The sequence below is a fragment of the Pseudarthrobacter sp. IC2-21 genome (assembly GCF_034048115.1).
Taxonomy (GTDB): domain Bacteria; phylum Actinomycetota; class Actinomycetes; order Actinomycetales; family Micrococcaceae; genus Arthrobacter; species Arthrobacter naphthalenicus.
Genome location: NZ_CP139145.1, coordinates 3,143,123 through 3,256,198, shown reverse-complemented (window position 1 = coordinate 3,256,198; position 113,076 = coordinate 3,143,123). Strand labels below are relative to the sequence as shown.

The 113,076-nt window shown below is 66.2% G+C and carries 109 protein-coding genes and 4 tRNA genes (2 of these 113 only partly in view); 74 read left to right on the top strand and 39 right to left on the bottom strand.

The features are described from left to right. The 9 genes from SBP01_RS14960 to SBP01_RS14920 form a co-directional block, all read left to right on the top strand. Positions 1-892 carry the 3' portion of a sulfate adenylyltransferase subunit 1 gene (locus tag SBP01_RS14960; protein WP_320536297.1) on the top strand. It extends 554 nt beyond the left edge of the window, so the window shows 892 of its 1,446 coding nt (coding positions 555-1,446); its start codon lies off the left edge, out of view; the stop codon is at positions 890-892. Positions 893-971: 79 nt separating this feature from the next. After that, complete coding sequence (locus SBP01_RS14955) at positions 972-2,138, top strand: RtcB family protein (RefSeq protein ID WP_320536296.1); 1,167 nt, start codon at positions 972-974, stop codon at positions 2,136-2,138. Between the two features lie 79 nt (positions 2,139-2,217). Beyond that, positions 2,218-3,228: a GTP pyrophosphokinase family protein gene (locus SBP01_RS14950; RefSeq protein WP_275212115.1), complete on the top strand. Its 1,011-nt coding sequence runs from the start codon at positions 2,218-2,220 to the stop codon at positions 3,226-3,228. A 137-nt stretch (positions 3,229-3,365) separates the two neighbouring features. After that, positions 3,366-4,499 carry an ABC transporter substrate-binding protein gene (locus SBP01_RS14945; RefSeq protein WP_320538363.1) on the top strand — a complete coding sequence of 378 codons (1,134 nt, stop codon included), beginning with the start codon at positions 3,366-3,368 and terminating at the stop codon, positions 4,497-4,499. A 57-nt stretch (positions 4,500-4,556) separates the two neighbouring features. Continuing rightward, a complete protein-coding gene (locus SBP01_RS14940; RefSeq protein WP_320536295.1) occupies positions 4,557-5,282 on the top strand; it encodes an ABC transporter ATP-binding protein in 726 nt (241 codons plus the stop codon). Continuing rightward, entirely contained in the window at positions 5,272-6,312 is a 1,041-nt protein-coding gene (locus tag SBP01_RS14935) for an ABC transporter permease (RefSeq protein WP_320536294.1), read from the top strand. The genes SBP01_RS14940 and SBP01_RS14935 overlap by 11 nt, the downstream gene beginning before the upstream one ends. A gap of 202 nt (positions 6,313-6,514) precedes the next feature. Beyond that, positions 6,515-6,709, top strand: coding sequence for a hypothetical protein (locus SBP01_RS14930; protein WP_414004233.1), 195 nt, complete (start codon positions 6,515-6,517; stop codon positions 6,707-6,709). A gap of 155 nt (positions 6,710-6,864) precedes the next feature. Further along, a complete protein-coding gene (cobA, locus tag SBP01_RS14925; RefSeq protein WP_320536293.1) occupies positions 6,865-8,163 on the top strand; it encodes a uroporphyrinogen-III C-methyltransferase in 1,299 nt (432 codons plus the stop codon). Positions 8,164-8,262: 99 nt separating this feature from the next. Next, positions 8,263-9,729: an FAD-dependent oxidoreductase gene (locus SBP01_RS14920; protein WP_275212119.1), complete on the top strand. Its 1,467-nt coding sequence runs from the start codon at positions 8,263-8,265 to the stop codon at positions 9,727-9,729. Between the two features lie 110 nt (positions 9,730-9,839). Here SBP01_RS14920 and SBP01_RS14915 read toward each other — a convergent pair whose 3' ends face one another. The 4 genes from SBP01_RS14915 to SBP01_RS14900 all read right to left on the bottom strand — a co-directional run bounded on the left by SBP01_RS14915 (position 9,840) and on the right by SBP01_RS14900 (position 12,414). Continuing rightward, positions 9,840-10,589: a polysaccharide deacetylase family protein gene (locus SBP01_RS14915; RefSeq protein ID WP_320536292.1), complete on the bottom strand. Its 750-nt coding sequence runs from the start codon at positions 10,587-10,589 to the stop codon at positions 9,840-9,842. Positions 10,590-10,803: 214 nt separating this feature from the next. Beyond that, entirely contained in the window at positions 10,804-11,244 is a 441-nt protein-coding gene (locus SBP01_RS14910) for an SRPBCC family protein (protein ID WP_275212121.1), read from the bottom strand. 51 nt (positions 11,245-11,295) lie between these two features. Further along, the gene (locus SBP01_RS14905; protein ID WP_320536291.1) at positions 11,296-12,123 is read right to left on the bottom strand and encodes a DUF1206 domain-containing protein; all 828 of its coding nucleotides are present in this window, start codon (positions 12,121-12,123) and stop codon (positions 11,296-11,298) included. Between the two features lie 3 nt (positions 12,124-12,126). Next, positions 12,127-12,414, bottom strand: coding sequence for a hypothetical protein (locus SBP01_RS14900; protein ID WP_320536290.1), 288 nt, complete (start codon positions 12,412-12,414; stop codon positions 12,127-12,129). A 146-nt stretch (positions 12,415-12,560) separates the two neighbouring features. Between SBP01_RS14900 and SBP01_RS14895 the strand changes: the two genes are divergently transcribed. Next, positions 12,561-13,097, top strand: a complete 537-nt coding sequence (locus SBP01_RS14895; protein ID WP_275212124.1) for a hypothetical protein — start codon at positions 12,561-12,563, stop codon at positions 13,095-13,097. 164 nt (positions 13,098-13,261) lie between these two features. Here the strand turns inward: SBP01_RS14895 and SBP01_RS14890 are convergent, their stop codons facing one another. Both SBP01_RS14890 and SBP01_RS14885 read right to left on the bottom strand, forming a co-directional pair. After that, entirely contained in the window at positions 13,262-13,921 is a 660-nt protein-coding gene (locus tag SBP01_RS14890) for a FadR/GntR family transcriptional regulator (protein ID WP_275212125.1), read from the bottom strand. Continuing rightward, positions 13,918-15,177: an MFS transporter gene (locus SBP01_RS14885; RefSeq protein WP_320536289.1), complete on the bottom strand. Its 1,260-nt coding sequence runs from the start codon at positions 15,175-15,177 to the stop codon at positions 13,918-13,920. Before SBP01_RS14885 ends, SBP01_RS14890 begins: the two co-directional genes overlap by 4 nt. A 132-nt stretch (positions 15,178-15,309) precedes the next feature. Here SBP01_RS14885 and SBP01_RS14880 point away from each other — a divergent pair, with 132 nt between their 5' ends. After that, positions 15,310-16,902 carry a CYTH and CHAD domain-containing protein gene (locus tag SBP01_RS14880; RefSeq protein WP_320536288.1) on the top strand — a complete coding sequence of 531 codons (1,593 nt, stop codon included), beginning with the start codon at positions 15,310-15,312 and terminating at the stop codon, positions 16,900-16,902. Positions 16,903-16,964: 62 nt separating this feature from the next. Here the strand turns inward: SBP01_RS14880 and SBP01_RS14875 are convergent, their stop codons facing one another. Beyond that, entirely contained in the window at positions 16,965-18,398 is a 1,434-nt protein-coding gene (locus tag SBP01_RS14875) for a PucR family transcriptional regulator (protein WP_320536287.1), read from the bottom strand. Between the two features lie 145 nt (positions 18,399-18,543). Between SBP01_RS14875 and SBP01_RS14870 the strand changes: the two genes are divergently transcribed. The 7 genes from SBP01_RS14870 (at position 18,544) to SBP01_RS14840 (ending at position 29,137) form a co-directional block, all read left to right on the top strand. Beyond that, on the top strand, positions 18,544-19,974 hold the full coding sequence (locus tag SBP01_RS14870; RefSeq protein WP_275212129.1) for an aminobutyraldehyde dehydrogenase: 1,431 nt from the start codon (positions 18,544-18,546) through the stop codon (positions 19,972-19,974). A 50-nt stretch (positions 19,975-20,024) separates the two neighbouring features. After that, complete coding sequence (gene gabT, locus SBP01_RS14865) at positions 20,025-21,407, top strand: 4-aminobutyrate--2-oxoglutarate transaminase (RefSeq protein WP_320536286.1); 1,383 nt, start codon at positions 20,025-20,027, stop codon at positions 21,405-21,407. Between the two features lie 676 nt (positions 21,408-22,083). After that, on the top strand, positions 22,084-22,434 hold the full coding sequence (locus SBP01_RS14860; RefSeq protein WP_320536285.1) for a hypothetical protein: 351 nt from the start codon (positions 22,084-22,086) through the stop codon (positions 22,432-22,434). Further along, positions 22,416-23,753, top strand: coding sequence for a glycosyltransferase family 2 protein (locus tag SBP01_RS14855; protein ID WP_320536284.1), 1,338 nt, complete (start codon positions 22,416-22,418; stop codon positions 23,751-23,753). The genes SBP01_RS14860 and SBP01_RS14855 overlap by 19 nt, the downstream gene beginning before the upstream one ends. Positions 23,754-23,772: 19 nt before the next feature. After that, positions 23,773-25,590 carry a polysaccharide deacetylase family protein gene (locus SBP01_RS14850; RefSeq protein WP_320536283.1) on the top strand — a complete coding sequence of 606 codons (1,818 nt, stop codon included), beginning with the start codon at positions 23,773-23,775 and terminating at the stop codon, positions 25,588-25,590. A 59-nt stretch (positions 25,591-25,649) separates the two neighbouring features. Further along, complete coding sequence (locus SBP01_RS14845) at positions 25,650-27,434, top strand: polysaccharide deacetylase family protein (RefSeq protein WP_320536282.1); 1,785 nt, start codon at positions 25,650-25,652, stop codon at positions 27,432-27,434. A 20-nt stretch (positions 27,435-27,454) separates the two neighbouring features. Beyond that, positions 27,455-29,137: an endo-1,4-beta-xylanase gene (locus SBP01_RS14840; protein WP_275212135.1), complete on the top strand. Its 1,683-nt coding sequence runs from the start codon at positions 27,455-27,457 to the stop codon at positions 29,135-29,137. 54 nt (positions 29,138-29,191) lie between these two features. On the opposite strand, the gene rarD is transcribed toward SBP01_RS14840, so the two are convergent. Next, positions 29,192-30,226 carry an EamA family transporter RarD gene (rarD, locus tag SBP01_RS14835; protein ID WP_275212136.1) on the bottom strand — a complete coding sequence of 345 codons (1,035 nt, stop codon included), beginning with the start codon at positions 30,224-30,226 and terminating at the stop codon, positions 29,192-29,194. Positions 30,227-30,310: 84 nt separating this feature from the next. Between rarD and SBP01_RS14830 the strand changes: the two genes are divergently transcribed. The 7 genes from SBP01_RS14830 (at position 30,311) to SBP01_RS14800 (ending at position 39,349) form a co-directional block, all read left to right on the top strand. Next, entirely contained in the window at positions 30,311-31,309 is a 999-nt protein-coding gene (locus SBP01_RS14830; protein ID WP_320536281.1) for a DNA topoisomerase IB, read from the top strand. A 161-nt stretch (positions 31,310-31,470) separates the two neighbouring features. Beyond that, positions 31,471-32,904: an FAD-dependent oxidoreductase gene (locus SBP01_RS14825; protein ID WP_320536280.1), complete on the top strand. Its 1,434-nt coding sequence runs from the start codon at positions 31,471-31,473 to the stop codon at positions 32,902-32,904. 158 nt (positions 32,905-33,062) lie between these two features. Then, the gene (locus SBP01_RS14820; RefSeq protein ID WP_275212139.1) at positions 33,063-34,481 is read left to right on the top strand and encodes a GAF domain-containing protein; all 1,419 of its coding nucleotides are present in this window, start codon (positions 33,063-33,065) and stop codon (positions 34,479-34,481) included. A 134-nt stretch (positions 34,482-34,615) separates the two neighbouring features. After that, positions 34,616-36,142 (top strand): aldehyde dehydrogenase family protein, encoded by a 1,527-nt coding sequence (locus tag SBP01_RS14815; RefSeq protein ID WP_320536279.1) that lies wholly within the window; start codon positions 34,616-34,618, stop codon positions 36,140-36,142. A gap of 74 nt (positions 36,143-36,216) precedes the next feature. Next, the gene (gene adhP / locus SBP01_RS14810; protein WP_320536278.1) at positions 36,217-37,239 is read left to right on the top strand and encodes an alcohol dehydrogenase AdhP; all 1,023 of its coding nucleotides are present in this window, start codon (positions 36,217-36,219) and stop codon (positions 37,237-37,239) included. Further along, a complete protein-coding gene (locus tag SBP01_RS14805; protein WP_320536277.1) occupies positions 37,239-37,646 on the top strand; it encodes a DUF779 domain-containing protein in 408 nt (135 codons plus the stop codon). Before adhP ends, SBP01_RS14805 begins: the two co-directional genes overlap by 1 nt. A 176-nt stretch (positions 37,647-37,822) precedes the next feature. Further along, complete coding sequence (locus tag SBP01_RS14800; protein WP_275212143.1) at positions 37,823-39,349, top strand: amino acid permease; 1,527 nt, start codon at positions 37,823-37,825, stop codon at positions 39,347-39,349. 157 nt (positions 39,350-39,506) lie between these two features. On the opposite strand, the gene SBP01_RS14795 is transcribed toward SBP01_RS14800, so the two are convergent. After that, the gene (locus SBP01_RS14795; protein WP_320536276.1) at positions 39,507-40,142 is read right to left on the bottom strand and encodes a DUF2461 domain-containing protein; all 636 of its coding nucleotides are present in this window, start codon (positions 40,140-40,142) and stop codon (positions 39,507-39,509) included. Between the two features lie 264 nt (positions 40,143-40,406). Here SBP01_RS14795 and SBP01_RS14790 point away from each other — a divergent pair, with 264 nt between their 5' ends. From SBP01_RS14790 to SBP01_RS14775, 4 genes are all read left to right on the top strand, one after another. Beyond that, complete coding sequence (locus SBP01_RS14790; RefSeq protein ID WP_320536275.1) at positions 40,407-41,393, top strand: ABC transporter substrate-binding protein; 987 nt, start codon at positions 40,407-40,409, stop codon at positions 41,391-41,393. Between the two features lie 68 nt (positions 41,394-41,461). Continuing rightward, entirely contained in the window at positions 41,462-42,232 is a 771-nt protein-coding gene (locus tag SBP01_RS14785) for an ABC transporter permease (RefSeq protein ID WP_320538361.1), read from the top strand. Further along, positions 42,229-43,002 carry an ABC transporter permease gene (locus tag SBP01_RS14780; RefSeq protein ID WP_320536274.1) on the top strand — a complete coding sequence of 258 codons (774 nt, stop codon included), beginning with the start codon at positions 42,229-42,231 and terminating at the stop codon, positions 43,000-43,002. Before SBP01_RS14785 ends, SBP01_RS14780 begins: the two co-directional genes overlap by 4 nt. Continuing rightward, positions 42,992-43,900, top strand: coding sequence for an ABC transporter ATP-binding protein (locus SBP01_RS14775; RefSeq protein WP_320536273.1), 909 nt, complete (start codon positions 42,992-42,994; stop codon positions 43,898-43,900). Before SBP01_RS14780 ends, SBP01_RS14775 begins: the two co-directional genes overlap by 11 nt. A gap of 75 nt (positions 43,901-43,975) precedes the next feature. On the opposite strand, the gene SBP01_RS14770 is transcribed toward SBP01_RS14775, so the two are convergent. Both SBP01_RS14770 and SBP01_RS14765 read right to left on the bottom strand, forming a co-directional pair. Next, the gene (locus SBP01_RS14770) at positions 43,976-45,460 is read right to left on the bottom strand and encodes a catalase (RefSeq protein WP_275212149.1); all 1,485 of its coding nucleotides are present in this window, start codon (positions 45,458-45,460) and stop codon (positions 43,976-43,978) included. A 7-nt stretch (positions 45,461-45,467) separates the two neighbouring features. Beyond that, the gene (locus tag SBP01_RS14765) at positions 45,468-45,950 is read right to left on the bottom strand and encodes a Fur family transcriptional regulator (protein WP_275212150.1); all 483 of its coding nucleotides are present in this window, start codon (positions 45,948-45,950) and stop codon (positions 45,468-45,470) included. Positions 45,951-46,123: 173 nt separating this feature from the next. On the opposite strand from SBP01_RS14765, the gene SBP01_RS14760 reads away from it, so the two are divergent. Further along, positions 46,124-47,395, top strand: a complete 1,272-nt coding sequence (locus SBP01_RS14760) for an MFS transporter (protein ID WP_320536272.1) — start codon at positions 46,124-46,126, stop codon at positions 47,393-47,395. Positions 47,396-47,475: 80 nt separating this feature from the next. Next, positions 47,476-48,345 carry a zinc metalloprotease HtpX gene (htpX, locus tag SBP01_RS14755; RefSeq protein ID WP_320536271.1) on the top strand — a complete coding sequence of 290 codons (870 nt, stop codon included), beginning with the start codon at positions 47,476-47,478 and terminating at the stop codon, positions 48,343-48,345. 35 nt (positions 48,346-48,380) lie between these two features. On the opposite strand, the gene SBP01_RS14750 is transcribed toward htpX, so the two are convergent. After that, positions 48,381-48,872, bottom strand: a complete 492-nt coding sequence (locus SBP01_RS14750; RefSeq protein ID WP_275212153.1) for a YajQ family cyclic di-GMP-binding protein — start codon at positions 48,870-48,872, stop codon at positions 48,381-48,383. A 201-nt stretch (positions 48,873-49,073) separates the two neighbouring features. Between SBP01_RS14750 and SBP01_RS14745 the strand changes: the two genes are divergently transcribed. The 3 genes from SBP01_RS14745 (at position 49,074) to SBP01_RS14735 (ending at position 50,289) form a co-directional block, all read left to right on the top strand. Beyond that, a complete protein-coding gene (locus SBP01_RS14745; RefSeq protein ID WP_320536270.1) occupies positions 49,074-49,328 on the top strand; it encodes a hypothetical protein in 255 nt (84 codons plus the stop codon). Positions 49,329-49,510: 182 nt separating this feature from the next. Beyond that, positions 49,511-49,592 (top strand) — tRNA-Tyr (locus SBP01_RS14740). A gap of 265 nt (positions 49,593-49,857) precedes the next feature. After that, positions 49,858-50,289, top strand: coding sequence for a CBS domain-containing protein (locus SBP01_RS14735; protein WP_275212156.1), 432 nt, complete (start codon positions 49,858-49,860; stop codon positions 50,287-50,289). 84 nt (positions 50,290-50,373) lie between these two features. Here the strand turns inward: SBP01_RS14735 and SBP01_RS14730 are convergent, their stop codons facing one another. Next, complete coding sequence (locus tag SBP01_RS14730; protein WP_320536269.1) at positions 50,374-51,360, bottom strand: LysM domain-containing protein; 987 nt, start codon at positions 51,358-51,360, stop codon at positions 50,374-50,376. Between the two features lie 418 nt (positions 51,361-51,778). Here SBP01_RS14730 and SBP01_RS14725 point away from each other — a divergent pair, with 418 nt between their 5' ends. Beyond that, on the top strand, positions 51,779-52,333 hold the full coding sequence (locus SBP01_RS14725) for an acyl-CoA thioesterase (protein WP_275212157.1): 555 nt from the start codon (positions 51,779-51,781) through the stop codon (positions 52,331-52,333). Positions 52,334-52,351: 18 nt separating this feature from the next. Here the strand turns inward: SBP01_RS14725 and SBP01_RS14720 are convergent, their stop codons facing one another. Further along, positions 52,352-53,152 carry an ABC transporter permease subunit gene (locus SBP01_RS14720; RefSeq protein WP_320538360.1) on the bottom strand — a complete coding sequence of 267 codons (801 nt, stop codon included), beginning with the start codon at positions 53,150-53,152 and terminating at the stop codon, positions 52,352-52,354. 23 nt (positions 53,153-53,175) lie between these two features. Beyond that, positions 53,176-54,174, bottom strand: a complete 999-nt coding sequence (locus tag SBP01_RS14715; protein WP_320536268.1) for an ABC transporter ATP-binding protein — start codon at positions 54,172-54,174, stop codon at positions 53,176-53,178. Between the two features lie 161 nt (positions 54,175-54,335). Here SBP01_RS14715 and SBP01_RS14710 point away from each other — a divergent pair, with 161 nt between their 5' ends. Beyond that, positions 54,336-54,776 (top strand): thioredoxin family protein, encoded by a 441-nt coding sequence (locus SBP01_RS14710; RefSeq protein ID WP_275212159.1) that lies wholly within the window; start codon positions 54,336-54,338, stop codon positions 54,774-54,776. 108 nt (positions 54,777-54,884) lie between these two features. Here SBP01_RS14710 and SBP01_RS14705 read toward each other — a convergent pair whose 3' ends face one another. Then, positions 54,885-55,163 (bottom strand): putative quinol monooxygenase, encoded by a 279-nt coding sequence (locus SBP01_RS14705; RefSeq protein ID WP_320536267.1) that lies wholly within the window; start codon positions 55,161-55,163, stop codon positions 54,885-54,887. A 67-nt stretch (positions 55,164-55,230) separates the two neighbouring features. Here SBP01_RS14705 and SBP01_RS14700 point away from each other — a divergent pair, with 67 nt between their 5' ends. Further along, positions 55,231-56,907, top strand: coding sequence for an AMP-binding protein (locus SBP01_RS14700; RefSeq protein WP_320536266.1), 1,677 nt, complete (start codon positions 55,231-55,233; stop codon positions 56,905-56,907). 29 nt (positions 56,908-56,936) lie between these two features. On the opposite strand, the gene SBP01_RS14695 is transcribed toward SBP01_RS14700, so the two are convergent. Further along, complete coding sequence (locus SBP01_RS14695; protein ID WP_320536265.1) at positions 56,937-57,929, bottom strand: 3-methyladenine DNA glycosylase; 993 nt, start codon at positions 57,927-57,929, stop codon at positions 56,937-56,939. A gap of 129 nt (positions 57,930-58,058) precedes the next feature. On the opposite strand from SBP01_RS14695, the gene SBP01_RS14690 reads away from it, so the two are divergent. From SBP01_RS14690 to SBP01_RS14670, 5 genes are all read left to right on the top strand, one after another. Further along, positions 58,059-58,451: a VOC family protein gene (locus SBP01_RS14690; protein ID WP_320536264.1), complete on the top strand. Its 393-nt coding sequence runs from the start codon at positions 58,059-58,061 to the stop codon at positions 58,449-58,451. Positions 58,452-58,494: 43 nt separating this feature from the next. Then, complete coding sequence (locus SBP01_RS14685) at positions 58,495-59,880, top strand: cystathionine beta-synthase (RefSeq protein ID WP_275212164.1); 1,386 nt, start codon at positions 58,495-58,497, stop codon at positions 59,878-59,880. 49 nt (positions 59,881-59,929) lie between these two features. Continuing rightward, on the top strand, positions 59,930-61,093 hold the full coding sequence (locus SBP01_RS14680; RefSeq protein ID WP_320536263.1) for a cystathionine gamma-synthase: 1,164 nt from the start codon (positions 59,930-59,932) through the stop codon (positions 61,091-61,093). A gap of 113 nt (positions 61,094-61,206) precedes the next feature. Continuing rightward, on the top strand, positions 61,207-61,698 hold the full coding sequence (locus SBP01_RS14675) for a helix-turn-helix domain-containing protein (RefSeq protein ID WP_320536262.1): 492 nt from the start codon (positions 61,207-61,209) through the stop codon (positions 61,696-61,698). Further along, a complete protein-coding gene (locus SBP01_RS14670) occupies positions 61,695-63,020 on the top strand; it encodes an MFS transporter (protein ID WP_320536261.1) in 1,326 nt (441 codons plus the stop codon). Before SBP01_RS14675 ends, SBP01_RS14670 begins: the two co-directional genes overlap by 4 nt. 99 nt (positions 63,021-63,119) lie before the next feature. Here SBP01_RS14670 and SBP01_RS14665 read toward each other — a convergent pair whose 3' ends face one another. From SBP01_RS14665 to SBP01_RS14655, 3 genes are read right to left on the bottom strand one after another with little or no spacing between them, the layout of a single operon-like run. Continuing rightward, positions 63,120-64,661 (bottom strand): APC family permease, encoded by a 1,542-nt coding sequence (locus tag SBP01_RS14665; protein ID WP_320536260.1) that lies wholly within the window; start codon positions 64,659-64,661, stop codon positions 63,120-63,122. 31 nt (positions 64,662-64,692) lie between these two features. Then, on the bottom strand, positions 64,693-65,904 hold the full coding sequence (locus tag SBP01_RS14660; RefSeq protein WP_320536259.1) for a glutathionylspermidine synthase family protein: 1,212 nt from the start codon (positions 65,902-65,904) through the stop codon (positions 64,693-64,695). Between the two features lie 2 nt (positions 65,905-65,906). Then, positions 65,907-66,482: a Tat pathway signal protein gene (locus SBP01_RS14655; protein ID WP_275212171.1), complete on the bottom strand. Its 576-nt coding sequence runs from the start codon at positions 66,480-66,482 to the stop codon at positions 65,907-65,909. A 175-nt stretch (positions 66,483-66,657) separates the two neighbouring features. Here SBP01_RS14655 and SBP01_RS14650 point away from each other — a divergent pair, with 175 nt between their 5' ends. From SBP01_RS14650 to SBP01_RS14615, 8 genes are all read left to right on the top strand, one after another. Next, positions 66,658-67,311: an MOSC domain-containing protein gene (locus SBP01_RS14650; RefSeq protein WP_275212172.1), complete on the top strand. Its 654-nt coding sequence runs from the start codon at positions 66,658-66,660 to the stop codon at positions 67,309-67,311. Between the two features lie 415 nt (positions 67,312-67,726). Further along, entirely contained in the window at positions 67,727-69,961 is a 2,235-nt protein-coding gene (locus SBP01_RS14645) for a DEAD/DEAH box helicase (RefSeq protein ID WP_320536258.1), read from the top strand. A gap of 243 nt (positions 69,962-70,204) precedes the next feature. Beyond that, positions 70,205-70,276: transfer RNA gene (locus tag SBP01_RS14640), tRNA-Thr, on the top strand. A gap of 61 nt (positions 70,277-70,337) precedes the next feature. Continuing rightward, positions 70,338-70,411 (top strand) — tRNA-Met (locus tag SBP01_RS14635). A 358-nt stretch (positions 70,412-70,769) separates the two neighbouring features. Beyond that, the gene (gene yidC / locus SBP01_RS14630) at positions 70,770-71,498 is read left to right on the top strand and encodes a membrane protein insertase YidC (protein ID WP_320538359.1); all 729 of its coding nucleotides are present in this window, start codon (positions 70,770-70,772) and stop codon (positions 71,496-71,498) included. 121 nt (positions 71,499-71,619) lie between these two features. Next, positions 71,620-72,180 (top strand): dihydrofolate reductase family protein, encoded by a 561-nt coding sequence (locus SBP01_RS14625; protein ID WP_275212175.1) that lies wholly within the window; start codon positions 71,620-71,622, stop codon positions 72,178-72,180. Positions 72,181-72,215: 35 nt separating this feature from the next. After that, positions 72,216-72,872, top strand: a complete 657-nt coding sequence (locus SBP01_RS14620; protein ID WP_320536257.1) for an SDR family oxidoreductase — start codon at positions 72,216-72,218, stop codon at positions 72,870-72,872. Positions 72,873-73,000: 128 nt separating this feature from the next. After that, on the top strand, positions 73,001-74,572 hold the full coding sequence (locus tag SBP01_RS14615) for a Na+/H+ antiporter (protein WP_320536256.1): 1,572 nt from the start codon (positions 73,001-73,003) through the stop codon (positions 74,570-74,572). 58 nt (positions 74,573-74,630) lie between these two features. On the opposite strand, the gene SBP01_RS14610 is transcribed toward SBP01_RS14615, so the two are convergent. Next, positions 74,631-75,797, bottom strand: a complete 1,167-nt coding sequence (locus SBP01_RS14610; RefSeq protein ID WP_320536255.1) for an ROK family protein — start codon at positions 75,795-75,797, stop codon at positions 74,631-74,633. Between the two features lie 119 nt (positions 75,798-75,916). Between SBP01_RS14610 and SBP01_RS14605 the strand changes: the two genes are divergently transcribed. From SBP01_RS14605 to SBP01_RS14595, 3 genes are all read left to right on the top strand, one after another. Then, on the top strand, positions 75,917-77,635 hold the full coding sequence (locus tag SBP01_RS14605) for a glycoside hydrolase family 13 protein (protein WP_275212180.1): 1,719 nt from the start codon (positions 75,917-75,919) through the stop codon (positions 77,633-77,635). A 46-nt stretch (positions 77,636-77,681) separates the two neighbouring features. Beyond that, complete coding sequence (locus SBP01_RS14600) at positions 77,682-78,623, top strand: aldo/keto reductase (protein ID WP_320536254.1); 942 nt, start codon at positions 77,682-77,684, stop codon at positions 78,621-78,623. A gap of 154 nt (positions 78,624-78,777) precedes the next feature. Further along, the gene (locus SBP01_RS14595; RefSeq protein WP_275212182.1) at positions 78,778-79,641 is read left to right on the top strand and encodes an HpcH/HpaI aldolase/citrate lyase family protein; all 864 of its coding nucleotides are present in this window, start codon (positions 78,778-78,780) and stop codon (positions 79,639-79,641) included. 140 nt (positions 79,642-79,781) lie between these two features. Here the strand turns inward: SBP01_RS14595 and SBP01_RS14590 are convergent, their stop codons facing one another. Beyond that, on the bottom strand, positions 79,782-80,015 hold the full coding sequence (locus SBP01_RS14590; protein ID WP_320536253.1) for a hypothetical protein: 234 nt from the start codon (positions 80,013-80,015) through the stop codon (positions 79,782-79,784). A 31-nt stretch (positions 80,016-80,046) separates the two neighbouring features. On the opposite strand from SBP01_RS14590, the gene SBP01_RS14585 reads away from it, so the two are divergent. Together SBP01_RS14585 and SBP01_RS14580 are read left to right on the top strand one after the other, a co-directional pair. After that, positions 80,047-80,307 (top strand): hypothetical protein, encoded by a 261-nt coding sequence (locus SBP01_RS14585; protein WP_320536252.1) that lies wholly within the window; start codon positions 80,047-80,049, stop codon positions 80,305-80,307. A 48-nt stretch (positions 80,308-80,355) separates the two neighbouring features. Then, complete coding sequence (locus SBP01_RS14580) at positions 80,356-80,580, top strand: DUF3188 domain-containing protein (RefSeq protein WP_275212183.1); 225 nt, start codon at positions 80,356-80,358, stop codon at positions 80,578-80,580. Here SBP01_RS14580 and SBP01_RS14575 read toward each other — a convergent pair. Both SBP01_RS14575 and SBP01_RS14570 read right to left on the bottom strand, forming a co-directional pair. Continuing rightward, positions 80,570-82,246, bottom strand: a complete 1,677-nt coding sequence (locus SBP01_RS14575; protein ID WP_320536251.1) for a SulP family inorganic anion transporter — start codon at positions 82,244-82,246, stop codon at positions 80,570-80,572. The two genes, SBP01_RS14580 and SBP01_RS14575, sit on opposite strands and share 11 nt — an antisense overlap. After that, on the bottom strand, positions 82,243-82,623 hold the full coding sequence (locus SBP01_RS14570) for an ArsR/SmtB family transcription factor (protein WP_275212186.1): 381 nt from the start codon (positions 82,621-82,623) through the stop codon (positions 82,243-82,245). The genes SBP01_RS14575 and SBP01_RS14570 overlap by 4 nt, the downstream gene beginning before the upstream one ends. A 113-nt stretch (positions 82,624-82,736) precedes the next feature. Here SBP01_RS14570 and SBP01_RS14565 point away from each other — a divergent pair, with 113 nt between their 5' ends. From SBP01_RS14565 to SBP01_RS14550, 4 genes are read left to right on the top strand one after another with little or no spacing between them, the layout of a single operon-like run. Continuing rightward, positions 82,737-83,204 carry a MaoC family dehydratase N-terminal domain-containing protein gene (locus SBP01_RS14565; protein ID WP_320536250.1) on the top strand — a complete coding sequence of 156 codons (468 nt, stop codon included), beginning with the start codon at positions 82,737-82,739 and terminating at the stop codon, positions 83,202-83,204. A 2-nt stretch (positions 83,205-83,206) separates the two neighbouring features. Further along, positions 83,207-83,644, top strand: coding sequence for a MaoC family dehydratase (locus tag SBP01_RS14560; RefSeq protein ID WP_320536249.1), 438 nt, complete (start codon positions 83,207-83,209; stop codon positions 83,642-83,644). Positions 83,645-83,687: 43 nt separating this feature from the next. Continuing rightward, the gene (locus SBP01_RS14555) at positions 83,688-84,755 is read left to right on the top strand and encodes a UDP-N-acetylmuramate dehydrogenase (RefSeq protein WP_320536248.1); all 1,068 of its coding nucleotides are present in this window, start codon (positions 83,688-83,690) and stop codon (positions 84,753-84,755) included. Between the two features lie 30 nt (positions 84,756-84,785). Then, positions 84,786-85,883, top strand: coding sequence for a winged helix DNA-binding domain-containing protein (locus tag SBP01_RS14550; RefSeq protein WP_320536247.1), 1,098 nt, complete (start codon positions 84,786-84,788; stop codon positions 85,881-85,883). 73 nt (positions 85,884-85,956) lie between these two features. Here the strand turns inward: SBP01_RS14550 and SBP01_RS14545 are convergent, their stop codons facing one another. The 9 genes from SBP01_RS14545 to SBP01_RS14505 all read right to left on the bottom strand — a co-directional run bounded on the left by SBP01_RS14545 (position 85,957) and on the right by SBP01_RS14505 (position 94,726). Further along, positions 85,957-86,292 carry a hypothetical protein gene (locus tag SBP01_RS14545; protein ID WP_320536246.1) on the bottom strand — a complete coding sequence of 112 codons (336 nt, stop codon included), beginning with the start codon at positions 86,290-86,292 and terminating at the stop codon, positions 85,957-85,959. A 209-nt stretch (positions 86,293-86,501) separates the two neighbouring features. After that, positions 86,502-87,644: an aspartate-semialdehyde dehydrogenase gene (asd, locus tag SBP01_RS14540; protein ID WP_320536245.1), complete on the bottom strand. Its 1,143-nt coding sequence runs from the start codon at positions 87,642-87,644 to the stop codon at positions 86,502-86,504. Between the two features lie 116 nt (positions 87,645-87,760). Beyond that, a complete protein-coding gene (locus tag SBP01_RS14535; protein ID WP_275212194.1) occupies positions 87,761-87,979 on the bottom strand; it encodes an NF038396 family protein in 219 nt (72 codons plus the stop codon). Between the two features lies 1 nt (position 87,980). Beyond that, entirely contained in the window at positions 87,981-88,565 is a 585-nt protein-coding gene (locus SBP01_RS14530) for a dihydrofolate reductase (protein WP_275212196.1), read from the bottom strand. Continuing rightward, complete coding sequence (locus SBP01_RS14525) at positions 88,562-89,365, bottom strand: thymidylate synthase (RefSeq protein ID WP_320536244.1); 804 nt, start codon at positions 89,363-89,365, stop codon at positions 88,562-88,564. The genes SBP01_RS14530 and SBP01_RS14525 overlap by 4 nt, the downstream gene beginning before the upstream one ends. 84 nt (positions 89,366-89,449) lie before the next feature. Beyond that, entirely contained in the window at positions 89,450-90,418 is a 969-nt protein-coding gene (locus SBP01_RS14520) for an NUDIX hydrolase (RefSeq protein WP_275212199.1), read from the bottom strand. An 8-nt stretch (positions 90,419-90,426) separates the two neighbouring features. After that, positions 90,427-92,676 carry an RNA degradosome polyphosphate kinase gene (locus SBP01_RS14515; protein WP_275212200.1) on the bottom strand — a complete coding sequence of 750 codons (2,250 nt, stop codon included), beginning with the start codon at positions 92,674-92,676 and terminating at the stop codon, positions 90,427-90,429. Positions 92,677-92,825: 149 nt separating this feature from the next. After that, the gene (mshD, locus tag SBP01_RS14510) at positions 92,826-93,797 is read right to left on the bottom strand and encodes a mycothiol synthase (RefSeq protein ID WP_320536243.1); all 972 of its coding nucleotides are present in this window, start codon (positions 93,795-93,797) and stop codon (positions 92,826-92,828) included. 230 nt (positions 93,798-94,027) lie between these two features. Further along, entirely contained in the window at positions 94,028-94,726 is a 699-nt protein-coding gene (locus tag SBP01_RS14505; RefSeq protein WP_190987352.1) for a winged-helix domain-containing protein, read from the bottom strand. Positions 94,727-95,095: 369 nt separating this feature from the next. Between SBP01_RS14505 and SBP01_RS14500 the strand changes: the two genes are divergently transcribed. The 6 genes from SBP01_RS14500 (at position 95,096) to SBP01_RS14475 (ending at position 100,596) form a co-directional block, all read left to right on the top strand. Next, the gene (locus tag SBP01_RS14500) at positions 95,096-95,830 is read left to right on the top strand and encodes a permease (protein ID WP_320538358.1); all 735 of its coding nucleotides are present in this window, start codon (positions 95,096-95,098) and stop codon (positions 95,828-95,830) included. 167 nt (positions 95,831-95,997) lie between these two features. Next, positions 95,998-96,624, top strand: a complete 627-nt coding sequence (locus tag SBP01_RS14495) for an FABP family protein (protein WP_320536242.1) — start codon at positions 95,998-96,000, stop codon at positions 96,622-96,624. A gap of 89 nt (positions 96,625-96,713) precedes the next feature. Next, positions 96,714-97,436, top strand: a complete 723-nt coding sequence (locus tag SBP01_RS14490; protein ID WP_320536241.1) for a flavodoxin family protein — start codon at positions 96,714-96,716, stop codon at positions 97,434-97,436. 155 nt (positions 97,437-97,591) lie between these two features. Then, a complete protein-coding gene (locus SBP01_RS14485; RefSeq protein WP_320536240.1) occupies positions 97,592-98,674 on the top strand; it encodes a YgfZ/GcvT domain-containing protein in 1,083 nt (360 codons plus the stop codon). Beyond that, positions 98,674-99,069 (top strand): ankyrin repeat domain-containing protein, encoded by a 396-nt coding sequence (locus SBP01_RS14480; protein ID WP_320536239.1) that lies wholly within the window; start codon positions 98,674-98,676, stop codon positions 99,067-99,069. Before SBP01_RS14485 ends, SBP01_RS14480 begins: the two co-directional genes overlap by 1 nt. A gap of 3 nt (positions 99,070-99,072) precedes the next feature. Beyond that, complete coding sequence (locus SBP01_RS14475) at positions 99,073-100,596, top strand: DHA2 family efflux MFS transporter permease subunit (RefSeq protein WP_320536238.1); 1,524 nt, start codon at positions 99,073-99,075, stop codon at positions 100,594-100,596. A 60-nt stretch (positions 100,597-100,656) separates the two neighbouring features. On the opposite strand, the gene SBP01_RS14470 is transcribed toward SBP01_RS14475, so the two are convergent. The 5 genes from SBP01_RS14470 to SBP01_RS14450 form a co-directional block, all read right to left on the bottom strand. Then, positions 100,657-101,373 (bottom strand): GNAT family N-acetyltransferase, encoded by a 717-nt coding sequence (locus tag SBP01_RS14470; RefSeq protein WP_320536237.1) that lies wholly within the window; start codon positions 101,371-101,373, stop codon positions 100,657-100,659. 27 nt (positions 101,374-101,400) lie between these two features. Then, on the bottom strand, positions 101,401-102,426 hold the full coding sequence (locus SBP01_RS14465; protein WP_320536236.1) for an ATP-dependent 6-phosphofructokinase: 1,026 nt from the start codon (positions 102,424-102,426) through the stop codon (positions 101,401-101,403). Between the two features lie 200 nt (positions 102,427-102,626). Next, a complete protein-coding gene (locus SBP01_RS14460) occupies positions 102,627-102,878 on the bottom strand; it encodes a PspC domain-containing protein (RefSeq protein ID WP_275212214.1) in 252 nt (83 codons plus the stop codon). Positions 102,879-102,881: 3 nt separating this feature from the next. Continuing rightward, positions 102,882-103,175 (bottom strand): hypothetical protein, encoded by a 294-nt coding sequence (locus tag SBP01_RS14455; RefSeq protein ID WP_275212216.1) that lies wholly within the window; start codon positions 103,173-103,175, stop codon positions 102,882-102,884. A 1-nt stretch (position 103,176) separates the two neighbouring features. Beyond that, positions 103,177-104,709 (bottom strand): PspC domain-containing protein, encoded by a 1,533-nt coding sequence (locus tag SBP01_RS14450; protein ID WP_320536235.1) that lies wholly within the window; start codon positions 104,707-104,709, stop codon positions 103,177-103,179. A gap of 124 nt (positions 104,710-104,833) precedes the next feature. Between SBP01_RS14450 and SBP01_RS14445 the strand changes: the two genes are divergently transcribed. Then, positions 104,834-106,318 carry a PspC domain-containing protein gene (locus SBP01_RS14445; RefSeq protein ID WP_320536234.1) on the top strand — a complete coding sequence of 495 codons (1,485 nt, stop codon included), beginning with the start codon at positions 104,834-104,836 and terminating at the stop codon, positions 106,316-106,318. Next, on the top strand, positions 106,315-106,998 hold the full coding sequence (locus tag SBP01_RS14440) for a LuxR C-terminal-related transcriptional regulator (protein WP_275212222.1): 684 nt from the start codon (positions 106,315-106,317) through the stop codon (positions 106,996-106,998). Before SBP01_RS14445 ends, SBP01_RS14440 begins: the two co-directional genes overlap by 4 nt. A gap of 205 nt (positions 106,999-107,203) precedes the next feature. On the opposite strand, the gene SBP01_RS14435 is transcribed toward SBP01_RS14440, so the two are convergent. Then, positions 107,204-108,421, bottom strand: coding sequence for a pyridoxal phosphate-dependent aminotransferase (locus SBP01_RS14435; RefSeq protein WP_275212223.1), 1,218 nt, complete (start codon positions 108,419-108,421; stop codon positions 107,204-107,206). 272 nt (positions 108,422-108,693) lie between these two features. Between SBP01_RS14435 and SBP01_RS14430 the strand changes: the two genes are divergently transcribed. The 7 genes from SBP01_RS14430 to SBP01_RS14400 form a co-directional block, all read left to right on the top strand. Beyond that, a tRNA-Trp gene (locus SBP01_RS14430) sits at positions 108,694-108,766 on the top strand. Positions 108,767-108,862: 96 nt separating this feature from the next. Further along, positions 108,863-109,132, top strand: coding sequence for a preprotein translocase subunit SecE (gene secE / locus SBP01_RS14425; protein WP_275212225.1), 270 nt, complete (start codon positions 108,863-108,865; stop codon positions 109,130-109,132). Between the two features lie 116 nt (positions 109,133-109,248). Further along, positions 109,249-110,094: a transcription termination/antitermination protein NusG gene (gene nusG / locus SBP01_RS14420; RefSeq protein ID WP_320536233.1), complete on the top strand. Its 846-nt coding sequence runs from the start codon at positions 109,249-109,251 to the stop codon at positions 110,092-110,094. A 131-nt stretch (positions 110,095-110,225) separates the two neighbouring features. After that, positions 110,226-110,657 (top strand): 50S ribosomal protein L11, encoded by a 432-nt coding sequence (gene rplK / locus SBP01_RS14415; RefSeq protein WP_024365990.1) that lies wholly within the window; start codon positions 110,226-110,228, stop codon positions 110,655-110,657. Between the two features lie 174 nt (positions 110,658-110,831). Then, the gene (gene rplA, locus SBP01_RS14410) at positions 110,832-111,539 is read left to right on the top strand and encodes a 50S ribosomal protein L1 (RefSeq protein WP_275212227.1); all 708 of its coding nucleotides are present in this window, start codon (positions 110,832-110,834) and stop codon (positions 111,537-111,539) included. Between the two features lie 123 nt (positions 111,540-111,662). Continuing rightward, positions 111,663-112,775, top strand: a complete 1,113-nt coding sequence (locus tag SBP01_RS14405) for a GNAT family N-acetyltransferase (protein WP_320536232.1) — start codon at positions 111,663-111,665, stop codon at positions 112,773-112,775. Positions 112,776-112,783: 8 nt separating this feature from the next. Then, positions 112,784-113,076, top strand: partial view of a GNAT family N-acetyltransferase gene (locus SBP01_RS14400; RefSeq protein WP_275212231.1) — the 5' portion only. It continues 826 nt past the right edge of the window; 293 of the gene's 1,119 nt are visible here — the first part of the coding sequence; its start codon is at positions 112,784-112,786; its stop codon lies off the right edge, out of view.

The following is a 113,076-nucleotide window of genomic DNA, read 5'->3' as shown; positions in this document are numbered from 1 at the left end:
GGCCGACGTGCAGCAGGTGGCCCGCGAACTGGGCATCGGTTCCGCCGAGCTGGGGACCGCCGACCACATCGACGACCTGCTGGTGATTCCGGTGTCCGCCCTCGACGGCGACAACGTGGTGGACCGGTCCGAGCGCACCCCCTGGTACGACGGCCCGGCCCTGCTGGAGGTCCTCGAGACCCTGCCGGCCGCCGATGAGATCGACACCCAGCTGGAGAGCTTCCGCTTCCCGGTGCAGCTGGTCATCCGGCCGCAGGGTGCGCTGGCTCCCGACGCCGTGGCCGCCGGCCTGGACGTTGAGGCCTTCCGCGACTACCGCGCCTACGCCGGGCAGATCACCGAGGGGTCCGTGAAGGTGGGTGATTCCGTGTCCGTACTGACGCCGGGGCAGGATCCGCGCACGACGACGGTGGCTGGCATCGATTTCGCCGGGGAGTCCCTGCAGGAAGCGTTCGCCCCGCAGTCAGTGGCGATCCGCCTGGCGGAGGAGTTCGACGTCGCCCGCGGTGACACCATCGCCGCCGCCGGCACCGTCCGCGAGTCCTCCGCCGACCTGTACGCCGCGCTGTGCTGGCTCTCGCCCAAGCCTCTGCGGGAGGGTGCCAAGGTGCTGGTCAAGCACGGCACCCGGACCGTGCAGGCGCTGGTCCGCAATGTCAGCGGCAAGCTGGACCTGGCCACCTTCAAACTCGAGGGTGCGTCCAGCCTGGACCTCAACGACATCGGGCACGCGCAGCTCCGGCTCGCCGCGCCGCTGCCGCTCGAGAATTACCTGCATCACCGGCGGACCGGCGCGTTCCTGGTGATCGACCCGCAGGACGGCAACACGCTGGCCGCGGGCCTGGTCAAGGACCACCCGGGCGACCACGAGGACGACCGCTACTCCATCTGAGGCCGTCTGCGGGCTTCCCGGGGCACCCTTGCCTCCCGCCTGCCCTCCGGCCCATCATCGGGAGTGGGAGGGCAGACCGTTGGAATCCATCACACCCAAGCTCATCAACTGGGCCTCGATCCTGGATGAGAACACCCGGGCGCAGGCCATCGCCACGTCCACGCTGCCCTTCATCTATCCCCACCTCGCCCTGATGCCGGACGCGCATCTGGGCAAGGGCGCCACGGTGGGCTCCGTCATTCCCACCCTGCGCGCCATCATCCCGGCCGCCGTGGGCGTGGACATCGGCTGCGGCATGATCGCCGTCCGGACCCAGTACTCGGTCCAGGACCTGCCCCGGGACCGGAAGCGGCTGCGCGAAGACATTGAACGCGTGATCCCGCTGTCCGCCGGCCACAACAACCGGACCGTCAAAGCCACTGCCGAGCCGCGGATCGCCGAGCTCAGGAAGCTCGCAGCCAAGGCAGGCTTCAACCCTGCCCAGTACGTGGAAAAGTGGGAGCTGCAGCTGGGCTCCCTGGGCTCGGGCAACCACTTCATCGAGGTCTCCGCCGACGAATCCGACGCCGTCTGGCTGTTCCTGCACTCCGGGTCCCGCGGCGTAGGCAACAAGATCGCCCAGCACCATATCGGCGTCGCACAACAGGTGAACCGGAAGCGTGGCACCAGGCTGCCCGATCCGGACCTCGCGTATTTGGAGGAAGGCACGTCCGAGTTCGACCGGTACATCAAGGAGCTCCGCTGGGCCCAGCATTTCGCGCTGCTGAACCGCGAGGAAATGATGGACCGCGTCATCACGCAGTTCAGCCACTGGGTGGGAGGCCCCGTCACCGAGCGGGAACGGATCAACTGCCACCACAACTTCACCCGGCAGGAGACGCACTACGGGAAGTCGGTGTGGGTCTCCCGCAAGGGGGCCATCAAAGCCGAGCACGGCGATCCCGGACTGATCCCCGGATCGATGGGGACGGCGTCGTACGTTGTGGAGGGACTCGGCAACCCCGTTTCCCTCAATTCCTCCCCGCACGGCGCCGGCCGCGGGTATTCGCGGACCGCGGCGCGCAAGACCTTCTCGCTGGCGGAGCTGAAGACGGCCATGCAGGGGATTGAGTTCCGGGCCACCGAGGCGTTCATTGACGAGATTCCGGCGGCGTACAAGCCGATCGACCAGGTCATGCAGGACGCCGCGGGCCTGGTCACGGTGCGGCACAAGCTGCGCCAGCTGATCAACGTTAAGGGTGACTGACCAGGGCCACAGTGGCTGAATCCTGCTGCCTTGGATACTCTGCAGGGTACAGGCCACGCGGGAATCCGAGGGGGACCGGTTGGAAGATCATGAGTCACTCGTTGCCCGCTCCCTGGAGCAATACGAGGCACGCCTGCCGCGCCTGAATAGGGCATCTGATGCGATCGGGCACGCCATCCGGGCCAGGCTCCGGGACGATGGCCTGAACCATCACACCGTGCAGTCGAGGGTGAAGGACCCGGTTTCCGTCAGGGGAAAGCTTGACCGGCTCACCGCGGACGGACGGTTCAAGTATGAACACGGCCTCGAACAGCTCGACGACCTCATCGGGGTCCGCGTGATCATGTTTCTCGAGCCGGACATCGCGGACGTGGCCACAGCACTCAAGGGCCAGTTCAACTGCCGCGAGGACGATGACAAGACCAGCTCCCAGCGGCGGAACGGCCAGATCGGCTACGCCGGGAGGCACCTCATCCTCGAAGTCCCGGCGGAAAACGTGCCGGTGGGCTGCCAGGCTTATATCGGTGAGCGTTTCGAGGTTCAGATCAGGACCGTGCTGCAGCATGCCTGGGCTGCCTTTGAGCATGACATCCGCTACAAGGGCCTCGCCGAGTCCAACGCTGAGGTGGACCGCGCGTTCACCATGGCGTCAACGCTGATCGAACTGGCGGACGCGCAGTTCTCGGCCATCAACGACATCGTCAAGCGCCGCCAGGCTGAAAGCACGGCCGGGTTTGCGGTGGACCCCGCCGCCACCGAACTCACCGGGGACATCCTCCAGGACATGCTCGCGCGGCTGCTGCCCGAGCACCCCAGGAGCCAGGCCCGCCAATACACCTGGCTGGGGGACCTGCTGGCTGCCAACGGCGTGCGCACGGTGGCCGACGCCGAAGGGCTCTTTGGTGCCGCGGACTGGTCTGGCGTGGCCAAGCGGATGGACTACAAATTCCGCGCCGGGCACGTCCGCATCGCCGACGACTTCCTGCTGAAGACCTGGGGCCCGGACTACATTGCGCGCACCAAGTCGCTGGGGGATGACCCCAAGCGGGAAGCGAAGCTGACGCACCGGCTGGAGCGCATGCAGGACTAACCCCGGCGACGCCCCGCCGCCGGGTATGGGGCCTGGAATATGACGCCGCGTGAACGTGCGTGACCCCCCGTTTCTGCTTCATTGAATGGGTTTAAGCCACTCCCTATGGTGAAACAATGACAAGTTCCAAGCCCGGGATGACCCGCATAGTGGCAGGCGAAAATGCTGTCCCACGGCGCAAGCGCGCCGTCGAAGCAGCCCTGGCCATCGGGCTCGTGCTGCTAATTGGCATCGGCGCCGTGGTGGCGTCCAGCATTTCGCGCGATGCGGCCGCAGAGGCTGCCCCGGCGCCCGCACCGGCCGAGGAACTGAAGCTGGGCTACTTCGGAAACCTGACCCACGCCGCCGCGCTGGTGGGCGTGAAGCAGGGGATCCTGGCCCGGAACCTCGGCCCCACCAAACTCAGCACCGAAACGTTCAACGCCGGGCCCGCCGCCATCGAAGCCCTGAATGCCGGCGCCATTGATGCGGCCTACATCGGCCCCAACCCGGCCATCAACTCCTTCGTCAAAAGCCACGGGGAGTCCGTCAGCGTCATCGCGGGCGCCGCTGCGGGCGGGGCGCAGCTGGTGGTCAAGCCCGGCATCAGCTCCGCAGCTGACTTGCGTGGCAAGACCCTGGCCTCGCCTCAGCTGGGCGGTACCCAGGATGTGGCGCTCCGGGCGTGGCTGTCCTCGCAGGGCTACAGGACCAACGTGGACGGCAGCGGGGACGTCGCCATCAATCCCACGGATAACGCGCAGACGCTGAAGCTGTTCCAGGACGGAAAGCTCGACGGCGCGTGGTTGCCTGAGCCGTGGGCCTCCCGTCTGGTGCTGACCGCCGGGGCGAAGGTGCTGGTGGACGAAAAGGACCTGTGGGACGGCTCGCTGTCCGGCAAGGCCGGCGAGTTCCCCACCACCATCCTGATCGTGAACAAGACGTTCGCCGCCGAACACCCGGACACCGTCAAGGCCCTCCTCCGCGGCCACGCCGAATCCGTGGCCTGGCTGAACAATGCACCAGCCGCGGAGAAGGCGGATGTCATCAACTCCGCGCTCCAGGAATCGGCCGGCGCGGCGCTGCCTGCCGGCGTGCTGGAACGGTCCCTGCAGAGCATCATTTTCACCGTCGACCCGCTCGCCGGGACCTACCCCAAACTGCTCAAAGACGGAGTGGCGGCCGGCACCACCAAACAGGCCGACATCGCCGGCCTGTTCGACCTCCGCGCCCTGAACGACGTGATCGGCGCCGGCCGGCACATCTCCGCCGCCGGCCTTGGCCGGGACTGACCTTAGCAGGGACTGACCTCGCTGCCACAGCACCACCACCAACGTAAGGACGGGACCATGCCAGTCATACTGGAACAGCTGGGCAAGCGCTTCGGCGACGGCGCCCCGGTGCTGGAGGATGTCAACGCCACCATCGGCTCGGGCGAGTTCGTCGCCCTCCTCGGTGCGTCCGGCTGCGGCAAATCCACCCTGCTGAACATCATGGCGGGACTGGAGGCCCCGACGTCGGGCGCCCTGGAAGTTCCCAGCGACGGCGCTGCCTTTATGTTCCAGGACGCCGCCCTGTTCCCGTGGCTGACCGCGCGGGAAAACATCGAACTTGCCCTCAAGCTGCGCGGTGTGGGGAAGGCCGAGCGGCGTGTCAAGGCCGACGAACTCCTGGACCTGGTGCACCTCGGCGGTGCCGGGGACAAGCGCCCGCACGAACTCTCCGGCGGCATGCGCCAGCGCGTGGCACTGGCCCGGGCGCTCTCGCAGGACCGGCAGCTGCTGCTGATGGATGAGCCGTTCGCCGCCCTCGACGCCATTACCCGCGACCTCCTCCACGATGAGCTGGAACGCATCTGGAAGGAAACCGGGCGCACCATCGTTTTTGTCACGCACAACGTCCGCGAGGCCGTGCGGCTGGGCCAGCGCGTGCTGTTGCTGTCCTCCCGCCCCGGCCGGGTGGTCCAGGAATGGGCCGTCACCGAGGAACACCGAACCGACGCCGGCCTCGCCGGACAGCTGACCGGGGTCATCACCGCCCGGCTCCGTGAGGAGATCCGCCGCCATGCCAAGTAAGTTCCTGTCCGGCTCCGCGCCGGATGCCGCCCCCGCCCCTTCGCGGGACGGCGATGCTGCAAGCAGCATCGCGTCCCGCTCAGGAAGGCCCGAGGCCACTCCCTGGGCGGCATCCGGCGCTGCGCCCGCAGCCCGCGAGCACGTCCATGCCGCCCTGACCCGCACGTCCACCGGGACCGAGGACCTGCGTGAGCTCGAATCCGGGCTGGACTCGCTCCAGTCCGATACCTCGCGCAAGCACCGGATCGACTGGAGCCGGGTGCTCCTGCCGGTCGCCGCCCTGGTGGTCCTGGTCCTGGCCTGGCAGATCTACGTCTCGCTGGGCGTCAAGCGCCGTGACCTTGTCCCGGGCCCGCTCGACGTCCTGGGACAGGTTGGAGTGCTCTGGGGCGAGGGCAAGCTGCAGGAAGCGGTCTGGACCTCGCTCCAGCGCGGAGTAGTGGGGTTCCTGATTTCGGTGGCCATCGCAACGCCAGTGGGGCTGCTGCTGGCCCAGGTTGCTCCGCTGCGCCGTGCCTTCGGGCCATTGATCTCCGGACTGCAGGTGCTGCCATCCGTGGCCTGGGTTCCTGCCGCGATCATCTGGTTCGGCCTCTCGGACGCCACCGTGTACTTCGTGATTTTCATGGGCGCCATTCCGTCCATCATCAACGGGCTCATCTCCGGCGTGGACCAGATCCCGCCCCAATACCGCCGGGTGGGCACGGTCCTGGGCGCGAACCGACTCCAGATGGCCCTGCAAATCATCCTTCCCGCCGCACTGCCCGGCTACCTCAGCGGTCTCAAGCAGGGCTGGGCCTTCTCTTGGCGCTCCCTCATGGCCGCTGAAATCATTGCCGTGGGCGGCACCATCGGCTTCGGCCTGGGCTCGCTGCTGGATCAGGGCCGGGTTCTTTCCGACATGACCATCGTGATGGCCGCCATCCTGCTGATCCTCGCCGTCGGCATCCTCATCGAGCTTTTGGTGTTCGGGCCCATCGAGAAGCGACTCCTCCGCAGCCGCGGCCTCCTCGCCGGCAGCACCCGCTAGGCCGCTCTACCTAAGAGGCACACAAGTTCCGCTCAATGCCCGACGGCGAGTCCCGCCGTCGGGCATTGCTGTTTCCTGCGCCAGCGGCCAAACCGGGGCACTTCGACACGGACACGCCGCTGATTCGGCCGGTTCGGGGCCCGAGCCCCGTCAATGTGCCCCAGGACGGCGGGCGGCTGGCCTGATCGGTGAAGGCCAGCAGGTGACCTGGCAGGCCTGGCATTTCGGCGTCCCGCAGCGTGGATGCATCATGACGGACCGGGTGGAGTTCACCGCGCCCTTCGGGATCCTGGGGCGCCTCGTCGAAAAGCTGGTGCTCCGCCGGTACCTGGAGCGCCTCATCGCCCACCGTGGGAGGTTCCTGGCCGGCGCCACCAGCCGAACCGGGGCACATTGACACGGAAACGCCGCCCCCTGAGCCCGCCCGGGGCCCGGTCACCGGCAATATGCCCCCCGACGGCGCCCCGGCCATATGTGACGCGGCGTTACCTTACGTGAACGGGTGTTTCCGCCGTCATTGGTGGTCATACGGCGCGGCCCTACCGTTGATCCATGGCAATTCAGGATATTTACCCCACCGCGCTGCGGCTCCTCGGCCGCCCCGTGCTGGTGGTGGGCGGCGGCCCGGTGGCTGCCCGCCGCGCCAAAGGACTGCTCGACGCCGGTGCGCAGGTCACCGTCGTGGCTCCCGCTGCCTCCGCCGCTCTCCAGGAACTGGCCGACGCCGGGCTCCTCACCTGGGAGCCGCGGCCCTACCGCCGCGAAGACGTGGACGGCGTCTGGTTCGTCCAGACGGCAACCGGCGATCCCGCCGTGGACACCGAAGTTTCACAAGATGCCGAAGCGCAGCGCATCTGGTGCGTCAACGCCTCCGATCACGAAGCCTCGGCAGCCTGGACTCCCGCCGTCGCCGTGGTGGATGACGTGCATATTGCCGTCAACGCCGGGGGAGACCCGCGCCGCGCCATGGCCCTGCGGAACGCCGTCGCCACCGCACTCGATACCGGCGACCTCCCGCTGCGCCGCCGCCGTGCCCACCGCGGCTCTGTTGCCCTGGTCGGCGGCGGACCGGGCGATTCCGGCCTCATCACTGTCCGCGGCCGCCGGCTCCTGGGCCAGGCCGACGTCGTGGTTGCCGACCGTCTGGGCCCGCGCGAACTGCTGAATGAACTCGCCCCGGACGTCCGCGTCATCGAAGTGGGCAAGACTCCGGGCCACCATCCTGTCCCGCAGGCCGACATCAACCGCATCCTCGTCGACGAGGCGCAGCAGGGCCACCGCGTGGTCCGGCTCAAGGGCGGCGACCCGTACGTCCTGGGCCGCGGCGGCGAGGAAGCCGAATACTGCCGGCAGCACGGCGTCGAGGTGGAAGTCGTCTCCGGCGTCACCTCCGCGATCTCCGTTCCGGCCGCCGCCGGCATCCCCGTCACGCACCGCGGCCTGGCCAAGGGCTTCAGCGTGGTCACCGGCCACGAGGAACTGTCCGAGGTTCCTGCCCGGGCCGACCACACTGTGGTGCTGCTCATGGGAGTGGGCCAGCTCCGCGATTCGGCGTCTGCTCTGGGCAAAGCCGGTCTCCCTGCGGACACCCCCGTTGGTATTGTTGAAAACGGCTATTTGCCGAATCAGCGCGTGACCATCGGCACGCTAGGTTCCATCGCCGACCAGGCAGAGGCCATCGGCGTCGCAAATCCTGCGGTGATCGTGATCGGTGACGTTGTCCGCGTCAGCCCGTTCGCGCCGTCGCACTTCAAGACGGCCGATTACAGCACCACCACCCCGAACCGCCCCCGCACCAACCAGACCATACCAAGCAACACCCCGAGAACCACCAGCGTCCTCACCCCCTAGCCCTCACCCAACTAGGTAGCAGCAAGTGTCGTTATGAGCCCTCAAAACGACAGATAGCGCTACCTAGTTGGGACGGACCGAAGAAGAAGGAACACAGCCGTGTCATCAAGCACCTCCGTAGGATCTGCCGAGCGTCCGCTGCGCGTTGCCGTCGTGGGCTCCGGCCCGGCCGGCGTTTACGCCGCGGACATCATCACCAAGAGCGAAGCCGTCAAGAGCGGCGAGCTGACCGTCAGCATCGACCTCTTTGACCGCTACCCGGCACCCTACGGCCTGATCCGCTACGGCGTGGCACCGGACCACCCGCGCATCAAGGGCATCGTCAACGCACTGCACAAGGTCCTGGACCGTGGCGATATCCGCTTCTTCGGCAACGTGGAGTACGGCACGGACCTCACCATCGAGGACCTCCGGACCCACTACGACGCCGTCATCTTCGCCACCGGCGCCATCAAGGACGCGGACCTGAACATCCCGGGCATCGAACTGGAGGGTTCCTTTGGCGGCGCGGACTTCGTCTCCTGGTACGACGGCCACCCGGATGTCCCCCGTGAATGGCCCCTCGAGGCCAAGGAGATCGCCGTGATCGGCAACGGCAACGTGGCCCTGGACGTGGCCCGCGTCCTGTCCAAGCACGCCGACGACCTGCTGGTCTCCGAAATCCCGGACAACGTCTACGCGGGGCTGAAGGCCTCGCCCGTCACGGACGTGCACGTCTTCGGCCGCCGCGGCCCCGCCCAGGTCAAGTTCACCCCGCTGGAGCTCCGCGAGCTGTCCCACTCCAAGGACGTGGACATCATCCTGTACGCCGAGGACTTCGAGTTCGACGAGGAATCGGACCGCCAGATCCAGAGCAACAACCAGACCAAAACCATGGTGGGCACCCTCACCAACTGGATCGCCGAACAGCCCGAGGACCTCTCCGAGCTCAAGGCCTCCCGCCGCCTGCACCTGCACTTCCTGCACAGCCCCGTGGAAATCTACGATTCCCCGGAGAACCCGGGCCAGGTTGCCGGCATGAAGTTCGAGCGCACCGAACTGGACGGCACCGGCAACGCCCGCGGCACCGGCGAGTTCGTGGACTACCCTGTCCAGGCCGTGTACCGCGCCATCGGCTACTTCGGTTCGGCGCTGCCGGACGTGGAGTTCGACCACAAAAAGGGCGTGGTCCCGAACGACGGCGGCCGCGTCCTGGATGCCTCCGGAACCCATGTGCCGGGCATCTACGCCACCGGCTGGATCAAGCGCGGCCCCGTCGGCCTGATCGGCCACACCAAGGGCGACGCCCTCGAGACCGTGACGTACCTGCTGGAAGACCGCCAGAACCTGCCCTTAGCCCAGGCACCCGAGGCGGACGCCGTCGTCGAACTTCTCGACGCCCGCGGTGTGAAGTTCACCAGCTGGGAGGGCTGGCTTGCCCTGGACGCCCACGAACTCGCACTCGGCGCGGCGGCCACGGAGGCCGGCGGCTCCCACGGCGTGGAGGTCAAGCGTGAGCGCATCAAGGTGGTGCCGCGCGAGGACATGGTTGCCATCTCCCGCGACGGCGTCACCGCCACGGTCTAGCAGCCAGGACAAGCAACGCGGGGTCACTTTACGCCCGATTTCACTGCGGAATTGAGCGGAAAGTGACCCCGCGTTGCTGCGTTCCGGATTCCGTATCTGAGCCGGCCGGATCAGGAACCGGCTGGCACCACGACTCCAAAGGAGCCCTCGTTGAGTGCGTCGGCCGTCGCGGAGGGGGCCACCACGCCAAAGTCGTAGCCCTGCGCCCGCAGTGCGTCGATGGTGCCGGCAAGGTAGGTCCACTGCGACGCCGGGCAGGACAGGACGTCGTTCCCGTCGTGGAGCAGAATGATCGCGCCGGGCGCCGCTTCGTCCAGGACGTACTTCTGGACGCCGGCCGCACCGGGGCATTCAAAATCGCCGGGTTGGCCTACGTGCCAGTGCCATTGGATCCCGCCGCTCATGCCGAGGCCCCTAATGTACTCGAGGGAGTAGGGGGTGCTGTTTCCGAACGGGAAACGCACGAGCTTTGGCGCCGTGCCGGTGATGGTCTGGATCGCGGTGTTGGTGCGGTCAATTTCCTGCTTCTGGCTTGCCTGGTTGAGGTCCGGGAAGTTGGCGTGATCCCACGCGTGGTTGCCGATGACGTGCCCCTCGGCTTCGATTCGGCGGACGAGGTCGGGGTACTGCTGTGCGTGGGAGCCCTGGAGGAAGAACGTCGCCTTGACGCCCTTCTGTTTGAGGACGTCGAGGACGAATGCGGTGCGCTCGGCCGAGGGCCCGTCGTCGAAGGTCAGGCCGATCAGCGGCTTGTCGGCGGCTTGGGCCGCCACGGTTGGGGTGCCGGCCAGCAAAGCCAGGACCAGGCTCGCGCCCGCCAGGGACGTGACGGCAATCTTGCTCTTTCTCATGGTGCTCATCTTCCCTTCCGTAGGGTGTCTGCAACCTTGCTAGAGGAGCACCCTACGGCGGCACCCGGGCACTGTAAACACCTAATTTCCGGGCAGGCCGCCGCCGGGGACAACCATGGGGTACGGCACCTGGGTCACATAGGGGGGGCGGCCATCAGATAGGGGTTTGCTGTGCGGCCGGCACACCAGTTGGGGCCGGCCCCACCAGCAGCGGCCTTCCATATCAACGCCCGGCGCCGCCCGCGGCCATCAGTTCGAGCCGCTTGAGGGTTTCCGTGTTGCGCACGTCGATCACGGGGTCGCGCACCAGCTTGGGGATCAGCTTTCCGGGGCCCTTGATGGCGTCCTCGGCGATGGTGACGCGGCACTGTGCGCCCATGTCCTCCAGGGTGATGGCCACCTTGGCTTCGCCGATGGGCCACCCGCGTGCCACCAGTTCCAGCGAGCGGCCGGGCTCGACGGCGGTCACGCGGCTGCTGTCGTCTATCAGCAGCGGCCAGGCGCCCACGGAATGGTGCAGCCGGGCCCCAAGTTCGGGCCAGTGGCCGTCAACGGCCCGGATCCTCGAGGCGCCCACCACCCAGCCGGAGTACAGCCAGCCATCGGCGATGACCTTCCAGACGTCTTCGGCCGGGGAGTTGAATACGCGGGAAACGGTTGACATGGCTTGCCTTCCTTTTGGTGGTGCGAAAAGCCCTTACATGGTGGGAAAAGGCTACATGCGTCCGAAGCGGGCACGGACGAGGGCAAAGACGCCGTAGCAGATGAAACCGAACCCGACTGCGACGAGCAGGTAGGGGCCAAACGGGTGGTCGCGGAGCGCCTTCAGGCTTCCGTCCAAGCCGGTGGACTCTTCGGGGCTGCGCTTCCCGGCGGCGATGACGAAGAGCAAACCCGCGAGGTTCAAGGCGATGCCTTTGGCCACGTGCCCGGTGACGCCCAGGGAGTCGATCAGCCGGCCACGGCGGGTCCCGTCAAAGTGGAAGAGTTCCTCCTTGAACCCGCGCCGGAGTCCCTTGACTACGAAGTAGACTCCCACCCCCATGACGGTGAGGCCCAGCGCCACCAGCGCAGGCAGCCCAAGCGGGGTAGTGAGCAGGGCGGTGCTGAAGTCGCGGGTGGTTTCGCCGGAGTCCCCGCGCATTCCGACGGCGAACCCGGCGAAACTGAGCCCCACACTTCCGTAGGCGACGGCGAGGAAGCCGGAGGAGACCAGTTTGCCCAACCGCTCCTTGCGGGGCAGGTGCCTGGCGCGGAGGGTGGCTTCGCTCAGCTGCCAGAGGGCCAAGCCGGTGCAGGCGACCACGCAGACCCACAGGATGGCGGGTCCCCACGGGTTGGCGGCCAACTGCTCGATGGCCCCGGTGGGTTCCGCCTCACCAGGTTGCCCGAAGGCCAGCGCGATGGCGATGGCGCCGATGATGATGTGGAGCAGCGCCATCACGGCAAATCCCGAGCGCGCCACGACGTCGAGCGCCTTGGTGTCGGACGCTTCCTCGACGGCGTCTGCCGCTTCACTGATGCCGGAATCCCCGTTTGTCATGACTTAGCCGTTCATGGGCCCCTCTGCGTGCAGTTTCCCGGCGCCGGGGCCCTCAACATGGACTGTGCAGCGGACCACCAGCTTGCCCGGGGCGTGGTCAAGCTCCACCAGGCTGTCGTTGGCGCTCAACGAGGTGAAGACCTCCGAGCCTTCCACCACCGTGACGCCGCGGGCCTTTGCCGTCTGGGTCGCGTTGTCCAGGGCTTCCCTCTCCAGGCCGGCCATATAGCCGCCGTCATTTTCCCTGGCAGGATCGCCGAAAGCCCAACCGAACAAAGTCCCTGTTTCCATGGCCACGATGTTACGCGTCCCCGTCATGGACGGCGGACTTCCGTAACATTACTAAGTGTGCTTACCATGGCGTGTGCCTGACCTTCGGGAAATCGGCAACGACCGTACAAGCATTCGGAACCAGCTCAACGTGAGGAATACACATCATGGCAGGAAATCTTGTTGCCCGCGCCGTTCACGACCTGACGGCCGCGGCGTGGTTCGGCGGTTCACTCATGGGCGCAATCGGGCTGAACGGGGCGGCTGCGGAAGCCAAGGACCCGGCCGAACGTACCCGGCTCTCCAGCGCAGGCTGGATGAAGTGGGCGCCCGTGCAGACGGCGGCGTTCGCCTCGCACCTGGTGGCGGACCTGGCCATTGCGTGGGAGAACAAGGGGCGCATTGCCAAGCAGGAGGGCGTGGCCCGGGACACGGTCATCAAGACCGCGGTGACCGTGGCCGGCGCGGCCGTGACGCTTTATGCAGGCATCCTGGGCAAGAAGGTGGACCAGCTGGCGGACCAGGGCGGCGAGGGTGCCACCGAGCCCAGGGCCGGAGCTTCGGATGAGCTGAAGTCGGCGCAGCAGCAGCTCAAGATGCTGCAGTGGGCCATCCCGGGCTTCGCCGCAGCGGTGATCATCCTCGGCGCCAAGCACGGTGAGATGCAGCGGCCCAAGAACGTGTTCGCCGGCCTCCGCTCCTAACGGGAGCTCCTAACGGGAGCTCCTAACGGGAGCCGCTAACGGGAGCCGCGGCAGCAAAAGCAGGAAACGCACGACGGCGGTCCGGCACGTGGGTGCCGGACCGCCGTCGTGTGCGTCGATGTTAACTCACGCCCGGAGATGACGCCCCAGCAGCCCGGGCCGGGTCAGGAATTCAGGTTCCGGCTGACGCTGTCCACAGCGGCGTCGGGGTCGCCGGCCTCGATCGCATCAACCAGTTCGCCGTGGCCCGTACGCGTGAGGCCGTTAAGCCTGCCGCTGCGCTGCTGCTTCAACAGCTCCCGGTGGAACACGTCACCGAAACTGACGTACAGCTCGTGCAGCAGCGGGTTGCCGGAGGCCTGGGCCACGCGCGCATGGAATTGCCAGTCAGCCCGGGCCCACCCCTCGAAGTCCGCGGCCTGCCAGGCGAGTTCCCGGGTGGCGAGGACGGCGCGGAGGGCGGAGACGTCGTCGGCCGTCGCGTTGCGGGCGGCGAGCCGGGCTGCCTGGGTGTCCAGGCCCAGCCTGACCTCCAGGATGTGTTCTTCCGTGTGGTCCTGGTACATGCGCCGGGCGGCGCCGGACATCTCGCTGGTTGCACGGACGTACGTGCCGTCACCGCGGCGGACCTCGAGCATGCCGCTGTGGGCCAGGGCTTTGATGGCTTCGCGGAGGGTGCCGCGGGATACCCCCAGCCCGGCCATGAGCTCCGTCTCGGACGGTATGCGCTGCTGCAGCTGCCATTCGCCGGAATGGATCATCTGGCGGAGTTTGGCCGTGACTTCGTCGGCGAGGGGTTGGCGGTGCGAGGTGCTGAGCGTCATGGGGTCCTGCTCTTCCGGCCGGCAAGGGGAGCGCGCGAGATCAGGTGGGCCACCGCAACCTGGACCACCGCGAGGGACAGCAGCAACGCCACGGGCAGGGTCCAGCTACCGGTAATGCCGTACAGCAGGCCGGTGCCGAACGGGCCCGCCGTGGCCAGCAGGTAGCCGATGGACTGTGCCAGCGTGGACAGGGCCGTGGTCTCCGCAGTGCTGGTTCCGCTCCGGCTGATCATCACCATGACCAGCGGGAAGATGCCCAGGCCGACCCCCAGCAGGACGGCAGGAATGACCGCAAGGCTCACCGGCAGCCACAGCAGCGACGCCAGGCCGGCCAGCATCACCGTGCTGGCCAGGTACAGGGCGGGCCGGAGCATGCGGGGACGCGAACCGATGGCGATGACCAGCATGCCGGCCGGCACGGAAACAAGCTGCATCAGCCCGTACAGCAGGCCGCTGTCCGCCGCGGCAACTCCCATGGTGATCAGCATGGACGGGAACCAGCTGATCAGCGAATAGGCCAGCAGCGCCTGCAGGGTGAAGATGGCGGTGAGCAGCAGGCCCTTTCGGGTGCGCAGCAGGGGCCACGGCGAAATGTGCGTGCTCGCCTTCCGGACGCTGTGCCGGTGAGTGTGCAGCACCACGGGCAGGAAACCCAGGAACGCCGCCACTGCCAGGAACCCGATGGCACCCACGGCGGACGACGGCGAACCCAGGGCCTGGGCCAGCGGGATGACTGCGACCGCCGAGGCCGTGGCGCCGATGGTCATGGTCACGGTGTACAGCATGGTCATTGTGGAGGTGCGGTGGGCGAAGTGCTCGCGAATGAACGACGGCATGGCCACATTGCAGACCGCCAGTCCGGACATCCCGATCACCGTGCCCGCGAGCAGCATGCCGGTGGAAGGGATGCCCCGCAGCAGCAGGCCGCCGGCCAGGAACGCCAACGCCAGCAGGATGGCCTTCTCCACGCCCAGCCGGCCGGTGAGCCACGAAGTCGCCGCCCCGGCCAAGGCGAAGCAGAGCGTGGGAACGGAGGGGATGACGGCGGCCAGCAACGGCCCGTAGCCCAGGACCTGCTGAAGATCGTGCAGCAGTGCCGATGCGCCTGAGATTCCCGCCCGCAGGTTCAGGCCGATGAGCACCAGAGCCACAACCCCGAGTACGACGGCGGTACGCGTCTTGGGCGGGGCAGCGGACAAAGCGGGTGGCGCGGGCGGGGCAGCGGACAAAGCGGGTGGCGCGGGCGGGGCAGTCATGCTTTTCAGGTTAGACGTTAGACGTATGATGTCTGAGTTTCTGTGGGGAATCTCTCTGCAATTAACCTCCCGGGCATAGACTCAGGCCAGCAGGCCGCACGGGGCCCGGCGAAGGCGGAAGGACGGCTGGTTATGGCTTCCCAGCAAGTTGAGGTCGAGAAGAAGTACGACGTCGGCGCTGACGCCGAGGTGCCTGACCTTCGGTTGGTCCCCGGGGTCGCCCGGGTGGGGGAGCCTCGCGTGGACCGTCTCGAGGCGGTGTACTTCGACACCGAAGGCTCGGCGCTCGCTGCCCGCGGGATCACCCTCCGGCGCAGGGTGGGCGGCCACGACGCCGGGTGGCACGCGAAGCTGCCGCCTGAAGCCTCCCAGGACGCGGATTCCGCGTCAGGACCCCGGCGCCGCCGCGAGCTTCACGCGCCGCTCGGCCAGCCCGGCGTCGTGCCTGACAGCCTGCTGGCGCACCTGCTGGTGTATTTGCGCGGCGACGATCCGCTGCCCGTTGTCCGGCTGGAGACCCAGCGCACCACCTATCCGCTTTATGGGGAGGACGGGGTGCACCTCGCGGACCTGGCGGACGATCAGGTCACCGCACAAGTCCTCAAGAGCAGCGGCGCGCAGGACGGTGACTCGGATACCCGGCAGTGGCGGGAATGGGAGCTCGAACTGGTTCATGGAAGCCCGGAGCTCTTTCCTGCCGCCGAGGACGTCCTCACGGCTGCCGGGGCCAGCCCTGCCGGCCACGGGTCCAAGCTGGCAAAGGCCCTGCAGGGGACTGAAGCCAAGGTCCCGGCGGATGACGTCACCGGCGCCGTGCCGCCAAACAATGCGGGTCCACGTAAAAAGGGCCCCGCCTCAGAGCTTCTGGCTGCTTACCTGGCTGCGCAGATCCGCGAAATCCTTGCCCATGATCCGGAGGTCCGGCTGGAGCAGCCCGAAGCGGTGCACCAGCTTCGCTCTGCCACCCGCAGGGCCCGGTCCGCGCTGGCGGCTTACCGCCGGCTTTACAGTGCCGGGGCGGTGAGGCGCCTGCGGGATGAGCTGAAGTGGCTCGGGGGCGTGCTGGGAGCGCCGCGGGACGCCGATGTGATGCTGGACCGGCTGCGGGGGCACGCGGCCGAGCTCCCGGAGGGTGAGGCAGCGGCGGCGGTGGCGGCCCGGTTGGAGGAGGAGCTGGGCAACCGCCTGGACACGTCCTACCGGAAGCTCCAGAAGGCGCTGCTGTCCGAGCGGTACTTCCGGCTTCTTGACGACCTCGATGCTTTCAGCAGCCGGCCGCCGGTCCGGCCCCAGGCCGCGGCCCCGGCCCGGAAGACGGCCGGAAAAGTGGTGGCCAAAGCGGCCAGGCGGCTGCGGCGCGCAGCCAAGGCCGTCAAGCGGTCCCGGCGGGGAGCTCAGCACGAGACGGCGCTGCACGATGTCAGGAAAGATGCCAAGCGGCTGCGCCACGTGGCCGAGTCTGTGGTGCCGGTCCACGGCAAACGCGCCTCGAAAATTGTCCAGGCTGCCCACCGGCAGCAGTCCATCCTCGGTGACTTCCACGACAGTGTGGTGGCCAGGGACCTGCTGGCCGTGCTGGCGGCCGATCCGGACCTGCCGGAAGCGGAAGCCTCGGCCTTCGTCACGCTGCATACCCGGCAGGTCCAGTTGGCAGCAGAGGCCGAGGCCAAGTACTGGAAAGCGCGCAGGAAGTCCCGCCGGCTACTCAAACGCGGGGTCGGGTAACGTCCCTCCTCCGCGGTTTATCGGGCGTTTAGTGACCCCGCGTTGCCTTGAAGCCGGGGACGTCAGACCTGCCGTGCGCCGAGCCGGGTGACGGCGAGGGCGAGCCAGAGCTGGACCCTGTCCGCGGTGAGCGAGGGATCGTAGCCGGTCAGTTCGGTGATCTGGGCCAGCCGGTAGCGTACCGTGTTGCGGTGCAGGGTCAGGGCCTCGGCGACGGCGGCCACGGAGCCGTTGTGGTTCAGATAGCTTTCCAGCGTTGCCATCAGCTCGGAGCCGTGGGTGGCGTCGAACGTGCGCAGCGGGCTGAGGGATTCGTTTGCCATGTCCGCGAGGGGGACATCCTCGCTGGCCAGGAGCAGCGACGTCAGGCTGAGGCGCTCGGGCTCATTGACGGGCAGGCCGTGGCTGGCCGCGTCCCTGGCCTCGAAGTAGCTCCAGCGCAGGCCGTTCGGCTTGGTGTACGCGCCCCCGATCCCGATCGTCGCGTGAATCCCGGCCTCGGCCAGGTGCGAGCTGAGCTGGCGCGCCAGCTCGGAAGCCCCGCTGCCGTCGTCGTGCACCACCACCACCAGGTCCTGGCCGACGACGGCGGCAACCGCGTTCTCCAGCGACTGCGGCACCGAGGTGCTCACCAATGCCTTGTGATGGGCAGCGGATACGGCCAGCAGCACCACGTTCCGGCGGGTGCTGTTCACGCCCACGCCGGCCAGCCGGCGCTGGGCCTCGCTCGTCTCAAGGGCCCCGTGGATGACGTCTTCCAGGACCTGGCCGCACAGGGCCCGCTGGGCCTGGCGCTGCTTAACCATGTTGTTCAGCTCCACGCTGATCAGGTTCTGGGCGTAGCTGATGATGCCGGAATCCTCGAAAGGAAGGCGCACCCAGAGGGTGCAGGCATCGCGGCGTCCGGTGGGGATGGGGTAGGAGGCCCAGGTACGGGCCGAGGGATGCTCGGGGGAGCTGTTGTACAAGAGGGCCGTGAACTGCGTCAGGGCGATGTCCGTGCGGAGCATGCCACCGAGGTGTTTCAGGAGCTGGGTCAGGCCGCCGCCGGTCAGGAGTGCGCGCGCCAGGATCTGGTGGCCGGCGATCAGGCGTTCCAGCTTGGCCACATGGTCCGCGGACTGCGCGTCCGCCACCAGTTTTCCGATGGCGATGAAGGGCGTTTCGTAGGGGACCCGGACCACCGGAAGCCCCCAGCGGTTGGCCTCGGCAAGGAGCGCCGGCGGGACGTCATCGTGCGTGAGCCCGGTGCCGAATCCGATCCCTACGGCTCCCGCACGCTGGACCTGGCGGACAAACCGCCGCTGTTCGGGTGCGGAGCGCAGGCGCATTCCGGTGGTCAGGACCAGTTCCCCGCCGTTGAGGAAGCGTTGCGGGTCCTCCAGTTCCGTGACCGCCACCCAATTGATGTCGTGGTGCCAGGTGGTCTCCGCCAGCCCGGCCTTGGACAGGTGTAGCGACTGGACACCGAGCAGCATCGCGAGGGAAATGGCCATACGCCAAGAATAGACGTGCGCTGGGCGGCCGCACTAAACATGGCCCCGGACGGTGTGCAGGTGGCTATTCCCGTCCTTTCGGCGGGGGCATAGGCTCAGAGCAGCTGCAACACCCTACCGTTTCCCCTGAAAGAGGTTGTACACCGTGGTTCAGACCTTGCAGAACTTCATCAACGGCGAGTTTGTCACCCCGGCCGGCACCACCCTGTTGGACATCGTCAACCCCACCAACGGTGAGCTGGTGGCGAAGGCGCCGGTTTCCGTGCAGGCGGACGTGGACGCCGCCATGGCCGCGGCGAAGGATGCCTTCAAAAGCTGGAAGCAGGTCACCCCCGGCCAACGCCAGCTGATGCTCCTCAAGCTCGCCGACGCCATTGAGGCACACAGCGACGAACTGGTCGAGGCGCAGCACCGCAACACAGGCCAGGTGCGCTCGCTGATAGCAGCCGAGGAAGTGGCTACCGGAGCGGACCAGCTGCGTTTCTTTGCCGGCGCGGCGCGCATCCTGGAAGGCAAATCCGCGGGCGAGTATTTCGAGGGGCACACCTCGTTCGTCCGCCGCGAGCCCATCGGGGTGGTGGCGCAGGTGGCGCCGTGGAATTACCCCTTCCTGATGGCCATCTGGAAGATCGGCCCGGCCCTGGCTGCCGGTAACACCGTGGTGCTCAAGCCCTCGGACACCACGCCCGAGTCCACCCTGGTGCTGGCCCGGCTTGCCGGGGACATCCTGCCCGCCGGGGTCCTGAACGTGGTCCTGGGAACGGGCGAAACCGGTGCGCTGATGGTGGAGCACAAGGTTCCCGGCCTGGTGTCCATCACCGGGTCCGTCCGGGCCGGCATTGCGGTGGCTTCCGGTGCTGCACGCGGCCTCAAGCGCGCCCACCTGGAGCTCGGCGGCAAGGCGCCGGCCATCGTCTTCAAGGACGCGGACATCAAGAAGAGCGCCGCCGCCATCGCCGAATTCGCGTTCTTCAACGCCGGCCAGGACTGCACGGCGATCACCCGTGTCCTGGTGGAGGATTCCGTGCATGACGACGTGGTGGCGGCCATGGTGGAGCACACCAAGACCCTGCACACCGGCTCGCAGAACGATGAAGAGAACTACTTCGGCCCGCTGAACAACGTCAATCACTTCAACGCCGTCACCTCAGTGGTGGAGCACCTCCCGGAGAACTGCAGGATCGTCACCGGCGGCCACCGGGCGGGGGAGAAGGGCTTTTTCTTCGAACCGACCATCATCACCGGGGCAAAGCAGACGGACGACATTGTGCAGAAGGAAACCTTCGGCCCGGTCATCACCGTGCAGAAATTCACCACGGAGGCCGAGGCGCTGGAGCTGGCAAACGACGTCGATTACGCCCTGGCTTCCAGCGTCTGGACCACCGATCACGGCACGGCCATGCGGATGAGCCGCGACCTGGACTTCGGGGCCGTCTGGATCAACACCCACATCCTGCTCACTGCCGAAATGCCCCACGGCGGTTTCAAGCAGTCCGGCTACGGCAAGGACCTGTCCATGTACGGCGTCGAGGACTACACGCGCATCAAGCACGTGATGAGTGCGCTTGACGCCTGACCCGGCCGCCTAACCAAACTTCCTCCGCAGGAACCACGAAAGAGACACCCATGACTACCACCGCACATGACATCGTCTTCCGCCTGGAACAGAAGCGCCGCGTCCAGGCCGACTTCCCCGGCCCCAAATCCATCGCCCTGACCGAACGCCGCCGGGCCGTGGTTGCCGCCGGCGTCGCCTCGAGCGTCCCGGTCTATGTGGCCGATGCCGACGGCGGAATCATCCACGACGTGGACGGGAACTCCTTCATCGACCTCGGCTCGGGCATCGCCGTGACCAGCGTTGGCGCGTCGGATCCCGCCGTGGTGGGGGCCGTGAAAGAAGCGGTGGAACACTTCACCCACACCTGTTTCATGATCACCCCGTACGAAAGCTATGTGGCCCTCGCCGAACAGCTGAACCGGCTGACCCCCGGCGAGCATGAGAAGCGCACCGTACTCTTCAACTCCGGCGCGGAGGCAGTGGAGAACGCCGTGAAGGTGGCCCGCATCGCCACGGGGCGTGACGCCGTCGTCGCCTTTGACCACGCCTACCACGGCCGCACCAACCTGACCATGGCGCTGACGGCCAAGGCCATGCCGTACAAGTCGGGGCCCGGCGGGAGCTTTGGCCCGTTCGCGCCCGAGATCTACCGCATGCCCATGAGTTACCCGTACCGCGAGGAAAACCCGGAGCTCACCGGCACCGAGGCCGCCCAGCGCGCCATCACCATGATTGAAAAGCAGATCGGCGCGGACCTGGTGGCGGCGGTCATCATCGAACCGATCCAGGGCGAGGGCGGCTTCATTGTCCCGGCCGAGGGCTTCCTGCCAGCCCTGGCCGCCTGGGCCCGGGACAAGGGCATCGTCCTCATCGCCGACGAGGTCCAGTCCGGATTCTGCCGCACCGGTGAATGGTTCGCCGTCAACCACGAAGGCGTGGTCCCGGACATCATCACCATGGCCAAGGGCATCGCCGGCGGCATGCCGCTCTCCGCCATCACCGGCCGCGCCGACCTGCTCGACGCCGTCCACGCGGGAGGCCTGGGCGGAACGTACGGCGGAAACCCGGTGGCGTGCGCGGCGGCCCTGGCTGCGATCGGTTCCATGGAGGAGTACAACCTGGCGGGGCGGGCCCGGCATATCGAGGAACTGGCTACCGGCCGGCTGCAGGCCCTGCAGGAAGAACTGGCCGGCGCCGGAAAGGCCGTTGTGGGTGATGTCCGGGGCCGCGGTGCGATGCTGGCCATCGAACTGGTCCACGCCGGTTCGAAGGATCCCAACCCTGAGCTGACCAAAACCGTGGCAGCAGCCTGCCTCAAGGAGGGTGTCATCATCCTCACCTGCGGCACGTACGGGAACGTGATCCGCCTGCTGCCCCCGCTGGTGATCAGCGACGAGCTCCTGATCGACGGCCTGGACGTCCTGGCCGGTGCCATCAGGGCGAACGCCTAGCGCAGCAAGCCCGCACCCAAGAGTGCGGGAGAAGGCAGCACCTCCGGGCGTCCGGGGTGCTGCCTTCTCGTTGTCCTGGCGGCTTCCACAGGGGGTACCTAACGTTCATTGCGGGGAGGTACCCAGTACCCCTGCCTTCTGGGCTGCCACCTAATTCCTGACGTTAACCTGGCCCCTTCCGTAAGTACCCCCAAGAATCTTTTCGAGTACCGACTACTCGTGTTTGGCCTCCTCAGCGCTACGTAACTTGGATTTACCAATGGGCCGGGAATACTGCTCCTGGAAGGCCCCGCTTCAGAGACTCGTCATGAAACCCCTCAATAGGTATCGACACCCCGGAGCCTAGATGGGGAGCGTCGCGGCACTGCCCGCCCGATCCGTTGCCTGCCGGTTTCAGTAAGCGGAACCCCGTTCCCGCTCCTGCCGTCTCAGCCGCCGTCCACGGACAGCGCGGTCCGCCTGCGTCTGATGACGTGCAGTGGCACGTACCGAGGGTACTTCGAGCCCGGCTTGACTACGCCCAGGGGCGGAAGCAACCCCGCCCGCGGCCAATGACAACATCTTGATCCTGCTCGAGACAGGGAAATGCAATGACGCATGTCTTCACAGAAGCCGAGGATCGGGCCGGCGGCAGGGCCGCTGGGGCCTGCAGGTTTGCAGCAGCGGAGAGCCTCCAATGACGCCCCTCCAAAGCGTCTCACTGCCTGCCCAGGCGACCTTCGGCCGGGATGGCGCGTTGTTTGAGGGGCTGCTTGGCTTCGTGTCACAGCTGAGCGTGGTGCTATGGGGCCTGGTGCTGCTCACCGTGGTGGTGCGCTTCGTGGGCATCGGGCTCTATCGGCGTGGAGCCCGCCGACGTGCCGCCCGCATGGCTCTTGTCCAGGCCGTGCCGCCGAGCGACCCCGCTCCGGCTGCCGCGTCAACCACCACGGCCACTGCGGAGGTGGTCCAGCCGGCCACCGTTCAGGTGCCGCCCGCGCTCGCTTCCAATTCCACGGAGCCACCGGCATGGACATCCCCCTCCTGATCTTTTGGTTGTTCGCCGGCGTCAGCATCCTCTACGTCGTGCACTTCGGCTTTTACCTGGTAGGCGCCAACTTCTATGACGTTTGGCAGCAGCGCAGGAGGGGGGTGAAAGCCGTCCGGCTCCCCGTGGAGTACGAGGCGGAGTGCGCGGCCACGGCAACGTGGACCTGCCGAGCGCTTCCCGAAGTGCCCGGTTTGGTCTCCATCATCATTGCCGCCCATAACGAGGAGGCGGTGATCGTCCGGACTCTTGACTCGATCCGGCGGAGCACCTACCGCTCGATCGAAACCATCGTCGCCGATGACGCGTCCACCGATCTCACAGGCCGGCTGGTCCGCGACTACCAGGTGCGCCACCCCGACATGAACCTGCGGATCGTGCGGATGCATAAGAACGTCGGCAAGGGCGCAGCGTTGAACGTGGTCCTTCGCCGCCTCGCGCGCGGCCAGTTCGTGATGACGCTGGACGCCGATTCGATCATCGAGCCCGACTCCATTTTCAATGCGCTGTCCTACTTCGAGGATCCGTACGTGGCCGGTGTGGCCGCCAATGTGCAGATCCTGGAAGAGTCGACGGCGCTCGGCATCCTGCAGCGGTTCGAGCACATGATCGGCTACCGCTCGAAGAAGCTCTATTCGCTGCTGAACTGTGAGTTCGTGGTGGGAGGAGTGGCTTCCACCTATCGGATGCGCGTCCTGCGCAAGGTCGGCTTTTATGACACTGACACCGTGACGGAGGACATCGGCCTGAGCGCCAAGGTCACCAGCCTGGGCAACCGGCGCTTCCGCATGGTCTACGGCGCTGACATCGTTGCGAAGACCGAGGGCGTACTCACGCTCCGTGCCCTGGCCAAGCAGCGTTACCGGTGGAAGTACGGCAGCATCCAGAACCTCATCAAGTATCGCGCCATGATCTTCAACCCGAGTCGACGCTACAGCGGCACTTTGGCCTACTACCGGATGCCGATGGCGGTGTTCAGCGAGTTCACGCTGCTCGTCTCGCCCCTGGCCTGGACGTATGCGGTGTACTGGTCGCTGGTCACTAAGACGCCCACCCTGATACTCGGTGCCTACGCGACCATCACGGCCTACACACTGCTGACCGTCTGGTTGGATGAGAACCTGACCACGCGGGAACGCGTGCGGCTGTCCTGTTACGCGCCGACGGCCTACTTCCTGTTCTACATCATGGACTTGGTTCAGCTGACGGCCGCAGTGGGCTGCATCGTGCGCTCGCGGGGCCTGTTCCGGCGTCCCGGGATCAACACCTGGCAGTCGCCGCCGCGGGCGGGCAGCGTGCTGGTGGTGGCTCGTGCGTAGGCGCCGGTGGTTTCTCCGCGTGCTGCTCAATCCCCTTGTAGTTATCTCGATTGTGGTCGTCCTGCTGGCGGCCGGGTGGCTGCTCTATACCGGCGGGAAGAGCAGCCTCTCCCAGGCCCGGCCCGGCGCGAACCTGTTTCCCGCGCTCCTTGCGACCGCAGCCGGAACTCCGGCGGCGACGGACCCCTCAGCGCCGGCCAGCCCGGCCAGCCCCACGGGCGGCTGGAACGTCCGGCACAGCGGGAATGCCCGGACCTCGCTGGAGCTGGTCAAGGGACAGATGACCAGCCAGGCGCTGGAGCTCGATATTAGTGAGTACTCCTCCGGCGACGTTGCGCTGACGAGCCCACGGGTCAGTGTGGAACGCAGCAAGACCTACCTGTTCAAGGCGTTCATCAGCAGCGACGAGGACTTCAGGCTACTGGCCCGCAGGTACCACGCCGACGGCAGCACCACCTTGGAGCAGCTGCGAAACCCTCTCGAACGGCCGGGCGATACCCCGTTCACGGTCAGTGACGCGTTCAACAGCGGGGATTCGATCACCGCGGTTGAGTACGTCTTGCGACTTTCAGCCAAGGGCAGCCTCCGGGTGGAGGGCGCCTACGTCGAGGCGGCGGACGACGTCCGGGTGGCCGGCCCTGCCGCGACGATGGCGGCCGCCCCTGCCGGAACGACGACGGCGGCCCCCAACCTCATCCCCAACCCCAAGCTGGCCATCCCCCCGCCGGGTACACCGGACCCATGGTCCCCGTACAGCTCAGGTGTATCCACTGTGAAGTCCGGACGGGGTGAGGACAAAAACGGCACCTTCCTGTGGACAAGTGTCGCCAACTACCAGAACGGCGAGGCGAAGTGGCAGTACGATCCGATTCCTGTCACCGCCGACCGGTACTTCGAGTTCGGTGCCACCTACCAGTCCGAGCGCGACGTGGACGTGGTGGCGGAGTTCGAGCTCGCGGCAGGCGGGCGCGTGTTCAAGAACCTGGAGACGGTGCCCCCGGCGGGGGAGTGGACGACGATCAAGGAGTCATTCCAAGTCCCCGCCGGGGCAAATGCGGCAATGGTCACCCTCATTTCGCACGGGGAAGGCACCACCGGCGTCCGTGATTTTTCCCTGACCGACATCACCAAACCAGGACCTCTGCGTTGGGACCGGCCCATGGTCTCGATCACGTTTGACGACGGTTGGCAGTCCATCTATGACCGCGCCCTGCCTTTGTTGAACCAGCACGGCTTCCGGTCCACCCAATACGTCAATGCCAGCTCCATCGAGACGCCGAACTTCATGACTGCCGCCGAGGTGCAGCAGATGCACGACGCCGGGCATGAGTTCGCCGCGCACAGCTACGAACACGTCGATCTCACCTCGATCAGCGCTGACCGGTTGGATGAGCAGTTGCGAAAGAGTGAGGAGGCGCTGGCCGATGCCGGACTAAGCACTGACAATCTGGCAACCCCGTACGGGCGGTCCGATCCCCAGGTCGACTGGTATGCGAGCAAGTACTTCGACATCGTGCGCGGGACGGACGACGGAATCAACACCCGGCAAAACCTCAACCCACACGACCTGAAGGTGTTCTACGTCACCGACCAAACCACGCCGGAGGCCCTGACCGAAGCACTTGCGGAGACGTCCCGGTTGAACGGCTGGCTCATCCTCGTCTACCACCAGATCGCAACCCCTGAATCCACCGGCACTCAGGAAACCGGAACCATCGCGGCGGACCGGAGCACCATCACCAGCGATGTCCTCGACACTCAGTTGCAGATCATCGACCAAAGCCGCATTCAAGTCCTGCCCGTGACGCAGGCGTTCAAGCAGTTGCAGGGTCAGTGATCACCATTCGGCTGTGTCCACTTGGCGCCGTCGGACATCCGAAAAGAACGGAGAATCTCATGAGCAGAGTCAGATCCGGCTGGGCACGCGGGCGTGCCCAGCTTGCGGCCATCGGGGCGGTGGGGGCCGTGGCCACCGCACTGCTGTCCCCGATGACCGCGAATGCCGCCATGGAAAACCCTGCCCCGACTCCTATGGTGTCCTTCACCTTCGATGACGGTATGGCCAGTGCGCTCACCCAGGCGGCACCCACGCTGCAGAAGTACGGGCTGACCGGCACCAACTATGTGATCACGGATTGCGTCGGCATGACAGAAGTGCCGAATACCTGCCGGGCCGGTGCGGAGGTTCCACATATGACGTGGGCTGAGATCGCGCAGTTGCAGAACGCCTACGGCTGGGAAATCGGATCGCACACCGTCGATCACCAGTGCCTGGTGAGTGTAGGTAACGATTGCCAGGCCACCAAGCTGACGGCCGCCGAGGTGGACGCCGAGTTGGCAGACAGCAGGGCCGCGCTCAAGGCCAATGGCTTCAACGCCACCGCGTTCGCCCCGCCGTACGGCGACTACGACATGTCGGCCGTCGCCCAGGTGGCCAAATATTACAGCTCCATGCGCGGTTTCGCCGATACAGGCAACAACGTCTGGCCGCTCGGCGATTACCTGCTCCGGGACGTCCCCGTCCAGGAGATCACCACACCGGTGGCCGCTCTGAAGGCCCAGGTGGACGCGGCGATCGCGAATAAGCAATGGGTCGTCTTTACCTTCCATGACATCAGGCCGGGTCCGAGCCAAGTTCCGGATGATTACCAGTACGGCACGGCTGAGCTTGACGAACTGGCGGCGTACGTGAAGACCAAGGTGACCGCCGGTCAGATCAAGAACGTCAACGTCAGCAAGGGCCTGGTGAACGGCACCCCTAACAAGATGCCGAACCCCACGTTCAACAACGGCCTCGGGGATGGCTGGCGGACCGACGCGCCGTCAACGATCACGGCCGACGCCGCCAACAACGGCAGCTTCCCCGACGCTGCCCGGTCCGTGAAGCTGGTCTCGGGTACTGCCACGGGTCACTTGTTCTCGCCCATCGTTCCCCTGACACCGAGGACGAACTACATGTTCAAGGCCTTCCTCAATGTCGCTGCGATCACCACGGGTGAGGTGGGGTTCTACGTCGACGAATACAACGCGGCCGGACAGTGGATCTCCGGGCAGTTCCGCAAGCGGGAAAATTCACGGTGGGTGGAGTCGATGAACTTCACCTACACGCCGAGCTCGACCGATGTGGCTTCGGCAAGCCTCCAGATCTGGGTCATCGGCACCGGCATCACTGCTTATGTGGACAACGTGCAGATGCTGGCGATCGGCGCGGATGCCACCCCGCCGGCAGCGTCCAACCTCCTCGCCAACGGCACGTTTGACGCCGGCATCAGCTCGGGCTGGACAACAGACTCCGCAACCACCATCGCGGCGGACGCGGCGAACCACGGTAGCCCGGCCAACCCGGTGAACTCGGTGAAGATGACAGCCACCACGGAGAACAAGCATCTGCTCTCCCCGCAGGTCGCGGTGACGGCCGGTAACTACAGCATCGCCGGCTACCTCAACGTCGCCGCACGAACCAGCGGGGAGGTGGGCTTCTACATTGACGAGTACAACGCGGCCGGGCAGTGGATCTCCGGGCAATACAAGCTCGGCGTGAATGCCGCCGGCGTGACCAATGTCGACCTGACGTACTCGCCTAGCACCACCGCCGTCGCGAAGGCGCGCCTGCAGGTTATCGTCCCAGGCAACTCGGGACTGCAGGGGTACTTCGACGACGTCCGCTGGACCAGGTCCTGACCGCGAGGGAAGAGGACAGGATGGCCGGACGCGCGCGCACAGTGCTGGTGGTGCTGGCGTCCGGCCTTCTTGTCATCCTCGGCGGCTGCTCCTCACCCCAACCCGATGTGACAATTGACCTGCTGCGCGAGAACTGGAAGGACGTCACGGGGGTAACGGCCGGCGGCGACGGCCTGCAGGTCACCGCCTCCGCCCGGAGCATCGTCGGGCAGGACGGCAGGGGAGGCCAGCCGGACCCGCCCCTCAATCTGGCCGGCACGCATCTGATGGTCGGCGGGGACTTCACGCTGAGCGCGACGTTCGCCGATATGACAGCTGACGCGTCCTGGGCGCTGTACGACAAGCCGCCCGTGATCGCGGACGAGTTCCGCGTCGAACCGGCGGGCCTGCGGCTCACACTCCAGGGCAAGGAACTGGACATCGCCGTCTTCGACGGCACACAGAACAAAGACCTGGCCCGGCCGGTCCCCATGCACGACGAACGGGTGACGCTGAACAACCCGGAAGCGCCGCTCACCGTGCACCGGTCCGGAGACACCCTGACCGTCGCCAGCGGCGGGGAGACCCTCACGTCGCTTGCCCTCGGAAAGGTGTTCTCCTCGGGGCGTCTTTGGCTCGGATTCTCGAGCGACTCCGGAGGCTTCGACGTCACCTCGCTGACGGCGGCTGCGCCCCGTAGCGCCGGCTTGCGCACATCAGGGGCCGCAGCCGCCGACGTCTGGCAATCGGAGGACGGCCTGCAGGCACTGGCGGCCAAAACCAGGCCGGACTTGCGGATCGGCGCGGCCGTGGCACTGGGCCCCCTGAGCAGCGACGAGGACTACGCGCGGGTGCTGGTGGGCAACTTTGGTTCCATCACGCCGGAGAACGCGATGAAACCCCAGTTCCTTTCCCCGAGGCAGGGCGTTTACACCTTCGAGGAGGCGGACGCGATCATCGCGATGGCGCAAAGCAAGGGCATGATCGTGCACGGACATACCATTGCGTTCACCGAGGCGATGCCGCGCTGGATGCGGGAACTGCCCAGCGGCACGGACGCAGAGCGCAAGTCCAGCGCCGCCGCCCTCCTCGACTACGTCACCACCGTGGTGACGCACTTCAAGGGACGGCTTGACTCGCTGGACGTCGTCAACGAACCGTTCGATGTGGACCAAGGAACCAGCTTCCAGCAGAACATCTGGTACCGCGTCTTCGGATCCGGGTACCCTGCGGTGGTCTCCAAAGCCGTGTACGCCGCTGATCCGGCCGTCAAGCAGTTCATCAACGAGAACGGGGCCGACGTACCGGGTCGCCGCCAGGACGCCCTGCGCAAGCTGGCCTCGGACACCAATGCCCAGGGCGGCCACCTCTACGGTGTCGGCCTCCAGGCACACGTCTATGACATCGGGACGGACGCCATCTCCGCGGGGGACCTCAGCAAGACGCTCGACGCCTTCGATGCCGCCGGCCTCCGCGTGCGCATCTCGGAGAACGACGTCACGGATGACCAAGGGACAGACACGCAGGCGCAGCAATACGCCACGGTACTGGCGGGCTGCCTGCGCTCGCGTGCCTGCGTCTCCTACACCACCTGGGGCGTGGACGACCGTTACGACTGGAGCATCGACCACGACGGCAACCTGCGGCAGGGCCACGACTTCCTGTTTCATGACGGGCAGCCCACGCCCGCGTACGACGCGATGAGGCAGGTTCTGGGCGGCTGACCGCCGCACCGTCAGTTCACCGCGTTGGCCTTGCCTGGGCGCGGCCGGTCAACGTTATGAGGCTTCATTGAGTCTTGCCCGCTTCCTCGCCGTCGAGTTCTTCCCCGCTGTGCGAAGCATGTCCACGGTCAGGACCAGCAGGGCCAGCCAGACCACGCCGAAACCGATCCAGCGGTCGGTGGTCATGGCCTCCTGGAAGATCACCAGCGCCACCACGAACTGGAGCATGGGCGCCACGTACTGCAGCAGCCCGATGGTGGTCAGCGGAAGCCGGCGGGCCGAGGCGCCGAAGAACAGCAGCGGCACGGCGGTGAGCACGCCGGACGCCGCCAGGAGCCAGAAGTGACCGGGACCCTGGGTGGCCAGAGTGGCCGTGCCGGTCGCGCCGAGGACCACCATGGTGACTCCGGCCAGGGGTGCGAGCACCATGGTTTCGACGCTGAGGCTTGTCACCGCATCCACTTTGGGGCCAACCCGGTTCTTCACGAACCCGTACAGGCCGAAGCTGAAGGCAAGCGTCAGGGCGATCCACGGCAGTTTGCCGTAGCTCACCGTCAGCACCGCCACGGCAACAAAACCGATTCCGACGGCGGCCCACTGCAGGGGCCGCAGCTTCTCCTTGAGGACAATGACGCCCAGGAGGACCGAGACAAGGGGGTTGATGAAGTAGCCCAGCGAGGCTTCAACAGCCTGCCCGGTGGTCACGCCGTACGTGTACGTCAGCCAGTTCACGGCAATGAGGGCACCGGCAATGGCCAGGGGGCCGAAAACCGAGCGGTCACGGAAGGCGGTGGCCAGTGTGGGCCAGGACCGGGTGACGGTGATCAGCAGGGCGCAGAAAAGCAGCGACCACACCACCCGGTTGGCGACGATCTCCACCGGTCCGGCGGGCAGGAGCGCAATGAAGTACAGCGGAAGCAGCCCCCAGAGCCCGTAGGCGCCGAAGCCGAACAGGATTCCCGCCGTCGTCTCTTTGTCCACGGCCTTCGGCCCTGCACCCTGCGGCCCTGCACCCTGTTTCCCCGCAGGCTTGACGGCGGTGGCTTTGGCGGCTGGGGTGGGACCGTGGGGAGTAGGCACGTTTCCCATAACATCACGGTCCCGGCGGGTATTCCGCCAATTCATCAGTAGGCTTGCCTTTATGGAATGGACGAACCGGCAGGATGCCACCCAGTGAGGCTCCGCCGCAGCAACGCCAACGGCCGCGGCTACCGGCGGGTGGCCGCGGGGACGGGCTTCAGCTTCCGCGACCTGGACGGCTCCACGCTGCCGCCCGGGCCGGTCCGGGACCGGTTGGAAAGCATCGGGATCCCGCCGGCGTGGAAGGACGTCTGGATCGCGCCGTTCGAGAACGGGCACATCCAGGCGACGGGTGTGGACGCCGTGGGGCGGCGGCAGTACATCTATCATCCGGCGTGGCGGGAGCGGAAGGACCGGCTGAAGTTCGACCGCGCGCTGCAGCTGGCCGAATCCCTGCCCTCCGCCCGCCGGCTGGTCACCCTGGACCTGCGCAGCGACGGCGTCAGCCGGGAACGCGTCCTTGCGGCGGCGTTCAGGATGCTGGACAGCGGATCCCTCCGGGTGGGCTCCGAACGGTACACCAACGAGAACGGCAGCCGCGGCCTGGCCACCCTGCTGTGCGCGCACGTCCACGTCCGCAAGGACTGCCTGGAACTGAAGTTTCCCGCCAAGAGCGGGAAGGACTGGGAATCGGAAATCCACGACGCCGACCTGGCCGCCCTGGTGCGGACGCTGAAGCGCCGCGGCGGCAACGCCCGTCTGCTGGCGTATAAGGACGGGCGGAGCTGGCATCCGGTGACCAGCGCGGAGATCAACAGCTACGTTAAGGAGCGCACCGGCCAGGACTTCACCGCCAAGGACTTCAGGACGCTGCGCGGCACCATCGCGGCCGCCCTCAGCCTGGCCCGCAGCGGGCCGCAGCAAAAGGTGGCGGCGCGGAAACGGGCCATCAGCATGGCCATGGAGGAGGCGGCCGCGGTGTTGGGCAACACGCCGTCGATTGCGCGCAAAAGCTATGTTGATCCCCGGCTGCTGGACCACTATGCCGCGGGTGAAACCATCGATCCGCACCGGCCGCAGTCAGCCGAGTCCGAGCTCCGTGCGCTGCTGTACCGCGAGGGCGAGGTTGTGCCGCTGCAACGGAGCGGCTAGGCGGCGGCCGGGAAGCGGCGGCCAACCTTGCACCATCCGGGCCCTGGCACATTTAGAATAGGGGCACTGAGCGCAACCGTCGCTGTGCACAACCTGCTCGTGCGTAGGGTGCGCTGTACCGCGCGCCTTCGGCGCAATTCCTCCTTCCAGAAGGGCTCCCGGTGTCCCACCCAGGCGAAACCACCCCCAAGCGTCCACTGCGTGTTGCCATTGTGGGTGCGGGACCTGCCGGGGTGTATGCGGCGGACATCCTGACCAAGTCCAACGGCGTCAAGGACGGGGACTTTGAGGTCAGCATCGACCTGTTCGAGGCCTATCCGGCGCCGTACGGCCTGATCCGCTACGGCGTGGCACCCGACCATCCCCGCATCAAGGGCATCGTGAACGCCCTGCACAAGGTCCTGGACCGCGGCGATATCCGCTTCCTCGGCAATGTCACCTATGGCCGTGACCTCACCCTGCATGACTTCCGGGCCTTCTATGACGCCGTGATCTTTTCCACCGGTGCCATCAACGACGCGGACCTGCCCATCCCCGGCATCGATCTGGCCGGCTCCTTTGGCGGGGCGGACTTTGTCTCCTGGTACGACGGCCACCCCGATGTACCCCGCGAGTGGCCGCTGGATGCCAAGGAAATCGCCGTGATCGGCAACGGCAATGTGGCCCTGGACGTGGCCCGGATGCTGGTCAAGCACGCCGACGAACTGCTCACCACGGAGATCCCGGACAACGTGTACGCCGGCCTGAAAAACTCGCCCGTCACGGATGTCCATGTCTTCGGCCGCCGCGGCCCCGCCCAGGTTAAGTTCACCCCGCTGGAACTGCGCGAACTGAGCCACATGAGGGACGTGGACATTGTGCTGTACCCGGAGGACTTCGAGTTCGACGAAGCCTCCGATGACGCCATCCGCAGCAACAACCAGATCAAAACCATGGTCAACACCCTCACCAACTGGCTGGTGGAGGAGCACGCCGAAGCGGAGGAACCATCCTCCCGCCGCCTGCACCTGCACTTCCTGCACAACCCGGTGGAGATATACGACGACGGCGGGTCCGGCCACGTGGCGGGCATCAAGTTCGAGCGGATGGAGCTGGACGGGACCGGCAACGTGAAGGGCACCGGCGAGGTCGTGGACTACCCGGTCCAGGCCGTGTACCGGGCCATCGGCTACCACGGCTCGCCGCTGGATGAACTGGAATACGACGCCAAACGCGGCGTGGTCCCTAACGAGGGCGGCCGCGTGCTGGACGCTGACGGCAACCCTGTCCCGGGAATCTACGCCACCGGCTGGATCAAACGGGGCCCGGTGGGACTGATCGGCCACACCAAGGGCGACGCCCTCGAGACCATCGGCTTCCTGCTGGAGGACCGGCTTTCGCTGCCCCCGGCCCGGAACCCGGATCCGCAGGCCATCATCGACCTCCTTCACGAGCGCGGCATCGAGTTCACCACCTGGGAGGGCTGGATCAAACTGGATGCGCACGAAGCAGCCCTCGGCGCCGAATGGGTAGGCGGCGACGGAACTGCCGACGTCGTCCGTGAACGCATCAAAGTGGTCCCGCGCGAGGACATGATCAACATCTCCCGCGCCTAGGCGCCCGGAGCGCTCCCGCGGCGAAGGCCGCACCGGGGGTCCCAAAGCGATCATTGACACCGGCGTTTCCAAACAGCCGGTACCCCACTAGACTGGAGCACCTGCCGGCCCGGTGCCGGCAGCCCCTGGAAGCGGCCGTGCCCGGCAGGAGTTCAAAGATGAATCCCCTTCACCCGTCAGCGTCTGGCGCGGAGACCATGGAGCAGGCGCAGAGGCATGCCCTGGCAGGCCATGAGTGGCTGACCGGCTCGGGCCCGCTGGACGCCGGCGTGGCCGAAAACCTGGTGGTCACCGGATTGCGGAGCCTGGTGGAGGAATCCTGGCAGCGATCCGCACAGTTGAAAGCCAACCCGGACAACCCTGAAGCGCCCCTCGCCCTGGACACCGACGAGCTCGAGGACTACCGGCGGCAGCACCCCCTGGCCAGCATCATGCCCGTGATCCATAAGCTCCTGGTGCTGCCCAGCCACGACAGCGGCCTGCTCGTGGCCGTCGGGGATGAGGTGGGGCGGCTGCTTTGGGTGGAAGGTGATCCGGCGCTGCAGCGGCGTGCCGAAGGCATGATGTTCGTTCCGGGGGCCGACTGGTCCGAGGCCACTGTGGGCACCAGCGCCCCCGGAACTGCCCTCGCACTGGGCCGCGGCATTCAGATTTCCGGCGCGGAGCACTACCAGCGGTCCGTGCACGAGTGGAGCTGTACCGCGGTACCGTTCCATGATCCGGATTCCGGGGCGCTGCTGGGCGTTGTGGACATCACGGGCAAGGCCAGCGCGGTGGCGCCCCATACGTTGTCGCTCGTGGAAGCTACGGTGGCCGCGGCACAGGCGCAGCTCCGTGTGGAGCGGCTGCAGCTGGCCGCAACCCTTGCCAGCCGGCCGGCCCGACGACGGAGCTCGGCGTCGGCGGCAGGGTCACGGGCGGCGGGCCCGGGTGCGGCGCGGGCCGGGGGAGCGGGCGCCGGTCTGAAGGAAGGCAGCCTTTACCGCAACAGCCTGCAGCTTCTGGGCCGTGACCAGGCGCTGCTCAGCATCGAAGGCAAAACGGTGGCCCTGTCAGCCCGGCACAGCGAAATCCTCACGCTCCTCAGCACCCACCCGGAAGGCCTGAACGCCGAGGAGCTGTGTGTGCTGCTCTATCCGGGCGACGGATCCACCATGACGCTCCGTGCCGAAATGGTGCGGCTGCGTAAAATCCTGCAGCAGCTCAACCCCGCCGCCGTCCCCGAATCCCGGCCCTACAAGCTCAGCATGGACCTGGTCCCGGACAGCGGACAGGTGTTGAACTGCCTGCAGCGCGGGGCCCACCGGATCGCGCTGGAAATCTACCGCGGCGCCGTCCTGCCGCGCTCCGAAGCGCCCGGCATCGTTGACCTGCGCCACCGGGTATCCTCGCTCATGCGCGAAGCGGTGCTCACCGACGGCAGCGCCGAGACCCTGCTCAAGTACGCGGCGCTTCCGGAGGCAAGAGACGACGTCGACGTCCGGACGGCGGCGCTGAAGCTGCTGCCGGCGCGCTCACCCAAACGGGCCGCCGTCGTCGCCGATCTTGAACGGCTGGAAGCCGAACTGAGCGCCTAAGGCGCCCTGCAACCTTCCCGTGTGAGCTGACTCACACGGTTGCAACCTGACTGCAACCTGCACACTCCTACGCTGGGTCCAACGGCGGCCGCCGGCCTCAAGGCACCGCCTCATGCACAGCAAAGGAGCTAGCAATGACTGTTTACGCACAGCCCGGTACCGAGGGTTCGAAGGTCACGTTCAAGGACCGCTATGAGAACTGGATCGGCGGCGAGTGGGTTGCCCCCGTCAAGGGCCAGTACTTCGAAAACATCACCCCCGTCACCGGCAAGGTCTTCTGCGAAGTGGCCCGCGGAACCGCTGAGGACATCGAACTCGCGCTGGACGCGGCGCACAAGGCGGCACCCTCCTGGGGCAAAACCTCCGTTGCCGAGCGGGCCGCGGTCCTGAACAAAATCGCGGACCGGATCGACGAGAACCTGGAAATGCTGGCTGTCGCCGAGTCCTGGGACAACGGCAAGCCGATTCGAGAAACCCTCAACGCCGACATCCCGCTTGCCGCCGACCACTTCCGCTACTTCGCCTCCGCCGTCCGGGCCCAGGAAGGCCGGCTGTCCCAGCTCGACGACGACACCACCGCCTACCACTACCACGAACCGCTCGGCGTCGTGGGCCAGATCATCCCGTGGAACTTCCCCATCCTGATGGCCGTCTGGAAGCTGGCCCCCGCCCTCGCGGCAGGCAACGCCGTGGTCCTCAAACCGGCCGAGCAGACGCCTTCGTCCATCCTCGTCCTGATGGAACTCATCGGTGACCTCCTGCCCGCCGGTGTGCTGAACGTGGTCAACGGCTTCGGCGTTGAAGCGGGCAAGCCGCTGGCCTCCAGCCCCCGGATCCGCAAGATCGCCTTCACCGGCGAAACCACCACCGGCCGGCTGATCAGCCAGTACGCCAGCCAGAACCTCATCCCGGTCACGCTGGAACTCGGCGGCAAGAGCCCCAACATCTTCTTCAACGACGTTGCCGCGGACACGGGCGACGCGTTCTACGACAAGGCGCAGGAGGGCTTCGCGCTCTTCGCCTTCAACCAGGGCGAAGTCTGCACCTGCCCGTCCCGCGCCCTGATCCAGGAAGACATCTACGACTCCTTTATGGAGGACGCCATTGCCCGGGTGGGAAAGATGATCCAGGGCAACCCGCTGGACACCGAAACCCAGGTGGGCGCCCAGGCCTCCAACGACCAGCTCGAAAAGATCCTCTCCTACATCGACATCGGCAAGCAGGAAGGCGCCAAGGTGCTGATCGGCGGTGAGCGTGCCCAGCTCGAAGGCGACCTGGCCGGCGGCTACTACGTCCAGCCCACCGTCTTCGAGGGCCACAACAAGATGCGGATCTTCCAGGAGGAGATCTTCGGGCCCGTGGTGTCGGTGACGAAATTCAGTGACTACGACGACGCCATGGGCATCGCCAATGACACCCTCTACGGCCTCGGCGCCGGCGTCTGGTCCCGCAACGGCAACGTTGCGTACCGGGCAGGCCGCGAAATCCAGGCAGGCCGTGTGTGGGTCAACAACTACCACGCCTACCCGGCGGGTGCCGCGTTCGGCGGCTACAAGTCCTCAGGCATCGGGCGTGAAAACCACTCCATGATGCTGGACCACTACCAGCAGACCAAGAACCTGCTGGTCAGCTACAACGAAAACAAGCTGGGCTTCTTCTAAGCCCGTCCGGGCGGGTGGCCCCGGGCCGCCCGCCCACCCTCATCACCTGCACTCAAACGCTAAGGATTTCGCCAATGACGACGACAATGCAAGCTGCAGTAGTAACCGAATTCGGCAAGGACCTCCAGATCAAGGACGTCACGCTTCCCGCTCCGGGTCCGGGGGAAGCCCTGGTCAAGGTTCTCACCACCGGCGTCTGCCACACTGACCTCCACGCGGCGGAGGGCGACTGGCCGGTCAAGCCGACCCCGCCGTTCATTCCGGGCCACGAGGGCGTGGGTGAAGTGGTGGCCCTCGGCGAGGGTGTCACTGACCTCGCCGTCGGGGACCTGGTGGGAAACGCGTGGCTGTGGTCCGCCTGCGGGGACTGCCAGTACTGCCGTACCGGCTGGGAAACGCTGTGTGAGGCGCAGAAGAACGCCGGCTACAGCGTGGACGGCTCCTTCGGCGAGTACATGCTGGTGGACTCGCGCTTCGCGGCGCGCATACCGGCGGGATCCGACCCCGTCGAGGTGGCGCCGGTGCTCTGTGCCGGCGTCACCGTCTACAAGGGGCTCAAAATGACCGAGGCCAGGCCGGGGCAGTGGGTCACCATTTCCGGCATCGGCGGCCTGGGCCACATCGCCGTCCAGTACGCCGTGGCCATGGGGCTGCGGGTGGCCGCGGTGGACATCGCGGACGACAAACTGGCCCTCGCCAAGGCCCATGGTGCCGAACTGACGGTCAACGCCCTGCACGAGGATCCTGTGGAAGTCATTCAGCGCGAAACCGGAGGTTGCCATGGAGTCCTTGTCACCGCAGTGCACCCGTCCGCTTTCGGACAGGCGATCGGCATGGCACGCCGGGGCGGGACGATTGTGTTCAACGGCCTGCCGCCGGGCGATTTCCCGGCGCCCATTTTCGAGATTGTGCTCAAGGGCCTGACCGTCCGCGGTTCGATCGTGGGCACGCGGCAGGACCTGGAGGAAGCGCTGGACTTCTACGCGCAGGGCAAGATTCACCCCACCGTGTCCGTGCGGGAGCTCGGGGAAATCAACGCAGTCCTTGACGAGATGAAGCACGCCAAGATCGATGGCCGCGTGGTGCTGAGGTTCTGATGCCCAACCAACGGCTCGACGCCGCGGTGACGCTGCCCGGGGAAAATTTCTCCCGGGTGGCGCTCACCCCGGAGGCGGTGGAACTGCTGCAGAAGCTCTGGCGCCAGCACGGGCCGCTGATGTTCCACCAGTCCGGCGGCTGCTGCGACGGCTCCTCGCCGATGTGCTTCCCCGCAGGCGAGTTCATCACGGGGGATTCGGACGTGCTGCTGGGACTGTTCGATATCTCGGACGGGCTCAAGCCGGAGCCGCTGGAGTTCTGGATGTCCCGGGAACAGTTCGAATACTGGAGCCATACGCATCTGACGGTGGATGTGGTGGCAGGCCGGGGGAACGGCTTCTCGGTCGAATCTCCCGAAGGCAAACGGTTCCTGATCCGGTCCACGCTGATGGACTGGCCCGTCTGAACCGGTTCGACAGGAAAGCCCTTGAGGGCCTCGAAAAGGAGGCTCTTGAGGGCTTTCCTGCATTATCTTCGGCGTCTGAGCTGTCTCACGATGCGGAACAATTGTGACCGTCCAATGGGCGGGCGGTAAAGTCAATAAGTCTGTTTCCTACACTATTCAAGATTGTGGAACCACTTATGAACCTTCTCCGGACCAAATCCATCGAGCAGTCGATCGCCGACGCCGACGAACCCGGACGCAAGCTCAAGCGGTCGCTCAGCACTTGGGACCTGATGATCATGGGCGTTGCCGTTGCGGTCGGCGCCGGCATTTTCTCAGTTGGCGCCAAGGCCGCTGCCAACTTCTCCGGCCCGGCCGTGACTGTCTCCTTCGCCATCGCCGCCGTGACCTGCGCCCTGGCCATCATGTGCTACGCGGAGTTTGCCACCGCCATTCCCGTTGCCGGGTCCGCCTATGTGTTCACGTACGCCACCATGGGGGAAGTGCTGGCCTGGATCATCGGCTGGAACCTGATCCTGGAACTCTTCACCGCCGCGGCGGTCATCGCCAAATACTGGGGAATCTACCTCAGCAAGGTCTTCGCGCTGATGGGCGCCGACGTCCCGCCCGCCCTCTCGGTCGGCGGCGTCGACCTCTACTGGGGCGCCTTCCTGATCGTTGCCATCTTCACGGTCCTGCTGGTGCTGGGCACCAAACTCTCCGCCCGCGTAGGCAACGTTTTCACCCTGATCAAGATCGCCGTGGTGCTCTTCGTGATCGTTGTGGGCTTCACCTATGTGAAGGTCGAGAACTACAGTCCGTTCGTCCCGGCAGCTGAGCCCACGGCCGGCGGCAGCGCGGATGTCCTCAAGCAGTCCTTCTTCGGATTCCTCACCGGCGCCGCTCCGGCGCAGTACGGCACGCTGGGCATCTTCGCCGGCGCTGCCCTGGTGTTCTTCGCCTTCATCGGCTTTGACGTGGTGGCCACCTCCGCGGAGGAAGTCAAGAACCCCCAGAAGACGCTGCCCCGCGGCATCTTCGGCGGCCTCGCCGTCGTCACCCTGCTTTACATCCTGGTGTCCCTCGCGCTGACCGGCATGGTGTCCTACACGGAACTCGCCGCGGCCAAGAACCCCACCCTCACCACCGCCTTCGAAGCTGTCGGCAACACCACCGCCGCCAAGGTCATCGCCTTCGGCTCCCTAATCGGTCTCACCACCGTCATCATGGTGCTCCTGATGGGGCTGTCCCGCGTGGTGCTGGCCATGAGCCGCGACGGACTGCTGCCCCGGAGCCTGTCCAAGACCAGTGACAAACGTTCGACGCCGGTGCGCCTCCAGATCATCTGTGGTGCGGCAGTGGCACTTGTCGCGGGCCTGACCAACGTGGACCTGCTGGAAGAAATGATCAACATCGGTACGCTGTCCGCGTTCGTGATGGTTAGCCTTGGCATCCTGGTGCTGCGTAAAAAGCGCCCGGACCTGAAGCCGTCCTTCCGCGTTCCGTTCGGCAAGGTTTTGCCCATTGTGTCCGCCCTGCTGTGCCTGTACCTGATGACGAACCTGGCCGTGGAAACCTGGATCTTCTTCGCCGGCTGGCTGGTAATCGGCCTCATCATCTACTTCGCGTACGGGCAGAAGCACTCGCGCCTGAACGAGAAGTTCGCCGAGGCTAAGTCCGCAGTCGACGGCGCCCCCGAAAAGGAACTTGCGTCCCGCGTGTAGCCGCTTCGGCCGCCCGCACGAAGGCTGTTCCCGGCAGTTCCGCCGGAATTTCCCGGGATTAGAGGCACCCGGTCCCTCAGGGGATCGGGTGCCTCTTCCATCTGGGCCGGCACTGATTACGCTGCCGGCCTCTGGCCGACCGGTGCGCTTGCCCGGGTCACGGCGCAGCGTGCCTGCCCACCCAGTCAACGAGGGGCCGGAGCTGTTCCCAGAGCCTGGCGATCTCCTGAGCAGCCGCCGGCGACGAGACCCACTCCGGCTGGCCGAGGTCGGTGCCGGCCGAAAGCGATTTGTGCTTAAGCAGTTCTGCCCGGGGATGCGCCCGGTCATAACCGCGCGGCACGGTCTTCAGCTTCTCGCCTCCCACGGCAAAACCGGCCGCGGCGATGCCGTCCACGATGTGCCGCAGCGATTCACCGGTGCCCGAGGCGTCCACCGAATTCCGGAACCTTGCCAGCTGGGCCGGGGTGTGGGAATGATAGCCGCCTCCCACCAGCAGCCCGTCAGCGCTGACCTGAAGGTAATAACCCACACCTTCCTGGGCCGAGGCAAAGGCGCCCTGGGCGGTTTTGTAGGGCGACTTGTCCTGGGAGAACCTGACATCCCGGTTCGGCCGGAAGATCTTCGCCGGACCGAACCGTGGTTCCAGTTCAGCCAGCAGCGCCGTGAGGGGTTCCCGGACCAGGCTCGTATAGCTGTCCTTATGCTCCAGCCACCACTCCCGATTGTTGTTGTCCTCAAGCTCGGCGTAGAACTCGAATGCCCCGGCGGGAATGCCTTCAAATGTGCTCATGCAGTGATCCTAGGCAGGGGGACCGGCCGCCAGCCATAGGTTGCACAGGCTATGTGGAAAGCCTCGATTTCCTTCATAAACCTGCGAAGGTCAGGGACCCTGTCCACCATACGGTCGCTTACGTATCATGAGGGTAACAATGGGCTGATCTGGTTGACCCTTCAACGTCCGGTAGCAGAGACTTTCCTTGAACGTCTGTTCGGACTGCGAACAGAGTTGGTTTGGGGCGTTTGAGCACCCAATGCCCCTCACAAAGGAGTGAACATGAAACGTCGTAGCGTCATCGCTGTACTCGCCGCAGCATCCGTCCTGGGCCTGTCCGCCTGCGGGTCGGGCTCACCGAGTTCCACAGGCGGTGGAGCATCCTCCGCCGGAGCCGGGAATGCGAATTTGACCAAGGTCAGCGTCGGAGTCATCCCCATTGTGGACTGCGCACCGATCTTCCTCGGCAACAAACAGGGGTTCTTTAAGGACGAGGGCATCCAGCTGGATATCCAGACGGCCTCCGGTGGAGCGGCAATCGTCCCCGGCGTGGTCAGCGGGAGCTTCGACTTTGCGTTTTCGAACCTGATCTCCGTCATGGTGGCCAAGGACAAGGGCCTTGACCTGAAGTTCGTGGCCAACGGGGCGTCCACTACCGGTGAAAAGGGCAAGGACATTGGTGGTGTGGTGGTTCCCGCCGGGTCCCCCATCACGGCCGCCAAGGACCTGGCCGGCAAAACCGTTTCGGTGAATAACCTCTCCAACATCGGCGATACCACCATCAAATCGGTTATCGAAAAGGGCGGCGGTGACCCGAACAGCGTGAAGTTTGTTGAGGTGGCCTTCCCTGACGCCCCGGCCGCCTTGACCAACAAGCAGGTGGACGCAGCCTGGATCCTGGAACCGTTCCTCTCCAAGGCGGTGGCCGAGGGGGGCACCATCGTCTCCTCGAATTTTGTCGAGATGAGCCCGGAACTGGATATCGCCGGCTACTTCACGAAGGCTGACACCGTCAAGGGCAAGGCCGACCTCACGGGAAAGTTCACCCGTGCGATGAACAAGTCACTTGAGTACGCCCAGGGCCATCCCCAGGAAGTTCGGGACATCGTGGGAACATACACCAAGATCGATGAAGCCACCCGCGCCAAGATGATCCTGCCGCGCTATCGCGTGGAGTTCAACAAGGACGCCTTCAAGACCCTCGGCGACGCCGCCGCCAAGTACGGCACGCTGAGCAAGGCTCCGAACGCAGGCGACCTTCTCCCGTGAGTGCAGACGCTGTCACTTCCGGCGGTCCCGTCTCCACTGCGGGACGGGACCGCCGGCCGGGCCGCAAGGTGCCGGTAAAACAGCTGCTTGGCCTGGCGGGGATCATCGGATTCCTTGGCACGTGGGAGCTCATTCCGCGGCTGGGCATCATCAATGAACGCTTCCTCCCGCCCGCCAGCGAAGTTATCCTCGCCCTGGTGCGCGACTTCGGCCTGACAGCCTTCTGGATCTCGGTTGGTGAGACCATGATGGCCTGGTTCCTGGGCCTGGTCATCGCCGTCACCCTGGCCGTGCTGCTGGGCTTCGTCATCGGCTCCAGCGACTTCCTCCGGAAAGCCACGAACTCCACCGTGGAATTCCTGCGGCCCATCCCATCGGTGGCCCTGATTCCGCTGGCGGTGCTGCTCTTCGGCGTGAAGATCGAATCATCCCTGATGCTGATTACCTATGCCGCCTTCTGGCAGGTCCTGATCCAGGTCCTTTACGGCGTGGCAGACATCGACATGGTGGCCAACAACACCGCAAAGACCTATGGGCTGGGCCGGATGGCGAGGATCCGCTACGTCGTTTTCCCCACAGCCCTGCCCTACCTGATGACAGGCGTCCGTCTGGCCGCCACGGTGGCACTCGTCCTGGCCATCACCGCAGAACTGGTGATCGGCTCTCCCGGTCTCGGCCGGGAAATCGCGCTCGCCCAGTCCGGCGGCGCCATCTCGGGCATGTACGCCTTGGTACTGGCCACCGGCCTGATTGGCGTGCTGATCAACGCGGTGATGCGGTTCATCGAGAAGAAAACCCTGTCCTGGCACTCCTCCGTCCGCTCCGAGGTGATCGTGTGAAAAGTCTGAAAACCCTCGGCTACGTCCTGGCGCTGCCGGTCCTGCTGGTCCTGCTCTGGTGGGCCTCCACCCTCGGCACGGTGAACTTCTTCGTCCCCACTCCTGCAACCCTGGTCGCCAAGTTCGGCGAGGTCTGGTTCGGCCCCCGCTTCTTTAGCGACGTGCTGCCCAGCGTTGGGCGGCTCCTGGTGGGGGTTGTGGCGGCGATCATCATCGGCGTCGTCGGCGGCGTCCTGATCGGTTCCGTCAGATGGCTCCGGGCGCTGCTGGAACCCACCCTGGAGTTCTTCCGCGCGATCCCGCCACCTGTCCTGGTTCCGGTTCTGATCCTGCTGATGGGCATAACGGACTCCATGAAGGTGGCGGTGATCATTTCCGGCTGTGTGTGGCCTGTCCTGTTGAACACCATCGAAGGTGTCCGGGCCGTGGACGGGGTCCTCTCGGATTCGGCCCACACCTACGGGATCGACGGCTGGGCCCGCGTCCGGTACCTGGTGCTGCCTTCAGCCAGCCCGCAGATCATGGCCGGCGTGCGCCAGTCCCTGTCCCTGGGGCTGATCCTGATGGTCATCTCCGAAATGTTCGCCTCGTCCTCGGGGCTTGGCTTCACCATCGTCCAGTTCCAGCGGTCCTTTGCCATTCCGGAAATGTGGTCCGGCATTGTGGTGCTTGGTCTGCTGGGTGTAGCCATGTCGTTCATCTTCCAGTGGGCCGAGCGGAACATCCTGCGCTGGTACCACGGCCAGAAAGAGGTAGAAAATGCAGCCTGAGGCAACCCCGGCACCAGCCGGGAATACACAGCCAGCCGGGAAGACTCTGCCGGACGCGATGCTCTCCGTGCGCGGCCTGAAGAAGGTGTACCAGACCGACGGCGGCGACATTGAGGCGGTGCGCAACCTGACCTTTGACCTGCGCGCCGGCGAACTGGCCTGCCTCGTGGGTCCTTCCGGCTCCGGCAAGACCACCCTCCTGAAGTGCATTTCCGGGCTGATGGCGCCCACCGAGGGCGAGGTGCTTTTGGACGGCAAACGCGTCTCGGGTCCGCCGAAGAAGATGGCCGTCGTCTTCCAGGAGTACGGCCGCTCCCTTTTCCCATGGATGCGCGTCCGTGAAAACGTGGAACTGCCGCTGAAGAACCAGGGTGTGCCCAAGGCCGAACGGGACAAGCTGGTGGACGAGGCCCTTGAGGCGGTGGGCCTGGCCCACGTTCCGCGCTCCTACCCGTGGCAGCTTTCCGGCGGCATGCAGCAGCGCGTGGCCATCGCCCGGGCCATCGCGTATCAGCCGGAGGTGCTGCTGATGGACGAGCCCTTCGCCGCCGTGGACGCACAGACCCGCGCGGATTTGGAGGACCTGATCCGCATGGTGTGGAAGAAGCTCGGAATCACGATCCTGTTCGTGACCCACGATATCGACGAATCCGTCTACCTTGGCGAGCGCGTCATCATCCTGTCTTCCTCGCCCACGGTGGTCCAGGAGGATATCCTCATCGACCTTCCGGTGGACCGCGACCAGTTGGAGACCCGGTCCCTGCCGCGCTTCACCGAGCTCCGCCACCACGTCTACGAGCAGATCCAGCTGGCCAAGAAAGGCCACCGCCCGGCGGCAGCGGGCGAGGTTTCGGCGGCCCCGACCCAGGCCTCCGCCAGCCGGACCGACGTGGCGTAGCCCCCTGCGCACAACAAAAACACCCCGCCACGGACAATCCGTGGCGGGGTGCTTCGGTTCTGCGGAAAGACCGAACTAGCCGATCTTGTTGGCAGCCTCAGCGTCGGAGTCAACGGCGCCGGCACCCAGGTTGGCGCGCAGCTTCGCGCCGAGGTCGGCGTCAACGTTCGTCCAGTACTGGATGGCGCGTTCCTTGATGTCGGCGGTCTTCACGCCGCCCACGGCGCCGGTGATGGTGTCCAGCAGGCGGGCCTTGGCGCCGTCGTCGAACACTTCGCGGTACAGCGTGCCGGCCTGACCGAAGTCGCCGTCTTCGGCACGGAGCGAGTGTGCGGAAAGCGTCAGCTCGCCGTCGTTCTCCCAGCCACCTGCCGGGGAAGCCGGCTCAACAGCGGCGGGGCCGCCTACGGAGTTCGGCGCGTACACCGGAACAGAGGGGGCGTTGAAGCTGAAGCGTCCCTGGCCGTCCTGGCTGTAGTTGTTGACCTGGCTCTTGGGCAGGTTCACGGGGAGCTGGGCGTGGTTGGTGCCCACGCGGTAACGGTGTGCGTCTGCGTAGGAGAAGATGCGAGCCTGCAGCATCTTGTCCGGCGAGGCTGCGATGCCCGGCACGAAGTTCGAGGGCGCGAAGGTGGCCTGCTCGATCTGCGCGAAGTAGTTCTCCGGGTTCTTGTTCAGCTCCATGGTGCCCACGTGGATCAGCGGGTAGTCAGAGTGCGGCCACACCTTGGTGAGGTCGAACGGGTTGAAGCGGTACGTCTTGGCATCCTCGTAGGGCATGACCTGGACGTGCAGTTCCCAGGACGGGAAGTTGCCGGCGGCGATGTTTTCCTGCAGGTCGCGGATATAGAAGTCCGCGTCCGAGCCGGCCAGTTCCTCGGCCTGATCGCCGGTCATGGCCTTGACGCCCTGGTTGGACTTGAAGTGGTACTTGACCCAGAAGCGCTCGCCTTCGGCGTTGATCCACTGGTAGGTGTGCGAGCCGTAGCCCTGCATTTCACGCCAGGAAGCCGGCAGGCCGCGGTCGCCCATGAGCCAGGTGACCTGGTGCGCGGACTCGGGGGACAGGGTCCAGAAGTCCCACTGCATGTCGGCGTCACGCAGGTGGGTGCCCGGGAGGCGCTTCTGGGAGTGGATGAAGTCCGGGAACTTGATGCCGTCGCGGATGAAGAAGACAGGGGTGTTGTTGCCCACGAGGTCGTAGTTGCCCTCGGTGGTGTAGAACTTGACGGCGAAGCCGCGGGGATCGCGCCAGGTGTCGGGGGAGCCGCTCTCGCCGGCCACTGAGGAGAAGCGGATCAGCATGTCCGTCTCAACACCCGGCTGCAGGAACGCAGCCTTGGTGTACTTGGAAACGTCCGAGGTGGTCTTGAAGGTACCGAAAGCACCGCCGCCCTTGGCGTGCACAACGCGCTCCGGCACGCGCTCGCGGTTGAACTGGGCGAGCTTTTCGATCAGGTAGTGGTCAGTCAGGATGATGGCACCGTCGGCACCAACTGACTGGGAGTGCGCGTCGGACGTGACGGGGGCACCTGACTGGGTGGTTGAAATGGCAGTCATTGTTCTCCTATTTCTCTATTACTTGGTTACGTTCAGAAGGAAGTTGTTGGGACTGCTGGCAGTCCTGGCAGATGCCCTGGTACATCACATCGGCAATCTGGATGGTCATGGGCTTGGCATTCTCATCCCAGTGCGGCGTCAGGCAGGGTGCGTGCCCGACGGCGCATTCCACGTCTTCCACGCGGCCGCAGCTGATGCAGATGGCGTGGTGGTGGTTGTCGCCTACGCGGGTCTCGTACAGGGCGGGGGAGTGGGGCGGCTCGAACCGGCGCAGCATGTGCAGGTCTGTGAGGTCGCCCAGGACCACGTAAACGGACTGCGCAGTGAGTTCCGGGAGCTCGGCCCGGGCGGCAGCGAGGATGCTCTCCGCCGGTGAATGCGGGTGGTGTTCGACGGCGGCAAGCACGGCCAGCCGCTGCCTGGTCACCCGGCGGCCGTGGGACCGCAGGGCGGCAGCCCATGCTTCGTGGCCCTCAAAGTGTTCCGTCATGCCTTCAGTATGCCACTTATTATGATCTCGTCATAATAAGTGCGGGTTAACATCGGGCAAAGTTAAGGAACTCCTGGAGCGGGTTCACGGACTCGCCGGCCGAGCGGCCCAGGGCATGGACTTCCAGCCGCCCGGCCCGCACGGTGCGCGGCCGGTCCCATTAGGGTTGCGGGGTGGGGAAATTACTGGCAGACGTCACGCCGCTGCGGGAGAGCCCGGCGTTCCGCCGTCTCTGGCTTGGCTCTGCCGTGGCCGCCGTGGGCAGTCAGCTCACCCTCGTGGCCGTCAGCCTCGAGGTCTACCGGCTGACCCAGGACAGCTTCTACGTTGGCCTCCTCAGTGTTTTCGCGCTGGTGCCGCTGGTGTTCGGCGGCCTGCTGGGCGGTTCCATCGCCGATGCCCACAACCGCCGCACGGTGGTGCTGCTGGCCAGCTCAGTCCTTTGGCTGACCACCGGCCTGATTGCGCTCCAGTCCTGGCTGCACCTGGGAAACGTCTGGATCCTCTACCTCCTGGTGGCCCTCCAGAGCGGCGCCCAGGCCATTAATCAGCCTGCGCGCAGCGCCATCATCCCCACGCTCCTCCGCAGGGAACTGCTGCCCGCAGCCAACGCGCTCAACATGATCACCTTCGGGCTGGCCATGACCGTGGGCCCTCTGCTGGCCGGCGTGCTGGTGGCGTGGGTGGGCTTCGCGTGGACCTACACCATCGACCTGATGTGCTTCGTCTTTGTCCTGTGGGCGGTCTTCCGGCTGCCGTCCATTCCACCCTCGGGAACCGCGGGCCGGGCCGGGATCCGGTCCGTGATTGAAGGCTTCCGCTTCCTGGGCACGCGGCCAAACCTGCGGATGACCTTCATCATCGACCTCGTGGCCATGATCCTGGCCCAGCCCCGGGCGCTGATGCCGGCCATCGGCGCCCTGATGATCGGCGGCGGCGAGTCCACCATGGGCATCCTGCTGGCCTCCACCGCCGTGGGCGCCTTCCTCGCCGGGCTCTTTTCCGGACCCCTGGGCCGGGTGCGGTGGCAGGGGAGCGCGGTGGTGTGGTCCGTGATGGGCTGGGGCGCCTCCATTGCCGGCTTCGGCGCGGTGGTGCTCCTGGCAGGGCGGACGTCCGACGGCGGCGCGACCCTGTGGCTGGTCCCTGCGGCGGTGTGCTGTGCCCTGGCCGGGATCGCCGACTCCATCAGTGCCGTCTTCCGCAACACCATCCTGCAGGCCGCCGCGCCGGATCATCTGCGCGGACGCCTCCAGGGCGTCTTCATTGTGGTGGTGGCCGGCGGGCCCCGCGTGGGCGACCTGCTGGCGGGCGGCGGGACTAAGATTTTAAGTGAGGGCTGGGTCCTGCTTCTGGGCGGGGCGTTGTGCGTGCTGGTGGCCTGGCTGGTCTCTCAGCTTCAGCCGGGTTTCCGGAAGTACGATGCCCATAGTCCGGTGCCGTAGGGCCCTGCCTTACCCGTGCGGCCTGTGCACCGGCGTTGTGTCGGGGCGGCCGTGTTGGGGCGAGATCGAGGAGCGGGGACATGCACAGGCATTACAACGGACTGAAGACTGCGGCGCTCTTCGGAGTGCTCTGGGCCGTGCTTCTGGGGCTGGGCGGCCTGATCGGGCTGAACACCCGCAGCGCGGCACCCATCTGGATCATGGCCCTGGTGGGGGTGGGCACCACAGCTTACGGCTACTGGAACAGCGACAAGATCGCCATCCGCTCCATGCAGGCCTACCCCGTGACCGAAGCCCAGGCGCCGCAGCTGTACCAGATTGTGCGCGAACTTTCAGCCCGGGCCAACCAGCCGATGCCGCGCATCTACCTCTCACCCACCATGAACCCGAACGCCTTCGCCACAGGCCGGAACCCCCGGAACGCGGCCGTCTGCTGCACCGAAGGGATCCTGCAGCTGCTGGACGCCCGGGAACTGCGCGGGGTACTGGGGCATGAGCTGATGCACGTCTATAACCGGGACATCCTCACGTCCTCGGTGGCAGCCGCGGTGGCCGGCGTGATCACCTCGGTGGGCCAGATGCTGCTGTTCTTCGGCGGCGGTGACCGACGGAACGCCAACCCGCTGGCCATGATCGCCATGGCGCTCCTGGCGCCCTTCGCAGCCTCCCTGATCCAGCTGGCCATCTCCCGGACCAGGGAGTACGACGCCGACGAGGACGGTTCGCAGCTCACCGGCGATCCGCTGGCGCTCGCCTCAGCCCTGCGCAAGATCGAACAGGGTGTGCGGATTGCGCCATTGCCGCAGGATCAGCGGCTGGTCAATACGTCTCACCTGATGATCGCCAACCCCTTCCGCGGCGGCGCCATGACCAAGCTGTTCGCGACCCACCCGCCCATGAGCGACCGCATCAACCGGCTGGAGCGGATGGCTGGCCGGCCGCTTAGCTGACGCTGACCACTTAAGCCAGGCGCCGCCGTCGTGCGCTAGCTGCGGAAGTTGACGAACTGCAGGTCTGCCTCGTCAAAGTCCTTCAGCAGCGCCATCACGGACTGCAGGTCGTCACGGGACTTGGAAGAAACGCGGAGTTCATCGCCCTGGATCTGGGACTTGACGCCCTTGGGCCCCTCATCCCGGATCAGCTTGTTGATTTTCTTGGCCAGGTCCTGCTCGATGCCTTCCTTGATGGTGGCTTCCAGCCGGAACTCCTTGCCGGACGCGTAGGGTTCACCGGTGTCCAGGGACTTCAGTGAGATGCCGCGGCGGATCAGCTTGGACTGCAGCACGTCCAGCACAGCCATGACCCGTTCCTCGGAATTGGCCTTCATCAGGATCTTCTCGCCGCTGAAATCAACCTCGGCGCCCACACCCTTGAAGTCGTAGCGCTGGACGAGTTCCTTCTGCGCCTGGTGCAGGGCGTTGGCCACTTCCTGCTTGTCCACTTTGCTTACGACGTCGAACGTTGACTCGCCTGCCATGACTCTCCTTGTGCTGATGGGTGCCCCCGCAATGGCTCCGGAGGGCGTTATTCTCTGCATTCCAGCCTAATACGGATCGGCTGTGACGCTACTGCGGACCGGCGCGGACGGATTCACAGTTCCCTCATAGCGGACGCCCGGCGGGAACGAAGCCATGCGGGGGAGAGTTGAACGAGTTGGAAGAAGCACGAAAGGGAAGCAATGAACAACAACGCCGTCCGTTACGTCACCCGGTCAACCGCCCTCGCCGCCGGAGCGGTTGCCACCGCCGCAACCTCCGTCGCGGCGGCCGCCCTGGCTGGTTCCATTATGTTCAGCCCCGTTCCGGATGCCTCCGCCCGGATGAACGGCGTCAGCGAGGACCTGCGGCGGGCAGTCCAGCTGAACCAGATTACGGAAGAGCAGGCAGTGAAGTTCGAGGCAAAGCTGGCAGGACGCATTCTCGGCGAAGCCTGAGTGACCCGGTTTTCCCGCGGAACCGCGCGGGTTTCAGGGCCGGCTGCGATGGTGAACCGGCTCGATTCGATTCTTCGGCAGAAGTTCTGTAAAGTTGTCTTGCCCGCGGTTACTGGAAGCGGAACGGCCCGGAAACGGACGTTCTGCAGACTGCAGCCGGGGGTGATCTTCTTTTGAAGTTCGGCAGATTACCCGAGCGGCCAAAGGGGGCTGACTGTAAATCAGCTGGCAACGCCTACGGGGGTTCGAATCCCTCATCTGCCACCCAAGGAAAAGCCTCCGGAACCACCAGGTTCCGGAGGCTTTTTTGTGCCTGGAAACCGGTGGGTCCGGCCCGTCCGCTTTTCCCCGCGGGACGGTCTATTCCCCTCGGCGTTACCGGGGGAATGGACCGTCAGCAGGGGAAAACCCGTGGGCCAGGCCGGCTGAAAACACCGTCGACAGGTCCTCCGGGCCGGGCGTAGTCTGGCAGCATCGGCGCATGTGCCCCGGTGCCCTGCGTCGATACACAATCGATGAAGGAGGACCAATGAGTGCTGTACGTGAATTCATGACCACGGATGCCCGGTGCATCAAGGAAGGGCAGACGCTCGAAGATGCGGCACGGATGATGTTGGACCTGGATTGCGGATCATTGCCGATCTGCGGCGATGACGGCAAGCTGCAGGGCATGATCACAGACCGCGACATCGTGCTGAAATGTGTCGCCGCCGGCCGCAGCCCCCGCGAGATGATGGCCCGCGAACTCGCCTCGGGCAAGCCCTACTGGGTGGACGCTGATGCGAGCGTTGACGCTGCCATCGAGATGATGGAGACCCACCAGGTCCGGCGGCTCCCGGTGATTGCCGACCACAAACTGGTTGGCATCATCAGCCAGGGCGACATCGCCCGCAACTACACCGAAGACCGGGTGGGCGCCCTGGTGGAGCACATCTCCGAACGCCATCACATGTCGGCCTAGCAGACACGCCGCATTAATCAATTCCCTATAGCCTTGTTCGCGGCTCCCTGCCTTGCAGGTTCGGAACCGCGAACAAGTTTCTGCTCAGTTCAGGGCGATCAGCAGCATCTGGTTGGTGCCGGGGATGCATGTCTGCAGGATGGCCCGCGGGAAGCCGCCGAACACCCGGATGACGTCGTTTGTGGTGCCCGGGTTGGGCACCTGGCCCCTGGCTGTCACCTTGAAGGTGCCGTAGCCGGGAATGCTGACCGTTTCACCGACGCCGATTCCGGAGAAACGCGCCCAGCCGCCGCAGAAATCGTGCTCCGTGATGAAGAGTGAATACCCGTCATTTGGCGTGTAATGGATGGGCCCGATGCAGGCGTCAACCATGGACTGTCCACCGGCACCTGCCACATAGATGGTCCGGACCGCCGGTGCGGCAGGAACCAGGGCCCCGGCCGCGGGAACCGCAGCCGGGGCCGGTGCCGGTGCAGCTTGCGCCGGGGCGGCGGCCTGGGCGGGTGCGGGGGCGGGTGCTGAAACCACGACGGCGGGACCGGTCAGTTTCAGGGTCTGCCCCGGGACGATCAAGCTGTAAGCACCGAGTCCGTTGGCCGCGAGCATGGCGTTCATGTCCACGCCGTGACGGGCCGCGATCCCGCCTACGGTGTCTCCCGGGACCACGGTATAGACGTTGGTGTCGGTGGCCGGTGGTGGTGCCGCAGCCGCCGGGGCCGGCGCTTCCGCCGGGGCGGCGGCTTCCGCTGGAATGGAAACGGGGTCAGCCGCAGCGGGGATGGCCGGGACCGCGGAGGGCGTTTCCGCGGGTGCCGCCGCCACAGGTGCGGTGCCCTGCCCATCCGGTGCGTCCGCCGTCGTGATTGCTCCTGCGGCCGAAGGTGCCCCGGGCGCGGTTGCCGCTGGTCCTATCAGAGCAGCGATGCTGAGTGTGGCAACGACGGCGGCGCCCGCCATGCCTCCCCACAGTTTTTTGTTGACCCGTTTTGGGCCCGTCACGAGATCGACCCTGGGGGCGTCTGTTTCGAAGTTTCGGCTGTGTGTGTTGTCGTTAGCGGTCGGCTGGTTCATAGGTGGCCCATCAAGGGTCGGCCCGGCCGGGTTGCGCGGCAATGCCACCACCGGATGCGGGACGGAGCAACGTGTGATGCGCTGTGGGGTCCCGGCCACGGCCGGAACCCCACACCGCACGATGGGGGCGCCCGCTTTCAGGAAAACGGGAGCTCCGCAATGAAGCGGCATCACCCACCCCAGCGTTGGAGGATGCGCCGGCAACTTTGTTCGGCCCTAGGAACTCCGAGTCTAGGAAGGCGACTTCGTCCGGGCACGAGTAGGGGCTACCCTATTTTTTCCGCCGCCTACTTGGCCGGGCCGGCGCTTCCTACCCGGCACCGGTCCGGCCGCTACCGGGCTCCGACGCCCGCACCGCAAGCGGCGACCATGCCGACGCCGGATTTGCCAGCTTGTTACTCGCGGGTAACAATTAGGCATGCACCTGCTTCTGCGCACCCTCCTGATGCTGTTCACGTCCGCCCGCCGCCCGGCGCTGACCATCTGGGGCACTTCGTCCCTGCCGCTGCGGGTCCTCCCGACCGACATCGACATTGCCATGCACGTCAATAACGGCATGTACTTCTCCCTGATGGACCTGGGCCGGTTCGACCTCATGGTGCGCAGCGGGGTGTGGAAGCGGATGCGCCAGCGCCGGTGGAGCCCCGTCGCGGCGGGGGAGACCATCGCGTTCCGGAAATCCCTGCAGCTGTGGCAGCAGTACACCATTGAAACGAAGATCATCGGCCTTGATGCCAAGGCCATCTATTTCGAGCAGCGCATGGTGGCCGACGGCGAAATTTACGCGCGTGCCTACATCGCCACCCGCTTGGTCAGCAAGGGAAAACCCGTCAGCCAGGAGGAAATCCTGCGCGAATTCGGCACTCCGCCGGCGGACCTGGTGCTGCCGGAGTGGATCCACGAATGGCGTGAGACCAATGCCCTCCCGGGCAGCCGTACCCCGGCGCCGCACCTGTGGGACGCCACGGTCTGACGGCCGCGGCGGCGAGCGTTAGGTGCCGACGTCGCGCCTGCTGACGGCCACGGCCGCCAGGGCGACCAGCGCCGCCGAGAGGCCCCACAGCCATCCGGCCGCAGCCCAGTCCGCTCCGTTGGCCACCGGGACGTTCCCGTACGCCCAGTGATAGGGGCTCAGGCCGAGCAGCCACTCGAGGTCCGGGCTCTGCCTGCCAACAGCGTTGAAGACGTATCCCAGAACGCCGACGGCGGCGCCCGCGGCCAGCCCGTAGGTCTTCCGGCCGGACACCGCGCCGGCGCACAGCGCGGCGGTGCCGGTCAGCAGTGACAGACCGGCAAACAGTACGGACGCACCAAAGAGATCCTCCGGGCGGATGTTGAGTTGGGCTGAATCGTTAAGCAGCCGCACCAGCACAAAGACCAGAGCCGAGAGAAGCAGGACCCGGACTGCCAGGGCCAGGGCACGTTCCAGCACCACCTGGACCCGGGTCACCCCGTGGGCGAGGGTCAGCTCCAGCTGGCCGGATTCCTCGTCGCCGCCCACCGCGGCAGCGCCCCACCCCACCGACGCGATGGTCATCAGCAGGAAGCCGATGAGCCCGAAGACCGTTGCCTGGGTGTAGCCGGGGCCGCTGGCGATCTGATCATAATTGAGGGCCTTCATCATTTCGGGCGGCAGGGCATCGATCATGTCCTGCATCTGCGCACTCCCGCCAATGGACGGGTACAGGGGCAGGTACAGAAATATCGCCGCAGCCAGTCCGGCTGCCCACGCCAGGGTGGAGCGCCAACTGTCGAAGAACGAGCGGCGGAAGAGCGGCAGGGTGGTGCTCACTGTGCTCACTTGGCTTACTGTGCTCACTTGGCGGACTCCTGTTGAACTGGCTTCCGATGGGTTGAAGCCCGGTGGCCGGAAACCCGGGGGCCCGGAGGAGGGGAGCCGGGCTCTCCGGGGCTGGAATACATCTGCAGCACCGATTCCTCCAGGTCAGGCTCCTCCAGGACCAGGTCCTTCAACTTCAGCGTGCTTAGGGCCTTCACCAGAGGCTGGATGGCGCCCGCCAGCGTGGCGGAGAGCGTGACCGTCCCGTTGGACTCCAGTACCTCCACGTGCCCGACGCCGGGCACCGCACCCAGCAGCGCACCGGCGTCGTGCGCGGTGATCCCGGTGGCCGAGAACCGAAGGTGCCGGACGGCACCCTCCCGCAGCCCGCTGACAGACTCGACGGCGATGATCTTGCCGTCCCGCAGGATGGCGACGGTATCCGCGGTCTGCTGGACCTCGCTGAGCACATGCGAGCTGAGGAAAATGGTCTGCCCCTGCTGCCGGGCCTCGCGGACCATGGCATGGAACTCCTGCTGGACCAGCGGATCCAGGCCGCTGGTGGGTTCGTCGAGGACCAGCAGTTCAGGGCTGTGCATAAACGCCTGGACCAGCCCGAGCTTCTGCTTGTTGCCCTTGGACAGCTTGCGGGTATGCCGGTCGAGGTCCAGGCCCAGCCGCTCGGCCAGCGCGTCGATCCTGCCCGGCGCCACCGGACCGCTGATGGCCTCGTAGTGGGAGAGCAGTTTGCGGCCTGTCACGCGGCCTTCGAGGAACAGCTCGCCGGGCAGGTAGCCGATCCGGCGCCGGAGCTCCGGTCCGCCCTGCCGCGGATCCTTGCCCAGCACCCGGACTTCCCCGGAGGTGGGGCGGATGATGTCCAGCAGGCAGCGCATGGTGGTGGTCTTGCCCGCCCCGTTCGGGCCGATGACCCCGAACACGGAGCCCGCCTCCACGCTGAAGTCCACGCCGTGCAGCACTTCCCGCCGGCCGAATTTCTTCGTGAGGGAACGGGTAGAGATTGCGTGGGCCATAACCCCTCCTATGTTCGGCAGTCAGCGCCTGATGCCCCAACGTTATGCCCCGGGCCGTTATGTGTATACGACCGCGCCGCCGAGATATTCCGATGACGCGGGCAGCGAACAGGGCGCCTGCGGCCGGGACATCCGCCCGTGCCTCGCGTACCGTTGGAATCATGGCAACCGTAGATATCACAGGTGAACAGTTCGCATCGACCATCGAAGGCAACGATATTGTCCTGGTGGATTTCTGGGCTGAATGGTGCGGTCCCTGCAAGCAGTTCGGGCCCACGTACAGTGCTGTGTCGGAGAAGCACTCCGACGTCCTCTTCACCAAAGTGGACACCGAGGCCGAGCAGCAGCTTGCCGCCGAGGCCGGCATTACGTCCATCCCCACCCTGATGGCCTTCCGCGAAAAGGTCCTGGTCTTCTCCCAGCCCGGTGCGTTGAACGCCCAGCAGCTGGAGCAGGTTGTGGACGCCGTTAAGGCCCTGGACATGGACGAGGTCCACGCCCACGTGGCGCGCTCGCAGGCGGAAGCCGCGCAGGCCGCCGCCGACCCAGCCGGTCCCAAGAGCTCCGGTCCGCAGGACGGCACGCAGATCCCTGACTTCTAAGCCCCACTTAACAGCAACGTGACTTTAACAGCAACGCGGGGTCACATTTAGCCCGAGATCCTCGGTTTTTCGGGCTAAATGTGACCCCGCGTTGTGGTTTGCGGCGAGTTACAGCCGTTCGATCTTGACGGGCTCGGCGAGCAGTGCGCTCAGGGATTCGTTAAGGTCCTGGACGGCGATGCCCTTGGAATGCTTCGTGAGGTCCTCCTCCGACGCCCACTGCTCCGTCAGCACCAGCTTCTCCTCGGTGGCTTCGGTCAGCTCGTACCGGATACAGCCGGGCTCGTTCACCACCTCGTCGATGGCGATTTCAAGGGCGAGCTTCACGCGGAAGAACTCGCCGTCGTTAGGGATGAACGTTGCCTGCAGGTCGATGGGTGCACTCATGGATTTCACAATACCGGCCGGCGCGCGGATGCTTCTCCTCAGGTCCTGATGTTGGTAGCGTGCCAGCATGCGCGCTTACACAGCCGGGGACACTGACGTTCCGCTCCTTGAGGAAACCATCGGACAGAACTTCGAGCAGGTGGTGGCCCGTTTCCCTTTTCACGACGCGCTGATCGAGGCCGCGGCGGTCCCGGGCGGCGATGCCCGCCGCTGGAGCTACACGAAGATGAACGACGACGTCGATCGCCTGGCCCGTGCGCTCCTCGCCTCGGGCGTCGCCAAGGGTGACCGCGTGGGCATCTGGAGCCCGAACTGCGCCGAATGGACCCTGCTGCAGTACGCCACCGCCAAGGCCGGCGCCATCCTGGTCAACGTCAACCCGGCCTACCGCAGCCACGAACTCGAGTTTGTGGTGAAGCAGAACGGCATGCGGATGCTGGTCACGGCACCGTCGGACCGCAACAGCGATTATGTGGGCATGGCACGCCACGCCTGGGCCTCCTGCCAGGACCTGCAGGAGCTGGTGTTCCTGCCGGATTCCGGTGCGGACGGGCTCGACGCCGGCGTCCCCCAGCGTGAGGCGGAGCTGACGTACGCCGAGCTGCTCAAGCGGGCTGACGGCGTCGGACATTCCGGCCTGAAGGCGCGGATGGCTGAACTGGATGCGCACGATCCCATTAACCTGCAATACACCTCGGGTACCACCGGGTTTCCCAAGGGTGCCACGCTGACCCACCACAACATCCTGAACAACGGCTACTCCATCGGCGAACTGCTGGGCTACACGGAGCATGACCGGGTGGTGATCCCGGTGCCGTTCTACCACTGCTTCGGGATGGTCATCGGGAACCTGGCCGCTCTCAGCCACGGCGCCGCCACCATCATTCCGGGGCGCGGGTTCACCCCGGCCGCCGCGCTGGAAGCCGTCCAGGACTTCGGCGGCACGTCCCTCTACGGGGTGCCCACCATGTTCATCGCCGAGCTGGCCCTGCCGGACTTCACGTCGTATGACCTCTCCACGCTGCGGACCGGCGTGATGGCGGGGTCGCTGTGCCCCATCGAGGTGATGAACCGGGTCATCACCGAGATGAACATGAAGGACGTGGCCATTTGCTACGGAATGACCGAAACCTCGCCGGTCTCCACCATGACCCGCGGCGGGGACACCATGCAGCAGCGGACCGAAACCGTTGGCCGCACCATGCCGCGGCTGGAAAGCCAGATCGTGGATCCCGGATCGGGGGAGGTCATGGAACGCGGGGAAATCGGCGAGCTCTGCACCCGCGGGTACGCCGTGATGGAGGGGTACTGGGACCAGCCCGAGAAAACAGCCGAAGCCATCGACGCGGACGGCTGGATGCACACCGGCGACCTCGCCCGGATGGATGAGGACGGTTACGTGGTGATCGAGGGCCGGATCAAGGACATGGTGATCCGCGGCGGCGAAAACATCTATCCGCGCGAGATCGAGGAGTTCCTCTACACCCACCCGGCCATCCAGGACGTGCAGGTGATCGGCGTCCCGGATGAGACCTACGGCGAGGAACTCATGGCCTGCATCATCCTCAAACCCGGGGCGGAGCGGTTGGACGAGGCTGCCGTGACCGAGTTCTGCCGCGGCAAGCTGGCACACTACAAGATCCCCCGCTATGTGGACGTCCGCGAAAGCTTCCCGATGACCGTCTCCGGGAAGATCCGCAAGGTGGAGATGCGAGAGGAAGCCGTGGCCCGCCTGGGCCTCTAGTACACCTCCGGGACTTGCAGTTTGGCGGGTCAGTGCCGGCGGTGGTCCTGGATGGTCATCCGCGGACCATAGGTGGGTTTACGGAAGCCGCTCAGATACAGCATCCGCACCACGCGCTGCCGGTGCCCGGCCCACGGCTCCAACAGGGCCAGCATCCCGGCGTCGTCCGTCCGCCGGCCGGTCAGGGCGGCGCCCACGTAGGCGGCAAGGTGATAGTCGCCCACCGCAATCGAGTCCGGGCAGCCGTGGGTCCGCTGCACCACTTCGGCCGCGGTCCACACACCGATGCCGGGGATGACCCGCAGCTTTTCGGCCGCCTCCAAAGCCGGGAGGGCAGACAGGCGTTCAAGCGCGACGGCGGACTGCAGCGCCCGCATGACCGTCGCCGAGCGCTGCGGGCCGACTCCGGCCTGGTGCCACTCCCAGGAGGGGATGCGCAGCCACTGCTCCGGGGTGGGCTGAACGCGGAGACCTTCGGGTGCCGCCGCGCCGGCCGCAGGTGCGGCGGCGCCGAAGCGGTACATCAGGTACCGGTAGCCGCGGCGGGCTTCGATGACGGTGACCTTCTGCTCCAGGATGGTGGGCACGAGGCAGTCGACCATGCGCCCGGTGGAGGGCAGGCGGACCGCCGGGTTCCGGCGTCGGGCCTCACGGACCATGCGGGGAAGGGTGGCGTGGAAGGCCGGTTCGTCGAATGCCGTCCAATCGTCGCCCGCGCCCAGCAGCCGCGGCACGCCGGCGAGCCCGGCGGCTGCACCGGGGCCCCAGGCCTGGGCGTCAACGGCGCCGCCGCCCCCCGCGCCGCCGTCAGCGCCGGCATTGGTGAGGCGCAGCGTCACCGGGCCATCCGGCGTCGTAAAGGCGCTCCACAGTCCGTCCGTCCGGAATGAAAACGAGGGATCCCCGGTGCCCCGCAGGAGCGTGCCCAGGGTCTGGCGCAGGCTGTAGGGGCCATCCGGATGCCACCGGAGGGACGCGTCCGCCGCGGCGGCCAGCCGGGCGGGAGCGTCAGCAATGGTCATGTCTTCATCGTCCCACGGCGGCCTGACAACAGAGCCCCGGGTGCCCCTTACGGACCCCGGGGACCGGGACTAGACTCCAAGTGGCGCGGGGCGTCCGCGCCTTCCCATTCGCATTCAAAGGAGCATGCAATGGCCGGAGTTGTGCATTTCGAGATTCCCACCGCCGACAAAGAACGGGCCAACACCTTCTACCAAAGCGCGTTCGGCTGGACCCTCGTCCCGATGCAGGGGATGGACTACACGAGCGCCATCACCACGCCCTCGGACGACCAGACAGGCGTGCCCAGCGCGCCAGGGGCCATCAACGGGGCCCTGTTCCCGCGCACGGACAGCCTCACATCGCCCATCATCACCATTGATGTGGATGATGTTGACGCGGCACTGAAGCAGATTGAAACGGCCGGCGGCCAGGTGGCCCAGCCCAAAGCCGCTGTTCCGGGCATGGGCTGGTTCGCCTACTTCAAGGACACAGAGGGCAACATCATGGGCCTCTGGCAGACGGATTCCTCGGCCGCAATCTGACGGCGGGGCAGAGCCCGCCACGGCAGGCGGTAGCTTTGTACCTATGAAGTACGCGCAGTCCGTCCTGGACCTCATCGGAAACACGCCGCTCATCAAGCTCAACCACGTGACGGAAGGCATCAAAGCCACCGTCCTGGTCAAGCTGGAATACATCAATCCCGGCGGCTCCATCAAGGACCGCATCGCGGTGAAGATGATCGAGGAGGCCGAACGGACCGGCAAACTGCTGCCCGGCGGGACCATCGTGGAGCCCACGTCGGGCAACACCGGCGTGGGGCTGGCGCTCGTGGCCCAGCAAAAGGGCTACAAATGCATCTTTGTGGTGCCGGACAAAGTGGGCGAGGACAAGCGCGCCGTGCTTCAGGCCTACGGCGCCGAGGTGGTGGTCACGCCCACCTCCGTTCCCCCGGACAGCCCGCAAAGCTACTACGGCGTCTCGGACCGGCTCGTGCGCGAAATCCCCGGCGCCTACAAGCCGGACCAGTTCTCCAATCCGGCCGCGCCGCGCAGCCACTACGAGACCACCGGCCCGGAAATCTGGCGCGACACGGACGGCCGCATCACCCACTGCGTGATCGGCGCCGGCACCGGCGGCACCATCACCGGCACCGGCAGGTTCCTCAAAGAGGCTTCCGCGGACCGTGCCGAGGCCGACGGCGGCGTGGTCAGGATCATCGGGGCGGACCCCGCGGGTTCGGTCTACTCCGGCGGAACCGGACGCCCGTACTTCGTCGAAGGCGTGGGCGAGGATATGTGGCCGGACAACTACGACAAGTCCGTGCCGGACCAGGTGATTGCTGTCAGCGACGCCGACTCGTTCGAGATGACCCGCCGGCTGGCCCGTGAGGAAGGCCTGCTGGTGGGCGGCTCCTCGGGCATGGCCGTAGTGGCAGCACTGCAGGCTGCGCGTGAGCTCCCCGAAAGCGCCGTGATGGTGGTCATCCTCCCCGACTCCGGCCGCGGCTACCTGGCCAAGATTTTCAACGACCAGTGGATGCGCTCCTACGGCTTCCTCTCCGCCGGCGAGGAAGCGTCCGTGGGCGAGGTCATCAAGACCAAGAACGGCGAATTGCCGGACCTGGTCCACATCCACCCGAACGAGACGGTCCGCGATGTCATCAACATCATGAACGAGTTCGGCGTCAGCCATATCCCGGTCCTCTCGCAGGAACCGCCCGTGGTGATGGGCGAGGTCCTCGGCGCCGTGGACGAGCGCACCCTGACATCCAAGCTGTTCCGCGGCGAGGCGAAGCTCACGGACAAGGTCTCCGAGCACATGGGGGAGCGGCTCCCGGTCATCGGTTCACTGGAAAGCATCTCCGCAGCCCGCGCGATGCTTTCCGACGCGGACACCCTGATGGTCACCTTCGTTGGCGCGCCCGTGGGTATCCTCACCCGCCACGACCTCCTCGCCTACCTCAGCAACTAACAGGCCAGGCGGGGCAACCTGCCGCCACCCCGCCACGAAAGGATTACCCATGTCTGCTTCTGAAAACCAGGGCTTCAACACCCGCGCCGTCCACGCCGGCCAGGCCTTCGAACCCCGCACCGGTGCTGTGGTGCCCCCCGTGCACTTCAGCTCCACCTACGCCCAGGACGGCATCGGCGGCCTCCGCGACGGCTACGAATACGGCCGCGGCACCAACCCCACCCGGGATGCCCTGCAGGAACAGCTCGCGGCGCTCGAGGGCGGCACCCACGCCTATTCCTTCAGCTCCGGCCTCGCCGCGGAGGACTCCCTGATCCGGGCGCTAACCCGGCCCGGGGACCACATCGTTCTGGGCAATGATGCCTACGGCGGCACCTACCGGCTCATCAGCCGGGTCCTGGGCGACTGGGGGATCGGCAACACCCCCGTGGACATGGCCGATCTGGACGCCGTGCGCACGGCAGTGGCCGCCAACAAGACCCGCTTCGTGTGGGTGGAAACCCCCTCCAACCCGCTGATGAAGATCACCGACATCGAAGCGCTCGCCAAGGTGGCGCACGACGCCGGGGCCCTCCTGGTGGTGGACAACACCTTCGCGTCGCCCTACCTGCAGAACCCGCTCGCCCTGGGTGCCGACGTCGTGGTCCATTCCACCACCAAGTACATCGGCGGCCACTCCGATGTGGTGGGCGGCGCCATTGTGGTCAACGATGCTGAGCTGGCCGAGAAAATCGGCTTTGTGCAGTTTGCGGTGGGCGCGGTGTCCGGGCCGATGGATGCGTTCCTCACCACCAGGGGCCTGAAGACGCTCGGTGTGCGGATGGACCGGCACAGCGACAACGGCCAGGCGGTGGCCGAATGGCTGCTGCAGCGCCCCGAGGTGGAGGCTGTGCTGTACCCGGGCCTGCCTTCCCACCCCGGCCATGAGCTGGCGAAAAAGCAGATGAAGAAGTTCGGCGGCATGGTGTCCGTCCAGTTCAAGGGCGGCGAGGCGGCGGCCCGGACCGTCGCGGAGAACACCTCGGTGTTTACGCTGGCGGAATCCCTCGGCGGCATCGAATCGCTGATGAACTACCCCTCGGAGATGACCCACGCCTCGGTCAAGGGCACGGAGTTGGCCGTTCCGGTCAACCTGATCCGACTTTCCTGCGGCATCGAAGACGTGGAGGACCTGATCGCGGACCTGGAGCACGCCTTCACGTTCCTGAAGTAACCCGCGGGAGAGCACTTCGCGCTAGTCGCGCAGCGAAATACTACCGCGAAGTGCTCACTCGCGTTCCCCAAAAGAAGCTGGCTTTCTTGAAGAAAGTTAGCTAGGGTGCCTTTATGGCACTCCGATCCGACTGGTCCCAACGCACCTGCAGCCTGGCACGGGGCCTCGATGTCCTCGGCGATCCGTGGACCCTGCTGGTGCTCCGCGAGGTCTTCTTTGGCAACGGGCGCTTCGACGCCATGAAGACCCGGCTGGCGGTGGCCGACTCGGTGCTGACCAAGCGTCTGGCCGGGCTGGTGGAATCCGGGCTGCTGGCCAAAAAGGCCTACGACGACGGCGGGCGGCCGCGTCAGGAGTACGTCCTGACCACCAAGGGGGAGGACGCCCTCCCCGTCCTCAATGCCGTGGCCATCTGGTCCGAAAAGCATTTGCCCGCGCCTTCCGGGCAGGCCCACATGTATGTGATCCACTCCGGCTGCGGCCGGCGGACCGGCTCCGCGGACACCTGCACCCACTGCGGGGAGCGGCTCACGGCCGCCAACACCAGCTGGCACAGCCTCACCCGGTCGGACGCTCCCGTGGAACTCGCCACGGCCGGCGCATGACTGCCACCGGATCGCGCCGGCGGCGCCGCCTGCACCCCGCTTGGACCGTTGCCGCCGTGGCCTTCCTGGCACTGGTGGGTGCCGCCGGATTCCGGGCCGCCCCGGGCGTGCTGATGGTCCCGCTGCAGCAGGAATTCGGCTGGTCCACCACGGTCCTCTCCGCTGCCGTGAGCATCAACCTGGTGCTGTTCGGCCTGACTGCTCCGTTCGCCGCCGCCCTGATGGAGCGGTTCGGGATCCGCGCCGTCACGGCCACCGCCCTGGTGATGATCGGCGCTGGCAGCGCCCTGACCGTGCTGGTCAGCCAGTCCTGGCAGATCCTCCTGAGCTGGGGTCTGCTGATCGGCCTGGGCACGGGCTCCATGGCTCTGGTCTTCGCGGCCACCATCGCCAACACCTGGTTCGCCAAAAGCCGGGGCCTGGTGATCGGGATCCTCACCGCCGGCAGTGCCGCGGGCCAGCTCGTCTTCCTGCCCTTCATCGCCATGCTGGCCCAGGATCCAGGCTGGCGGCAGGCCTCCCTGTTGATTGCCGCCGGCGCGCTCGCGGTGGTACCGCTGGTGCTGAAGTTCCTCAAGAACGCACCGGCCGACGTCGGCGCTTTGCCTTATGGCGCAACGGAGCCTGCGGAGGAAACGGCTGAGCCTGCTGCCGCCCCTGTTGTGGAAAGCGGACGCAGCAGCAACGCCGCCATGCGGGCCCTCCAGGTCCTCAAACGGGCCAGCCGGGTGCGCACCTTCTGGGCGCTGGTTGCCGGCTTCGCGATCTGCGGCGCCACCACGAACGGCCTGATCGGCACCCACTTCATCCCCTCCGCGCACGACCACGGGATGCCGGAAACCACCGCGGCCGGGCTGCTCGCCGTCGTCGGGATCTTTGACATCCTGGGGACCATCGCCTCCGGCTGGCTGACCGACCGTTACAACCCCAAAGTCCTGCTGGCCGTTTATTACCAGTTCCGCGGGATCGGGCTGCTGGTGCTGCCGCTGCTGCTGAGCGCCACCGTCCAGCCGAGCATGATCGTGTTTGTGGTGATTTACGGCCTGGACTGGGTGGCCACGGTGCCGCCCACCGCAGCCATCTGCCGCAAGACGTTCGGGGCGGACGGCAGCGTGGTGTTCGGCTGGGTCTTCGCGGCCCATCAGCTCGGCGCGGCCGCGGCCGCCCTTGGCGCCGGTGCCATCCGGGACGCAACCGGGCAATACACCTACGCCTGGTTCGGCGCGGCGGCCATGTGCACCATCGCCGCCGTCATCAGCGCAACGATCCGCAGGGACAAATCTGACAAGGATCCCGCACCCGTCCCGGTGGCCGCAGCCTGACCCTCCGCCGGTCCGGGGTCCCAACTAGGTAGCGCTAACTGTCGTTTCGGGCCCTCAAAACGACCGTTAGCGCTACCTACTTGGGGGAGTGGGCGGGGATTAGTTGGGGGAGCGGACGCTGGGTGGCGCGGCGGCGGGCTGACCCGTGAAGTACCCGCGCGTGGAGGGCAGGAACCGGCAGACAGCGGCGAGGACCACTCCCAAAGCAAGCAGCACCACGCCGCTGACGAACGCCCCGCCGACACCGAAAATCTGTGTGTCGCCGTAGGCCGGATCCCACATCTGAACGGCCGAGATGAAGAACGCTGCAGTGAGGATCAGGGCGCCAATGAGGGGAAGGACACCCCGGAACCAGAAGTTGCGGGCCGAAGCGCGGAGAGAGTCGCGGAAGTACCAGACGCAGGCGAAACCGGTCAGGGCGTAGTAGAAGGCGATGAACAGGCTGATGGCACTGATCGAATCGGCCAGCAGGTTTTCGCTCAGGATGCTCATGGCCACGTAGTACGTCACGGCGGCAACGCCCATGACCTGGGTGGAGAAGCCAGGGGTCTGGTTGCGGGGGTGGACTTCGCCGAACTTCGGCGGCAGCGCCCCGTGCACCCCCATGGAGAGCGTGCCGCGGGCCGTGGGCAGGATGGTGGTCTGCGTGGAGGACAGGACCGACGCCAGGACCGCCACGATGATCAGCCATCCCCACGGACCGAGGACAACGTCCTTCATGGCCAGGAACACATCGCTGTGGTTCGCCTCGTTGCCCAGGCCGATGCCTTCGGTTCCCACGGTGGCGTACATCATCACCAGCAGAGCTACCGAGACGTAGATGGCCACCAGGACAAAGGCGGAGATGACGGCGCCGCGGCCCGGGGTGGTGGCCGGGTTCTCGGTTTCCTCATTGACGGCCAGGCAGGTGTCCCAGCCCCAGTAGATGAACAGGGCGAGCAGGGCGCCGTGCACCACCGCGCCGGGATCGGCGAAGGCGCCTGCCGGGTTGAACCACTCAAAATCAAAGGCCTGACCGGTTATGGCGCCGCCGGATGCCCCGCCCGCGATCCTGACAATGATCGCCAGCGCAAAGATCCCCAACGACACATACTGCACGTAGGTCAGGACGCGCTGGACGTGCTCACCCAGCCTGATGCCCCGGTAGTTGACCAGGGTCATAAAGGCAATAAACAGCACCCCGGTGACCGTGACCACCAGCTTGTTCTGGGCCAGCGAACCGTCGCCGATCAGCAGCCACAGGTACTGCCCGGCCACCTGCGCCAGGTTGGCCAGGACCACGATGCCGGCCAGGGCAACGCCCCAGCCGCCCAGCCAGCCGGCCCAGGGCCCGAACGCCCGTCGGGACCAGGTGAACGTGGTGCCGCAGTCCGGCATGGCGCTGTTCAACTCGCGGAACGCATACGCGATGAAGAGGACCGGGACGAAGCCGAGGATCAGGATCAGGGGGGTGTAGTTGCCGTTCACGGCCACGATCAGGCCCAGGGTGGCCGCGAGCGAATACACCGGTGCCGTGGATGCCAGGCCCAGCATGACTGAATCGCCGAGGTCCAGGATTCCTGCCCGGAGCCCTTTCGCCGGGACGGCACCGCCGGTTCCGCCGCCGGAGCCGCCGCCCGCCGTTGTGGTTTCCGCGCTCATGGTGCCACCGGGCCGGGACGTGTCAGGGGGCTCATAGGGCGATACCTGTCTTAGTGGAGTGGGCCGCCGCCGAGAGCGGCGCCGGGGCGTCGATGGTGTTTGGCACAAAACGGCAGAAGTAGTCGGTGATGGGGCCGTCCGATTCGCGGATTCCGCAGCCAACGGACTCGCCGTCCACCACCCAGAGGCCCAGGACGGGGTGGTTGCCGTCGAAGTCCGGCAGGGCATGAAACTGCTGGTAGCACCAGCCTTCGCGCCCGTAGCCGCCCGGCTGCTCCAGGTTGATCCCGGCCGCGTGGATTTTGATGTTGTCACCCTCGCGGCCGTGCAACGGCTTCGCCACCCACTCCTTCAGCGGCCCGGGTTCGTTGAGATAGGCCGGCAGGAGGTTGGGGTGGTCCGGATAGAGGTGCCACAGCGCGGCGAGCAGGGCCTTGTTGGAGAGCAGCATCTTCCAGGCGGGCTCCACCCAGCGGGGATTGTGTGCCCGCTCCAGGAGGCGGTGCCCGAACGGCTCCTTCATCATCAGTTCCCACGGGTACAGCTTGAACATGGTGCTGATCATGTAGTTGTCCAGGTCCACAAAGCGGTTAAGGTTCGGATCCCAGCCGATATCGGACATGTTGATGCCGATGGTGGTCCAGCCCGCCTGGCTGGCCACGTCGCGCATGTAGGCGGCCGTCATCCAATCTTCGCCCGACTCCTCGGCTTCGGAATGGGCAACGTGCAGGGTGCTCATCCCGGTGCGGTACTGCATTTTCTTCCACTGCCGGATCAGGGCCTCATGGATCCCGTTCCACTGATCCTTCTCCGGGAATACGTCCTGCAGCCAGAACCACTGGGTGACGGCGGCCTCGATCAGCCCCGTGGGGGTGTCAGCGTTGTACTCCAGCATCTTGGCCGGGCCGCCCTGACCGTCGTAGATGAAGTCGAAGCGCCCATAGATGTCCATATCCCCGGCCTGCAGCGATTCGGCGGCGAGCTCCAGGGCCTGAGGGCCTATGCCGATGTTCCCCATGGCGCCGGTGGCCAGGAACTTCGCGGCCTCCAGGCACATCCGGTGCATGTCCTCGGCCTGGATCTCCAGGGACTCCACTTCGTCGACGGTGAATTCGTAATAGGCGGATTCGTTCCAGTACTCGATCTTCCGGCCGTCCGGCATGGTGGTGGTGGAGAAAACCAGGCCCTGCTCTTCGATCTTCTGCTTCCAGTCAGGCCTGGGCTCCGATATCAACCGCTTCACGCCTAGCCCCCCGTGCTTCCGCCCTTGGAGCTGCTGCCAAAGCCGCCCCTGCTGACCGTTCCGCCCTTGCTGCTGTACCCGGTGGAGGCTTTGGCTCCGCTTGGCACCGTCCTGGTGAAGTTGGGCGCCGTTGACCGGTTCTGGCCCACCGCGGGCACGCTGGCGCCGCGGGAGTAGAAGTACCAGGCATAGAGTGCCCCGCTGCGGCCCGCCGAGCTGTTGCACTGGGCATCTTCCACGCGCTCGCCGGTCTCATCGTTAAAGCAGACCTGCGCGTACTCGGGCTCATCCTCGTTGCTGGCCACGATGGCGGTGATGGTTCCGGCGAGGAGTGCGGTCACACCAAGACCCACGACGACGGTGCGGCGCTGGGACCGCTTCTTGCGGGCGGCCATCTCCTGCACCTGGCGCTCGCGGTCACGAGCGAACGGATCCACCGGTGTGACAGGTTCGTTCAGGAGTTCGGGGCGCAGTTCCGGCTTGGGCACCTGCCACGGCGGGGGCTTGGGCGCATCCTTGGCGTTGTCCCCACCGCCGGCTTGGTCCGCGCCGTCGGTATGATCTTTACCTTCGTCCATGACATCCCCCCTCGGTAGTCGATGATGAAAATCGGGCTGAAAGTGGGCGCCACGGTGCGCCGCCAATCCTGAAGTCAGCCTAGCCGCTGCCCTCCCGGCTGCGACACCCCGGCCGGGCGGAAGTCCCCGCCCGGCCCGCCACCTGAACACTGGGCCGGGAACTTACACTGGAGCCATGGAAACCGCGTCAGTGCTTGCCGTTTGCCGGGTCTACCAGCTCCTCCCCGACGAGGGACCAGTCGGGGTGACTGCCATCGACAAGCGCCCGGTGGAGGGCCCGGTTCGTGTCCATTCCCTGGGTGTCCACGGGGACGTCCAGGCGGACAGGATCAACCACGGCGGCGAGGACCAGGCCGTCTACGCCTACTCCCAGGCAGACGCCGAGTACTGGGCCGGTGAGCTCCAGCGCGACCTTCCGCCCGGTTTCTTCGGCGAAAACCTGCGCGTGGCGGGCATCGAAACCACCGGCGCCGTCATCGGCGAACGCTGGAAGATCGGACTCGACGTCGAACTGGAAGTCACGTCACCGCGCACGCCATGCGCTGCATTCCAGCGGCGCATGGGCGAGCCAAGGTTCGTCAAACGCTTCACCGAGGCAGGACGAGTGGGCGCATACCTCCGGGTAGTGCGGCCCGGGACCATCCAGGCCGGCGACCACATCCACCGCCTGTTCGTTCCACGGCACGGCATCACGATCGGAAAGTGGTTCAGCGCACCCGACCTCGAATCGATGGAGGCGTTGCGGGACGCCGAGGCGGACGGCGAGATCCGGCTGCAGCCCGAGTATCAGGAGAAATTCGAGCGTTTGCAGCGGCAACTGGCACGGTAGCAGCCCGCTGAAACCCCCTCCCGCGGCACCCGCAAAAGCGGTGTGCGCAAGCTCACCGCCGCCGTCGTGCGTTCAAATTAGCACCCCGGCGCCTGCGTACCTTACACTTGAAATATCCCCCACTCCGGAAATCCCTTATTCCTGCCCAATTTTTGAGGCAGGACTGGCAAGTGTTGGGGCCCGCACAAGCGATGCGGGCATTTTCATAGGGAGAGCCGGCTAAAGAAAACGCTGTACAGACTGCTGGGATAGCAGCCAAGAGATGCAGCGGGAAGTCCTGCCACGGGATTGCGAAAGCGCCGGACTTCCAGTGACCGGCCGGTCAATGTATGCCCGGCACCCACGGCACACGTACTGCGGCTCCGCTCACCTCGGGTTGTGCCGCCTGGCCCCCTATGGATGAGGAAATTTCCCTATGCCCGAAAATCAGAATGACGCTGCTACCGAAACGGTAAGCGCCGACACCGCCGCCGTCGAGTTCACTGAGGCCGCTGTTCCCGCAGCAGAGCCCGCCGCTGACGAAGCGCCCGTGACCGAAGCACCGGTTGCCGAAGAAGCACCCGCCGCTGAAGCTGCTCCCGCCAAGGCTGAAGAGGCGCCGGTTGCTGAAGCTGCTCCCGCCAAGGCTGAAGAAGCGCCTGCCGCTGAAGCTGCTCCCGCCAAGGCCGAAGATGACGATGAAAACGCCATCAAGTTCGCCGACCTCGGCATTGACGGCCGTGTCCTGGCCGCCCTGCAGGACGTCGGCTACGAAAAGCCTTCCCCCATCCAGGCAGCAACCATCCCGCTGCTGCTTGAAGGCCGCGACGTCGTGGGCCTCGCCCAGACCGGCACCGGTAAGACTGCAGCATTCGCAGTACCGGCACTGTCCCGCCTGGCCGAGCTCCACGACCTCAACGGCCCGTCCCGCAAGACCCAGGCCCTGGTCCTGGCTCCCACCCGCGAGCTGGCGCTTCAGGTTGCCGAGGCTTTCACCTCCTACGCCAAGCACATCGATGACTTCACCGTCCTCCCCGTCTACGGCGGTTCCGCCTACGGCCCCCAGCTTGCCGGCCTGCGCCGCGGCGCCCAGGTTGTTGTCGGTACCCCGGGCCGTGTGATCGACCACATTTCCAAGGGTTCCCTGGACCTGTCCGAGCTTCAGTACCTGGTGCTGGACGAGGCTGACGAGATGCTGCGCATGGGCTTCGCCGAAGACGTGGAGCAGATCTTCCAGCAGACCCCCTCGGACCGCCAGGTGGCACTGTTCTCCGCCACCATGCCGAGCCAGATCCGCCGCATGTCCAAGCAGTACCTGAACAACCCGGCCGAGATCTCGGTGAAGTCCAAGACCACCACCGGCGCCAACACCCGCCAGCGGTACCTGCAGGTCATGGGCCCGCACAAGCTGGACGCGCTGACCCGCATCCTTGAGGTGGAAGAGTTCGACGGCGTCATCGCCTTCGTCCGCACCAAGATGGCTACCGAGGACCTGGCTGACAAGCTGAAGTCCCGCGGTTTCCTGGCCGCCGCCATCAACGGCGACATCCCGCAGCAGCAGCGCGAACGCACTGTTGACGCGCTGAAGGAAGGCCGCATCGACATCCTGGTGGCCACCGACGTCGCCGCCCGTGGCCTTGACGTGGAGCGCATCAGCCACGTGGTCAACTACGACATCCCGCACGACACCGAGTCCTACGTCCACCGCATCGGCCGCACCGGCCGGGCAGGCCGTTCCGGCGACGCCATCCTGTTCATGACGCCGCGGGAGAAGTACCTGCTGCGTTCCATCGAGAAGGCAACCCGGCAGCCGGTGGAGCAGATGCACCTGCCCACCGCCGAGACCGTGAACACGCTGCGCCTGGGCAAGTTCGCCGAGAAGATCACCGAGACCCTCGAATCAGAGGACGTCTCGGCGTTCCGCGACCTCATCGCGTCCTACGAGCAGGAGCACAACGTTCCGGCCGCGGAGATCGCCGCCGCACTGGCCGTTATGGCCCAGGGCGGACAGCCGCTGCTGGTCAAGGAACTGCCAGCAGCTCCTGAGTACCAGAAGCGCGAGCGCGCCAAGGACGGCTTCGGCTCACGTGGCCCGACCCGCACGCTCACCGAGGGCAACGCCACCTACCGGATCGCCGTCGGACGCCGTCAGCGCGTTATGCCGGGCTCCATCGTCGGTGCCATTGCCAACGAAGGCGGCATTTCATCGGCCCAGATCGGCGGCATCGACATCCGCTCGGATCACTCCCTCGTGGAGCTCCCGGCGGACCTGAGCCCCGAGCAGCTGCGCGCCCTGTCCCGCACCCGGATCGGCGGCGAGCTGATTCACCTCGAGCTGGATAACGGCCGCAAGCCCTCCGGTGGCGGCGAACGTGGCGGCTACCAGGGCAGCCGTGGCGGCGACCGCGGCGGTTACTCCGGTGGCGGCGGAGGCAACTTCAAAGGCAACGGCGGGTTCAAGAAGGACTTCCGCAAGAACGACGGCGAGCGTTCCTCCGCTGACCGTGGTGGCCGCTCGTACAGCGACCGTTCCGAGCGCAGCGTTGGTGCCGACAGCGGCTCCAGCCGCGGCCAGGCCAGCGATTCCCGCTTCGGCGGCCACGGCGACGGCTCACGCAAGCCCCGCACCGAAGGCAGCCAGGGCGGTTTCAACCGCAAGGGCAAGTGGTAAACGCCTAGTTTGACGCGATTCCCCGAGGGGCCGGCTTTCGAGCCGGCCCCTCGGTGTTTAAGCCCGATGGCGGCTTGTTGTGTTCGCTTCGTCACACGTGTTCGCGAACGCGGGCTCCGCCGGTCCCCGAGCAGGTCCCAGGGGGCTGTTTGGCGCCCGAATCCGGGGGTTTTTCCGGCCTTTGGCCGCGCCTGGACCCCGATTTGTTGGTGACCAAATCTTCCGGTAGAGTATTTACTCGTTGCCCCCCTAGCTCAGTGGTAGAGCGCGTTCTTGGTAAGAACGAGGTCACCGGATCGATTCCGGTGGGGGGCTCTGAATGAGGGCCTGTGTCAAGGCGGTTTTGACCGGCTTGATGCAGGTTTTTCTCATTCGTGGCGGTGTAGCTCAGTTGGTTAGAGCGCACGACTCATAATCGTGAGGTCGGGAGATCGAGCCTCCCCACCGCTACAGGCTAAGCCCCCGGAATCCTTCAGATTCCGGGGGCTTTCTTGTTGGCCGGACGGGAAAGCCCCCGGAATCCTTCAGATTCCGGGGGCTTTCTTGTTGGCCGGACGGGGCGCCCTCACCAACGAACCCTGCAGGTCCCGGGGTCGGTGACGTGGGCTGGATCCCGGTTGCCCGTGGCCAGAAGCAGGGTGAAGGAGGCGCTTTCGCGGCTGGGCGTAGAAATCCGGGTCCATGGCTGCGACGGTTGGACGTGACAACTGTGGCTTTTCGCCGTAGCTTGGCAGCATCCGGCGAGGGGGTGGCAGTGGACGTCCTGGCAGAGGTGCTGGCTCCGTTCAAGTGGCTGGTGTCCGCCCTGATGGTCTGGTTCCACGATGCCCTAAGCGGCCTCGGCCTGCCCGCTGCCAACGGCTGGACCTGGACCCTCGCCATCATCGGGCTGGTCCTGGTCATCCGTGCCGCCTTGATTCCCGTGTTCCTGAGACAGGTCGACGCCCAACGCCGGATGCGGCGCCTGCAGCCGGACCTGAAAAAGTTACAGGACAAGTACAAGGGCAAAACGGATCAGCTTTCCCGGCAGGCCATGGCCCAGGAGCAGATGGCCCTGTACAAGGAGCATGGCACCAATCCGTTCTTCGCCTGCCTGCCGATGCTTATCCAGGTGCCGTTCTTCCTGGCCCTCTTCCAGGTCCTGTCCGGCATCACCTCCGCGGCCAGACAGGACCAGGGCATCGGCGCGATGAGCCATCAGCAGGTGGTGCAGTTCGACGCGTCGAGCATTCACGGCGCCCCGCTGTCAGCATCGGTCCTGCACCAGGTCGGGGGGGATCAGGCGGCGGTCACAGTCCTCACCGTGGTGATGATCCTGGTCATGACGGCCGCACAGTTCCTGACCCAGCGACGGATCATGGCCAGAAGCCTGCCCGACGAGTCCGCAGATAATCCCTTGCTCCGGCAGCAGAGGATGTTCCTGTACGTCCTGCCGCTCATCTTCGGAGTGGGCGGAATCCTCTTCCCGATCGGCGTCCTGGTCTACTGGACCACCACCAACCTTTGGACCCTGGCGCAGCAGTTCTTCGTGAAGTGAGCGGCGGGCTCTCGGCGTTATGGACGGAGCTTAGCGCCGAGAGCCCGCCACTCAGCGCGCGCCAAACCTGTCCAGCACCGCAAACCTATCCAACACCGCACGACGGCGGCACAATAGGCGGATGGGCCAGCTCATCTACACAGGAATCGCCTCCCTCGATGGTTACGTGGCGGACCGGGACGGCAACTTCAGCTGGAGCGAACCTGACCGGGAAGTCCACACCTTCGTCAACGACCTCGAGCGGGACGTGGACACGTACCTGTTCGGCCGCCGGATGTACGAGGTCATGGCGGTCTGGGAAACCTTCGGCAGCACGCCGGGTGCGCCGGAGTACATCCAGGACTACGGCCGGATCTGGCTGGGGGCAGACAAAGTTGTCTACTCTTCAACCCTCGAAACCGTCACCACGGCCCGGACCAGGATCGAGCGGACCTTCGATGCCGGCGCGGTCCGGAAACTGAAGGACGGCACCGACGGAAAGATCAGCGTCGGCGGATCCACCCTCGCCGCGGCGGCCCTGCAGGCCGGGCTCGTGGACGAGTGCCAGCTGTTCCTCAACCCGGTGGCCGTTGGCGGCGGCCTGAGGTTCCTGCCCGACGGCCTGACCCTCAAGCTTGAACTGCTGGAGGAACGCCGGTTCGGCAACGGCGTGGTCTATCTGAGATACCGCACCCTCGCCTGACTGCGTGGAACGCCGCATGGGGGCAGAATGGGGGCATGACCCGCATCGTTATCATCGGCGGCCACGGCAAAGTGGCCCTCCACCTGTCCACGCTCCTCGCCACCGAAGGCCACAGCGTCACCTCCATCATCCGGAACCCGGAGCACGCCGCGGACGTCGCGGCCACGGGAGCAACGCCGTCGGTCCTGGACGTTGAAAACTCGACGACGGCGGAGATCGCCGATGCGATCAGCGGCCACGACGCCGTGGTCTGGTCCGCCGGGGCCGGGGGAGGCAACCCGGAGCGCACCTACGCGGTGGACCGGGACGCGGCCATCCGGTCCATGGACGCGGCGGTGAAGGCCGGCGTGCAGCGTTACGTCATGGTGTCCTACCTGGGCGCCGGCCCGGACCACGGCGTCCCGGCGGACAACCCCTTCTTCGCCTACGCCGAGGCCAAGACGGCGGCGGATGAATACCTGCGCGGCACACCCCTTGCCTGGACCATCCTGGGCCCGGGCAGCCTGACGGACCAGCCGGCCAGCGGCCTGATCGAGGTCAACCCGCCGCGGGACGGGAACGGGGCCACCTCCCGCAGCAACACGGCCAGCGTGGCAGCCGCGGTCCTGGACCTGCCCCAAACGGCCGGGCGGACCATTGAGTTCCGCGACGGCACCCTGCCCATCGCAGCGGCACTGGGGCCGCTACCGTAGCCCGAATCCGCCGCAGAGGAGCGCTGGTGATTCCGCCACGGACAGGTGCCGGGCGGATAAACTGAGGCGGGCGGCAGGCGCCTCCGGCCAGGTGGCGGGACAGGCCGCCCCGCCGGGGAAGCAGGCACATGGATCAGTTGGCACTCATCATCGGACTCCTCCTGGCCACGGTGGTGGCCGTCGGCGTGGGGGACCGCCTCCGGCTGCCGTACCCGGTGCTGATGCTGATTCTGGCGGCTGCCCTCACCTTCATTCCGGGGTTCCCGGACCTGGAGATCTCCCCTGAGCTGATCCTGCCCCTCTTCCTGCCGCCGCTGCTCTTCGCCACCGCCCAGCGCAGCTCGTGGGCCGTTTTCCGGGTCCGCTGGCGGACGCTGCTTTTGCTGGCCGTCGCGCTTGTGGTCATCACCACGGCCGTCGTGGCGGGGGCTGCCTGGCTGATGATTCCGGGCATCGGCATTCCGGCGGCGATAGCCCTGGGCTCCATGGTGGCCCCGCCGGACCCGGTTGCCGTTGAATCCGTGGCGGGCCGGGTGCACATGCCGCGCCGGCTGATCACCGTGCTCCAGAGCGAGGGCCTCTTCAACGATGCTGCCGCCATTGTCATCTTCCAGGCGGCGGTGGCTGCGGCGGTGGGCGGCACGGAGCTGGGGCCCGACGTCGTCCTGAAGTTTGTCATTGGAGCCGCTGTAGCCGTGCTGGTTGGCATCGGCATGGGCTGGCTCACTGCCCTGATCACCCGCCTGGTGGGCTCGATGGTGGCGCGCAGTGCCGTGACGCTCGTGGTTCCGTTCGCCGCGTACATCCTGGCCGAGGAGGTCCACGCCTCCGGCGTGATCGCAGTTGTGGTCACCGCCCTGGAGATCAAGCGCCATTCCCGGCCGGAGGACGCGGCCGAACGGATCACCCGGACCGCCTTCTGGGACGTGGTGGAACTGCTGGTGACCGGACTGGCTTTCGGACTGGTGGGACTCGAAATCCGGCACGTCATCCAGGACGAAGGCAAGGATATGTGGGGCATGCTGGGTGTGGCGGCGCTCGTCTGCGTCCTGGTGTTCGCGGTGCGGTTCCTCTGGCTGGGCGTACTCGCGTTGGGCGCACGGAAACGGGAGAACCTCCTGCAGCCCAGCTCCGCCAAGGAAGTCCTGATCCTGACCTGGTGCGGCATGCGCGGACTGGCCACCCTGGCCCTCGCACTGGCACTGCCCCTGACGCTGGCTGATGGAACACCGTTCCCGGCGCGGGACTACATGCTGGTGATCGCCTGCGCCGTGCTCCTGGCCACGCTGGTCCTGCCCGGCCTGACGCTGCCGTGGCTGATGCGGGCGCTCAATGCCTCAAACGACGGGTCCGAGGAGCGTGATGCAGCCCGCCTCCTGGCCCAACGAGCCCAGTCCGCCGCCGTGTCCGCACTGAGGCAGCATGACCTGATGAAGGACCTGCCGCCCGAAAAAGTAGCCCTGGTCAAGGCAAAAATGAGCCGCCTGCACGCCGAACTCCTCGACGGCAGCCTCCCGAACGAATCCGTGGCCGACCTTAGGGTCCGTGGCCGCGGGCTGGCCATCGCCGTCCAGACCATTGCCCTGGATGCTGCCCGGCAGGAAGTGGTTCAGGCACGCAATGAGCCTGACATGGACCCCGAGGTGGCGGACAGGGTGCTGCGCCAACTGGACCTGCGGACCATGATCATGCCTGAATAAGGGTGCAGAAATGAGGGTGCAGAAATAAGAGTGCAGAGCCGCCGTGAGGGCTGACGCGTCAGGAACGCCGGGCCGCGAGCACCAGGTCCAGCGCATTGGCCTCAACAAAGTCCAGCGCATGCCGGACCGCCCCGATGGTCACAATCGCGTCGCCCAGCGGGGACACGGTGACGCGGGGAACTGTCGCGGTGAAACGCGGAAGCCACGCCTCGATGCCGGGGACCAGGGCCCCGGCCGAGCCGGCCACGGCTCCGCCGATCACCACCTGCTCCGGGTTCAGCAGGACAGCCAGTGACGCCACAACCCGCGCCATCCGCTCGGCCAGCCGGTCCAGGACTGCCGCCGCGGCGGGGTCGCCCCCGGCGGCGGCAGCGAAGACCTCCGGCGCCTCAAGCGGGCGCCCCGTGGCGGCCAGATACCACTCCCGGGCCAGCACTGCCATGCCGGCTGAGCTGCCCACCCCTTCCACCAGGTCCAGGTAGCCCATTTCGCCTGCAGCGCCGGAGAGCCCGTGCAGGAGCCGTCCGGATTCGACGATCCCGGCACCGATACGCTCGCTGGCGAGCATCACCACCAGGTCGTCCACGCCGGACCCGGTGCCGCGCCAGCGTTCGCCCAGGGCCGCGAGGTTGGCATCGTTCTCCAGCAGCACCGTCCACCCGTGCAGGTCCTTCAGGGCGGCCCGGAGGCCGACGTCGAACAAGCGCCAGAAAGGCCGTGTCACCAGGACATTGCCGGCTCGGTCCACCGGTGCCGCCAGGCCGGCACTTACCGCCAGGACGTCCCCGGAAGCCGCGCCCGCTTCTGCCAGGGCGGCCCGGCAGGCCTGATCCACAATCTCGATGCGCTCCGCCGCCGAAATCTCCGGGATCCGGAAGCTCCTGCTTGCCCTTGCGATGATGTTTCCACGAAGGTCGGCAACGGCGGCCGTGGTGGTGGCCGCCCCGATGTCGATCCCCAGGACAACGCCCGCCCGCGGATTCAGCTCGAACCGGCGGGCGGGCCGCCCCTTCTGCTGTCCGGACTGGCGGTCAGCCTCCAGTTCCCTGATCCAGCCCCGCTGGATCAGGTCCTCACATACCGCGATGACCGAGGCCCGGGTCAGTCCTGTCCACGCCATCAGGTCTGAACCCGTGCCCACGTCCGCGGCGCGCAGGTAGGACAGGACGGCGTTCGCATTGAGGCGTCGCAGCAGTTGGGGGCTGGGTGCACCGGTGTGCCTCATGCGTCCTTGACCTCCAGATTCAGCCGTCCCATAATTGGTAAGGGAGTATATTTAGTAACTATCTAAATTGTACCCACCCTACCCGGAACCATCACCCCAAGATGAAAAGGATCATCCCCTTGCCCACCACTGCCACGCTGGCAACCCTGTCCGAATCTGACCTTCCGGCCGATCCCAACTGGTGGCGCCAAGCCGCCGTGTACCAGATCTACCCGCGCAGCTTTTCTGATTCCAACGGTGACGGCCTGGGGGACATCAAGGGCATTACCGCCAAGGTCCCGTACTTGAAAGCCTTGGGCATCGACGCCGTATGGCTCAGCCCGTTCTACCCGTCAGCACTGGCGGATGGCGGCTATGACGTGGACGACTACCGCGACGTTGATCCCAAGCTCGGCACCCTGGCGGACTTCGACGAGATGGCCAAGGCCCTGCACAGCGCAGGCATCAAACTGATCGCCGATATCGTCCCCAACCACTCGTCCAACCGGCACGAATGGTTCCGCGAGGCGCTGGCCTCCCCGAAGGGGTCCGCCGCCCGCGACCGCTACATCTTCCGCGACGGCCTCGGCGAGAACGGTGAGCTGCCGCCGTCGGACTGGGACTCGGTCTTTGGCGGACCCGCCTGGGAGCGCATCACCGAACCCGACGGCACGCCCGGCCAGTGGTACATGCACATCTTCGCCAAGGAACAGCCGGACCTGAACTGGTCCAACCGCGAGGTCCGCGACGACTTCCTGAAGACGCTGCGCTTCTGGTCCGACCGCGGTGTGGACGGCTTCCGCGTGGACGTGGCCCATGCGCTCACCAAGGACCTGACCGAGCCGCTGCTGTCCAAGCTGGAACTGACCCGTGAAGGCCAGCTGGAGGACGGCTTCGAAGACGGTTCCCATCCGTTCTGGGACCGCGACGACGTTCACGACATCTACGCCGAATGGCGCGAAGTGTTCAACGAATACAATCCGCCCCGCACCGCCGTCGCCGAGGCCTGGGTCCACGCCACCCGCCGCGCCCGCTACGCCAGCCCGCAGGGCCTGGGCCAGGCGTTCAACTTCGACCTCCTCCAGGCCGACTTCGACGCCGAGGAATTCCGCGAAATCATCACCCGCAACCTGGCCGAGGCCAAGGAGAGCGGGGCGTCCTCCACCTGGGTTTTCTCCAACCACGACGTGGTCCGGCATGCCACCCGCTACGGACTGCCCAAGCCGGCAAAGGGCCCCGAAGGTAAAGAGATGGCCACTCAGGACGGGAAGGCCTGGCTGTTGGCCGGCGGCCCCAAGGACCAGCTGGACACGGAACTCGGCGAGCGGCGCGCGCGGGCTGCGACCCTGCTGATGCTTGCCGTGCCCGGCTCCGCCTACCTGTACCAGGGCGAGGAGCTCGGCCTGCAGGAAGTGGCGGAGATCCCGGATTCCGAACGCCAGGACCCCACGTTCTTCCGGAACAAGGGTGTGGAGGTGGGCCGCGACGGCTGCCGGGTTCCGCTGCCGTGGACGGTTGAGGGGACCTCGTTCGGCTTCGGCGAGGACGGCGCGCACCTGCCGCAGCCGGACTGGTTCAGCCGGTACGCCGTCGAGGCGCAGGACGGCACGGAGAATTCCACGCTGGAGCTGTACCGCAGGGCGCTGAAGCTCCGCCGGGAACTGCAGTCGGCGGAAGAACTGGAATGGCTGGACACCGGTAATCCCGACGTCCTGCACTTCAGCCGGCCCAGCGGCTGGCAGTCCGTGACCAACTTCGGGGACACCGCCGTCGAGCTTCCCGCCGGCAACGTCCTGGTCAGCAGTTCCCCGCTGGAGGACGGCAAACTGCCGGGCAACACCACCGTGTGGCTGCGCTGATGCCGGTTCCGGATCCGGCAGCGGTTTCGGTCAGGGATGCCGCCTGATGCAGGAGCTCATTTACGGCTGCATGGGCCTGGGCGGCAGCTGGTCCGACGAGCCGCACGGCGCCAGCCATGTGGACGAGGCCGCTGCCGCCGTCGAAGCCGCCCTGGCCGCGGGGATCACCCTGTTCGACCATGCGGACATTTACCGCAGCGGCAAGTCCGAGGCCGTGTTCGGTGAGGTCCTGGCGTCGGACGCGGGGCTCCGCGACCGGATCCGGCTGCAGACCAAATGCGGGATCCGGCTCAATGAACGCGGGCTGGCCACGCACTATGACCTCAGCCGGGACGCCATCCTGGAGCGGGTGCGCGGCAGCCTGAAGCGGCTGCAGACGGAGTACGTGGACGTCCTGCTGCTGCACCGCCCCGACCCGCTGACGGACCTCGGGGAGGTGGCTGCCGCCGTCGGGCAGTTGCTCGCCGAAGGCAAAGTCCGGCAGGTGGGCGTGTCCAACATGTCCGGCGCGCAGATACGGGCACTGCAGGACCGGCTGGACGTGCCCGTGGTGGCCAACCAGCTCGAGATGAGCCTGCTCAAGCGGGCCTGGCTGGAGAGCCAGGTCCTGGTCAACCATCCGGACTCGCTGGATTACAGCTTTCCGCACGGCACCCTGGAGTACTGCACCGGCAACGGGGTAACGCTCCAGGCGTACGGCGCGCTGGCGCGGGGGCTGTACACGGGCGCGGCAGCAGAAGACCCGACGTCGGCCGAGACTTCCACGGCGGTCCTCATCCGGGAGCTGGCCGGCACCTACGCCACCACGGGGGAGTCCGTCCTCCTGGGCTGGCTGATGAAGCATCCGGCCGGGATCGCGCCCGTTATCGGCACCGTGAATCCTGCCCGGATCGCCGCCTGCGCCGACGCTGCCCGCGTGGCGCAGGCCATGACCCGGGCCGACTGGTACGGGCTGTGGATCGCAGCCCGGGGAACCAACCTCCCCTAACCCAACTAGGTAGCGCTAACTGTCGTTTTGAAGGTCCATAACGACAGTTAGCGCTACCCAAATTTCAACGGCCGGGACGCTATTGTTCGTATTGGTCATCACACGGGCCGGTCCTGCTTAGCGCTCGCGGGGCCCGGCCGGATACGGTAGAAGCATGACGTCTACCATCGCCGCCGAGACCATCCGGCCCGAACGCAACATCCCCGCAGAGATCGCCCGTTCGTGGCTCCTGGTCAATGCCATGAAGCCCGAACTGTTCGACCAGTCGGCTGTCTCCCGCGCCGACTCGATCATCCTGGACATTGAAGACGCGGTGGACCCGTCGCAGAAGGACCAGGCACGCGGGCACGTCATTGACTGGCTGACCGGCGGCGGGAAGGCCTGGGTCCGCATCAATGACGCCACCAGCCCGTTCTGGGCCGACGACCTCGCCGGACTGCGCGGCACCCCCGGCCTGCTCGGCGTGATGCTCGCCAAGACCGAGTCCGCTGACCAGGTGACCGAAAGCTTCCACCGGATGGACGGCAAGATCCCCGTCATTCCGCTGGTGGAATCCGCCGTGGGCATCGAGGAAGCCAACAACATCGCCAAGGCCCAGGGAGCATTCCGCCTCGCCTTCGGTTCCGGTGACTTCCGCCGCGACACCGGCATGGCGGCCACCGCCGAGGCCATGGCGTACCCCCGTGCCAAGCTGGTCGTGGCCAGCCGCGTGGGCAACCTGCCGGGCCCCATCGACGGCCCCACCGTCGGCACCAACCACCCCATCCTGCGCGAACAAACCGGCATCACGGTGATGATGGGGATGACCGGCAAGCTGTGCCTGGCCATCGACCAGACCCCGGTGATCAACGAGGTCATCAGCCCCACGCCGTCCGACGTTGCCTGGGCCACGGACTTTATGAACGACTTCGAGGCCAACGGCCGGGTCATCCGCGACGGTTCGGACCTGCCCCGCCTGGGCCGCGCCGAAAAGATCATGAAGCTCGCCGTGGCTTTCGGGGTGCAGCCGGCGCTCTGACGCTGAGCACCACCACGTCCAAAGGCACCACAGGAGACCCCGTGACCGGTACGCGATACCTGGTTCACGGGGTTTTTTGGGATGGCGCCCCGTCCGCCGCCGCGGAGTACGACGGCGGCACTCCGGTCATGCGCCTGCAGTCACCGTCCGGTGACTTCCGCGAAGTGAGCCTGCAGCCGGGTGCGCGGCTCGGCTTCCGGGTGGCCGGCGGCAGGTTCTGCCTGGGACACCACAAGGTCCTGGAAGACATGGTCACCCGGGAAGCCGGACTCGTCCAGCAGGTCCGGTCCGCCGCCAAGGCCGCGGCACTGACCTGCCCATCGCCCGAGGCCACCCTGGACCGAATCAACGCCGGGCACGCGGCGCGGGCACATGCACTGCTGGCTCAGGCCGCCGTCGAGGATTTTGACGTGGTGGACGAGCGCTGGGTGCGGCCCGCGCAGGCAGCCGCACTGCGGTCCGGCGCTGCGCCATCCCTATCCCCACACCCTCGAGACCGGCGAACACGGCTTTACGGTCAGGGCGCTCAGCGGGCCGTACGCCCTGGCCCGGCTGGACGGCTCGGACTCGGAGTTTGTGGTGAACCTCGGCAGCCTGGCGGCGCGCACCATCAACCTGGGGAAGTTTTCCTCGGGAGTGCCGGCCGTGCAGGAACCCCTGTTCTGAAAGCCGGCCAGAACCGGACTGCCAGAACCGCACAGCTAGAATTGGACGGTGCTGAACGAATTCTGGAACACCGCGCCCACCGCCTACAAGGTCACCGTCTTCTGTGCCATGGGGCTGATCGGCGTCGGAATCATCCTGAACCTGATCGGCAACACGTCCGGAAACCAGGGCCTGGCCACAGCCTCGCTGCCGGTCATCGGTGCCGGGCTGGTCCTGCACATCGTGGGAATTGTGGTGCGCGGCCAGACGATCCGGAAGAACCTTAAGCGGTAGCTGCCGCTGCGTTCCGAAGCACATGGCTGCGGGCGTGTTCCACGGCGGCCGGCAAGTCCTCGAACAGGTGCTTGTGGTGGCGCAGGGAACGGATCACGCCAACATTTGTCACCAGGGCAAGATGATCCGGCCGGACACCCTTCAGCAACACCGTGATGCCGCGCAGTTCCAGGGCGGAGATGACTTCCACGAGGGCGTGCGCACCGGTGGCGTCAAGCATCCGCAGCTGGGAGAGCCTGATGATGGCCACCTGCACGTCCCTGACCTGGCTGATTTCCTGAAGAATGCGCTCCGCGGCGCCGAAGAACATGGCCCCGTCCAGACGGAAGACGGCAATGTGTTCATCCCCTGCAGCGGGTGGCCCGGCAATGTCCTCACGCTGCACACTGCTGAGGGAAGCGAACTTCCGCAGCGTGAAAAGTGCCGCCGCGGCCAGCCCGATCTGGATCGCCACGATCAGGTCGAACGCCACGGTGATGATTGCCGTCAGGACGAAGACGGCCGCATCCGAGCGGGTGGAGCGCAGGATCGCGGCCACCGTGCGTTGGGACACCATCCGCGTTGCCGTGACCATCAGCACGCCGCCCAGGGCCGCGAGCGGGATGCTGCCCACCAGCCCGGCAGCCAGGTAGACAATGCCCAGCAGGACCACGGCATGGACCGCGGCGGACAGGCGGGTCTTCGCCCCTGAGCGCACATTCACGGCGGTCCGGGCGATGGCCCCGGTGGCCGGCATCCCGCCGAACAGTCCGGCGGCGATGGAGGCCAGGCCCTGGCCCGTCAGTTCGCGGTCCGGAATGTAGGCCCCGCTCGGCGTCCCGTCCGGACCGGCCATCCCGCCGGCGACGCGGGCCGAGAGCAAAGATTCAATTGCGGCAAGGGCAGCGATGGCGACGGCGGGCATCGCCAAGGCGCCGAGGGATGCCGGGTCCATGGCCGGCAGCGAGGGGGAGGGCAGGGAGTGCGGCAGCGCACCGATCCGGGGCACGTCCAGCCGCAGAAGTTCGGCAGCCGCCGTCGCCAGCAGCACCGCGAGCAGGCTTGCCGGCAGGGCCCGGAAGTATTTCTGGACCAGCACCATCACGACGGCGACTCCCGCCACGAGTGCGAGGGTCAGCAGGACCGTGGGTGCTTCAGCCCGGGATGCGGCCTCGATGGCCGCCAGCAGGGTGTTGTGACCCGGAGTCCCGGCGGTTCCGGTGGCCAGGGGCACCTGCTGGAGGAAGATGATGGCGGCGATGCCCAGCGTGAAGCCTTCCACCACCGGCCAGGGGATGAAGGCCACGGCCTTCCCAAGGCCGCTGATGCCGAGCAGGCAGACCATGACCCCGGCCATCAGGGACAGCAGGGCCACACTCCCGGTGCCGTGGACTGCCACCACCGGCGCCAGGACCACCACCATGGCCGCGGTCGGTCCCGAGACCTGGACGTGGGAGCCGCCCATGACGGCGGCCACCAGCCCGGCCACGATCGCCGTGATCAGTCCTGCTTCAGCACCCACTCCGGAGCTGACTCCGAAGGCCAGGGCCAGGGGGAGCGCCACGATCCCCACGGTGATCCCGGCGAATACGTCAGTCCGCCATGACTGCCGGAGACCGGCATAGTCCGCCCTGGACGGCAGGAAGCGGGCGAGCCCGGTTGCACTCCGGCGCAGGTCGGTGCTCACGAGGCCGACTCGGAGGAGAGGTGGCCGCCGGGCAGTTGCTGTGCCAGCCGGAGCTGTTCGTTGGAGTCGGCGAGGCCGTCCAGCAGGAACGTGCGGGCGATGGCCAGCAGTTGCGAAACACCCGGGTGCGCCAGCCTGTAGGTCACCGCATTGGCGCTCCGTACCGACGTCACCACCTTGTGCCTGCGCAGCGTGGCCAGGTGCTGGGACAGGTGGGAGGCCTCCAGCCCGGTTTCACTCAGGAGGTAGCTCACCGCGGCGGTGTTTTCCGGCGCGGCGGCGAGGAGCTCCAAAATGCGGATTCTGGCAGGGTGGGCCAGCGCCTTGAACAGGTTGGCCTTGATCTCGTACAGCGGAGCCTGGGCGGGAGACAACATGGGCAGTTCTCCTCTGTGACCCTGCAAGAGGCCACTTGATGGAATGATGAATCCATCATATCAGGAGGGCGCAAGACCTCCCCGGGATGCAGGGGAACGATAGGCTTGAGGCCATGACTATCAATCCGGACCTGCAGGGCCGCAGCTACCCTGCCGCAGAGGTGTACGACGTTGGCCGCGAGAAAATCCGCGAGTTCGCCCGGGCCGTCAAGGCAACGCACCCAGCCCACTTCGACGTCGAGGCCGCCAAGGCCCTCGGCCACACCGACCTGGTGGCGCCCCCCACCTTCGCCATCATCATCGCGCAGCGCGCCGACGCACAGCTAGTCGAGGACCCGGACGCCGGCATCGACTTCACCCGCGTGGTCCACGCCGACCAGCGCTTCATCCACCACCGCCCGATTTTCGCCGGGGACAGGCTGGTAGCGGAACTGCACGTGGACGGCGTGCGCGCCATGGGCGGCGGCGCCATGATCACCACCCGCGCGGAAATCTTCGCGCTGACGGATGGTGGAGCCGAGCCGCGCGAAGCCGTCGCCACCACCACTTCATCCATCCTGGTCCGCGGAGAGGGACAATAACCATGAGCCCCAGCTTCCACGAACTCAGCGCCGGCCAGGACATCGGCAGCCGCACTATCGCCGTCACCCGCACGGACCTCGTCAAGTATGCCGGCGCGTCCGGCGACTTCAACCCCATCCACTGGAACGAAGCCTTCGCCACCAGTGTGGAACTGCCCGGCGTCATCGCTCACGGTATGTTCACCATGGGGGCCGCAGTGCAGCTGGTGACCGACTGGGCAGGTGACCCTGCCGCCGTCGTGGACTTCCAGACCCGCTTCACCAAACCGGTCCTGGTCACCGACACTACGGGCACCGACGAGCCCGGTGCCACCATCGAGGTGAGCGGCGCCGTTGGAAAGCTCGACGCCGATGCGGGAACCGCGCGCGTGGACCTCACCGTCGTTTCCGCCGGGCAGAAAGTCCTGATGAAGGCCCAGGCCGTCGTCCGGCTGTCCTGACCGTACCCCGGGGGTTCGCCGGAATTCCCGATAGTGTGGACGCGTGACTTCCATTCTGCTCTCCCACCTGACCACGGCCGCCGTCGGGGGCCCTGCCGGCAAATATGTTGAAGCCCGGACCGAGGCCGAGATCATCGACGCCGTCCGCACCGCCGACGCCGCGGGGGAGCCGCTCCTGATCATCGGCGGCGGCTCCAACCTGCTGATTTCCGACGACGGGTTCCCCGGCACCGTGGTAAAGATCGCCTCGGAGGGGTTCGCTGTCAACGCCGAGGACTCCTGCGGCGGTGTGGCCGTGGTGGTGCAGGCGGGGCACAACTGGGACGCCCTGGTGCAGCACGCTGTCCTGCACGCCTGGTCCGGGATCGAGGCGCTCTCCGGAATCCCCGGCGCCACCGGGGCCACGCCCGTGCAGAACGTTGGCGCCTACGGCTCGGACGTTTCGCAGACCATCGCCGCGGTCCGCACGTGGGACCGTACCCGGAATGCGGTGCAGACCTTCACCAACTCGGAGCTGAAGTTTGGCTACCGCGATTCCCTTCTGAAGCAGACCACCGTGGACGGCTCACCGCGCTACGTGGTGCTGACCGTTGAGTTCCAGCTGCCCATCGGCCGGATGAGTGCGCCCATCCGCTACGCCGAACTTGCCCGATTCCTGGGCGTTGAACCCGGCAAGCGGGCCTACTCCAATGATGTCCGGCGTGAAGTGCTGCGACTGCGCGCCTCCAAGGGCATGGTGCTGGACCCTGCGGACCGGGACACCTATTCCACCGGTTCCTTCTTCACCAACCCGGTCGTTCCCGTTGACGTGGCGGCCACCCTGCCTGACTCGGCGCCTCAGTATCCTGCCGGTGTTGACGGGATGGTCAAGCTCTCCGCGGCCTGGCTGATCGACCAGGCGGGATTCGGCAAGGGCTACGGCCTGGAACCGGACAGTGCCTCGGGCGGCCGGGCCGCGTTGTCCACGAAGCACACCCTGGCCATCACCAACCGCGGCTCAGCCAGCGCCAAGGACATGCTGGCGATCGCACGCGAGGTGCGGGGCGGCGTCGTCGAACGCTTTGGCATTGAACTGCACCCCGAACCGCTGCTGATCGGGCTGACGCTCTAGGAGACCTGGGCCGGCATTTAGGATGAGGGCATGGCAGCGAACCGGGTAAGCCGCAAGGTCATGGGCAGGCTCCGGCTGGCCTCGCAGGGTCTGCTTGGGCCCGGGCTGGGGTCGGTTGCGGAGGCTGTCCGCTGGATGACCGCCACCCAGGCGCAGGACCTGCAGGCGTCGCTGCTCGCCATCGGCCTCCGCGTGCCCGGCGCCGGGCTCTCTGATGTTCGGGCCGCCCTCGACGCCGGGAGCATTGTCCGCTCCTGGCCGATGCGCGGCACGCTGCACCTGGTGGCCCCGGAGGATCTGCGGTGGATGCTGGACCTCACCGCGGAACGTCTTCACCGCGTGGTCGCCGGCAGGCACCGGGAACTGGACATCACGTGGGCGGACATCGAGAAGTGCCGCGACGTGGCGTTGGAGCATCTGGCCGGCGGCGGTTCAGTCAGCCGCAACGAACTCTTTGCCATCCTTGAGGCCGCAGGGCAGCCCACCACAGGTCAGCGGGGTTACCACATCCTGGGGTCGCTGTGCCGCCACGCATGGCTGGTCCAGGGCCCGCTCGCGGGAAACCAGCAACTCCTGGTGGCGTTCGATGAGTGGATACCGGTTTCGCGGACGCTCGAGCGGCAGGAGGCCATCGCCGAGTTCGTACTGCGCTATTTCCGCAGCCACGGGCCCGCCACTGTCCGTGATTTTGCCTGGTGGACGCAGCTTCCCCTCCCGGAGGTGCGGGCGGCGTTGGAACAGGTCGGAGGTCAGCTGGTGGACCTGGAGTTCGCCGGGGCCACCTACTGGATGTCGCCGGAGACCGCGTCACTGCTCGACGACGGCGTGCCCGGCCAACGGTCCGTGCTCCTGCTGCCCGGCTTTGATGAGTTCCTCCTCGGCTATCAGGACCGGAGCCTGGTCCTGGCGCCGGAGCACGCCGACAAGATCGTCCCCGGCGGCAACGGCGTGTTCAAGAAGACCATCGTGGCCGGCGGAGAAGTGATCGGCACCTGGGCTATGGCCGGCACGGGCAGAAGCGCCGCCGTCGTGCCTGAATTCTTCGACGAAAGCGCGCCGCTCGGTGCCGGTGCGGAGCTGGCGTTGGCCAAGGCCGCCGAACGTTACCTCACCTTCCTCACCACCTGACGCCGGGACGGCCGGGAGCCGGCCCCGCACGGACGTCACCCTAACGACGCAGCCGAGGCCCATCTCTCCTGGGCTAGCCGCGCCGGTGCTGCCACTGCCAGGCGTGCCAGAACATGAGGCCCATGAAGGTCAAGAGTCCGACGAATACACCCGGCTGGGCAAATGAAAACAGGACGTAAGCCATGCTGACGCGGTCAGTCATTGAAACAGACAAAGGAGCGTTCAAAAGGACTGCGACTCCACCGACAACCAGCACTGTGACCACCAGCCACAGCACCCCGATGAACGGGTTCAACTTCAGGCCGGATCGGACAACACCTTCAACTGGTCCCTCAGCCGCTGCCGCCAGCGGGTTTCCGTCGTCGTCCACTTCGTGAAATCCAACTAGTCCAGACTGGTTCTGGTTCATGCGTTCCCCCTCCGCTGTCCAGCAGCCTAGTTAGGCTGTGAAAGCACCAGCCTAACTGCCTTCACGAGCGAAGACGCGGGACGTTCAACGAACCTCGAACCTAATATGACGCGTGATCTGTTGGAGCAGGAAAGCGGCCCTTACCCGCATGAGCGGTGCCGGGTAGCACCGTTCCTGCGGGTCAGGGCCGCTGGTGAGCCGGTGGGGCGTTACAGGTTCCCGGTGGCGATGTTGAGCATGCGGCGCAGCGGCTCGGCGGCACCCCACAGGAGCTGGTCGCCCACGGTGAACGCGCTGATGTATTCCGGGCCCATCTCCATCTTGCGGATGCGGCCCACGGGGATGTCCAGGGTGCCGGAGGCGGCCACGGGGGTCAGGCCGGCCATGGAGTCTTCCTTGGTGTTCGGGATGACCTTGGCCCACTCGTTGTCATTGGCGAGGAGCGTTTCGATCTCGGCCACGGACAGGTCCTCGCGGAGCTTGAGGGTCAGGGCCTGGGAGTGGGAGCGCATGGCACCGATCCGGATGCAGAGTCCGTCCATGATGATCCGGTTCTCATCGGAAGTGCCCAGGATCTTGTTGGTCTCAACCCCGGCCTTCCACTCTTCCTTGGACTGTCCGTTGCCCAGGTCCGCGTCGATCCAGGGGATCAGGGAGCCGGCCAGCGGCACGCCGAACTGGGTGGCGTCGATGTCGGTGCGCTGGTGGGCCAGGACCTTGCGGTCTATTTCGAGGATGGCCGACGCCGGGTCGTCCAGTTCCGAGCTGACCTCGGCGTTGAGCGTGCCGAACTGGCTGAGCAGCTCACGCATGTGCCGGGCGCCGCCGCCGGAGGCTGCCTGGTAGGTCATGGAGGTGCCCCATTCGACCAGGCCGTTCTTGAACAGCCCGCCCAGACCCATGAGCATGCAGGAGACGGTGCAGTTGCCGCCGATGAAGTCCTTGGTGCCGTTGACCAGGCCCTTGTCGATGACGTCGCGGTTGATCGGGTCCAGAACGATGATGGAGTCGTCGTTCATGCGCAGGGTGGAGGCGGCGTCGATCCAGAGGCCGTCCCAGCCGCGGCCGCGCAGTTCGGTGTGCACGCGCTTGGTGTAGTCGCCGCCCTGGGCGGTGACGATAATGGGCAGCTTGGCCAGCGTGTCGACGTCGTACGCGTCCTCGAGCTTGCCGGCGCTACCTTCTGCTGTTCCAGCCAGTGAGGGGGCGGCACCTCCCGCGTTGGACGTGGAGAAGAACACCGGGTTGATGTTGGCGAAGTCGCCCTCGTCCTGCATGCGCTGCATGAGGACGGAGCCGACCATGCCGCGCCATCCGACCAGGCCGACGGAGGGGGTAGCTGCTGTAGTCATTCGTACAGTTTAGACTTCGGGACCGGCACCGCGCAGTCCGTTACGTCACGGACGCCGGTAGCCGCTCACCGGGACCTTGGCCCGCTCCTGGTTCGGGAGGAACGCCGTTCTTGCCGCTACCCCCGGTTGGACTCCTCAAGCACGGCAGCCTTCCGCGCCCGCAGCGCAAAGAAGGCGCCGAACGTGAAGACCTGCGTCACCACCACCAGCACAATGGCCCCGGCGATCTTGTTGCCGCCCAGGATCATGGTCAGGCCAACAATGGCGGAGAGCAGCGCGAGCAGCGGCAGGAGCATGTAGCCCAGCACAAACAGTGTTTCCGGTTTTTTCAACATCTCAGCCCTGCGTCCTAACCCATTTGGTAAACCTGTACCGCGTCCCGTTCGCTGCCGTGAGCCACCCGTCCGGCGGGACGGAGGCGGCCGCCTCCCACGTCTCGTCAAGCTCGGGCGCGTAGGTGTCGCCGGTGGCCTCCATATCGATGGTGGTGACCACGGCGACGTTGGCGAGTTCGGTGGACTGGCGGAACACTTCGCCGCCGCCCAGGATCCAGACTGTCTCGCCGCCGTCGACGAACTGCGACTCCAGGAGCGCATCATCCAGGGAGGGAACCACGACGGCGCCCTCCGCCTCAGGTGATTCGCCCCAGGTCTTCTGCCGGGTGATCACAATGTTCGTGCGGCCGGGCAGCGGGCGGTACTTGTCCGGGAAGGACAGCCATGTCTTGCGGCCCATGATCACCGGATGCCCGGTGGTGAGCCGGGTGAAATGCTTCATATCTTCGGGCAGGTTCCACGGCATGTCGCCGTCCTTGCCTATCACGCCGCCGGAGGTCTGGGCCCAGACGAGGCCGACGCCGGTGACGGTACCGGCCAGCTCCTCGGTGAAGGCCTGCGGGTCTGCTGTGTTCTCGGTGCTCATACGGCGATCGGGGCCTTGATTGTGGGGTGGTGCCGGTAGCCCACCACTTCGAAATCGTCCAGGGTGTAGTCGAAGATCGACGCCGGCTTCCGGGCGATCTTCAGCTGCGGGTACTCATACGGGGCACGGTCCAACTGCTTCAAAACCTGGTCCATGTGGTTCTCATAGATGTGGACGTCACCGCCGGTCCAGACAAACTCGCCAGGTTCCAGGCCAACCTGCTGCGCAACCATGCAGGTCAGCAGTGCGTAGGAGGCAATGTTGAAGGGCACACCCAGGAACATGTCAGCGGAGCGCTGGTACAGCTGGCAGGACAGTTTGCCGTCCGCCACGTAGAACTGGAAGAACGCGTGGCACGGCGGCAGCGCCATGTCCTTGAGCTCGGAGACGTTCCAGGCGGAGACGATGTGCCGGCGGGAATCCGGGTTGGTCTTCAGGTTCTCCACCAGTTCGGCGATCTGATCGATGTGTCCGCCGTCAGGGGTGGGCCAGCTGCGCCACTGGACTCCGTACACGGGGCCAAGTTCGCCCTCGGCGTCGGCCCATTCGTTCCAGATGGTCACACCCTGGTCCTGCATCCACTTCACGTTCGACTCGCCGCGCAGGAACCACAGGAGTTCCACCGCGACGGACTTGAAATGTACCCGCTTGGTGGTGATCAGCGGGAAGCTTTGGCTGAGGTCGAAGCGGATTTGGCGGCCAAAAACGCTGGTGGTTCCGGTGCCCGTCCGGTCCGATTTGTGGGTGCCATGGGCCAGGACGTCACGGAGGAGGTCTTCATAGGGCGTCGGGATGCTCACGGCTAAAGTCTACCGGGACGGCCGGGGCGACGGGTGTGGGCTTGCATCGCCCCGGTGAACTGGGCCGACGTCAGCCCATACGTTTCAGTCGTCGAACGGCTTGAACTGTTCCACTGCCACAATGCGTTGCTTGTGGTTGGTTGCCACATGGCAGATCACCAGTTCGCCGGGGGACAGGTAGGGGTCCGCGTCCGGCAGGAGGGCGCGCAGCCGCCCCGGCATGTGCTTTCCCAGCTGGGCCAGGACGGTGGGAAGGGCCGGCCGGTGGGTGCAGACGGCCACCGGCTGCTGCTTTTCCAGAAGGGACTCAATGACGGCGCCCGTCTTCTTGGGCGTGCGGGCATGCCGGTGCTCCGTCAGCGCATCCACCAGCTTGACTTTGGCCCCGGACGCCCTCAGGTACGGCGCGACCGTGGACACGCAGCGCCGCCAGGGGCTGGTGACCACGCGGGGCGGCTGCCAGGCCTGCAGCAGCCGGCCCACCGCCTGCGCCTGCCGGACGCCGGTGGCCGCCAGGGGCCGCTCGCCCTCCGCCTTCGTCCAGGATGAGCGCGGCTTGGCCTTGGCATGACGCACCACAATGAGGGGCCAGGTATCCAGCTGGTCGTTTTTATGGGCGGCCCTCAAATGGTCCAGCGGGACCACGTCGGACGGGTTGGACAGCATTCCCGCGGCGGTTTCCGGGGCGCACCAGACGACCCGGTCCACCTCCTTGCCGTCCGGGACGAGCTTGGCCCCGTTGACTTTGACCGCCCAGTAATGGACCACCTTAAGGCCGGAGGGAACGTGGTAGTGGATGGGCGGCAGGGGAATGCCCAACGGTGCTGACAGCCCGATCTCCTCGCGCACCTCACGTGCGGCGCACTCGGGAATAGTCTCCCCGGCGTCGATCTTGCCCTTTGGCCAGGACCAATCGTCGTATCGGGGCCGGTGGATCAGGAGGACCTCAAGGCCGTTCGAGTTGATCCGCCAGGGAATGGCCCCGGCCGCGACCACCGCGACTGCTTCGCCGGGATGGTCAGTCTGGTCTGCTACGAGGATGTCGCTCGACAACGCCGGCCCTACCGCCGGCTCAGGCTGCGCTGGCGGTCACGCGATGCCAGCAGCCACGACTGGATGTCCTCGAGGGGCGTTCCGTCCTCGGAGATGTGGTGACGGTTCCACTGACCCTCGTTGTCCAGGTGCCAGCTGGCCGTCTCCGGATCCATGTACCGCCGCAGCAGGTCAAGGACGTAGGTGATGTCGTCCGCGTTGGCCAGCTGGACCAGGGCCTCCACCCTGCGGTCCAGGTTGCGGTGCATCATGTCGGCCGAGCCGATGTAGACCACCGGGTCACCGCCGTTGGCGAACGCAAACACCCGCGAGTGCTCCAGGAAACGGCCCAGTACTGAACGCACCGTGATGTTCTCGCTGAGGCCCGGAACGCCGGGGCGCAGCGAGCAGATGCCGCGCACAATGATGTCCACCATCACGCCGGCCTGGGAGGCCCGGTAGAGGGAATCGATAATGGCCTCGTCCACCATGGAGTTGACCTTGATCTGGACCCTGGCGGCCAGCCCGGCGCGTGCATTCCGGATCTCGGTTTCGATCCGGTCGATCAGCCCGGAACGGACGGAGCGCGGGGCCACGAGCAGGCGCTTGAACGTGGACTTGGGCGCGTAGCCGGACAGCTGGTTGAACAGCTTGGACAGGTCCTCGCCCACCTGCTCGTTGGCGGTCAGCAGGCCAAGGTCCTCGTAGTAGCGGGCGGTGCGGGGGTGATAGTTGCCGGTGCCGATGTGGCAGTAGCGGCGAAGCCCGTCCACTTCCTGCCGGACCACAAGGGACAACTTGCAGTGCGTTTTCAATCCCACGATGCCGTAGACCACGTGGACACCGGCCTGTTCAAGCTTGCGCGCCCAGGAGATGTTGGCCTGTTCATCGAACCTGGCCTTGATCTCCACCAGCGCCAGCACCTGCTTGCCTGCCTCGGCCGCGTCGATCAGGGCGTCAACGATGGGGGAGTCCCCGGACGTGCGGTACAGGGTCTGCTTGATGGCCTGGACCTTGGGGTCCGCTGCCGCCTGTTCCAGGAACGCCTGCACCGAGGTGGAGAAGGAGTCGTACGGGTGGTGGAGCAGGATGTCGCGCCGGCGCATGGCCGAGAAGACGTTGGCGGCCTTGGACGTCTCAGACTCGTTGAGGAACCGGGACGTGTGGGGCATGTGCTTCGGGTAATGAAGGTCCGCACGGTCAATTCCGGCGATGACGGACAGCCCGCGGAGGTCCAGCGGTGCGGGAAGCGAATAGACCTCCGACTCCTCCACACCGAGTTCGCGGATCAGCAGCGCACGGATGTTCGGGTTGATGTCGTTGCTGACCTCGAGGCGGACCGGCGGCCCGAAACGGCGGCGCAGAAGTTCCTTTTCGAGGGCCTGCAGCAGGTTCTCGGCATCGTCCTCTTCGACTTCGAGGTCCTCGTTGCGGGTGACTCGGAAGATGTGGTGCTCCAACACCTCCATGCCGGCGAACAGCTTGTCCAGGTGGACGGCGATGACCTCTTCGAGGGCGATGAAGCGTGCCACGCGCCCGGCAATGGCACCGGCGCGCGGCCCGTCGATGGAAATCAGGCGCGGAAGCTGGTCCGGAACCTTCAGCCGGGCGAAGAGCTCCTTATCGCTGACCGGATTGCGCACCACCACGGCGAGGTTCAGGGACAGCCCCGAAATGTAAGGGAAGGGGTGGGCGGGATCGACGGCGAGCGGGGTCAGGATGGGGAAGACCTTCTCGGCGAACATGGCGCTGAGCTGCTGCTTGGCGGCGTCGTCGAGTTCATCCCAGTGCATCAGGTGGATGTGCTCGTAGGCGAGGGCCGGCCGGATCTGCTCCGCATAGACCTGGGCATGGCGCTGTTGGAGGCGGTGGGCTTCGTCGCCGATCTTTTCCAGGACCTCCACGGGGCTGAGGCCGGCAGGGGACGGCACCGCGAGGCCGGTGGCGATACGCCGCTTAAGGCCGGCCACCCGGACCATGAAAAATTCGTCCAGGTTGGACGCGAAGATGGACAGGAACGCAACGCGTTCCAGAAGGTGGAGGGTGGGGTCCTCGGCCAGCTCCAGGACACGGGAGTTGAAGGCCAGCCAGCTCAGCTCGCGGTCCAGGAAACGGTCCGGCCGGATGTCTCCTTCCGGCACCAGGCTGGGCGCAAACTCCGGAATGTCGATCCGGTCCTGCGTGGCGCGCGAAGCCGGCACCTCGGATGAGCCAAAGCGGGCCCGTGCCGGTGCTGACGCGCCCTCAGACGTGGCTGTTCCCACGGGTTCCGGTTTCATGGTGTCTCCTCTTACCTGGCGCTTAATGCTGGCCCACGGCCGGCGCGGTTCCCTACCAACCTTACAAGCAATCAGGGCCCGCGGACCCGGCACTTCGGGCAAGCGGGCGGCCTTTCGTCCGGCGAGTGGGATAACTCGGCCGAGGGGGCCTAGGGGGTGGTTACCGGCCCGTACTGGACGTCCATGTCCCAACGCGTGAAACCCAAGCCGCGGTAGAGCGAGACGGCGGGCGCATTGTCCGCGTCCGTGTACAACATAACGGCGTGCAGTCCCAGGCCCTGCAGGTACCTGATTCCGGCGACGGTGAGCGCCTTGCCCAGACCCAGGCCCTGCGCGGCCGGGGTCACGCCCACGGCATACACTTCACCGATCGCCGGGTGTGCGCCGTGCCGCGGGTGGACCTTGGTCCAATGGAAGCCCAGCAGCTGGCCGTCCCCGTCCACGGCGAGCAGGAAGCCGGCGGGATCAAACCAGTCCTCTGCCATCCGGGCCTCCAGGTCCCCGCGGGTCAACGAACCCTGTTCAGGGTGATGGGCAAACGCCGCGCGGTTCGCCGCCAGCCAGCCCTCCTCATCCTGGCCGGGCACGAAGGCGCGGAGCGTGACGCCGTCCGGAAGGCCGACGTCGGGCAGTTCGGCGGTGGCAGTGGTCAGCCTCATCTTCCAGAGCTCCCGCACAGGCCCGTAGCCGTACCGGGCGGCGAGGTCCGCTGCCGCCTCATGGTTGCCGTGCGACCACGCCTTCAGGCCAGTCAGGCCCCGCTCGGACTTCAGCGCGCCCACCAGCCGGTCCGCCACCCCTTTGTTGCGGTAGCTGGGGTGGACGGCAATCTCCAGGACGCCGCTGCCGTCGGCTTCCTCCACCACCACGGCGAACCCGGCCAAGTCCTGGCCGGAGGAAGGGTCCGAGTCCTCATCCGGGGCGTAGAGGGCGAGGGTCAGCAGGGAATGCTCGGCCGAATCCGCGGCGCGGAGCGTCACCACGGTCTGCTCCGAAAGTGACGGGTTGCCGTCGGATTCCTCGGCGGCTGTAAGGAGCCCCAGGCAATCATTCAGCAATTGCTTGTCCACGGGGCCGTGGACAACAAGGACGGGCCATTTCTCCGGGTGCGCAGGACTCATGAAGCAAGGCTATACGGCCGGACCGGAACGTGCCCCGATTTGATGGCGCCCCGGACGTTACGTATAATCGTTACCTCACCCGTCGGGAGACCGGCGGATGCGAGGGGGATCCACCAGTGGGGTGGCCTCGATACGTTCGACCCGTATGTCCTCCACAAGCAGGCAAAAACTAAAGCCCCGGACCACCTGATGTGGTCCGGGGCTTTTGCGTTAAAGCTCGACGGCGGCGCTCAGGCTTCCGTCAGTTCGTCCTCTTGCTGGCGTACCAGGGTGAGTCGGTACCCCACGTTCCGGACAGTGCTGATCAGGTTTTCGTGGTCGGCGCCGAGTTTGGCGCGGAGGCGGCGGACATGGACGTCGACGGTGCGGGTGCCGCCGTAATAGTCGTAGCCCCACACCTCCGTGAGCAGTTGCTGGCGGGTGAACACCCGGCCGGGGTGCTGGGCCAGGTATTTGAGGAGTTCGAACTCCTTGAAGGTCAGGTTCAGCGGGGCACCGTTCACGCGGGCCGTGTAGCTGGCCTCGTCGATAACCACGCCTGCTGCCCGGATCTCCGTGGGGGCATCGTCCTGTTCCGGGACAGCCCGTGCCACGGAAAGCCTGATGCGCGCCTCCACCTCGGCCGGCCCGGCGGAGTCGAGCACAATATCGTCCACCGCCCAGGCCGACGAAACGGCAGCCATGCCGCCTTCGGTCAGGATCAGTACCAGCGGGGCGCTCAGGCCGGTGGCTTTGAGCAACTGGGTGAGCGAGCGGGCACCCACCAGGTCCTTGCGGGCATCGAGCAGCACGATGTCGCAGGGGTCGGTTTCCAGCAGGGCGGTCGGCTCAGCGGCGAGGATATGCACGCGGTGATTCAGTAATTCGAGGGCAGGCAGAATGTCCACCGATGACCCGGTGCTGTTCGTCAATAGCAGGATGTGCGACATTGTTCCTCCAAGGGGCGTCCGCGCATCTTCGGGCGACTGAACCGGGTTCTCACCGGCCGGAACCAGCTCCCTGCCACGATTTGGTCCGCCGAAGATCTGTCCGGCTGGCAACCGTTGCTGGAAGCGTAGCTGAAGTTTGAGTATACCGAACGGCGTTCCCGCGAACAGGGATTCCTTCGCTGCGGACCTTCGTTTTGCGACATATCCGAGTCACATAAGGCAGGATTGTGCCGTGGGGCAGAACGCCCTCCCGCGGAGGGCAAGGCCGCCGGGTTATAGCCAGAATGGGAATGCAACCAATTGAGTGCAGAGTCGAAGCGGCGGACCGGGATCAGCGCGGACGGGGACGAACACGCGCCGGCGCGGTCACTGGGCTCGTGGGTTATTGGCCTGATAGGCATTGCGGGGCTAGCAGCCCTCATCGCCGGTGTGTACATCTCGCGGGAGGCCCTCGTCGGCGTCGCGAGTGCCATCGCCGTGGCGGTAGGAATCGGCTGGCCGCACTTCCTCCGCATCCCGGCCAAGAAGACGCTCGCCACGGTCATTGCCCTGCCCGGCGTAGGGTCCGCGATGGCCGCCGGCCTGGTCCCGGCACCGGGATACCTTGACTGGACGCCGGCCTTCATCGCGCTGGGAATGATGGCCGTGTTTGTGGTGCAGCTGATCCGCGGGACCGGCCAGGCCCAGCGGCTGGAGTCCACGCTGGGCTGCTGCGCCGGCGTGCTCCTGTCCTGCCTTGGCGCGGGATGGATTGCCGGTGCCCGCTTCAACGGGGTCCGCGAAATGGTGCTGGTGGCGGCCGTCAGTGCAGCGGTCGCCCTGTGCGCCGGCCTGATCCGCTGGCCGGACCGGGTGGTTGCTCCACTGGGGATCGTCCTCGCGGGCCTGGCGGGCCCGCTTGCCGGGCTGGTCTTTTCCGATCTTGCCGTGCTGCCCGCCGCGATCTTCGGGGTGGTGGTCGGCGCGGTCCTGGTCAGTTTCCGCCGGCTCGTCACACTCCGCGGTGCTCCGCTGAATCTCGCCGCGGCCCTTAGCATGGGTCTGGCGCCTGTGTCCGCTGTGGGCTCCCTTGCTTACTTCATAGACAAACTACTTATCTACTAACGGTTAGGATGGCATCATGTCCGTACTTGCATTTGAAATTTTCTTCCTTGTCCTGCTCGGCGTCGCGAGCCTTTCCATGGCCTGGTTTGCCGGCTTTGTTGTTTACCGTCTTTTCAAAGGCCAGAAGTAAACCGTCCCTCCGTTAGCGATTTCCTGAGGTAATTGTTGTGCCGATTGAGATTCCTACAGATCTGACTCCGGAACTTGTTCCGCTGTCCTGGCTCATTGGTGAGTGGGAAGGCAGCGGCCGGCTTGGCACCGGTGATGAGGATTCCGAACACTTCGTCCAGCACGTTTCCTTCACACACAACGGCTTGCCGTACCTGCAGTACCGTGCGGAGAGCTGGCTGGCGGACGAGGACGGAACGCGTTTGCGTCCCCTCACTGTCGAGACCGGTTTCTGGGCGCTTGAGCGCAAGCAGCTGGACGCCGACGGCGGCCCGGGCCTGGTCCCGGCGGATATTGTTCCGGCGCTTAAGAGCGCTGACGAGGTTGAGGCCCTGCGCAATAAGGACGGCGGCTTCGATATCTCTGTGTCCATCGCGCATCCCGGCGGTATCTCCGAGCTGTACTACGGTCAGATCAAGGGCCCGCAGATCCAGCTCACCACCGACATGGTGATGCGGGGAGGCCACTCGAAGGAGTACAGCGCCGCGACGCGCATCTTCGGCCTGGTGGACGGCAACCTGCTCTGGCGCTGGGACGTCGCCGCCGGCGGGGCCGCGGGCGCGGCAGCCAAGCCCGGCAGCGGCCTCGAGGCCCACGCATCGGCGTTCCTGAAGAAAGTCTCCTGACCGGGCCACAGTCGCACTGGCCATCAGTAGACTTAGCTTCCTCAGTCCCGTCTCACGGCTCCGGCCGTGCCAGTGAACCAGGGAGCATCATGGCGGCACCGCAGAACACCACTGACTACAGCGACCTGAAGGCCGTGTTCTTCAACGGAACGCTGAAGAGGTCGCCGGAAACCAGCAACACCGGAGGCCTGATTGAGGTCAGCCGCCGCATCATGGAAAAGCACGGCGTCAGCACACAGGTGATCAGGACCATGGATCACGACATCGCCAGCGGCGTGTACCCGGACATGACCGAGCACGGCTGGGCAACCGACGAGTGGCCGGCCCTGTACCCTGCCGTTCAAGAAGCGGACATCGTGGTGGTGGCCGGACCGATCTGGCTCGGCGATAACTCCTCGCAGACCAAAAAGCTCATTGAGCGGCTCTATGCCCACTCCGGCCAGCTCAACAGCAAGGGCCAGTGGGCGTTCTACCCTAAGGTCGGCGGCTGCCTCATCACCGGCAACGAGGACGGCATCAAGCACTGTTCCATGAACGTCCTGTACAGCCTGCAGCACATCGGCTTCACCATCCCGCCGCAAGCGGACGCCGGCTGGATCGGCCCCGTGGGCCCCGGCCCCAGCTACCTGGACGAGGGTTCCGGCGGTCCGGAGTCAGACTTCACCAACCGCAACACCACCTTCATGACCTGGAACCTGCTGCACCTTGCCCGGATGCTCAAAGATGCCGGCGGGATTCCCGCTTACGGTAACCTGCCCGAGGAATGGAAAGCCGGCACCCGTTTCGATTTCGAAAACCCGGAATACCGCTAATCCCCACCCGCACCCTGACCTCGCAAGGCCGCACCGGCTCCCTGCCCTCGCACGCTCGGGCCGGGGCCCTCGCCGGAGCGGTTCCACGGCCAGGGAACCCGGCGGGCGTGGCCTTAACCCGGAATACTCACTGACTAAAGGACGTTGCCCCCAGTATGACTACCCCCAGCCCATTCCTGTCGCGCCCCGGCGCCGTCGAGGCCGCCGGCGCGGACGCCGGAGTTGCCGACCACTACGGTGAGCCGCTCCGCGAGCAGCGCGCCCTCGCAGCCGGAACCGCCGTCGTCGATCTCTCCCACCGCGGTGTGGTGACCGTCAGCGGTCCGGACCGGCTGACGTGGCTGAACACGCTTTCCTCCCAGCAGGTTACCGGCCTGCAGCCGCGGGAATCCACCGAACTGCTCCTGTTGAGCGTCCAGGGCCGCATCGAGTTTGATGCCCGGGTAGTGGACGACGGCGGGACCACCTGGCTGATCGTTGAGGCCGCCGAGGCTGCGCCGCTGGCTGAGTGGCTGAACAGGATGAAGTTCATGCTCCGCGTGGAAGTTGCCGATGTCTCCGACGAATGGGCGGTGCTCGGGTCCACCAAGGAGGTGGCGGAGTGGTCCGGTCTGCTCGCCTGGCGCGATCCGTGGCCGCACGTGGGTGCCGGTGGCTACTCGTATTCTGTGGTTCCCGAAGAAGGGCACCCCGGACTCGAACGGCCGTGGATCGAATACCTGGTGCCCGCCGCTGAGCTGGAGCGGACTGTAGGGGACCGCCCGCTGGCCGGGATGCTGGCCGCCGAAGCCCTCCGCATCGCTGCCTGGCGGCCCCGCCTGGGCGCTGAAACCGACGACAAAACCATTCCGCACGAACTGGACCTCCTCCGTACAGCCGTGCACCTGGCGAAGGGCTGCTACAAGGGCCAGGAGACCATCGCACGGGTCCACAACCTGGGCCACCCGCCGCGGCGGCTGGTGTTCCTGCAGCTGGACGGCTCACAGCACACCATGCCTGCGCCGGGCAGCCAGGTCCTCCTGGGTGAGCGGAAAGTAGGCACCGTCACCTCCGTGGCGCAGCACTACGAAATGGGACCCATTGCCCTGGCGGTCATCAAACGTTCCGTAGCTCCGGACGAAATACTGACCGTCCTGGACGGTGAAGAGCCCTACACCGCCGCGCAGGAAGTGATTGTTGCCCCCGACGCCGGCCAGGTAGTCGGGCGCCAGACCGGATTCCTGAGGGGGACCCGCTGATGACTGAAAACCCCGTGCCCGACGAGGAAACCCTCGCCCTGGCAGAGAAACTGTTCCAGGCCGCCCGGGACGGGGACACCGCGCTGCTGGCTGCCTACCTTGATGTCGGCGCCCCGGCATCCATGACAAACTCCGCCGGGGACTCGCTCCTGATGCTCGCTGCCTACCACGGGCATGCCGAGACGGTGCAGCTGCTCCTTCGGCACGGGGCGGACGCCGACGCCGCCAACGACCGCGGCCAGACGCCCCTGGCCGGCGCAGCATTTAAGGGGTACCCGGATGTTGCCAAAGTCCTTCTGGCGGCCGGTGCTGATCCGGACGCCGGTACACCCTCGGCCCGCGCAGCGGCCCACATGTTCGCCCGGACTGAAATACTCGACCTGTTGGGAGCCTGACGCTTGGAAAATGTAGCAAGGCCGTGGCCAGCACTCTGGTCCCTCGTGATCGGGTTCTTCATGATCCTGATCGACACCACCATCGTCTCCGTGGCGAATCCCCGGATCATGGAAGGCCTCAACGCGGACATCAATTCCGTCATCTGGGTAACCAGCGCGTACCTTCTTGCTTACGCCGTCCCGCTGCTGATCACGGGCAGGCTGGGCGATCGCTTCGGGCCCAAGAAGCTTTACCTTTCAGGACTGGTGCTCTTCACCCTCGCCTCGCTCTGGTGCGGCCTGTCGGGTGACATCAGTACCCTGATCATGGCCCGCGTCCTGCAGGGCCTCGGCGCGGCCATCATGACGCCGCAGACCATGGCAGTCATTACCCGGATCTTTCCGCCGGACCGCCGCGGGGCAGCCATGGGCATCTGGGGAGCCACGGCAGGTGTAGCCACCTTGGTGGGACCCATCCTGGGCGGCGTCCTGGTGGACGGCCTGGGCTGGGAGTGGATCTTCTTCATCAACATTCCGGTCGGCGTCGTCGGCTTCATCCTTGCGTGGCGCTTCGTTCCCTCGCTGACAACCCACCCGCACAAGTTCGACATCCCGGGCGTGCTGCTCAGCGCCGCCGGCCTGTTTCTGCTGGTCTTCGGCATCCAGGAGGGCGAGACCTACAACTGGGGCACCATCACCGGGCCCATCACAGTCTGGGGCCTGATCATCAGCGGCATAGCCGTGCTGGTGGTCTTCGTGCTGTGGCAGCGGTTCAACAAGGGCGAACCCCTCCTGCCGCTGGGACTCTTCAAGGACCGCAACTTCTCCCTGGCCAACATCGGCATCACCACGGTGGGGTTCGCCATCACGTCCTTCACCCTCCCGCTGATCTTCTACTACCAGGTGGTCCGCGGCCTGACGCCCACCCAGTCCGCGCTGATGATGGTCCCCATGGCCGTTATTTCAGGCGGCCTGGCACCCGTCGTGGGAAAGATCATCGACCGTGTCAATCCAAAGTTCATCACCGCCACGGGCCTGGTCCTGATGTCGGTGGCCCTCTTCTGGAACTCGGCACTCATGCATCCGGACACCCCCATCTGGCTGTTCCTGCTGCCGAGCGCCGTCCTCGGGTTCGCCAACGCCGGCATCTGGGCCCCGCTGAGCACTACGGCCACCCGGAACCTCCCGCCGCGGCAGGCCGGTGCCGGGTCAGGCGTCTATAACACCACCCGGCAGATCGGCGCGGTCCTGGGCAGCGCCGCGATAGCCGTGCTGATCCAGGCAAGGCTTGCAGCCGAGCTGCCACCGGCACCCGGAGCCGCCGGCGGCGCCAGCCCCATGTCGTTCGGCGGGTCGCTGCCCGAAGCACTGCACGACGGATTCTCCACCGCCATGGGCCAGTCAATCCTGCTTCCCGCGGCCGTTATCCTGCTGGGCGCGGCTGTGGCACTGTTCTTCGCCAAGCCCCAGGCCGTGAACGGCTGGACCGGGCAGGCCGCGGCCCCCAGGGCAGAGGCGACGGCGGACGGCGGCCGCCGGGCGGATTAGCCCGGCGGCCGCCCTGCCGGGTGCGGCCCGGCCGCGCCGTGCGGTGGTAGTGCGGGGGCGTCAGCCCAGCTGGACGCTCGTGTGGATGCCGCCCGCGGTCAGGCCGAGTTGGCGGGCCAGGGCCACTGCACCGGTGTTGCTGACTTCTGCCCGCCACTGGACAGTCAGGCCGGCAGCCAGTGCTTCGTGGGCCGCGATCGAGGCCGCGAGCGAACCGAGCCCGCGGCGCCTCCACTCGGGGTCCACCAGGACTCCCAGGTGGCCCAGCAGGCCCTCCCACTCGGCGTAGGCGCCGCACGCAACCGGGACCCGCCGGCCATCCACCTCGTGCACAATGGTGTACCGGTTTTCCAGCTCGGACAGCCCCACCTCGTTGACGTCATCCGGCGGGCAGAGCCCTTCCAGCTCGATCGCCTCCGGATTGCCGTGGGAGACGGTCAGCTCCTCGGACGGCTGGCGGAGCGGCAGGTCGTCGGCGAAGAACAGCGCCGCTGCGCCGAGCCCATGGCCTCCGTGGGACCGTGTCAGCGTCAGCAGGGTCACGTGCTGGGCCATCTCGTCATCCGGGATACCGGCCGCGGCATCAATCAGCCACTGCGGGCCCACCAGGGCGGAGCTGCCAAACAGCCTGATGAACTCCACGGTCCTGACTGTTTCGTCCGCCCGGACCACCCGCTCGCCGGAAGCCAGGGACGTGCCGAAAGCGTCGTCGTCGAGCCCCAGGTGCCGGGCCCACGCGAGCTGGATAATGGCGGCGGAACCTGGGTCAAGAGTCATGATTCCAGCCTAGGGGGAGTGCGCGGCTCAGCCGAACAGGACCGCTGCTTCGTCGTAGCGGTTCTGCGGGACGGTCTTGAGCTGGCCCAGTGCCTTCTCGAAGCCGACGTGCTCGATGTCGGTGCCCTTGAGCGCCACCATGGTGCCCCAGTAACCTTCCACCACCGAATCGATGGCGGCCATGCCCAGCCGGGTGGCCAGGACGCGGTCGAAGGCGGAGGGAACGCCGCCGCGCTGAATGTGGCCGAGGATGGTGGCTCTCGTTTCGATGCCGGTGCGGGCTTCCAGTTCCGGGGCGAGCTGGTCCGCGATGCCGCCCAGGCGGGGCCGGCCGAAGGTGTCCAGGCCGCGCTCGGAGTGGGGGGATTCCATGTGTTCGGGAACAAAGCCCTCGGCCACCACCACCAGCGGTGCGCGGCCGCGGTCGTGGGCATCCTGGACCCATTCCGTGATCTGTTCGATGCTGACTTTCTGCTCCGGGATCAGGATGGCGTGGGCGCCGGCGGCCATGCCAGCGTGCAGGGCGATCCAGCCCACATGCCGGCCCATGACCTCGGCGATCATGCAGCGGTGGTGGGACTCGCCGGTGGTGCGGAGCCGGTCGATGGCTTCGGTGGCGATCTGGACGGCGGTGTCGAAGCCGAAGGTGTAGTCGGTGGCGTCGAGGTCGTTGTCCACGGTTTTGGGGACGCCCACGATCTTGAGGCCGGCGTCGGTGAGGCGTTTTGCCGCGGCCAGGGTTCCTTCGCCGCCGATGGCGATGATGGCGTCTATGCCGAGGCGGTCCATGTGGGCCTTGATGACTTCGGGGCCGCCGCCGTTTTCGAAGGGGTTGGTGCGGGAGGTGCCCAGGATGGTGCCGCCCTGCTTGGCGATGCCGCGGACCATGGTGCGGGGGATGTTGATGATGTCGCCTTCAACCACGCCGCGCCAGCCGTCCAGGAAGCCCACGAATTCGTGGCCGTGGATGGCGATGCCTTTGAGGACCGCGCCGCGGATCACGGCGTTCAGCCCGGGGCAGTCCCCACCGCTGGTGAGAATTCCAATTTTCATGTCTCTGCTCAAATCCTGGTGTGAAGGGGGTAACGGGCAGAGCGCCACGCTGAGCTCACCTAGATTGTAGTCGGCCGTGTGCGTTACGACACAAACCGGTGACAATCGGTAACTACTTCGGGCGATGTGCCGAAGCCCCCGTCCGGGAGGGGTTCTCCGGAACGGGGGCCAGCTTTGAAGGGGGAGATGAAGATGCCTGGTCAGCTGATGGAGCGGCGGTCCAGGAATTTCTCCAAGAGGATGGCGTTGCCCTGGTCCGGGAGGACCAGCCACGCCGCAAGGTAGAACACGACGGCGGGCCCCGGCAGGAGGCAGAAGACCAGGAAAGCGATCCGCACGAAGGCCACATCCACGTTGAGCTTGGCCGCGACGCCGCCGCACACGCCGCCCAGCCACCGTTCGGGACCGCGTTTCAGGCCGAAGCCCCTGACGATGCTGAAGAACTTATCCATGGTTCAAGACTTCCGTGTTGTGGGATGGTTGTCACGTTTACGGGCCGAGAGCAGGCCGCCGATGACGAGCGCCGCACCCGCCCCGATCATGAGCCCGATCAGCACATAGGTGCCGTTCAGGGTCACAACACCCAGCTGGGCCACGATGATCAGGGCCGCAAGTGCCAGGACTATGAGGCTCCAAACGATGGTGCCCACGCGGGCGGAGGGCTGCTGCGGCGCGTCGGCCGCGGAGGAGGTTCCCGGCGTCGTGCTTTCCGGGCTGGACGAATCCGGTGCCGGATCAAAGCTGCTCATGTCAGTTTCCTTCCTGAATCGTGATGTTGCTGAAGGTGCCGTCAATCTGAACGATCAGGCTGGCTCCGCCTTTATCGGTGTTGTACTTGCTTTCGCGGGCGGTGACGCCGCTGTGGCTCTGGGTGCCTTCGTGGACGTTGCCCATGGTCATATCGGCCCGGACCGTTACGGGGACGTTGGCCGGGATGACCACGGTGACGTTGCTGGCTGTGACGTCAAGGGGAACCACGACGTCGGAAGGCAGGGGCGCGGTGACGTTCAGGTCGGTGAGGTCAAGGGTGCCGCGCCCTGCGGTGACGTTGTAGCCGTCCTTGGCCTGTTCGATGCTGACCGGTGTCCAGCTGACGTCGGTGAAGCGGGCCCGGTCGCCATTGCCCACCACGTTGTAGACGCCGCCGGTGATCAGGGCAATCACCGCGAAGAGGCTGAGGATGCCGGCCGTCCTTCCGCGGAGGCCCGCGATGAGGATGCCCAGGCCCACCACGGCGGCGCCGCTGGCCCAGACGACGGCGTTGGCGGAGGGGCCCAGGTCAATCACGTTGACAGCATCCAGGGCTTTCAGGCCGCCACCCACCAGGAGCGCTGCTCCGGCGGTAACCGCCACGGCGGGGGCGCCGGGGCCGGAGGGACGCGGGCGGGGAGCCCGGGCAGGGCCCTGCGGCTGGTAGCCGCCGTAGCCGCCGCCCCCGTAGCTGCCGCCGTCGTAATTGCTGCCGCCGTAGCTGCCGGCGCCGTACGTGTCGCCGCCTGGGAACGCGGCACCCGTGGCTGGTGTGGTCGCCCCGGTCGAGGTGGGGGTGTACGGCGCATTTGCTGCCGAGCCCGTATCTGTCCCGGCATAGGAAGACGTGTAGGGGCTCGCGGGGTACTGCGGGGAGTATGGGCCTGCGTAGGCAGCATCGCCGCCGGCCGGCCGGGGTGTGGCATTCATGGGAGCTCCGTTCCGGGCCTTGTTCCTTTGGGTCAGGTAGTAGATGAGGTAGATGGCGCCGCCCACCCAGAAAACGGTCCAGAGGAATCCGCCGAAGCCGTTATGGCTCCAGCCCCAGAATCCGCCGCCGAGGCCGGTGAGTCCGAGCACCGTGGTGATCAGTGCGCCGGTCATGCCGCTGGACCAGCGGCCGGCGCCGGCTTCCTGGACATGGATGCGGCCGTCGGGTTCGGGCAGGAGTGCCCAGGCCAGGCCGTAGAGCAGGACGCCGATTCCGGCGAAGACGGTCAGGACGATGAAGATGCCGCGGACGATCAGCGGGTCGATGCCCATCCGGTGTGCGATGCCGCTCGCAACGCCGCCAATCCAGCGGTCGCGGCCGCGGTAGATGCCGTGGCTGCGGATCCAGGGGAAGAAGTCGGTTGGCTGGCCGGGTGCCTGCGGGCCGGCCTGCTGGGCTGCCGCGGGGGGCGGCGGGAGGAGGGGCTCGGTGGGTTGGTCCTGTCCGCGGGGCGGGAGGGGCTCGGTGGGCTGGTTCTGTCCGCGGGGCGGAACAGGTTCGGCGGGTTGGTCGTCGTCGGGGGTGGGGGTCTGCGAGTTCATACTTCGATCCTGCCGCGAGCGGCGGGCGGCCTCTATTGGGGACCACCCTGACTCGTCCCTGAGTCGCCCCCGGTTCCAGCCGCAACCGGGTCCGGGGGCCCCTGATCCGTGCTTGGATTGACTCATGACCACCGCACTTACCCGCCCTCCGCTGGTCCGCAGCCCCGACCGCGTCATCGCGGGCGTCTGCGCCGGCCTGGCGGATCATCTGGGCTGGCCCGTGCGAAGCGTCAGGATCGGCATGGTCCTCGCCTCGCTCGCCGGCGGTGCGGGGCTGGCTTTCTACGCGTGGCTGTGGATCATGGTTCCCACCGCGGACGAAAACGCCCGGCGCAACGCCCGTCGCCCGGCGTCGCCCATTGCTCCCGCCGTGAGCCTCATGCCCCCGGCCGCGACGGCACCGCCGTTTACCGGCCGTGCGCCGTCTGCTCCGTTGTGGGGAACCCCCGACGCCGGTGCTTCCGCGGCGGGGGTGCCGTCCGGTCCGGACGCTGCCGGTGCTGTTCTCCCGTCCGCAGCCGCACAGCCCGGACCTGTTCCACTGCCGGGCCCGCTTCCGGCTGCCGACGGCCGCGCTGCCGGCAGCAATCCGCCGTGGTTCAGCACCCGCGGAGTGCGCTATGGCAAGGAGATCCTGCTGGGAGCCGGCCTGCTGCTCGTGGCCGGCATCATGATCGCCCAGCTTCTGGGCGTGGACGTGCCGCTGGGGACCCTTATTCCTGCGGCCGCCGTGCTCAGCGGTGCGGCCATCGCCTGGATGCAACTCGACGAAAACCGCCGGGCCGGTCTGGTGGACAAAACCAAGGCCGACCAGGCCGGAGGCTGGGGTCGCGTGGCCGCCGGCCTGGCGCTGGTGGTGGCCGGTGTGCTGGTCATGGTGTCCGGCTCCGGATCCTGGGAGCAGACCTGGGTGGCGCTGCTGGCATCGGTGGCCGTCCTGGGCGGCGTGGTGGTGGTGCTGTTGCCTTGGGCACTGAAATTCTGGCGGGACCTGGAAGCCGAGCGCTCGGGCCGGATCCGCGAAACAGAGCGTGCCGAGATCGCGGCCCACCTGCACGACTCCGTCCTGCAGACTCTTGCCCTGATCCAGCGGCGTGCAGGTAATGAGCACGACGTAGTCCGTCTGGCCAGGGCCCAGGAGCGTGAACTGCGGGGCTGGCTGTTCCAGGACCCGGGCAAGGAAGCCGGCCAGCTTTCAGACCGGATCAAGGCCACTGCTGCCGAAGTGGAGGACCTCCTGGGCAACGCCGTGGAGGTGGTCAGCGTGGGGGACACCGCCATGACAGAAGCCCATGAAGCACTCGTCCAGGCCAGCCGGGAGGCCATGCTGAACGCGTCCCGGCACGGCGGCGGAACCGTCTCCGTCTACCTGGAAGTATCGGATGGCCGGGCCGACGTCTTCGTCAAGGACCGGGGCCCGGGCTTCGATCTCAGCGAGGTGCCCGAGGACCGCCTGGGCGTCAGGGAATCGATCATCGGACGTATGAAGCGCCACGGCGGAACAGCCGTAATTACCAGCACCCCGGACGGCACGGAAGTCCGGTTGGGCCTCCCGGCCCGCCCGGTCGACAAGGTGCTTCGGCCGGACAATGCAGAAGGAAGAATATGAGCAACCCCCAGGGCGCCGGACCCGGCCGCCCCGCAGCCTCCGTCCGCGTCGTTATTGTGGACGACCACGCCATTTTCCGCTCCGGCCTCAAAGCCGACCTCGACGCCAGCATCCAGGTGGTGGGTGAAGCCGCCACCGTGGAGCAGGCCATCGCGGTGATAGCCCGGGAACAGCCGGAGGTGGTGCTGCTCGACGTCCACTTGCCAGGCGGCCTGGGCGGCGGCGGACGCGAAGTCATCGCCGGTTCCGCAGCGCTCCTGGGGACCACCAAGTTCCTGGCGCTGAGTGTTTCGGACGCGGCTGAGGACGTGGTGGCGGTCATTCGCGCCGGGGCCAGGGGCTATGTCACCAAGACCATTTCCGGCGCCGAGATCACTGACGCCGTGTTCCGGGTTGCAGGCGGCGACGCCGTGTTCTCGCCCCGGCTGGCCGGCTTTGTGCTGGACGCCTTCGGTACGGCTCCGGCCGACATCGCCGACGACGAACTCGACAAGCTGTCCGCCCGCGAACTGGAGGTAATGCGCCTGATCGCACGGGGTTACAGCTACAAGGAAGTGGCCAAGGAACTGTTCATCAGCATCAAGACCGTGGAGACCCACGTGTCCGCAGTGCTGCGCAAGCTCCAGCTTTCCAGCCGCCACGAACTGACCAAGTGGGCCGCGGAGCGCCGCCTGCTCTAACCACCCGCCCCTCGGCACTACGCACTCCACCCCACCCCACCAGCACCCACCCACCCAGCACCCACCCCAGGACGCTCTCTCACTTAACGTGCGTTTTTTACTGACGCTCTCTCACTTAATGCGGCTTAAACGGAAACCCTCTCTCACTTCCCTAAAGAAAGTGAGAGAGGGTTTCCGATTTTCCTGCGTTAAGTGAGAGAGCGTCCTACTGGGCTTTGCCGAGGAACTCCTGGAGCCGGGCGACGCCGGTGGCCAGGTCGTCGTCCCCGAGGGCGTAGGAGAGCCGCAGGAACCCGGAGGGGCCGAATGCCTCGCCCGGAACCACGGCAACCTCCACTTCATCGAGGATCAGAGCAGCCAGTTCGGCGGAGGTGGACGGCGTAGCGGAGCCTCCCGCCGTCGGGAATTCCTTCCCCAGCAACGCGCGGACGTCCGCGTAGACGTAGAAGGCACCCTTCGGCGTCGGGCATTCCACCCCGTCGATGGCGTTCAGGCCGGCGACAATGGCCTTGCGGCGGCGGTCGAAGGCCACCTTCATCTCGTCCACGGCGGTCAGCGGCCCGGAGACGGCGGCGAGGGCTGCGATCTGCATGATGTTGGACACGTTGGAGGTGGCGTGGGACTGCAGGTTGGTGGCGGCCTTGATGACATCGGCCGGACCGATCATCCAGCCCACGCGCCAGCCGGTCATCGCGTAGGTCTTGGCCACGCCGTTAAGGATGACCACCTTGTCGCCCAGCTCCGGGGCTGCGGTGGCGATGGAGGTGAACGGAACACCGTCGTACGTCAGGTGCTCGTAAATCTCGTCCGTCACCACCCACAGGCCCTTGGACGCGGCCCATTTGCCTATTTCGGCAACCTGCTCGGGGGAGTACACGGCACCGGTGGGGTTGGACGGCGACACAAAGAGCAGGATTTTGGACTTCTCGGTGAGTGCTGCCTCGAGCTGCTCAACGGTGACCAGGTAGTCCTGCTCCGGACCGGCGAAGACCTCGACCGGAACGCCGCCGGCGAGCCGGATGGCCTCCGGGTACGTGGTCCAGAAGGGGGTGGGAACGATGACCTCGTCACCCGGATCCACCAGCGTGGCGAACGTGTTGTACACAGCTTGCTTGCCGCCGTTGGTCACCAGGACCTGGGACGGGTCAACGGAGTAGCCGGAATCGCGCAGGGTCTTATCCGCAATCGCCTTCTTCAGCTCCGGCAAGCCACTGGCCGGGGAGTAGCGGTGGTACTTGGGCTGGCCGGCTGCCTCAATGGCGGCCTTCACGATGTAGTCCGGGGTGGGGAAGTCCGGTTCGCCCGCGCCGAAACCTATAACCGGCCGGCCGGCTGCCTTCAGCGCCTTCGCCTTGGCGTCAACAGCCAAGGTTGCGGATTCGGCAATGGCGGATATGCGTTGGGAAACGCGGGCGGAAGACATGGCGGGTCCGTTCTTCGCTTGCAGCCCGGAGGCTGAATGATGGAATTCGACGAGAACTACTCTATGCTGTTCACCGGATCGTTCGGATTGCCGGCGCGTATGTGACTGCAGGCCAGGGGCACAAACGGGCGCGGCATGAAAGATCCGAAAAGAGGCTGGTTCGACGTAGACGAAGTTGTTGCGTAGACTTGTTCTCCGGTGTTGAAACACGGATGATGGCGTGCGCCTCAGTGAAAACTGGCAATCGCGGCATGAGTTCGTTTTCGTCCCAAAGGGTAGTGGCGCAATTGGTAGCGCAGCGGTCTCCAAAACCGCAGGTTGCAGGTTCGAGTCCTGTCTGCCCTGCGCAAGCTGTTCCGGCGTAAAGCCGGAGCACGCGCAGTAACCATGGTTCTGATCTGGACCGGGTAATCCAACATTGCAAAGACGAGCGAGGACCAGGTGACCGAAACAGCTGCCAGCAGCTCCAAGGGCCGCCCAGCTAAGAAGGCCGCCAAGGCAGGCTTCTTCGCTCGCATTGCACTCTTCGTTCGCCAGGTCATCGGTGAACTGAAGAAGGTTGTTGCACCAACCCGCAAGGAACTGATCAATTACACGCTCGTGGTGCTGGTGTTCGTGGCCATCATGATGGTCATCGTCAGCCTGCTGGATCTCGGTTTTGGTACCGCGGTCAGCTGGGTCTTTGGCGGTATTGCTCCCGGTGACCGCTAGGGCGCACCGTCCGCAGGCCGCGTGGCACTGACCGGGAATCCGGTAAGAATCCACGGGGTGTGCGGAATTGAGCCATTTAAATAGGCATGTTAGGCAATGAGGAAGCAGGAGACCAAGTGTCTGAGCAGGAGCTCGAGGTAACCGAGACTGAGCTGGAAGAGTCCACGGACAACACGGCGGCCCCCACGGTCGAAGCCGGTGAAGAGTCCGAGGTCGAGTCCGCTGCGCCCGAATCTGCCGACGCCGATTCCGACGCCGACACTGAGGTAGCGGACGCCGCTGAAGAGGGTTCCGATGCAGAGGCCGAAGGTGACGACGCTGAGGCAGACGCCCTGGCAGCCGCTGCCGCCAAGGCCGAGGTCGACCCCGCCGACGAATTCAAAGCCAAGCTGCGCCGCCAGGAGGGTGACTGGTACGTCATTCACTCCTACGCCGGTTACGAAAACCGCGTCAAGGCCAACCTTGAGACCCGCATCCAGACCCTGGACATGGAAGATTACATCTTCGAAATCCAGGTGCCGATGGAAGAAGTCGTTGAGATCAAGAACGCCCAGCGGAAGATCATCAACCGCGTCCGCATCCCCGGCTACGTCCTGGTGCGCATGGATCTGACGGATGCCTCCTGGGGCGCCGTCCGCCACACTCCCGGTGTCACCGGCTTCGTGGGCAACGCCCACAACCCGGTGCCGCTGCGCCTTGACGAAGTCTTCTCCATGCTCGCGCCCGTCTTCGAAGAAGAGCAGGCCGAAAAGGGCAAGCCGGTCAACAAGCAGTCGCAGACCCCGGTGGACGTCGACTTCGAGGTCGGCGAGTCCGTTATCGTCAAGGAAGGTCCGTTCGAGACCCTCCCCGCCACGATCTCCGAGATCAAGGTTGAATCCCAGACCCTGGTGGTCCTTGTCTCCATCTTCGAGCGTGAGACCCCGGTCACCCTGGCGTTCAACCAGGTCAGCAAGATCTAGCACACCCGCACAGAATTCGTTCCGGACTGCCCGCTTAGCAGCCCCGGAACGGCCGGCCGCCTCGCCATGGCGGCCACCAACCTGAGGCACGCTCCTGTGTCCCAGGAAGATATTGAGAGAAGGACCTTACATTGGCTCCCAAGAAGAAGGTCACCGGCCTCATCAAGCTGCAGATCCAGGCAGGCGCCGCTAACCCGGCTCCGCCGATCGGTCCTGCACTTGGCCAGCACGGTGTCAACATCATGGAATTCTGCAAGGCGTACAACGCTGCCACAGAAGCCCAGCGCGGAAACGTTATCCCCGTGGAAATCACGGTCTACGAAGACCGTTCCTTCACGTTCATCACCAAGACCCCGCCGGCTGCAGAGCTCATCAAGAAGGCTGCAGGCGTTGCCAAGGGTTCACCCACCCCGCACACCGTCAAGGTTGCAAAGCTGACTCAGGCCCAGGTCAACGAGATCGCCACCACCAAGATGGAAGACCTCAACGCCACGAGCCTCGAAGGCGCAGCGAAGATCATCGCCGGTACCGCCCGCTCCATGGGTATCACCGTCGAGGGCTAGTCCCTTCCGCCACCCTGGTTCGGGCAGTTGACGACGACGGGCGGCACCGCCGGGGAACCGGCACCACCGAAATTGAAATGTTGGGAACCGGGCACGTATAGCGAGCCCGTTCACCGACTGTGGCAGGGCCCAGCGCGGTCCGCAGACCACAACTGCACAAGGAGAAATAGCAGCATGGCAAAGCGCAGCAAAGCATATGAGGCGGCAGCCGCCAAGATCGACGCGGAGAAGTTCTACGCGCCGTTCGAGGCAGTAACCCTCGCCAAGGACACCAACCCGTCCAAGTTCGACGCCACCGTTGAGGTTGCTTTCCGCCTGGGCGTAGACCCGCGTAAGGCTGACCAGATGGTCCGCGGCACCGTTATCCTGCCGCACGGTACCGGTAAGACCGCCCGCGTTCTCGTCTTCGCAACGGGCGACAAGGCTGAGGCAGCAATCGCTGCCGGCGCCGACTTCGTTGGTTCCGATGACCTGATCGAAAAGATCCAGGGCGGCTGGACCGACTTCGACGCAGCCGTTGCCACCCCTGACCTCATGGGCAAGGTTGGCCGCCTCGGTAAGGTCCTGGGTCCGCGTAACCTGATGCCGAACCCGAAGACCGGCACCGTGACCGCAGATGTCGCGAAGGCTGTCAATGACATCAAGGGCGGCAAGATCGACTTCCGCGTCGACAAGCACTCGAACCTGCACTTCATCATTGGCAAGGTTTCGTTCGACGCCCTCAAGCTGGCCGAGAACTACGCGGCAGCACTGGAAGAGGTCCTTCGCCTGAAGCCGTCCGCTTCCAAGGGCCGCTACATTCAGAAGGCCACCGTGGCCACCACGTTCGGTCCCGGCATTTCCGTTGACCCCAACGTCACCAAGGTCCTGACCGAGGTCTAATCCTCAGCAGAGACTCCGCTGGAAGCGTCCGGCACACCGAAGAAGCCGCCCGGCACTGCGCCGGGCGGCTTTTTTGCCTTAAGTTTCAGTCGACTAACCCGGCCGCATAGCTAGGCTGGGGTGATGACAGCGCTGGCGATCACCCGAGTCGACATCCAGCCAACGCCCGACGGCGGCAATCCCTTCAGCGACCAGGTCCGGGACAGTGCCGCGGAGTTCGGGGAGTGCCATGCGCTGCTCGAATCCACCGAACTGGAGAAGTGGGGCAACCTGGACCGATGCCCGACTCTTGCGGAGGCCCTCGAATACTGGCGCGGGAGCGAGTACACGGAGCGGCAGCTCTTCATGGCCAGGCAGGGCACTGACCTGGTGGGCACGTGCTCGGTGACACTGCCCCTGCGCGAAAACACCACCACGGCGTCCGTTAACGTCCTGGTGGCGCCCGCCTTCCGGCAGCAGGGCTGGGGACGCCGGCTGCTGGAACACGTGGAAGCCGTGGCCATACGGAAGGGCAGGACGTCGCTGGACGGCTACTGTGAAGTGCCGCCGGAACGGGTGGACCGGGCCGGACGGCTTGTGCCGGCAAAGTCCGGAGCAGGGGGACTTCCGGCCGCTGACCCCGCAGTCGCTTTTGCCGTAGCTGCCGGCTATAGCCTGGAGCAGGTCGAACGGGCAAGCCGCCTGGCGCTTCCCGTACCTCCGGACCATCTGACGAATCTGGCAGCAGCGGCGTCCCGGCAGGCGGCCGGCTACAGCATGGTGGCCTGGGCTGACAGGTGCCCGGACCAACTCGTGGCTCAATACGCGGTCCTCCGGAACCGGATGAGCACGGATGTACCCACGGCCGGACTCGGCTGGGAAGCTGAGGACTGGGACCCGGCAAGGGTGCGGCATGACGAACAGTCGAACAGCCGCGGCGGGGTCCAGACGCAGGTCGCAGCCGCCCTGCATCAAGGTACCGGCCAGCTGGTGGCCTACACGGTCCTGACCTGGCGGCCGGCCGCCCCCGCGAGCATCCTCCAGGAGGACACGCTGGTGGCCGCGGAACATCGCGGAAGAAAGCTCGGGCTGCTGACCAAAGCCGCGAACCTCACGGCTGCCCAGGAGCGGTGGCCGGCGGCGCGGTCGGTGCTGACATGGAATGCCATGGAAAACGGGCATATGCTGGCGATCAATACTTTGCTTGGTTTCAAGCCTGCTGGTTATGAGGGTGAATGGCAGAAACGGCTGGGATAATGCCCTTTATGGCTAAAGACGTGCGGATCGAGCAATTGTGGATCCCGGATAGCCTTGACGCGCCGGACGCAGCGGATTTCCTGGCAGCGGTGGAGGTGGGCCGCAAAGTCAGGATGCAGACCTGGGGGAGTGATGACCTCGCTTACACCCCGTTGGAAAAGCTTCTGGAGCTGGCCGATCCCTACGAACGGCAGGTCATCCTGGTGGCCAAGGTTGACGGCGAGATCGTTGGTGCCGTGGACATCGCCCTGCCGTTGACGGACAACCTGGACCTGGCGGAGTTCACCCTGGATATCCTGCC

Excerpts from the sequence above, each read along its gene's own strand:
- SBP01_RS14460 (WP_275212214.1), bottom strand. The coding sequence starts at position 102,878 with ATGGATAAGTTCTTCAGCATCGTCAGGGGCTTCGGCCTGAAACGCGGT.
- SBP01_RS14800 (WP_275212143.1), top strand. The coding sequence starts at position 37,823 with ATGAACCTTCTCCGGACCAAATCCATCGAGCAGTCGATCGCCGACGCC.
- gabT (WP_320536286.1), top strand. The coding sequence starts at position 20,025 with ATGACTACCACCGCACATGACATCGTCTTCCGCCTGGAACAGAAGCGC.
- SBP01_RS14485 (WP_320536240.1), top strand. The coding sequence starts at position 97,592 with ATGACTACCCCCAGCCCATTCCTGTCGCGCCCCGGCGCCGTCGAGGCC.
- SBP01_RS14515 (WP_275212200.1), bottom strand. The coding sequence starts at position 92,676 with ATGAAACCGGAACCCGTGGGAACAGCCACGTCTGAGGGCGCGTCAGCA.
- SBP01_RS14860 (WP_320536285.1), top strand. The coding sequence starts at position 22,084 with ATGACGCCCCTCCAAAGCGTCTCACTGCCTGCCCAGGCGACCTTCGGC.
- SBP01_RS14645 (WP_320536258.1), top strand. The coding sequence starts at position 67,727 with ATGCCCGAAAATCAGAATGACGCTGCTACCGAAACGGTAAGCGCCGAC.
- SBP01_RS14905 (WP_320536291.1), bottom strand. The coding sequence starts at position 12,123 with ATGACAAACGGGGATTCCGGCATCAGTGAAGCGGCAGACGCCGTCGAG.
- SBP01_RS14405 (WP_320536232.1), top strand. The coding sequence starts at position 111,663 with ATGACAGCGCTGGCGATCACCCGAGTCGACATCCAGCCAACGCCCGAC.
- SBP01_RS14625 (WP_275212175.1), top strand. The coding sequence starts at position 71,620 with ATGGGCCAGCTCATCTACACAGGAATCGCCTCCCTCGATGGTTACGTG.
- SBP01_RS14770 (WP_275212149.1), bottom strand. The coding sequence starts at position 45,460 with ATGACTGCCATTTCAACCACCCAGTCAGGTGCCCCCGTCACGTCCGAC.
- SBP01_RS14935 (WP_320536294.1), top strand. The coding sequence starts at position 5,272 with ATGCCAAGTAAGTTCCTGTCCGGCTCCGCGCCGGATGCCGCCCCCGCC.
- SBP01_RS14745 (WP_320536270.1), top strand. The coding sequence starts at position 49,074 with ATGAACAACAACGCCGTCCGTTACGTCACCCGGTCAACCGCCCTCGCC.
- SBP01_RS14840 (WP_275212135.1), top strand. The coding sequence starts at position 27,455 with ATGGCCGGACGCGCGCGCACAGTGCTGGTGGTGCTGGCGTCCGGCCTT.
- mshD (WP_320536243.1), bottom strand. The coding sequence starts at position 93,797 with ATGAGTCCTGCGCACCCGGAGAAATGGCCCGTCCTTGTTGTCCACGGC.
- SBP01_RS14885 (WP_320536289.1), bottom strand. The coding sequence starts at position 15,177 with ATGACTGCCCCGCCCGCGCCACCCGCTTTGTCCGCTGCCCCGCCCGCG.
- SBP01_RS14895 (WP_275212124.1), top strand. The coding sequence starts at position 12,561 with ATGGCAGGAAATCTTGTTGCCCGCGCCGTTCACGACCTGACGGCCGCG.
- SBP01_RS14505 (WP_190987352.1), bottom strand. The coding sequence starts at position 94,726 with ATGTCGCACATCCTGCTATTGACGAACAGCACCGGGTCATCGGTGGAC.
- SBP01_RS14655 (WP_275212171.1), bottom strand. The coding sequence starts at position 66,482 with ATGGACGAAGGTAAAGATCATACCGACGGCGCGGACCAAGCCGGCGGT.
- SBP01_RS14750 (WP_275212153.1), bottom strand. The coding sequence starts at position 48,872 with ATGGCAGGCGAGTCAACGTTCGACGTCGTAAGCAAAGTGGACAAGCAG.
- SBP01_RS14855 (WP_320536284.1), top strand. The coding sequence starts at position 22,416 with ATGGACATCCCCCTCCTGATCTTTTGGTTGTTCGCCGGCGTCAGCATC.
- SBP01_RS14915 (WP_320536292.1), bottom strand. The coding sequence starts at position 10,589 with ATGAGCACCATGAGAAAGAGCAAGATTGCCGTCACGTCCCTGGCGGGC.
- SBP01_RS14790 (WP_320536275.1), top strand. The coding sequence starts at position 40,407 with ATGAAACGTCGTAGCGTCATCGCTGTACTCGCCGCAGCATCCGTCCTG.
- SBP01_RS14705 (WP_320536267.1), bottom strand. The coding sequence starts at position 55,163 with ATGAGTGCACCCATCGACCTGCAGGCAACGTTCATCCCTAACGACGGC.
- SBP01_RS14765 (WP_275212150.1), bottom strand. The coding sequence starts at position 45,950 with ATGACGGAACACTTTGAGGGCCACGAAGCATGGGCTGCCGCCCTGCGG.
- SBP01_RS14685 (WP_275212164.1), top strand. The coding sequence starts at position 58,495 with ATGAAGTACGCGCAGTCCGTCCTGGACCTCATCGGAAACACGCCGCTC.
- htpX (WP_320536271.1), top strand. The coding sequence starts at position 47,476 with ATGCACAGGCATTACAACGGACTGAAGACTGCGGCGCTCTTCGGAGTG.
- SBP01_RS14620 (WP_320536257.1), top strand. The coding sequence starts at position 72,216 with ATGACCCGCATCGTTATCATCGGCGGCCACGGCAAAGTGGCCCTCCAC.
- SBP01_RS14820 (WP_275212139.1), top strand. The coding sequence starts at position 33,063 with ATGAATCCCCTTCACCCGTCAGCGTCTGGCGCGGAGACCATGGAGCAG.
- SBP01_RS14465 (WP_320536236.1), bottom strand. The coding sequence starts at position 102,426 with ATGAAAATTGGAATTCTCACCAGCGGTGGGGACTGCCCCGGGCTGAAC.
- SBP01_RS14900 (WP_320536290.1), bottom strand. The coding sequence starts at position 12,414 with ATGGAAACAGGGACTTTGTTCGGTTGGGCTTTCGGCGATCCTGCCAGG.
- SBP01_RS14600 (WP_320536254.1), top strand. The coding sequence starts at position 77,682 with ATGCAGGAGCTCATTTACGGCTGCATGGGCCTGGGCGGCAGCTGGTCC.
- SBP01_RS14535 (WP_275212194.1), bottom strand. The coding sequence starts at position 87,979 with ATGTTGAAAAAACCGGAAACACTGTTTGTGCTGGGCTACATGCTCCTG.
- SBP01_RS14680 (WP_320536263.1), top strand. The coding sequence starts at position 59,930 with ATGTCTGCTTCTGAAAACCAGGGCTTCAACACCCGCGCCGTCCACGCC.
- SBP01_RS14725 (WP_275212157.1), top strand. The coding sequence starts at position 51,779 with ATGCACCTGCTTCTGCGCACCCTCCTGATGCTGTTCACGTCCGCCCGC.
- SBP01_RS14815 (WP_320536279.1), top strand. The coding sequence starts at position 34,616 with ATGACTGTTTACGCACAGCCCGGTACCGAGGGTTCGAAGGTCACGTTC.
- yidC (WP_320538359.1), top strand. The coding sequence starts at position 70,770 with ATGGTCTGGTTCCACGATGCCCTAAGCGGCCTCGGCCTGCCCGCTGCC.
- rarD (WP_275212136.1), bottom strand. The coding sequence starts at position 30,226 with ATGGGAAACGTGCCTACTCCCCACGGTCCCACCCCAGCCGCCAAAGCC.
- SBP01_RS14890 (WP_275212125.1), bottom strand. The coding sequence starts at position 13,921 with ATGACGCTCAGCACCTCGCACCGCCAACCCCTCGCCGACGAAGTCACG.
- SBP01_RS14470 (WP_320536237.1), bottom strand. The coding sequence starts at position 101,373 with ATGACTCTTGACCCAGGTTCCGCCGCCATTATCCAGCTCGCGTGGGCC.
- SBP01_RS14615 (WP_320536256.1), top strand. The coding sequence starts at position 73,001 with ATGGATCAGTTGGCACTCATCATCGGACTCCTCCTGGCCACGGTGGTG.
- SBP01_RS14715 (WP_320536268.1), bottom strand. The coding sequence starts at position 54,174 with ATGGCCCACGCAATCTCTACCCGTTCCCTCACGAAGAAATTCGGCCGG.
- SBP01_RS14845 (WP_320536282.1), top strand. The coding sequence starts at position 25,650 with ATGAGCAGAGTCAGATCCGGCTGGGCACGCGGGCGTGCCCAGCTTGCG.
- SBP01_RS14570 (WP_275212186.1), bottom strand. The coding sequence starts at position 82,623 with ATGTTGTCTCCCGCCCAGGCTCCGCTGTACGAGATCAAGGCCAACCTG.
- SBP01_RS14650 (WP_275212172.1), top strand. The coding sequence starts at position 66,658 with ATGGAAACCGCGTCAGTGCTTGCCGTTTGCCGGGTCTACCAGCTCCTC.
- SBP01_RS14665 (WP_320536260.1), bottom strand. The coding sequence starts at position 64,661 with ATGAGCGCGGAAACCACAACGGCGGGCGGCGGCTCCGGCGGCGGAACC.
- SBP01_RS14695 (WP_320536265.1), bottom strand. The coding sequence starts at position 57,929 with ATGACCATTGCTGACGCTCCCGCCCGGCTGGCCGCCGCGGCGGACGCG.
- SBP01_RS14440 (WP_275212222.1), top strand. The coding sequence starts at position 106,315 with ATGAGCAACCCCCAGGGCGCCGGACCCGGCCGCCCCGCAGCCTCCGTC.
- SBP01_RS14550 (WP_320536247.1), top strand. The coding sequence starts at position 84,786 with ATGGCAGCGAACCGGGTAAGCCGCAAGGTCATGGGCAGGCTCCGGCTG.
- SBP01_RS14455 (WP_275212216.1), bottom strand. The coding sequence starts at position 103,175 with ATGAGCAGCTTTGATCCGGCACCGGATTCGTCCAGCCCGGAAAGCACG.
- SBP01_RS14450 (WP_320536235.1), bottom strand. The coding sequence starts at position 104,709 with ATGAACTCGCAGACCCCCACCCCCGACGACGACCAACCCGCCGAACCT.
- SBP01_RS14545 (WP_320536246.1), bottom strand. The coding sequence starts at position 86,292 with ATGAACCAGAACCAGTCTGGACTAGTTGGATTTCACGAAGTGGACGAC.
- SBP01_RS14675 (WP_320536262.1), top strand. The coding sequence starts at position 61,207 with ATGGCACTCCGATCCGACTGGTCCCAACGCACCTGCAGCCTGGCACGG.
- SBP01_RS14700 (WP_320536266.1), top strand. The coding sequence starts at position 55,231 with ATGCGCGCTTACACAGCCGGGGACACTGACGTTCCGCTCCTTGAGGAA.
- SBP01_RS14670 (WP_320536261.1), top strand. The coding sequence starts at position 61,695 with ATGACTGCCACCGGATCGCGCCGGCGGCGCCGCCTGCACCCCGCTTGG.
- SBP01_RS14805 (WP_320536277.1), top strand. The coding sequence starts at position 37,239 with ATGCCCAACCAACGGCTCGACGCCGCGGTGACGCTGCCCGGGGAAAAT.
- rplA (WP_275212227.1), top strand. The coding sequence starts at position 110,832 with ATGGCAAAGCGCAGCAAAGCATATGAGGCGGCAGCCGCCAAGATCGAC.
- SBP01_RS14435 (WP_275212223.1), bottom strand. The coding sequence starts at position 108,421 with ATGTCTTCCGCCCGCGTTTCCCAACGCATATCCGCCATTGCCGAATCC.
- SBP01_RS14775 (WP_320536273.1), top strand. The coding sequence starts at position 42,992 with ATGCAGCCTGAGGCAACCCCGGCACCAGCCGGGAATACACAGCCAGCC.
- SBP01_RS14875 (WP_320536287.1), bottom strand. The coding sequence starts at position 18,398 with ATGGCCATTTCCCTCGCGATGCTGCTCGGTGTCCAGTCGCTACACCTG.
- SBP01_RS14730 (WP_320536269.1), bottom strand. The coding sequence starts at position 51,360 with ATGAACCAGCCGACCGCTAACGACAACACACACAGCCGAAACTTCGAA.
- SBP01_RS14490 (WP_320536241.1), top strand. The coding sequence starts at position 96,714 with ATGGCGGCACCGCAGAACACCACTGACTACAGCGACCTGAAGGCCGTG.
- SBP01_RS14940 (WP_320536295.1), top strand. The coding sequence starts at position 4,557 with ATGCCAGTCATACTGGAACAGCTGGGCAAGCGCTTCGGCGACGGCGCC.
- SBP01_RS14945 (WP_320538363.1), top strand. The coding sequence starts at position 3,366 with ATGACCCGCATAGTGGCAGGCGAAAATGCTGTCCCACGGCGCAAGCGC.
- SBP01_RS14560 (WP_320536249.1), top strand. The coding sequence starts at position 83,207 with ATGAGCCCCAGCTTCCACGAACTCAGCGCCGGCCAGGACATCGGCAGC.
- SBP01_RS14910 (WP_275212121.1), bottom strand. The coding sequence starts at position 11,244 with ATGTCAACCGTTTCCCGCGTATTCAACTCCCCGGCCGAAGACGTCTGG.
- SBP01_RS14690 (WP_320536264.1), top strand. The coding sequence starts at position 58,059 with ATGGCCGGAGTTGTGCATTTCGAGATTCCCACCGCCGACAAAGAACGG.
- SBP01_RS14795 (WP_320536276.1), bottom strand. The coding sequence starts at position 40,142 with ATGAGCACATTTGAAGGCATTCCCGCCGGGGCATTCGAGTTCTACGCC.
- SBP01_RS14480 (WP_320536239.1), top strand. The coding sequence starts at position 98,674 with ATGACTGAAAACCCCGTGCCCGACGAGGAAACCCTCGCCCTGGCAGAG.
- asd (WP_320536245.1), bottom strand. The coding sequence starts at position 87,644 with ATGACTACAGCAGCTACCCCCTCCGTCGGCCTGGTCGGATGGCGCGGC.
- SBP01_RS14610 (WP_320536255.1), bottom strand. The coding sequence starts at position 75,797 with ATGAGGCACACCGGTGCACCCAGCCCCCAACTGCTGCGACGCCTCAAT.
- cobA (WP_320536293.1), top strand. The coding sequence starts at position 6,865 with ATGGCAATTCAGGATATTTACCCCACCGCGCTGCGGCTCCTCGGCCGC.
- SBP01_RS14880 (WP_320536288.1), top strand. The coding sequence starts at position 15,310 with ATGGCTTCCCAGCAAGTTGAGGTCGAGAAGAAGTACGACGTCGGCGCT.
- SBP01_RS14445 (WP_320536234.1), top strand. The coding sequence starts at position 104,834 with ATGACCACCGCACTTACCCGCCCTCCGCTGGTCCGCAGCCCCGACCGC.
- SBP01_RS14565 (WP_320536250.1), top strand. The coding sequence starts at position 82,737 with ATGACTATCAATCCGGACCTGCAGGGCCGCAGCTACCCTGCCGCAGAG.
- SBP01_RS14590 (WP_320536253.1), bottom strand. The coding sequence starts at position 80,015 with ATGTGCCCGCGCCGCGTGCCCGGCGTTGATTCGGTCCAGGGTGGCCTC.
- SBP01_RS14710 (WP_275212159.1), top strand. The coding sequence starts at position 54,336 with ATGGCAACCGTAGATATCACAGGTGAACAGTTCGCATCGACCATCGAA.
- SBP01_RS14595 (WP_275212182.1), top strand. The coding sequence starts at position 78,778 with ATGACGTCTACCATCGCCGCCGAGACCATCCGGCCCGAACGCAACATC.
- SBP01_RS14735 (WP_275212156.1), top strand. The coding sequence starts at position 49,858 with ATGAGTGCTGTACGTGAATTCATGACCACGGATGCCCGGTGCATCAAG.
- SBP01_RS14530 (WP_275212196.1), bottom strand. The coding sequence starts at position 88,565 with ATGAGCACCGAGAACACAGCAGACCCGCAGGCCTTCACCGAGGAGCTG.
- adhP (WP_320536278.1), top strand. The coding sequence starts at position 36,217 with ATGACGACGACAATGCAAGCTGCAGTAGTAACCGAATTCGGCAAGGAC.